The 85073-nt window shown below is 65.7% G+C and carries 74 protein-coding genes, 1 tRNA gene and 2 pseudogenes; 24 read left to right on the forward strand and 53 right to left on the reverse strand.

Features of this window, described 5'->3' with window-relative positions:
- Window positions 1-164: 164 nt before the first annotated feature.
- Complete coding sequence (locus tag FAS41_RS23350) at window positions 165-698, reverse strand: ferritin-like domain-containing protein (RefSeq protein WP_138525777.1); 534 nt, start codon at window positions 696-698, stop codon at window positions 165-167.
- A 296-nt stretch (window positions 699-994) separates the two neighbouring features.
- On the opposite strand from FAS41_RS23350, the gene FAS41_RS23355 reads away from it, so the two are divergent.
- Window positions 995-3085 carry an AsmA family protein gene (locus FAS41_RS23355; protein ID WP_138525778.1) on the forward strand — a complete coding sequence of 697 codons (2091 nt, stop codon included), beginning with the start codon at window positions 995-997 and terminating at the stop codon, window positions 3083-3085.
- 62 nt (window positions 3086-3147) lie between these two features.
- On the opposite strand, the gene FAS41_RS23360 is transcribed toward FAS41_RS23355, so the two are convergent.
- The 4 genes from FAS41_RS23360 to FAS41_RS23375 all read right to left on the reverse strand — a co-directional run bounded on the left by FAS41_RS23360 (window position 3148) and on the right by FAS41_RS23375 (window position 5757).
- Entirely contained in the window at window positions 3148-3603 is a 456-nt protein-coding gene (locus FAS41_RS23360; RefSeq protein ID WP_138525779.1) for a GyrI-like domain-containing protein, read from the reverse strand.
- A 156-nt stretch (window positions 3604-3759) separates the two neighbouring features.
- On the reverse strand, window positions 3760-4104 hold the full coding sequence (osmE, locus tag FAS41_RS23365; RefSeq protein ID WP_138525780.1) for an osmotically-inducible lipoprotein OsmE: 345 nt from the start codon (window positions 4102-4104) through the stop codon (window positions 3760-3762).
- A gap of 96 nt (window positions 4105-4200) precedes the next feature.
- A complete protein-coding gene (locus FAS41_RS23370; RefSeq protein ID WP_138525781.1) occupies window positions 4201-4419 on the reverse strand; it encodes a hypothetical protein in 219 nt (72 codons plus the stop codon).
- A 72-nt stretch (window positions 4420-4491) separates the two neighbouring features.
- Window positions 4492-5757 (reverse strand): Hsp70 family protein, encoded by a 1266-nt coding sequence (locus FAS41_RS23375; RefSeq protein ID WP_138525782.1) that lies wholly within the window; start codon window positions 5755-5757, stop codon window positions 4492-4494.
- A 209-nt stretch (window positions 5758-5966) separates the two neighbouring features.
- Here FAS41_RS23375 and FAS41_RS23380 point away from each other — a divergent pair, with 209 nt between their 5' ends.
- Window positions 5967-6830 (forward strand): isocitrate lyase/PEP mutase family protein, encoded by an 864-nt coding sequence (locus tag FAS41_RS23380; RefSeq protein ID WP_138525783.1) that lies wholly within the window; start codon window positions 5967-5969, stop codon window positions 6828-6830.
- A 40-nt stretch (window positions 6831-6870) separates the two neighbouring features.
- On the opposite strand, the gene FAS41_RS23385 is transcribed toward FAS41_RS23380, so the two are convergent.
- Window positions 6871-7515, reverse strand: coding sequence for a hypothetical protein (locus FAS41_RS23385; protein ID WP_138525784.1), 645 nt, complete (start codon window positions 7513-7515; stop codon window positions 6871-6873).
- A gap of 176 nt (window positions 7516-7691) precedes the next feature.
- Between FAS41_RS23385 and FAS41_RS23390 the strand changes: the two genes are divergently transcribed.
- Complete coding sequence (locus FAS41_RS23390) at window positions 7692-7958, forward strand: DksA/TraR family C4-type zinc finger protein (RefSeq protein WP_138525785.1); 267 nt, start codon at window positions 7692-7694, stop codon at window positions 7956-7958.
- Window positions 7959-8033: 75 nt separating this feature from the next.
- Here FAS41_RS23390 and FAS41_RS23395 read toward each other — a convergent pair whose 3' ends face one another.
- The 29 genes from FAS41_RS23395 to FAS41_RS23535 form a co-directional block, all read right to left on the reverse strand.
- The gene (locus FAS41_RS23395; protein WP_138525786.1) at window positions 8034-10199 is read right to left on the reverse strand and encodes a GAF domain-containing protein; all 2166 of its coding nucleotides are present in this window, start codon (window positions 10197-10199) and stop codon (window positions 8034-8036) included.
- On the reverse strand, window positions 10196-10801 hold the full coding sequence (locus FAS41_RS23400; RefSeq protein ID WP_138525787.1) for a biliverdin-producing heme oxygenase: 606 nt from the start codon (window positions 10799-10801) through the stop codon (window positions 10196-10198). Before FAS41_RS23400 ends, FAS41_RS23395 begins: the two co-directional genes overlap by 4 nt.
- Window positions 10802-10993: 192 nt before the next feature.
- The gene (locus FAS41_RS23405) at window positions 10994-13687 is read right to left on the reverse strand and encodes an autotransporter outer membrane beta-barrel domain-containing protein (RefSeq protein ID WP_138525788.1); all 2694 of its coding nucleotides are present in this window, start codon (window positions 13685-13687) and stop codon (window positions 10994-10996) included.
- A 362-nt stretch (window positions 13688-14049) separates the two neighbouring features.
- On the reverse strand, window positions 14050-14376 hold the full coding sequence (locus tag FAS41_RS23410; RefSeq protein WP_138525789.1) for a hypothetical protein: 327 nt from the start codon (window positions 14374-14376) through the stop codon (window positions 14050-14052).
- Window positions 14377-14504: 128 nt separating this feature from the next.
- On the reverse strand, window positions 14505-14984 hold the full coding sequence (locus FAS41_RS23415) for a DUF2846 domain-containing protein (protein ID WP_138525790.1): 480 nt from the start codon (window positions 14982-14984) through the stop codon (window positions 14505-14507).
- Window positions 14985-15074: 90 nt separating this feature from the next.
- Window positions 15075-16775: an urease subunit alpha gene (gene ureC, locus FAS41_RS23420; protein WP_138525791.1), complete on the reverse strand. Its 1701-nt coding sequence runs from the start codon at window positions 16773-16775 to the stop codon at window positions 15075-15077.
- Window positions 16776-16938: 163 nt separating this feature from the next.
- Window positions 16939-17244, reverse strand: coding sequence for an urease subunit beta (locus FAS41_RS23425; RefSeq protein ID WP_138525792.1), 306 nt, complete (start codon window positions 17242-17244; stop codon window positions 16939-16941).
- On the reverse strand, window positions 17241-17747 hold the full coding sequence (locus tag FAS41_RS23430; protein ID WP_138525793.1) for a GNAT family N-acetyltransferase: 507 nt from the start codon (window positions 17745-17747) through the stop codon (window positions 17241-17243). The genes FAS41_RS23425 and FAS41_RS23430 overlap by 4 nt, the downstream gene beginning before the upstream one ends.
- Before the next feature lie 80 nt (window positions 17748-17827).
- A complete protein-coding gene (ureA, locus tag FAS41_RS23435; RefSeq protein ID WP_138525794.1) occupies window positions 17828-18130 on the reverse strand; it encodes an urease subunit gamma in 303 nt (100 codons plus the stop codon).
- A gap of 1 nt (window position 18131) precedes the next feature.
- A complete protein-coding gene (locus FAS41_RS23440) occupies window positions 18132-18965 on the reverse strand; it encodes an urease accessory protein UreD (protein WP_138525795.1) in 834 nt (277 codons plus the stop codon).
- Between the two features lie 395 nt (window positions 18966-19360).
- Window positions 19361-19813: a GNAT family N-acetyltransferase gene (locus FAS41_RS23445; RefSeq protein WP_138525796.1), complete on the reverse strand. Its 453-nt coding sequence runs from the start codon at window positions 19811-19813 to the stop codon at window positions 19361-19363.
- A gap of 179 nt (window positions 19814-19992) precedes the next feature.
- Window positions 19993-20691: an urea ABC transporter ATP-binding subunit UrtE gene (gene urtE, locus FAS41_RS23450; protein WP_138525797.1), complete on the reverse strand. Its 699-nt coding sequence runs from the start codon at window positions 20689-20691 to the stop codon at window positions 19993-19995.
- A gap of 149 nt (window positions 20692-20840) precedes the next feature.
- Window positions 20841-21686 (reverse strand): urea ABC transporter ATP-binding protein UrtD, encoded by an 846-nt coding sequence (urtD, locus tag FAS41_RS23455; protein WP_138525798.1) that lies wholly within the window; start codon window positions 21684-21686, stop codon window positions 20841-20843.
- Entirely contained in the window at window positions 21683-22762 is a 1080-nt protein-coding gene (gene urtC / locus FAS41_RS23460; protein WP_138525799.1) for an urea ABC transporter permease subunit UrtC, read from the reverse strand. The genes urtD and urtC overlap by 4 nt, the downstream gene beginning before the upstream one ends.
- Window positions 22763-22907: 145 nt before the next feature.
- The gene (urtB, locus tag FAS41_RS23465) at window positions 22908-24497 is read right to left on the reverse strand and encodes an urea ABC transporter permease subunit UrtB (RefSeq protein WP_138525800.1); all 1590 of its coding nucleotides are present in this window, start codon (window positions 24495-24497) and stop codon (window positions 22908-22910) included.
- 185 nt (window positions 24498-24682) lie between these two features.
- The gene (gene urtA, locus FAS41_RS23470) at window positions 24683-25951 is read right to left on the reverse strand and encodes an urea ABC transporter substrate-binding protein (RefSeq protein WP_138525801.1); all 1269 of its coding nucleotides are present in this window, start codon (window positions 25949-25951) and stop codon (window positions 24683-24685) included.
- Window positions 25952-26188: 237 nt separating this feature from the next.
- A complete protein-coding gene (locus FAS41_RS23475) occupies window positions 26189-26782 on the reverse strand; it encodes a MarC family protein (RefSeq protein WP_138525802.1) in 594 nt (197 codons plus the stop codon).
- A gap of 213 nt (window positions 26783-26995) precedes the next feature.
- Entirely contained in the window at window positions 26996-29806 is a 2811-nt protein-coding gene (locus FAS41_RS23480) for a hybrid sensor histidine kinase/response regulator (protein WP_138525803.1), read from the reverse strand.
- A gap of 125 nt (window positions 29807-29931) precedes the next feature.
- Window positions 29932-31221: a phosphoribosylamine--glycine ligase gene (gene purD, locus FAS41_RS23485; protein WP_138525804.1), complete on the reverse strand. Its 1290-nt coding sequence runs from the start codon at window positions 31219-31221 to the stop codon at window positions 29932-29934.
- A gap of 239 nt (window positions 31222-31460) precedes the next feature.
- The gene (gene purH / locus FAS41_RS23490; protein ID WP_138525805.1) at window positions 31461-33068 is read right to left on the reverse strand and encodes a bifunctional phosphoribosylaminoimidazolecarboxamide formyltransferase/IMP cyclohydrolase; all 1608 of its coding nucleotides are present in this window, start codon (window positions 33066-33068) and stop codon (window positions 31461-31463) included.
- Window positions 33069-33155: 87 nt separating this feature from the next.
- Entirely contained in the window at window positions 33156-33476 is a 321-nt protein-coding gene (fis, locus tag FAS41_RS23495; protein ID WP_024766365.1) for a DNA-binding transcriptional regulator Fis, read from the reverse strand.
- Entirely contained in the window at window positions 33473-34480 is a 1008-nt protein-coding gene (dusB, locus tag FAS41_RS23500) for a tRNA dihydrouridine synthase DusB (protein ID WP_081515606.1), read from the reverse strand. Before dusB ends, fis begins: the two co-directional genes overlap by 4 nt.
- Window positions 34481-34702: 222 nt before the next feature.
- Window positions 34703-36322, reverse strand: a complete 1620-nt coding sequence (locus FAS41_RS23505) for a DUF3426 domain-containing protein (RefSeq protein WP_138525806.1) — start codon at window positions 36320-36322, stop codon at window positions 34703-34705.
- A 60-nt stretch (window positions 36323-36382) separates the two neighbouring features.
- Window positions 36383-37261 carry a 50S ribosomal protein L11 methyltransferase gene (gene prmA / locus FAS41_RS23510; RefSeq protein WP_138525807.1) on the reverse strand — a complete coding sequence of 293 codons (879 nt, stop codon included), beginning with the start codon at window positions 37259-37261 and terminating at the stop codon, window positions 36383-36385.
- A 178-nt stretch (window positions 37262-37439) separates the two neighbouring features.
- Window positions 37440-38789, reverse strand: a complete 1350-nt coding sequence (gene accC, locus FAS41_RS23515; protein ID WP_138525808.1) for an acetyl-CoA carboxylase biotin carboxylase subunit — start codon at window positions 38787-38789, stop codon at window positions 37440-37442.
- A gap of 17 nt (window positions 38790-38806) precedes the next feature.
- The gene (gene accB / locus FAS41_RS23520; protein WP_017518189.1) at window positions 38807-39274 is read right to left on the reverse strand and encodes an acetyl-CoA carboxylase biotin carboxyl carrier protein; all 468 of its coding nucleotides are present in this window, start codon (window positions 39272-39274) and stop codon (window positions 38807-38809) included.
- A 24-nt stretch (window positions 39275-39298) separates the two neighbouring features.
- Window positions 39299-39742 (reverse strand): type II 3-dehydroquinate dehydratase, encoded by a 444-nt coding sequence (gene aroQ / locus FAS41_RS23525; protein ID WP_138525809.1) that lies wholly within the window; start codon window positions 39740-39742, stop codon window positions 39299-39301.
- A 149-nt stretch (window positions 39743-39891) separates the two neighbouring features.
- Window positions 39892-41745 carry a protein-disulfide reductase DsbD gene (locus FAS41_RS23530; protein WP_138525810.1) on the reverse strand — a complete coding sequence of 618 codons (1854 nt, stop codon included), beginning with the start codon at window positions 41743-41745 and terminating at the stop codon, window positions 39892-39894.
- 145 nt (window positions 41746-41890) lie between these two features.
- Window positions 41891-42799 (reverse strand): LysR family transcriptional regulator, encoded by a 909-nt coding sequence (locus FAS41_RS23535; RefSeq protein ID WP_138525811.1) that lies wholly within the window; start codon window positions 42797-42799, stop codon window positions 41891-41893.
- Between the two features lie 115 nt (window positions 42800-42914).
- Between FAS41_RS23535 and FAS41_RS23540 the strand changes: the two genes are divergently transcribed.
- Both FAS41_RS23540 and speB read left to right on the forward strand, forming a co-directional pair.
- Window positions 42915-44006 carry a polyamine ABC transporter substrate-binding protein gene (locus tag FAS41_RS23540; protein WP_171049543.1) on the forward strand — a complete coding sequence of 364 codons (1092 nt, stop codon included), beginning with the start codon at window positions 42915-42917 and terminating at the stop codon, window positions 44004-44006.
- Between the two features lie 147 nt (window positions 44007-44153).
- Entirely contained in the window at window positions 44154-45116 is a 963-nt protein-coding gene (gene speB / locus FAS41_RS23545; protein ID WP_138525813.1) for an agmatinase, read from the forward strand.
- 124 nt (window positions 45117-45240) lie between these two features.
- Here speB and FAS41_RS31530 read toward each other — a convergent pair.
- Both FAS41_RS31530 and FAS41_RS23555 read right to left on the reverse strand, forming a co-directional pair.
- Window positions 45241-45756 (reverse strand): annotated as a pseudogene (locus FAS41_RS31530) (methyl-accepting chemotaxis protein); the annotation flags it as partial.
- A gap of 1585 nt (window positions 45757-47341) precedes the next feature.
- Window positions 47342-48952: a GGDEF domain-containing response regulator gene (locus tag FAS41_RS23555; protein ID WP_138525815.1), complete on the reverse strand. Its 1611-nt coding sequence runs from the start codon at window positions 48950-48952 to the stop codon at window positions 47342-47344.
- A gap of 288 nt (window positions 48953-49240) precedes the next feature.
- Between FAS41_RS23555 and FAS41_RS23560 the strand changes: the two genes are divergently transcribed.
- From FAS41_RS23560 to speA, 4 genes are all read left to right on the forward strand, one after another.
- A complete protein-coding gene (locus tag FAS41_RS23560) occupies window positions 49241-50305 on the forward strand; it encodes a DUF2333 family protein (RefSeq protein ID WP_045216423.1) in 1065 nt (354 codons plus the stop codon).
- 3 nt (window positions 50306-50308) lie between these two features.
- The gene (locus tag FAS41_RS23565) at window positions 50309-50848 is read left to right on the forward strand and encodes an NUDIX hydrolase (protein ID WP_138525816.1); all 540 of its coding nucleotides are present in this window, start codon (window positions 50309-50311) and stop codon (window positions 50846-50848) included.
- 309 nt (window positions 50849-51157) lie between these two features.
- On the forward strand, window positions 51158-51529 hold the full coding sequence (locus tag FAS41_RS23570) for a translation initiation factor Sui1 (RefSeq protein ID WP_138525817.1): 372 nt from the start codon (window positions 51158-51160) through the stop codon (window positions 51527-51529).
- Between the two features lie 285 nt (window positions 51530-51814).
- The gene (gene speA / locus FAS41_RS23575) at window positions 51815-53728 is read left to right on the forward strand and encodes an arginine decarboxylase (RefSeq protein ID WP_138525818.1); all 1914 of its coding nucleotides are present in this window, start codon (window positions 51815-51817) and stop codon (window positions 53726-53728) included.
- Between the two features lie 164 nt (window positions 53729-53892).
- On the opposite strand, the gene FAS41_RS23580 is transcribed toward speA, so the two are convergent.
- The 3 genes and pseudogenes from FAS41_RS23580 to pdxR all read right to left on the reverse strand — a co-directional run bounded on the left by FAS41_RS23580 (window position 53893) and on the right by pdxR (window position 58565).
- Window positions 53893-54591: an anaerobic ribonucleoside-triphosphate reductase activating protein gene (locus FAS41_RS23580; RefSeq protein WP_138525819.1), complete on the reverse strand. Its 699-nt coding sequence runs from the start codon at window positions 54589-54591 to the stop codon at window positions 53893-53895.
- Window positions 54588-56795 (reverse strand): annotated as a pseudogene (locus FAS41_RS23590) (ribonucleoside triphosphate reductase). Before FAS41_RS23590 ends, FAS41_RS23580 begins: the two are co-directional and overlap by 4 nt.
- A 339-nt stretch (window positions 56796-57134) precedes the next feature.
- On the reverse strand, window positions 57135-58565 hold the full coding sequence (gene pdxR / locus FAS41_RS23595; RefSeq protein ID WP_138525821.1) for a MocR-like pyridoxine biosynthesis transcription factor PdxR: 1431 nt from the start codon (window positions 58563-58565) through the stop codon (window positions 57135-57137).
- 263 nt (window positions 58566-58828) lie between these two features.
- Between pdxR and cbpA the strand changes: the two genes are divergently transcribed.
- Both cbpA and FAS41_RS23605 read left to right on the forward strand, forming a co-directional pair.
- Window positions 58829-59797, forward strand: coding sequence for a curved DNA-binding protein (gene cbpA, locus FAS41_RS23600; RefSeq protein ID WP_138525822.1), 969 nt, complete (start codon window positions 58829-58831; stop codon window positions 59795-59797).
- Complete coding sequence (locus FAS41_RS23605) at window positions 59794-60096, forward strand: chaperone modulator CbpM (RefSeq protein WP_225594885.1); 303 nt, start codon at window positions 59794-59796, stop codon at window positions 60094-60096. Before cbpA ends, FAS41_RS23605 begins: the two co-directional genes overlap by 4 nt.
- Window positions 60097-60102: 6 nt before the next feature.
- On the opposite strand, the gene FAS41_RS23610 is transcribed toward FAS41_RS23605, so the two are convergent.
- Together FAS41_RS23610 and FAS41_RS23615 are read right to left on the reverse strand one after the other, a co-directional pair.
- Window positions 60103-60852, reverse strand: coding sequence for a hypothetical protein (locus FAS41_RS23610; RefSeq protein ID WP_138525823.1), 750 nt, complete (start codon window positions 60850-60852; stop codon window positions 60103-60105).
- Between the two features lie 159 nt (window positions 60853-61011).
- Entirely contained in the window at window positions 61012-61572 is a 561-nt protein-coding gene (locus FAS41_RS23615; protein WP_138525824.1) for an NADPH-dependent FMN reductase, read from the reverse strand.
- Between the two features lie 183 nt (window positions 61573-61755).
- Between FAS41_RS23615 and FAS41_RS23620 the strand changes: the two genes are divergently transcribed.
- The 3 genes from FAS41_RS23620 to FAS41_RS23630 are packed head-to-tail and all read left to right on the forward strand — an operon-like array spanning window position 61756 to window position 63861.
- Window positions 61756-62496: an NAD-dependent epimerase/dehydratase family protein gene (locus FAS41_RS23620; RefSeq protein WP_138525825.1), complete on the forward strand. Its 741-nt coding sequence runs from the start codon at window positions 61756-61758 to the stop codon at window positions 62494-62496.
- The gene (locus FAS41_RS23625; RefSeq protein ID WP_246084929.1) at window positions 62493-62999 is read left to right on the forward strand and encodes a cupin domain-containing protein; all 507 of its coding nucleotides are present in this window, start codon (window positions 62493-62495) and stop codon (window positions 62997-62999) included. The genes FAS41_RS23620 and FAS41_RS23625 overlap by 4 nt, the downstream gene beginning before the upstream one ends.
- 22 nt (window positions 63000-63021) lie before the next feature.
- Entirely contained in the window at window positions 63022-63861 is an 840-nt protein-coding gene (locus tag FAS41_RS23630) for an arylamine N-acetyltransferase family protein (protein WP_138525826.1), read from the forward strand.
- A 2-nt stretch (window positions 63862-63863) separates the two neighbouring features.
- Here FAS41_RS23630 and FAS41_RS23635 read toward each other — a convergent pair whose 3' ends face one another.
- The 7 genes from FAS41_RS23635 to FAS41_RS23665 all read right to left on the reverse strand — a co-directional run bounded on the left by FAS41_RS23635 (window position 63864) and on the right by FAS41_RS23665 (window position 69201).
- Window positions 63864-64502 (reverse strand): hypothetical protein, encoded by a 639-nt coding sequence (locus FAS41_RS23635; protein WP_138525827.1) that lies wholly within the window; start codon window positions 64500-64502, stop codon window positions 63864-63866.
- A 95-nt stretch (window positions 64503-64597) separates the two neighbouring features.
- Window positions 64598-65053 (reverse strand): DUF2214 family protein, encoded by a 456-nt coding sequence (locus FAS41_RS23640; protein ID WP_138525828.1) that lies wholly within the window; start codon window positions 65051-65053, stop codon window positions 64598-64600.
- Between the two features lie 32 nt (window positions 65054-65085).
- Window positions 65086-66129 (reverse strand): sensor domain-containing diguanylate cyclase, encoded by a 1044-nt coding sequence (locus FAS41_RS23645; RefSeq protein ID WP_138525829.1) that lies wholly within the window; start codon window positions 66127-66129, stop codon window positions 65086-65088.
- Between the two features lie 17 nt (window positions 66130-66146).
- Window positions 66147-67496: an MATE family efflux transporter gene (locus FAS41_RS23650; protein WP_138525830.1), complete on the reverse strand. Its 1350-nt coding sequence runs from the start codon at window positions 67494-67496 to the stop codon at window positions 66147-66149.
- A 159-nt stretch (window positions 67497-67655) separates the two neighbouring features.
- Window positions 67656-68057 carry a YkgJ family cysteine cluster protein gene (locus FAS41_RS23655; RefSeq protein ID WP_138525831.1) on the reverse strand — a complete coding sequence of 134 codons (402 nt, stop codon included), beginning with the start codon at window positions 68055-68057 and terminating at the stop codon, window positions 67656-67658.
- Window positions 68058-68161: 104 nt separating this feature from the next.
- The gene (idi, locus tag FAS41_RS23660) at window positions 68162-68701 is read right to left on the reverse strand and encodes an isopentenyl-diphosphate Delta-isomerase (RefSeq protein ID WP_138525832.1); all 540 of its coding nucleotides are present in this window, start codon (window positions 68699-68701) and stop codon (window positions 68162-68164) included.
- 50 nt (window positions 68702-68751) lie between these two features.
- Window positions 68752-69201, reverse strand: coding sequence for a DMT family transporter (locus FAS41_RS23665; RefSeq protein ID WP_081515646.1), 450 nt, complete (start codon window positions 69199-69201; stop codon window positions 68752-68754).
- Window positions 69202-69327: 126 nt separating this feature from the next.
- Here FAS41_RS23665 and FAS41_RS23670 point away from each other — a divergent pair, with 126 nt between their 5' ends.
- The gene (locus tag FAS41_RS23670; RefSeq protein ID WP_138525833.1) at window positions 69328-69729 is read left to right on the forward strand and encodes an SRPBCC family protein; all 402 of its coding nucleotides are present in this window, start codon (window positions 69328-69330) and stop codon (window positions 69727-69729) included.
- Window positions 69730-69849: 120 nt separating this feature from the next.
- Here FAS41_RS23670 and FAS41_RS23675 read toward each other — a convergent pair whose 3' ends face one another.
- Window positions 69850-71874 (reverse strand): NADPH-dependent 2,4-dienoyl-CoA reductase, encoded by a 2025-nt coding sequence (locus tag FAS41_RS23675; RefSeq protein WP_138525834.1) that lies wholly within the window; start codon window positions 71872-71874, stop codon window positions 69850-69852.
- Between the two features lie 534 nt (window positions 71875-72408).
- Here FAS41_RS23675 and fdnG point away from each other — a divergent pair.
- From fdnG to FAS41_RS23715, 8 genes are all read left to right on the forward strand, one after another.
- On the forward strand, window positions 72409-75489 hold the full coding sequence (gene fdnG / locus FAS41_RS23680) for a formate dehydrogenase-N subunit alpha (RefSeq protein WP_138525835.1): 3081 nt from the start codon (window positions 72409-72411) through the stop codon (window positions 75487-75489).
- 8 nt (window positions 75490-75497) lie between these two features.
- Window positions 75498-76430 carry a formate dehydrogenase subunit beta gene (gene fdxH / locus FAS41_RS23685; protein WP_138525836.1) on the forward strand — a complete coding sequence of 311 codons (933 nt, stop codon included), beginning with the start codon at window positions 75498-75500 and terminating at the stop codon, window positions 76428-76430.
- A gap of 57 nt (window positions 76431-76487) precedes the next feature.
- Window positions 76488-77114, forward strand: a complete 627-nt coding sequence (locus FAS41_RS23690; RefSeq protein ID WP_138525837.1) for a formate dehydrogenase subunit gamma — start codon at window positions 76488-76490, stop codon at window positions 77112-77114.
- 125 nt (window positions 77115-77239) lie between these two features.
- Window positions 77240-78172: a formate dehydrogenase accessory protein FdhE gene (fdhE, locus tag FAS41_RS23695; RefSeq protein WP_138525838.1), complete on the forward strand. Its 933-nt coding sequence runs from the start codon at window positions 77240-77242 to the stop codon at window positions 78170-78172.
- 153 nt (window positions 78173-78325) lie between these two features.
- Entirely contained in the window at window positions 78326-79732 is a 1407-nt protein-coding gene (selA, locus tag FAS41_RS23700; protein ID WP_138525839.1) for an L-seryl-tRNA(Sec) selenium transferase, read from the forward strand.
- On the forward strand, window positions 79729-81651 hold the full coding sequence (selB, locus tag FAS41_RS23705) for a selenocysteine-specific translation elongation factor (RefSeq protein WP_138525840.1): 1923 nt from the start codon (window positions 79729-79731) through the stop codon (window positions 81649-81651). The genes selA and selB overlap by 4 nt, the downstream gene beginning before the upstream one ends.
- A gap of 97 nt (window positions 81652-81748) precedes the next feature.
- Window positions 81749-82027: an antitoxin of toxin-antitoxin stability system gene (locus FAS41_RS23710; protein WP_138525841.1), complete on the forward strand. Its 279-nt coding sequence runs from the start codon at window positions 81749-81751 to the stop codon at window positions 82025-82027.
- Window positions 82024-82311, forward strand: a complete 288-nt coding sequence (locus FAS41_RS23715; protein WP_138525842.1) for a type II toxin-antitoxin system RelE/ParE family toxin — start codon at window positions 82024-82026, stop codon at window positions 82309-82311. The genes FAS41_RS23710 and FAS41_RS23715 overlap by 4 nt, the downstream gene beginning before the upstream one ends.
- Before the next feature lie 50 nt (window positions 82312-82361).
- Here the strand turns inward: FAS41_RS23715 and FAS41_RS23720 are convergent, their stop codons facing one another.
- Together FAS41_RS23720 and FAS41_RS23725 are read right to left on the reverse strand one after the other, a co-directional pair.
- Window positions 82362-83816, reverse strand: a complete 1455-nt coding sequence (locus tag FAS41_RS23720) for an alpha/beta hydrolase (RefSeq protein WP_138525843.1) — start codon at window positions 83814-83816, stop codon at window positions 82362-82364.
- 65 nt (window positions 83817-83881) lie between these two features.
- Window positions 83882-84352 carry a hypothetical protein gene (locus FAS41_RS23725; protein WP_138525844.1) on the reverse strand — a complete coding sequence of 157 codons (471 nt, stop codon included), beginning with the start codon at window positions 84350-84352 and terminating at the stop codon, window positions 83882-83884.
- Window positions 84353-84588: 236 nt separating this feature from the next.
- Here FAS41_RS23725 and FAS41_RS23730 point away from each other — a divergent pair.
- Window positions 84589-84684: transfer RNA gene (locus tag FAS41_RS23730), tRNA-Sec, on the forward strand.
- Window positions 84685-84691: 7 nt separating this feature from the next.
- Here the strand turns inward: FAS41_RS23730 and FAS41_RS23735 are convergent.
- Window positions 84692-85073: hypothetical protein (locus tag FAS41_RS23735; protein WP_218939124.1), on the reverse strand; the 382-nt coding region annotated here is incomplete at its 5' end.

An 85073-nucleotide genomic window follows, 5' to 3' on the forward strand; every position in this document is an offset into this window, starting at 1 on the left:
TTCGATGGGCGATATTGGTGTGATTGGTAGTATCTAAATAATAGATGTAATTATCGAGCAGCTTGAGCTGGAAGGCTCTGGAATGCGGGTTTTCGGCAGGAGGGAGGAAGCGCTGGCATGATGCCCGGCCGAAGCCGGGCATCGATGAGGACGATGCAGAGGGGTTACCTGAGGTCCTGGAGCAGATCTGCCATGTCGTCGGCGTGCTCTTCCTCCTGGGCGAGGATCTCCTCGAACAGGCGGCGCGTGGTCGGGTCGTCGTCGCCCAGGTAGACGACGATCTCGCGGTAGCTGTCGACCGCGATGCGTTCGGCCACCAGGTTCTCGGTGATCATCTCGCGCAGGTTGGTGCCAGCTACGTACTCCGCGTGTGAGCGCTCGGTCAGCCCGTTGGGGTTGAAGTCCGGCTCGCCGCCCAGTTGCATGATGCGCTCGGCCAGCCGGTCGGCATGCTGCAACTCCTGGGTGGCGTGCTCGAGGAACTCGGCGGCGGCCACGCTGGCCTTCAGCCCGGTAGCCATGAAGTAGTGGCGCTTGTAGCGCAGGTAGCAGACCAGTTCGGTCGCCAGCGACTCATTAAGCAGGCGCAGTACAGTCTTGCGGTCGGCATGGTAGCCCTCGGTCACTGCGCCGTCTTCGATGTTCTGGCGCGCCCTCTGGCGCAGGGTCTGGACGTCGGTCAGGTGTGCCTGGTTCATCGGTTGTCTCCTTGACGGTGGGCCTTGTGGCGGGCCGGCGCTGCGGTGGTGCGCGGCACGGTTCGGGTCACAAGGGTGTGAGTCGCGGGCTGCCGGGAAAGTTTGGTTTTTTTGCCCGACAGGGCCGCTGAGCCGAATCGCCGAGCAGATTGTGGGAGCCATTGGCTCGCTATGCTGGTCCAAGACGACAGGCCAAGGGAGAATGCCGGCCCGGCATGCTCAGGCGGCCGATGATGACCGGCAGCGGCGTGGGGACGTCGCTGCTTCCACCGACGCGGCCAGCAGGGAGTTCAGGTATGACGCGCGGGAAACGAATCTGCCTCTGGAGCTTCACGGGGTTCATCGCGGTGATCGCCGCACTGGTGGTGTTCATTGCCACCTTCGACTGGAACCGGGTGAAGCCGACCATCAACGAGAAGGTGTCGGCCGAGCTGGGGCGCCCCTTCGCCATCAATGGCGACCTGCAGGTGTTCTGGCGCACGGAACCGGCCGAGGGCGGCTGGCGCGCCTATGTACCGTGGCCGCACTTCAGCGCCGCCGACATCACCCTGGGCAACCCCGACTGGGCGGCCGGCAAGACGCGCTCGCCCAACTTTGCGAGCCTGGAAAAAGTCGAGTTCCGCCTCGCACCGTTGCCGCTGCTGTGGCAAACCGTGAACATCCCGCAGATCGTCCTCACCCGCCCCAGCGCCGACCTGCTGCGCCTGGCCGATGGTCGTGCGAGCTGGACCTTCGAGCTGCCGAAGCAGGAAGAGGACCCCGGCGCCCCGGCCGAGCCGTCGCCCTGGAAGCTGGATATCGGCGAGATCGGCTTCGACAAGGGCAGCGTCACCCTCGACGACCAGCGCCTGAAGACCCGCCTGGAGCTGCTGGTGGACCCACTCGGCAAACCGGTGCCGTTCGGCGAGCTGGCGGGCAAGGCACTGGCCGGCGGCGACAAGGCCGAGACCCAGGACTACGTGTTCGGCTGGAAGCTCAAGGGCCAGTACAAAGGGCTGCCGCTCAATGGCTCGGGCAAGGTTGGCGGCATGCTCGCCCTGCAGGATGCCGCCAAGCCCTTCCCGGTGCAGGCCGAGGTTTCCGCCGGCAGCACCCGCGCGAACATCGTCGGCACCCTGGTCGACCCGCTGAACCTCGGTGCGCTGGACCTGCGCCTGAAACTGGCCGGCACCAGCATGGCCAACCTGTTTCCGCTGACCGGCGTGACCCTGCCCGATACGCCGGCCTACGAGACCGACGGCCGCCTGAAAGCCGAGTTGCACGATTCCGCCGGCGCGCAATTCCACTACGAGAATTTCAACGGCAAGGTCGGTGACAGCGATCTGCATGGCGACCTGGTGTTCGTCAATCGCCAGCCGCGGCCCAAGCTGTCGGGCAAGCTGCGCTCGGACCAGCTGCGCATGGCCGACCTCGGTCCGCTGATCGGCGCCGACTCCAACAAGGAGAAGCAGGCGCGCGGCCAGAGCACCCGCCAGCCGGCGGACAAGGTGTTGCCGGTGGAGGAGTTCCGCACCGACCGCTGGCGCGCCATGGACGCCGACGTGGAATTCACCGGCAAGCGCATCGTGCACAGCGACAAGCTGCCGATCAGCGACCTCTATACCCACCTGGTGCTCAACGACGGCCTGCTGACCCTGGAGCCGCTGCGCTTCGGCGTGGCCGGCGGCACGCTGGACTCGCACATCCGTCTGGATGGCGGCAAGACGCCGCTGCAGAGCAAGGTCCAGTTGCAGGCGCGCAGCTTCAAGCTCAAGGAACTGTTCCCCAGCTTTGCGCCGATGCAGTCCAGCTTTGGTGAGCTGAATGGCGACGCGGCCATCAGCGGCACCGGCAATTCGGTGGCGGCCATCCTGGCGGGCGCCAACGGCGAGATGAAGCTTCTGATCAACGACGGGCGCATCAGCCGCAGCCTGATGGAAATCGCTGGACTCAACGTGGGCAACTACGTGGTGAATAAACTGTTCGGTGACGACGAGGTGAAGATCAACTGCGCGGCTGCCGACGTGGGCATCACCAACGGTCTGGCCAAGCCAAGGGTGTTCGCCTTCGATACCGAGAACGCGATCATCACGGTGGACGGCACGGCCAACTTCGCCACCGAGCAGCTGGACCTGGACATCACTCCGCAGAGCAAGGGTGTGCGTATCTTCTCCCTGCGCTCGCCGCTCTACGTGCAAGGCACCTTCAAGAACCCGAAGGCGGGTGTGCATGTGCTGCCGCTGGCTGCTCGCGGTGCGGGGATGGTCGCCCTTGGCGTGGCGGTGGCTCCGGCGGCGGCGCTGCTGGCGTTGATCGCGCCGAGCAAGCAGGACGACAACCAGTGTGCTGCGCTGTTGCAGCAGATGAAGCAGCCGTCGAAGGCGCCGGCGCCCGCCAAGCGCAAGTAAAAGGTGGGTGGCCCTGTAGGAGCGAGCAAGCTCGCTCCTACGAAAGGCCGGGTCGGTGTTCGCTAATAGACCGGTACGTAGAGGTCGGTTTCCGAAGCCGGGTCTTCCGGGCCAAGGAAACGCTCGGTGTAACGCTCAAGGTCCACGCCTTTCTTCGGCTCCAGGCCGTGGCGCGACAGCAGGCTGGAATAGATGGCCTGGAAGCTGTCGGCGATGGCGGTGACTGGGCCGATGTGGGTGAACACCGCGTACTTCTGCGCTGGTACCTGGAAGCTCACCATGCCCTCGGGAATGGCGGCGCCGGGCGCCACCGGCAGGCCGGCGATGTAGTGGAACTCGCCGCCCGGCAGTTGAGTGCAGACGCCATAGGCGGTCTTGTCCGTCGCGCTGGCCGCGACTTCCTGCTCGCGTGGCAGGAAGCGTTGCCACAGCTGGCCGATACTGTCGTCCTGCGTGCTGCCACGGTAGTCCATGCCCACCACTTCGAAGGCGGGCAATTCGATGATGCGGTATTTCATGGTCGGCTCCTGAGGTCGCTGCTCGGATGATAGACGGCCACCGAGTGGTGGGAACATCCCCGGCGTCCGTGACCGTGGCGCTCTGCCAGGAAAGGTTGCCGAATGAAAAGGCCCCCGCCGATGGGCGAGGGCCTTGTGGTCACACCGGGAGCACCGTCACGGCTGGGCATCACGCTCGTGGCGGTCGAGTTCGGAACAGGTCATGAAGCCCGACCCATCCACCCGGCCACTGCCGTCGAAACTCACGTAGAAAGGCTGTTGCTGCCCGTCCTTGCTGAGAATGTAGCTGTTGCAGCTGCCCGGCTTCATCAGGCGTTTCTGCGTGGAGGACGGCGTGCCGCCGACCTTCAGGACTTCTTCCTGGCTCATCCCCTTCTCGACGTTGCGCACCAGCGGCTGGTCGCGGAAGGTGATGTAGTTGACCGGGTTCTGCACCTTGGTGGAAGCGCAGCCCGCCACCGAGGCCAGTACGAACAGCGCCAGCAGTGATCGCTTGTACATGGTGTTCTCCTTGGTTGAGCAACTCACTCGCTCAAGTTTGAGCCACCTGAGCGCGCGGACGTTCAAGAAATCTGCGTGCTGTGATCGCTGCCGCTTTTACTCGCTGGCTTTGATTGCGTCGTCCAGCCGCTGCTGGTTCTGCACATTGGCCGCATCGACCTGCTGCTTGAGCTGCTGCATCTGCTGTTGGGCCTGTTGTGCCTGCTGGGCCTGCAGGTTGGCGGTGGTGGCCGCGGTGGCGGCAGTCTCGCCCAGGCCGCAGGCGGAGAGTGCGGCGGACAGGAGCAGCAGGCTGGTCAGTTGGACGGTGCGCATGGCGGACTCCGGACGCGAGGGGTATTACCGCCACACTAGCGCATGGCGGCCGTTGCGTCAGTGAGCGGCTGCTCAGCCGTAGCGCTTCATCGCCTCGATGGCCAGGCCGTTACCGATCCCGCCGAAGCGGTCGCCGTCGATGTGGCGGGCGTTGGGTAGCATCGCCGCCACGCTCTGGCGCAACGCAGGCACGCCGGAGGAACCGCCGGTGAAGAACACCGTGTCGACCCGCGCCGGGTCCACGTCGGCCGAACTCAGCAGCTCGGTGATGCTGCCGCGCACGCGCTCCAGCAGGGGGCCGATGGCGCCTTCGAACAGCTCGCGGCTCAGCTCGGCGAGCAGACCGGCTTCGATGCGCGCCAGGTCGATGTCGCGGCGCTCGGTGTCGGACAGCTCGATCTTGCTGGCTTCCACCTGCATCGCCAGCCAGTGGCCGGCGCGCTGCTCGATGAGCTTGAACAGGCGGTCGATGCCGGTGGCGTCGACGATGTCGTAGCGCATGTTCTGCAGCGCCAGCTGAGACTTCTGCGCGTACACCGCGTTGATGGTGTGCCAGGTGGCGAGGTTGAGGTGGTAGCTGGTCGGCATGAAGGCATCGCTCTTCATCTTGCTGCCGTAGCCGAACAGCGGCATCACGCCCTGGATACTCAGTTGCTTGTCGAAGTCCGTACCGCCGATGTGCACGCCGCCGGTGGCGAGGATGTCGCCTTGGCGGTCGGCCACTTCGCGGCGCTCGGGCGACAGGCGCACGAGCGAGAAGTCCGAGGTACCGCCGCCGATGTCGACGATCAGGACCAGTTCCTCACGCTGGATGCTGCGCTCGTAGTCGAAGGCCGCGGCGAGCGGTTCGTACTGGAAGGAGACGTCCTTGAAGCCGAGCTTCTGCGCCACGGCCACCAGGGTGTCCTGGGCTTCCTGGTCGGCCTTGGGATCGTCGTCGACGAAGAACACCGGGCGACCCAGCACCACGGACTCGAACTCGCGCCCGGCGACCGCTTCGGCGCGCTTCTTCAGTTCGCCGATGAACAGCCCCAGCAGGTCCTTGAACGGCATGGCGCTGCCCAGCACGGTGGTCTCGCTTTTCAACAGCGAGGAGCCCAGCAGGCTTTTCAGCGAACGCATCAGGCGGCCTTCGTAGCCTTCCAGGTATTCGTGCAGGGCCAGGCGGCCGTATACCGGACGGCGTTCCTCGACGTTGAAGAAGATCACCGAGGGCAGGGTGATCTTGTCGTCTTCCAGGGCGATCAGCGGTTCGGTGCCCGGGCGCCACCAGCCGACGGTGGAGTTGGAGGTGCCGAAGTCGATGCCCAGGGCGCGGGCCGCAGTGGTCGGGAACATGATGCGGAGGTGTCCGGAGAAAAAACGGCCGCGCAGTGTACGCGAGTGTTCGCCGAAATTCAGGGTATCCGTCGGAAGACGATGGTGGCAAAGAGGGCTTGGGGAGTAGCTTGTAGTTTTGCTACATTGTGTTCCTGTAGTTTTCCTACAAGAGTTTTCCACTATCTGATTTCCGTTCTCCCACCCCGTATTAGCAGTTGGATCCCACCATGCACAGAGCCTCCTTTCACGAATTGCGCAAGGATTTCCGCGCCTTACTGAATTCATCAGCCTGCTATCACACCGCTTCGGTGTTCGATCCCATGTCGGCGCGCATCGCCGCGGATCTGGGGTTCGAGGTGGGCATCCTGGGCGGTTCTGTAGCTTCACTACAAGTTCTGGCGGCGCCGGACTTCGCGCTGATCACCCTGAGCGAATTCACCGAGCAGGCCACCCGCATCGGTCGCGTTGCCCGTCTGCCGGTGATCGCCGACGCCGACCACGGCTACGGCAACGCGCTGAACACCATGCGCACCATCGTCGAGCTGGAACGCGCCGGCGTCGCTGCGCTGACCATCGAGGACACCCTGCTGCCGGCGCAGTTCGGCCGCAAGTCCACCGACCTGATTCCGGTCGAGGAAGGCGTCGGCAAGATCCGCGCGGCGCTGGAAGCGCGCATCGACTCGGAAATGGCGATCATCGCCCGCACCAACGCCGAAGTGCTGGAAGTGGACGATGTGATCCGCCGCACCCTGGCCTACCAGGCCGCCGGCGCCGACGGCATTTGCATGGTCGGCATCCGCGACTTCGACCACCTGGAGTCCATCTCCCGCCACCTGTCCGTGCCGCTGATGCTGGTGTCCTACGGCAACCCCGAGCTGCGCGACGACGCGCGCCTGGCCGAGCTGGGCGTGCGCATCGTGGTCGACGGTCACGCCGCCTACTTCGCTGCGATCAAGGCCACCTACGACTGCCTGCGTGAGCAGCGCGGCGTGCATGCCTCCGACCTGACCGCTTCGGAGCTGGCGAAGAAGTACACGCTGCCCGAGGAGTACCAGATCTGGGCGCGCGAATACATGGAAGTCAAAGAGTAGGACCGCCTGTTCTGTCCTGTTTTGTTCTTTCCTGCGCCGCTCAGCTGCGCGGCAGATGCGCCAGCAGGTACTCGACCTGGGCGTTGAAGGGATAGAGCAGAGTGCCTTCGGGTTTCTCCGCCTTGCGCAGGTAGCTCCAGCGCGAGAGCAGGGAGTCCCGGCTGGCACCGGCGGGTAGTGCCGCCAGGCGTTCGCCGATCAGTTCCTGCAAGTCCCTGATCCGTGCCGCATCCCCCTCGCTTTCCTTCCCCAGCAAACGACCGTTGGCCCGCCGCGCCTCTAGCAGCGCCAGCTCGCGCAACTCGTCTTCCAGCCCCTGTGGTGCCGGCTCACGTGCCAGGATGAAGGTGTCGAACAGTCCAGCGACTTCCTGCGTCTGCTCCACGGCGTTTTGCAGGTCCACGCCCTTCTGCGAGTAGGCCGCGCGCACCTGCTCCAGCGTCTGCCGATAGAGCTTCCAGAGGTCCTGCAGATTGTTCGCATTCTTCTGCTGCGACAGCTGCTGTTCGAAGCTCGGCCCAAGGCCGTCCAATCGTGCGAGGAAACGTTCGTCACCGGTGGCGCTGTACAGCAGCAGGTAGCGCTCCATGTCGCGCAGGCTGGCATCCACGGTGTCGGCATTGGCAGCGCGCGGCAGGAGGCCTGCGAGCAGGAGGCTGGCGATCAGGGCAGAGGCGTAGCGCATGGCAGGGTTCCGGCTGACAGAGATCTGTCGATTCTCGGCAGCCTTGCCGCTGCGGGACATCAGACGTATCTGGTTTCATCGCGACGCACTCGTCGCCTCCCGCGCCGTCGCCCTTGCATTCATCGCCAGCGCCCTGCATATCTTCAGAACACACGACGATTCCACGGGAGGTCGCCATGGCCAGCGGCTGGGCAAACGACGGAGCGGTTCAGGAACAGATCGACAGCACCATCGAGGACGCCATCGCACGGGCACGCAGCCAGTTGCCCAGAGGCGAGAGCCTGACCCATTGCGAGGAATGCGATGCACCGATCCCCGAGGCACGGCGCAAGGCCATTCCTGGCGTGCACCTGTGTGTGAACTGCCAGGCCGAGCACGACAAGGAGCAGTCCGCCCACAGCGGCTACAACCGCCGCGGCAGCAAGGACAGCCAGTTGCGTTGAGCCTGTTTTGGCAGGCATGGGAACGGCGCCTTCAGGGCGCCGTTTCGGTTTGTGTGGCGTGCCCCGTGGGGGCTGTCAGGGCGAAGTTTTTAGTGGCACCAGCACGCTGAAGGTGATGATGCCGTCGGCCTGCTCGACTTCGATGCGGCCATCGTGGGCGCTGACGATGGCCTGGGAAATGTACAGGCCGATGCCCAGCCCGCTCTTGTTGCGGCCATGGCCACCGGCCTCCTGCTTGAAGGGTTCGAAGAGGTTGGCGAGGCGTGCCTCATCCAGCGCTTCGGCTTCGTTTAGGATGCTCAGTCTCGCCAGCTCGCCCTGGCGGCGCAACTCCACCAGCACAGGGCGGCCGGGGCGGCCATGGTGGCGGGCGTTGCTCAGCAGGTTGGCGATTACCTGCAGGTAGCGGTCCGGGTCGACCTGCGCCTGCACACCTTCCTCGATGGCGGTCTCGATGGACAGGCCCGGATAGGCCACGTCGGTTTCCTGGACGATATCGCGCACCAGACGCGATAGATCGGCGGCCACCGGTTTCACCGTCATGCCCGCGCCGCTCTGCAGGCGGCTCATCTCCAGGATCTGGCTGATCAGCCGCTCCATGCGGCTGCTGGAGTAGGTGATGTGCTGGCGCAGTTCGGCGTTTCGCACATCGCTGGAGGAAAGCATGGCAGCGGCCATGGAGATCGACTGCAGCGGGTTGCGCAGGTCGTGGCCGAGCACGGCGATCAGGCGCTGGCGCATACGATCGATTTCACCCGCGCGGTTCAGGCACAACTCCACCAGTTCGGTGCGCAGCTTCTCGGCGATGCTCAGGTCAATGCCGGTCCAGGGCATGGAGCGTCCGCGTACCACTTCTTCCCAGGCTTCGAACGAACCACGCGGGGTCAGACGCGGGCCGGAGGGGCCGGTGCTGATGATCTTCTCCGGCTTGCCGCCCCAGCGGATACGGTGCACCTGCTCCAGGCGCAACCAGACGATCCAGCCCGACTCCTGGCGATGGAAACGAATCGCCATGACACCGCAGTAGCGCGGATCGTACGCGCCGTCGGGTAGTTCCAGGCGATGGTCGCTGTGGAACAGGTCGAGCTCTTCGTCCTGTTGCAACTGGGCGACCATGGCCACCGCCAGGTCCTCGAAGTCGCCGCCGATACTGCTGGTGCGCCCGCCGAGCATCACCACTGCGCCGTCGCACGGCAGCAGATCGGCGATGCTGGCGCCGGGGCGCGACAGCGCACTGAGCAGGTCGTCGGAGTCGCGGGTGCGGCGCAGCAGCGCCTGCTGGCGTTCGGAGGCCTGGCGCAGCAGCTCGCTGATGCGGCTCTGCTCCAGGCGCTCGACCATGGCGCTGCACACCTGGGAGAACACCTGGAAGGACATGCGGATCGGATAGGGCACCACCTTCGGGCTCATGTGGTGGCAGGAGAACAGTCCCCACAGCCGCCCGCCGACGACGATGGAGATACTCATCGACGCGCGTACGCCCATGTTGGCGAGGTACTCGCAATGGATCGGCGAGACGCTGCGCAAGGTGCTGAAGCTCAGGTCGAAGGGTTTGCGGCTGGTCGGGTTCAGTGTCGGGCGCACGGCCACCGGCTGATAGGCTGCGTCGCCGATCAGCCGCACCGGGTTCTGCAGGTACAGGCGCCGCGCCTGGGCGGGAATGTCCGAGGCCGGGTAGCGCTGGCCGAGATAGCTTTCCAGGTCCTCGCGGCGGGATTCGGCGACCACCTCACCCGAGTCGTCCTCGTTGAAGCGGTAGGCCATGACGCGGTCGTAGCCGGTCATCCGCCGCACCTCCTCGGTGACGCTGACCAACAGGCTCTCCACGTCGTTGCGCAGTTGCAACTGGCTGACCAGGCGTTGGGCGTTGAGGGCGAAGGTGGTGAAGGACGCAGTGCCGGCGGCGCGCCGCTCGAATTCCAGGTAGCGCACGCCGTCATGGCTGTGGCCGATCACGTCGAAGAAGCGCCGGTTGATCCGCGCTTCCACGCTGTTGACCCAGGGCCCTTCCTCGCTCAGCCCCTCTTCGAGCATCGCCAGTACGCCGGGGCCGACGTCGGTTTCCGCCAGCGGCTCGCCCAATACTGGAGCGATGCCCAGCAGGGTGCCAAGGTTGTCGCTGACACCGAGCACGCGGCCCTGGTCGTCGACGGCAATCAGTGCGCCGTGGGGCTGGATCGCACCGGGTACATGGATGGGTTCGTCCTCGCAGTTGGCAAGGGTGACCGTCTGCTCGCTCATGCCGGGACCGCCCGCTGCGGCGCGGCGTCGAGCACCCAGTCGCGGAACGAAGTGAAGGCGCGCACGGCGGCCTTCTGGGCGTGGGCGATGTCTTCGGGGGTGGAAACATGCTCGGCCAGCAGGCGCTGGAAGGCTACCCAGCGCTCGCCGGTGTGTTCGCCGTAGCCTTGCAGCCAGAGCAGTGGCAGTGGCTCGAGAGAGGCCTTGAGTCGCTTGTAGAGCACCCGTCCGCCCAGGGTCGCGCCTTCGGCAACGTAGGCAATACCGAAGGCTTCGGCGAGGCTGTTGGCAACCGGCGCGACGGGGCAGTCCGGCCAATCGGCGGCGGCCTGCGAGCCCGCCTGCAGGTCGGCTTGCAGCCATTGGCTTTTGCCGCGTCGCAGACATGCATCCTCGGCGTCAGGCCAGAGCGGCCAGAGGGCTTGCTCCAGCGGGCGCATCCAGCCCAGTACGCGGGCGGCGTGGTCGAGGTAGTCGGCGTGGGTCAGTGCGGCAGTGAGCGGCGAGCGGCTGTCGAGGTCGGCATGCAGCTCATGGGTGGCGGCACGCAGCGCGGCCAGCGCGGGCGAGATGCCCGGGCGTTCGTTCGGTTGCGAAGTCATCGCCGTCATCGCGGGTCCACCTTTTTCTTCGAGCAGCAGAGCATAGCAGTTCGAGCTGGACGACCGGGCCGACGGCGAGAAAGTTGATCGACCTGTCAGCTTGCGGGGCTTCCAACAGCAGGCGCGAGATGGGAGCGCGGGCGCAAAAAGGCCGCCGCACAAGGTGTGCGGCGGCCCGGTTTCACGGCAGGATCAGAAGTTGACCTTGAAGCCTACGGTCACCGCCTGGTCGCGGTAGCCGTTGTCGCCGAACTGGTGGCCCACTTCACCCCAGACGTTGACCCGGCTGTTTACCTTGCTGGTGGCGCCGAGCTTCACTTCGAAGATGTCGCTGGCTCCGTCCATCTCGAACTTCGTGCTGCCCATCTTCGCGCCGAAGTCCTTGGAGTTGTGGATCCAGTTGGTCTCCACGTAGGGCTCCACGCCGTAGGTGTTGGCGAAACCACCGGCCTCGTTGCTGCGCACGGCGGCGCGGGCACCCAGGCGGGTCATGACGTTGCCGTCACCTTTGCCGGTGACCTGGGTGCCATTGGCTTCGCGGTGGTTGTCGGCCTTCACGCCCATGTAGACGATCTGTGCCTGAGGCTGCACGTAGTAGGTGGCACTTTCGGTCTTGGCGACTTCGAAGGTCTTGCCGGCTTCGACGGAAGCGGTGATGCCCTTGAGGTCGTAGCTCTCCTTGGCCAGTTGGTCACCTTTCACGTCGGCGTCGAATTCGTTGTAGAGAATCCAGCTGTCGACGTATGCGCCGTTCTCGTCTTCCCGGTTCTCATACCAGGTGCCGTAGACGCCCAGGCTGTAGCCATCGATCTCGCCGCGCGAGCGATAGCCGGTGATGCGCGACTTGGTGGTGGAGTTGCCGTTGGCGTAGCCGGCCATCACGCCGAAGACCCAGTCACCGTTATCGGTTTCCTTGCGGTACAGGTCGCTGCCCAGTTGCAGCACGTAGCGGTTGGACTCGGTCTTGAGCTGGCCGGTGCTGTCTTCCCAACGGGTCGACCCATCGACGTTGCGCATCCAGAGCATGGAGGTGACTTCCTTGCCGGTATCCGGGTCGATGTAGGTCAGGTTGCCGGTGCGGTCATGCAGGCGATGCAGGAACATGGTGTTGGCCGCTGCGATGTTGGCGGTGTAGCTGCCACCTTCGGGCTGGCGCACGCGGTCCTTGTCGCTGGGCGTGGGCTTCTCCGGTGCCGGGTCGGTTGGGCCCGGATCGACCGGGCCCGGCTCCTCGGGGCCTGGATCTACCGGACCGGGCTCTTCGGGACCTGGATCGACGGGACCGGGCTCTTCGGGACCTGGATCGACAGGACCGGGATCTTCCGGACCCGGATCGACGGGGCCGGGATCTTCAGGACCTGGGTCCACCGGATCGGGATCTTCCGGCTCCGGTTCGGTCGGCTTGTAGGAGGTCAGGTACCAGTCGCTGTTCGAGCCGGTGGAACCGACGAAGCTGCCGCCGCGGCGCAGCACGTACTCGTAGCCGCCCTCGGTCACCCGGTCGGACTTGAACTCGCCGGCCGAGGTGCCGCCGACGGTGATCATCTGGATGCCTTCCAGGGTTTCGGCGCCTGGGCCGTCGGTATTGTTGACGGTGACGCGGGTGTCGCCCGAGGTACTGCCGGTGATGGCGAGCTTGTCGGTCTCGGAGGTGTCATTGCCCAGGTAGGTGTTCATCACCAGGTGGCCGCCGCCGGTGAAATCGCCATCCACCGTCAGTGTCTTGTAGGTGTAGGCACCGTGCTCGTCATGACGATCGTAGATCAGCTGCGCTCCGTCGGTGAGCGAGAGGTTGGTGAGGTTGGAATTGCCGGTCATGAACCACTGGCTGGCGGCACCGTCCATGGCGAGGTCGATCACGCCGTCGGTGGCGGTACTGGTGGTACCGTTGAAGTAGGATCCGGCGGCCATTTTCAGGTCGAGCTTGCCGAGGTTCTCGGCGTACAGGGCAACCCCTTTTCGGTTGGCAAGGTCGTCCGCTGCGCTGCTGTCGAGTACGTAGATCGCCGCATTCTCCGAGACGATGCTGGAGTCCTCGCCGTTGGCCGCCATGGCGCGGTTGCCGTCGGTGACCGTGACCTGGGTGTCGCCATAAAGATGGACCTTGCCGCCGCGCATGCCGTTGAAGTCTTCCAGCGTCTGCGCGTAGATGCCGTAGGCGTTGTTCTTCTCGGTGCTGATATCGGTGCTGCCGAGCTTGATCACGCCACCGCGATTGGCGAATACGGCGTGGGCGGCTGAACCTTTGGTGGTAATTGTGCTGTCATCGCCGAGTGTGACTTCGGCGTTGCCCTTGAAGGTGGCATAGCCGGTGTCGCGGTTGCCGGCATAGACCGCGTAACCGTTGCCGTCGGAGGTGTTGTTCCCCGCGCCGGATGTGCTGATGGTGGCTCCATCGCCGAGAGTGATTCGGTTGGTACCGCCATTCTTAGAAGTGTTGGCGCGCACGCCCATGCCGGCGGTGGTGATGCTGGCGTTATTGCCAATGGTGACGGTGCTGTCCTTGGCATTCTCGGTCACGTTGATGCCGTCCGCCGAATAGCTCTTGGTCACGATGGTCAGCTTGTCGATCGAGATAGTGCTGCTGCCGGCGTTGGCCTGGATGGCGTCGGCCATCATGCCGCCCGTGGTCAGAGTGGCTTCCGCCAGATTGTACTTGGCGCTGTTGCCATAGATCGCGATGCCGGCCTTGCCGGCGCTGCCCATGGTGGTGCCGGTATTGATCACGAAGGTATCGACGCCCGTCGGTTGGCCATCGTAGAAGATGGTGTCGCAGGTCATGATGTTTCCGGATGTGCTGCAAGCGGCCGATGCGGTCTGGGCCTGCACCGTCAAGCCGAAAGCCAGTGCCACGTGGACCGCCAGCAGAGATTTCTTGAAGCGCATTGCATTCCTCCTTGCGCCCGCTCACTGGGTGAGCGGATGCGTATTCCGGCGCAAGGAGCCGTTCACTGGCTGAAGCGTGGAAGCCTGGCTTCCAAGAGCGGGTCCTTCCTGCACCGGGAGATGGCGCCTGATCGCATCAGGCAAGGGGAGGGCAGAACTCCGGACGGCGGAGCCTCACCCAACCAGCGGCAGAGGGGCGCGCTGGATCAGTGGGCTCATTGTTCAGGCGCGGTTCAGTTGGCCGAATAAGACGAATCTCAATCGGCAGGCAGCAGGGCGGGGGATCGGGAAAAGCTTGATATATGACAAGGGTGGAAGCCGGACCGGGCATTGCACACCGGTCCGGAGCAGCAGGCAGAGCCTTACTTGTTCAGCTTGACCACGTCACCGGAAACGGTGGTGGTGTAGCCGTTCAGGACCCAGGCCCAGAACCACTTTTCCTGCACCTGGGTGTTGATCAGCGCGTCGCCGCCCTTGGATTTCACTGCGGCATTCTGCGCACGGACGAAGCGATCGTTCTGCTGGATCGGGATGAAGCCCAGCAGCATGATCCCGGTGGCCTTGCCTTCGCCATGGCCGATCACGGTGTACTGCTCGGGGCTGTAGGTCTGGGTCTTCATCGGGGTGCCGGTGCAGCCGGCGAGGATTGCGGTGGCCAGCAGGGTGGCGGCGATACGGGAAAACTTCACATGACTCTCCTGAGATGCAACCCCCGGGACTCTTTCCCAGGGGGAGCGCAGGGTAGCCATCATTGCGCCACAACGGAAGCTGCTAAACGCATCGGGTTCAAGAGTCGAAGGGGCGTTGTGTCAAAAGACTAGCGGATGGCAGGCACCTGGTTTTCGATGTACATGCACTCCTTGATTTCGCTCATCCCGGCATCTGCAGATACCTGCGAAAGGTTCGAGCTGACGGAGGTACTGAGCCCGTGAACGCCGGGAAAGAACATCATGCCTCCGCCCAGTCGGAGGTAGTACACCTCGCCGTTTTTGACGTCGAGCGTTCCGTTCATGTTGAGCGGAAACAGGTCGATTGCCCATTTCGTCGCGATCTTGTGAGTGCCTTCGGCGAGATAGAAGTAGGTGAAGCTCTTGTTCTTGATCTCGCTGACCTCCCGATCATCGATAAGGAGCGTCGGGTCGCGCCAGAGGGGAGGAATACCCTTGCGGTAAACGTAAACCAGCGCCGCGTCGCTTCGCGTGGCCGCTGGTTCCTTGAAAGATTCTCCGCTGTGAAGGGTGGTGCAACTCGCCAGCAGCATTGTGCCGATCAGTAGGAGTACTCGATGGAAGTGCATCTGTAGAAGTCCGTTTCTGGGGGATGGAAATCCTAGAGGGTTTCCTCACTCAGTGACATGTGGCGTTGTGCCGTCCAGGCATCAGATGAGTCAGAACAGGAAGTAACGCTGCGCCATCGGCAGCACGTCCGCCGGCTCGCACCACAGCAGTTGCCCGTCTGCGCGCACCTGATAGTTCTGCGCATCGACTTCGATGTGCGGCAGGTACGCGTTGTGGATCAGGTCGGTCTTCTGCACGCTGCGGCAGCCCTTCACCACGCCGATGGCCTTGCGCAGGCCCAGCTCGTGGTGCACGCCGAGGTCGAACGCGGCCTGGCTGATGAAGGTCAGGCAGGTGGCGTGGCGACTGCCGGCGTAGCTGGCGAACATCGGTCGGTAGTGCACCGGCTGCGGCGTCGGGATCGACGCGTTGGCGTCGCCCATCAGGCTCGCGGCGATGGCGCCACCCTTGAGGATCAGGCTCGGCTTCACGCCGAAGAAAGCTGGGCGCCAGAGCACCAGGTCGGCCAGCTTGCCTACTTCGATGCTGCCCACTTCATGGGCTACGCCATGGGTGATCGCCGGGTTGATGGTGTACTTGGCGATGTAGCGCTTGGCGCGGAAGTTGTCGTTGCGTGCGCCGTCGCCGTCCAGTGCACCGCGCTGCTTCTTCATCTTGTCGGCGGTCTGCCAGGTGCGCGTGATCACTTCGCCGACGCGGCCCATGGCCTGGCTGTCGGAGCTGATCATGCTGAAGGCTCCGAGGTCGTGGAGGATATCCTCGGCGGCGATGGTCTCGCGGCGAATGCGCGACTCGGCGAAGGCCACGTCCTCGGCGATGCTCGGGTCCAGGTGGTGGCAGACCATGAGCATGTCCAGGTGCTCGTCGATGGTGTTGCGGGTGAACGGCCGGGTCGGATTGGTCGAGCTGGGCAGCACGTTGGCGAAGCCGCAGGCCTTGATGATGTCCGGCGCGTGGCCGCCTCCGGCGCCCTCGGTATGGTAGGTGTGGATGGTGCGGCCCTTGAACGCGGCCAGGGTGGTTTCGACGAAGCCGGATTCGTTGAGGGTGTCGGTGTGGATCGCCACCTGCACGTCGAGGCGGTCGGCCACGGACAGGCAATTGTCGATCGCCGCCGGGGTGGTGCCCCAGTCCTCGTGCAGCTTCAGACCGATGGCGCCAGCTCGAACCTGCTCCTCCAGCGGTAGCGGCAGGCTGGCGTTACCCTTGCCGGTGAGCCCGATGTTCATCGGGAAGGCGTCGGCGGCCTGGAGCATGCGCGCCATGTGCCACGGGCCGGAAGTGCAGGTGGTGGCATTGGTGCCGGTGGCCGGCCCGGTGCCGCCACCGATCATGGTGGTCACTCCGCTCATCAGCGCCTCTTCGATCTGCTGCGGGCAGATGAAGTGGATGTGCGTGTCGATGCCGCCGGCGGTGAGGATCATGCCTTCGCCAGCGATCACTTCGGTGCTGGCGCCCAGGGCGATGGTGACGCCGGGCTGGATGTCCGGGTTGCCGGCCTTGCCGATGGCGGAGATGCGGCCGTGCTTGAGGCCCACGTCGGCTTTCACGATGCCCCAGTGGTCGAGGATCAGCGCGTTGGTGATCACCGTGTCGACCACCTGCGCGGCGCACAGCTGGCCCTGGCCCATGCCGTCGCGGATAACCTTGCCGCCGCCGAACTTCACTTCCTCGCCGTAGACGGTGAAGTCCTGCTCCACCTCGATCCACAGGTCGGTGTCGGCCAGACGCACGCGGTCGCCGACGGTGGGGCCGAACATGTCGGCGTAGGCTTGTCTGCTGATTTTCATCGGGGCTCCTTGGTCATTCCCTGCGCTGGTTTGCCCTCTCCCCAACCCTCTCCCTGAAGTGAGAGGGGGCTGATCGGAGCACAGTGTGGTCCCGCCGTGGCGGCCTGCTTTCTCCCTCTCCCTTCGGAGCGGGGCGCGTAGCTAGGGCGGGGGAGAGGGGCTCTCAGAGCGCACCCATCACCCGTCCCGCAAATCCATAAACCTTCCTGTCACCCGCCAGCTCCACCAGCTCCACCTCGCGGCTCTGCCCCGGCTCGAAGCGCACCGCGGTACCGGCGGGAATGTTCAGGCGCATGCCGCGTGCCGCGTCGCGGTCGAACAGCAGCGCGTCGTTGGTCTCGAAGAAGTGGTAGTGCGAGCCGACCTGGATCGGCCGGTCGCCGCTGTTGGCCACGGTCAGGCCGAGCGTGCGGCGGCCGGCGTTGAGTTCGATCTCGCCGGGCTGGATGTCGTATTCGCCTGGGATCATGGGGCGCTCCGTGAGTCGAGGTTGAGTTGCATGAAGGTCAGGTCCAGCCAGCGGCCAAATTTCTGGCCGACCTGCGGCATCTGCCCGCTGGTGATGAAGCCCAGGCGTTCGTGCAGGCGGATCGACGCGGCGTTGCCGCTCTCGATGGCCGCGACCATCACGTGCAAACCCTGGGCGCGGGCGCGCTCGATCAGTGCCTGCATCAGGATCGGGCCAAGGCCTTTGCCGCGCTGGTCGGCGCGCACGTAGACCGAGTGCTCCACGGTTTCGCGGAAGCCATCGAAGGCCCGCCACGGGCCGTAGCTGGCGTAGCCCACCACCTCGCCGCCGTCCTCGGCCACCAGCACCGGGAACCCCTGCTGTGCGCGCAGTTCCAGCCAGGCGCGGCGGTTCTCCAGGTCGATGGCGACCTCGTTCCAGATGGCGGTGGTGTTGAGCACGGCGTCGTTGTAGATGTCGCGCAGACTGCCGAGGTCGGCTTGGCTGGCATCGCGGATGAGCATGTTGGTTCCTCTGTACGTAGGGCGAATGAAGCGGAACGCTTCATTCGCCATTGTCGCCGCACCTTGGTTCGGGGGCGCGATCAGGCGATGGGCTGGTGCACGGTGACCAGCTTGGTGCCGTCCGGGAAGGTGGCTTCCACCTGGATCTCCGGGATCATTTCCGGTACGCCTTCCATCACCTGGTCACGGGTCAGCAGCGTGGTGCCGTAGTGCATCAGGTCGGCGACCGTCTGGCCATCCCGGGCACCTTCGAGCAGCGCGGCGGAAATCAGCGCCACGGCCTCCGGGTAGTTGAGCTTCACCCCCCGGGCGAGGCGACGCTCGGCGACCAGGCCGGCGGTGAAGATCAGCAGCTTGTCTTTTTCGCGGGGCGTCAGGTCCATCTCAGGTGCTCCAGATTCGCGGAGGAACGGCCTCACGGCCGAGCAGCGCGGGCCGCAGCCGGCGCCAGAGTTCGATGAGCCAGGCACGGGCATGCAGCGCCTCGTGGGCGAGGCAGCGGGCGACCACCAGGCCGGGCAGTTGGGTGAGGTTGCCACGCCCCTGGCAGGGGATGGCGCGGCAGGCTTCGATCAGCTCCGCGTCGATCTGTCCGCTGGCGATCAGCGTGGCCATTACCGGATGGCCAGCGAGACCGATGGGCGAGTCGAGCAGGCGATCGCTCCCCGTTACGCGCTGACGTTCATGCCACAGGCGCTGGCCGTCGCGGCGGATGTCCAGGGCGGCGGCAAAGTGGCCTTCGCCGAAGCGCTCGCTGCTGGCCGGGCGGCCGAGGGCGACCACATCCCAGTAGAACAGCCGGGAGTCGGCTTCGAGATCGATACGGGTCGTCAGTTCGGCCTGCGCGCCGGAGTAGACGATGGTTTCCTGCGGCAGCCATTCCAGCGTGGCGCCGGGGCCGATGCGGATGTCCAGCTGCTGCTTCGCCGGGCAACCGGCGCGGTACCACTTGGCCGCGCCGGGGCTGGTGAGTTGCGCCCAACTGTCGTTGCCGGCGCGGATGTCGAGGTTCAGGGTGTCGCCACCGGCGATGCCGCCGGGCGGGTGCACGATGATGTGCTGGCAGACCTGCGGCCCCTCCGCGTACAGGTGCTTCTGCACCCGTAGCGGGCCAAGGTGCCTGCGCGTGACCGGGCGTGTGCACTCGTCGACGCTGGCATAAGCCAACTCGAGCTCGGCATGCCAGGCAGGGTGGAAAAGGGTGGCCGGTGCGTTCATGGGCAGCTTCGAAACGAAGAATGCACACGACAGAGCAATTGCCGTGCCGGCTGCGCCAGGATAGTGCGTGGTGACTGTCCCACGTCGCCGAGGACAGGTTTGGCGCGGGCTGGGCGGCCGGCTGAGGAATTGTCCGATCGGTCAGGTATGAGCGCGCTTGCGGTGCGTTGGTCGCACCAATGCACTTGAATGGTGCGTTGGCGGTGAGGGAGTTCCTGGAGCATGGTGCCGGTGCAGCCCTCACCCCAGCCCTGGCTGCGCGCCCCGCTCCTGAGGGGAGAGGGGGTAGATCGTGCCGGCTAACGCTGTGGCTTGCTCCTGCTCCGAACGGTCCCCTCTCCCGCGTGCGGGAGAGGGTCAGGGTGAGGGGCTCCTGATTTCGTAAGAGCGGGCGCTCAGCCCAGCTGCTTGCGCATGTACACCCGGCGGAAGCCGTTCTCGAGCTTGCGCGCGTATTCCTGGTAGCCGTTCTTCGCGTACAGCTCGATGTTCTCGGTCATGCGCTCGTTGGTGTAGAGGTACAGCGACGAGTAGCCTTGCTGCGTGGCCGTTGCCTCGGCGTGGATCAGCAGCTCGCGGCCGATGCCTTGCCCGGCGCACTCGGGCAGCACGGCGATGTTGTCGAGCAGGAAGCCCTCGTCGGTCTCGCGCATCACCAGCAGGCCGACCGGCGCGCCGTCCTGCTCGGCGATCAGCACGCGGTCCTCGGCGATCACGGCGTGGTAGTCGTCGAGCATCGGCCCCGGCTTGCGGCCCAGCTTGGGAATCCACTGGGCGTAGGCCGCCGCCACGCAGACCGCGGCGAATCCGGCGTCGTCGTTGACGGCGGGGCGCAGGGTGATCGGCATGGCAGGCTCCAGAAAAAACGAATACGGGGCCTGGCAGCTTGCCACCCGATACCGTCATGCGCCAGTGACAGGTCGTCTCACGATGAGGCCATGGTTCGCGAACAAGCTCGCTCCTGCAAGAAGCGTACGGGCCCGAACTGTAGGAGCGAGCTTGCTCGCGAACCCGCCGACAGGTGGGCCTAGATGGCTACCAGCCCGCGCACACCGTCGCTTTCCATGTCCGCGCCACGGCCCTGCTGGACGATCTCGCCGCGGGACATCACCAGGTACTGGTCGGCCAGTTCGGCGGCGAAATCGTAGAACTGCTCCACCAGCAAGATGGCCATGTCGCCGCGCTCGGCGAGCTTGCGGATCACCGCGCCGATCTCCTTGATCACCGAGGGCTGGATGCCTTCGGTGGGCTCGTCGAGGATCAGCAGGCGCGGCTTGCTGGCCAGCGCGCGGCCGATGGCGAGTTGTTGCTGCTGGCCGCCGGAGAGGTCGCCGCCGCGGCGCTGCTTCATCTCCCTGAGCACCGGGAACAGCTCGTAGATGAACTCGGGCACTGCCTTGGCTTCGCCAGCGCTGAACCGCGACAGCCCCATCAGCAGGTTTTCCTCCACCGTCAGGCGGGTGAAGATTTCCCGCCCCTGGGGTACGTAGGCGATGCCGGCGTGCACGCGCTGATGCGGCTTGAAACCGGTAATCGGTTTGCCCTCCCAGCTGACCATGCCTTCCTTGGCCGGCACCAGGCCCATCAGGCAGCGTAGCAGGGTGGTCTTGCCCACGCCGTTGCGTCCGAGCAGGCAGGTGACCTCGCCGATCTTCGCGTCGAACGACAGGCCACGCAGGATGTGGCTGCCGCCGTAGTACTGGTGCAGTTTGTCGACTTGCAGCATGTCTTTTGTCCTTGATGATTCCCGAACATCTGGTGTGCATCGAGAGCTGTTGGGTATCGCTGCGCTCCACGCCAACCTCCGACGTGCCTCCCGGCGGACTGCGTTCGTAGGATGGGTGGAGCGCAGCGATACCCATGCTGTGGTGAGAGTCAGCGCCCCAGGTAAACTTCGATCACCTGCTCGTTCGCCTGCACTTCCTCCAGTGAGCCCTCGGCCAGTACATGCCCCTGGTGCAACACGCTGACGTGGTCGGCGATGCTGCCGACAAAGCCCATGTCGTGCTCCACCACCATCAGCGAATGCTGGCCGGCGAGGGACTTGAACAGCTCGGCGGTGAACTCGGTCTCGGCGTCGGTCATGCCCGCCACCGGCTCGTCCAGCAGCAGGAGTTGCGGCTCCTGTACCAGCAGCATGCCGATCTCCAGGAACTGCTTCTGCCCGTGGGACAGCAATCCGGCGGGGCGATGGCGCGACTCGCGCAGGCGAATGGTGGTGAGCACGTCCTCGATGCGGTCCTTCTGCTCGCCGGAGAGCCTGGCCTTGAGGCTTGCCCACACCGACTTGTCGGTCCTCTGTGCCAGCTCCAGGTTCTCGAACACCGAGAGCGCCTCGAACACCGTGGGCTTCTGGAACTTGCGGCCGATGCCGGCCTGGGCGATCTCCACCTCGCTCATGCGGGTGAGGTCGAGGGTTTCGCCGAAGAAGGCCTTGCCGTTGTCCGGACGGGTCTTGCCGGTGATCACGTCCATCAGCGTGGTCTTGCCCGCGCCGTTGGGGCCGATGATGCAACGCAGCTCGCCCACGCCTATGTAGAGCGTAAGGTTACGCAGCGCTTTGAAGCCATCGAAGCTAACGTTGATGTCTTCCAGGGTGAGGATGGTGCCGTGGCGCAGGTCCAGCTGGCCGCTGGCGCTGGAACCGATGCCGATGGCGTCACGACTGGCGCCCGACGGGTCATAGGCCGGTTCCAGCATCAGGTGGGGGACCGCTCTCATTGCTCTTTCTCCCGCTTGATCAGGCCGAGGATGCCGCGCGGCAGGTACAGGGTGACGACGATGAACAGCGCGCCGAGGAAGAACAGCCAGTACTCGGGGAAGGCCACGGTGAACCAGCTCTTCGCACCATTCACCACGCCTGCGCCCAGCAGCGGACCGATCAGCGTGCCGCGCCCGCCGAGGGCGACCCAGACGGCGGCCTCGATGGAGTTGGTCGGCGACATCTCGCTGGGGTTGATGATCCCCACCAGCGGCACGAACAGCGCGCCGGCAAGACCGCAGAGCACTGCGCTCAGGGTCCAGACGAAGAGCTTGTAGCCGCGCGGGTCATAGCCGCAGAACATCAGGCGGTTCTCGGCGTCGCGCAGGGCAGTGAGTACCCGGCCGAACTTGCTGCGCGCCAGGGCGAAGCCGATGGCCAGGCTCGCCGCCAGCAGCACGACGATGGCGAGGAACAGCGCCACCCGTGTGCCCGGTGCGGTGATCGAGAATCCGAGGATGCTGCGGAAGTTGGTGAAGCCGTTGTTGCCGCCAAAGCCGGTCTCGTTGCGGAAGAACAGCAGCATGCCGGCGAAGGTCAGCGCCTGGGTCATGATCGAGAAGTACACGCCCTTGATCCGCGAGCGGAAGGCGAAGAAACCGAACACCAGGGCCAGCAGGCCGGGCGCCAGCACGACGAGGCACAGCGCCCAGAGGAAGTGCTGGGTTCCGGCCCAATACCACGGCAGCTCGGTCCAGGAGAGGAACGTCATGAACGCTGGCAACTGGTCGCCCGCCGCTTCGCGCATCAGGTACATGCCCATGGCGTAGCCGCCCAGGGCGAAGAACAGCCCGTGGCCCAGCGACAGCAGGCCGGCATAGCCCCAGACGAGGTCCAGCGCCAGCGCGACGATGGCGTAGCAGAGGATCTTGCCGGTCAGCGTCAGCCCGTAGGCGGACAGGTACAGTGCGCTGCTCTCGGGCAACAGGTGCAGCAGCGGCAGGACCAGCAGCGCGACGAGTGTGACCCCAACCAGGCCGGCGGTGAGTTTCGGGCCGGCCTTCTGCGCGGCCGTCACGGTGAGTGGCTGGTTCATGGGGAAACCTTCCTTTGCGGCGCGGGCGAACCCTGTAGGAGCGAGCTTGCTCGCGAATCCGCCCAGCACCTGAGCTGCCGGGGAATCCGTTCGCGAGCAAGCTCGCTCCTACGAAGAGCAATCAGTTCGGGCATTGGTGTGTTCATCAGTCGATGACCCTCCCTTTCAGAGCGAAGAGCCCCTGCGGACGTTTCTGGATGAACAGGATGATCAGCGCGAGGATCAGGATCTTGCCCAGCACCGCGCCGATCTGCGGTTCGAGGATCTTGTTCGCCACGCCCAGGCCGAAGGCGGCGAACACGCTGCCGGCGAGCTGGCCGACACCGCCGAGCACCACCACCAGGAACGAGTCGATGATGTAGCTCTGGCCCAGGTCGGGGCCGACGTTGCCGACCTGCGACAGCGCCACGCCGCCCAGGCCGGCAATGCCCGAGCCCAGGCCGAAGGCGAGCATGTCCACGCGGCCGGTGGGCACCCCGCAGCAGGCGGCCATGTTGCGGTTCTGTGTGACGGCGCGGACGTTCAGGCCCAGCCGCGTGCGGTTGAGCAACAGCCAGGTGAGCGCCAGCACGAACAGCGCAAAGCCGATGATGATGATGCGGTTCCACGGCAGTACGAGGTTGGGCAGCACCTGGATGCCGCCGGACAGCCAGGCCGGGTTGGCGACCTCGACGTTCTGCGCGCCGAACAGTACGCGCACCAGCTGGATCAGCACCAGGCTGATACCCCAGGTGGCGAGCAGGGTTTCCAGCGGGCGGCCATAGAGGTGGCGGATCACCGTGCGCTCCAGCGCCATGCCGATGCACGCGGTGACCAGGAAGGCCACTGGCAGGGCCAGCAGCGGATACAGCTCCAGCACGCCCGGCGCATAGCGCTGGCAGAGCAACTGCACCACGTAGGTGGAGTAGGCGCCGAGCATCAGCATCTCGCCGTGGGCCATGTTGATCACCCCGAGCAGGCCGTAAGTGATCGCCAGGCCCAGGGCGGCGAGCAGCAGGATTGAGCCCAGCGACAGGCCGCTGAAGGCCTGGCCGAACAGGTCCCCCATCAGCAGCCGGCGCTTCACCTGGCCGAGGCTGGTGGCGGCAGCGGTACGCACCGAATCATCGGGTTCGGCAGCGGGGTCGAGGAGATTTTCCAGGCGGGTGCGTGCCTGCGGGTCACCGGATTCGCCCAGCAGGCGCACGGCGGAGAGGCGCACCGCCGGAGCCGGGTCGGCCAACTGCAGGTTGGCCAGGGCCAGTTGCAGGGCGGCTTTGACGCCGTCGTCGGATTCTTCGTTGAGACGGTATTCGAGCAACGTGCGCTGCGCAGGACGGGCACTCTTCTGCAACTGGCGCGCGGCTTCCAGGCGTACTTCGGCGCTGTCGGCGACTAGCTGGTGACTGGCCATCGCGGTGTTCACCAGGCCGCGCAGGCGATTGTTCAGGCGTAGCTTGTCGGGCTCGCCGACCGGTGCGGCGCCTCCGTCGGCGGGGTGGTACTGGCCAGCGTCACCGAGGAGGAAGGCGCGGCCCTGCGCATCGATGGCGAGGCGGCCGGACTGGATGGCTTCCAGGAGAGGAAGGCGGTCGGCGTCGGGCGCGGCGGCCCATTGTTCGAGCAGTTTGGCGCGGGCGTCGTTGTCGGCGCTGGCGAAGTCCTGCGCGGGGCCGGCGAAGGCGGGCAGCGCATAGAGTGCGGCCAGCATGAGCGCGCAGACGTGGAGCAGGCGGTGGAGAAAGGCAGTGGGCATGCGTGTGTTCCCTGAGAGGCGGGTGTGGGCTGCTGCACCCTCTTCCTAACCCTGGCTGCGCGCCCCACTCCGAAGGGAAAGGGGACCGTACGGTGCAGGGTGAAACCGAGGTCTCAGCCGGCAGGGACAGCTCCCTCTCCCTTCAGGGAGAGGGCGGGGGAGAGGGACTCTAGGCCCGCTCCGGATCAGTTGCTACGCACCGCATAATCCGGCTTCTTGTCGTTGCCCGGAATGAACGGGCTCCACGGCTGGGCGCGGATCGGTTCGGGGGTCTTCCAGACCACGTTGAACTGACCGTTGTCCTCGATCTCGCCGATCATCACCGGCTTGTGCAGGTGGTGGTTGGTCTTGTCCATGGTCAGGGTGAAGCCCGACGGCGCCTTGAAGGTCTGGCCGCCCATGGCCTCGCGAACCTTGTCGACGTCGGTGCTGCCGGCCTTCTGCGCGGCCTGTGCCCACATGTGGATGCCGACGTACGTGGCTTCCATCGGGTCGTTGGTCACCGCGGTGCTGTAGTTGGGCAGGTTCTTGGCTTTGGCGTAGGCCTTCCAGTCGGCGACGAACTGGGTGTTTTCAGGGTTCTTTACCGACTCGAAGTAGTTCCATGCGGCGAGGTTGCCCACCAGCGGCTTGGTGTCGATACCGCGCAGCTCTTCCTCGCCCACAGAGAAGGCCACCACTGGCACGTCGGTGGCTTCCAGGCCCTGGTTGGCCAGTTCCTTGTAGAAGGGCACGTTGGAGTCGCCGTTGACGGTGGAGATCACCGCGGTCTTGCCGCCAGCGGAGAACTTCTTGATGTCGGCGACGATGGTTTGATAGTCGCTGTGGCCGAACGGCGTGTAGACCTCCTGGATATCCTTGTCGGCCACGCCCTTGCTGTGCAGGAAGGCGCGCAGGATCTTGTTCGTGGTGCGCGGGTAGACGTAGTCGGTGCCCAGCAGGAAGAAGCGCTTGGCGGCGCCACCGTCCTCGCTCATCAGGTACTCCACCGCCGGGATTGCCTGCTGGTTTGGTGCGGCGCCGGTGTAGAAGACGTTGGGCGACATTTCCTCACCCTCGTACTGCACCGGGTAGAACAGCAGGCCGTTGAGTTCCTCGAACACCGGCAGCACGGACTTGCGCGACACGCTGGTCCAGCAGCCGAAGACCACTGCCACCTTGTCCTGGGTCAGCAGCTGGCGCGCCTTCTCGGCAAACAGCGGCCAGTTGGAGGCCGGATCGACCACCACCGCCTCGAGCTTCTTGCCGTTCACGCCGCCCTTGGCGTTGATCTCGTCGATGGTCATCAGCGCCATGTCCTTGAGCGAGGTCTCGGAGATCGCCATGGTGCCGGACAGCGAATGCAGGATGCCGACCTTGATGGTCTCGGCAGCCTGGGTGCTGAACGGGAACAGGCCGGTGAGCAGCAGGGCACTCACGGCCAGCGTACTTTTCAACAGCGGACGACGTTTCATCGCGGCAGCCTCCTTGGCTATCCAGGGGCGGGGAGCTGCCGGCGCGGCAGCTTCCCCGGAAATGGGGCGATCCTTGAGCGGGATCGAGGCTGCCATCGCAGCATCCGTGCCAAACAGGCAAAAGCCTCGGCGCAGATGGGTCGGACGAGATTTTCTGTCGAAATGGTGAGGTTTTTCAGTGCGCAGCTTTGGTGCGCCGAGCACCCCTTGGTGCGTGGTGCTCCCCAAAGGGGAGCGTCACTGCGGGAGGAAGTAGCCGCGCACGCCGGTCATGATGATCTGCGCAGCAAGGGCGCACACGAACAGGCCCATCAGGCGGCTGACGATCATCAGGCCCTGTTCGCCGAGAATCTTCTCGATCTTGTCGGAGAGGTAAAGCGTGATGCCCACCGTCAGGCACGCGAGGAAGATCGCGGCCAGCGCGAGGAGCTTGTGTTCCCAGTCCTGGTTCACGCCCATCACCAGCAGCGCACCGATGGTGCCGGGGCCAACGGTGATGGGGATGGTCAGCGGGACGATGGTGACGTCCTGTTGCACGTTGTCCGCCTGCACCGCCGAGCGGCCCTGGGCCATGCCCAGCGCGGAGATGAACAGTACGCTGCCCGCGCCGATACGGAAGGCGTCAGCGGTGATGCCGAACAGGGTGAAGATGTAGCGCCCGAACAGGTACAGCAGCACGCTGGCGATCAGCGCCGCCAGGGCCACGCGCCAGGCCATGTGCTTGCGGTCGCGGGGAGCGAAGCCGCGGTTGAGGCTGATGAAGCAGGACAGCACGAAGAACGGGCTGTAGAGCACCAGCATCTTCAGGTACACGCTGAACATCACTTGCATGGGAACGACTCGTCCGGATTGAGTGGGCGCGGCTGGGCAAAGCATAGCGGGTGGGACGAGGAGCGGCATTGCGGCGGGGCAACTCAAGCACGCGGCGCTTGATTCGTGGGTAGGAGCGGACCTTGTCCGCGATCGATTTCGCATCGCGTCGGAGGCCAGTCGCGGACAAAGTCCGCTCCTGCGCCGAGGGATATGACGTGCGGAAGGGCGGTATCAGGAAGGCAGTGCGTCGCTCTGCTGCTGGCGCAGGCGGCGATCACGCTCGCCTACCCAGTACGCCACCAGCTCGCGCAGTTGCGACAACTCCACCGGCTTGGCCATGTGGCCGTCCATGCCGACCAGCCGTGCGCGCTCCTTGTGCTCGCTGAGGATGTGCGCGGTGAGCGCCACCACCGGGGTGTGCGGGCGGTGTTCGCTGGCTTCCCAGGCGCGCAGGCGTTCGGTGGCGGAGAAGCCGTCGAGCACCGGCATCTCGCAGTCCATCAGTACCAGGTCGTACTGGGTAGCCTTCATCGCGGCCAGGGCTTCCTCGCCGTTGCTGGCGGTATCGGGCTGCAGGTTGAGCTTGCTCAGCATGCCGCGGATGACCTTGGTGGAGATGCTGTTGTCCTCGGCGACCAGGATGCGGAAGTCGCTGGGCGGTACGTTCGACGCCGGCTCGCTCGCCGGTGCGAGGTAGTTGCTCACTCCGCTCGGTCCGCGCTGCGACAACTCTTCGGCCAGGGTCGCCTTGAGCGTATAGCCCGCCACCGGCTTGGCGAGGATGCGCTTGATGCCAGCGTTGCGCGCAATGATCTTGCTTGGCGCATTGCTGATGCCGGTGAGCATGATCAGCAGGATGTCGTGGTTGAGGTTCGGGTCTTCCTGGATCTTGGTTGCCAGCTGCATGCCGGTCATGCCGGGCATATCCTGATCCAGCAGGACCACATCGAAGTACTCGCGCAGATGCGCCTTGGTGCGCAGCTGGGCCAGTGCTTCCTTGCCCGAAGACACCGCGCTGACGTTCATGCCCCAGGCGCTGCACTGTTGCACCACTACCTTGCGGCAGGTCTGGTTGTCGTCCACCACCAGCAGGCGTGCGCCCTGCAACGGGCCGTCGAGGTCGGCGCCGGCCTGGTCGATCTGCTGCGGGTCGAGCGGCAGGCTGAGCCACAGCAGGTTGCCGGCACCTTCGGCGCCGTGGCCGCTCTCATTGCCGCCCTCTATTCCAAAATCGCCGTTCATCAGGCGGATCAGCTGGCGCGCGATGATCAGGCCCAGGCGACTGCTCATGCGGGTGGCGGAGAGGAAGTCGCGGCTGTGCACTTCGGCGGTGAGCAGGGCCTGGCGGTCAGCGCTATCCAGCGGTCGGCCGCTGTCCTGCACGGCGATGCGCAAGCGCGGACGTTCGGCCGGGCCGTCGAGGGCGACGACGAGGAGGATCTCGCCTTCGTCGGTCTGCTTGAAAGCGTTGTCCAGCAGGCTCAACACGGCCTGGCGCAGGCGCGTCGGGTCGCCGCTGACGATGCGCGGCACCTGTGGTTGGGTGAAGCTGATCAGCTCGACCTTCTGCTGCTCGGCCTTGGCGCGGAAGATCGCCAGGCAGTCCTCGATCAGCGCGCCGAGGTCGAACTGCACCTCGTCCAACTCGATCTGCCCGGACTCCAGCTTGGAGATGTCGAGAATCTCGTTGATCAGCGACAGCAGCTCATTGCCTGCGCTATGAATGGTCTGCACGTAGTCGCGCTGCTTGGCCGATAGCGGGGTGCCGAGCAGCAGCTCGGTCATGCCCAGCACACCGTTCATGGGGGTGCGGATCTCGTGGCTGATCTTGGCCAGGAAGTCACCCTTGGCCTTCAGCTCGGCGACATTGGCCGCGCGTTGGCGGCTGGCGGCGAAGTGGTCGTTCTGGATCTTCCGCTGGCGTTCGGCGAGCGCCAGGCTGAGCAGGAAGCCGACCACCGCCGAGAGACCGAGCAGGCCGCTGCCCAGCCATTCCGTGCGAGTCGCCACATAGCCCAGCAGCGATGGCAGGCACAGGCACCAGACCACCGCGAAGAGGCCCATGCCGATGGCGAACAGGCGGGCCGGTCGGTAGGCGTGTATCCAGTAGTAGACCGCCACGCCCAGCATGCCCAGGGTCACCAGGGTAATCAGCCCGTAGACCAGGCTGCTGATGGACAGGCCGAGCATCAGGTTGAGCGCGACGCCCAGCACGACCAGCGCGGCAGTACCGCCCAGCAGCAGGCGCTTGAGGGGCAGGCGCGGGTTGAGGTCACGAAAGAAGCTGGCGGTGTAGCCCAGTGCGCAGAACAGCGTCACCACCAGGCAGGCCAGGGCGGCCATCGGTTGCAGCGACTGGCTGTTGCCATACCAGGGGCTGAGCAGGCCGAACAGGTTGAGGCAGGCCAGCAGCAGGCTGGCGTGTACGCCGGCCAGCCACAGGCCACTGGCGACGCGGGTGTAGGCGAAGCGCACGAGGTTGTAGATCAGCAGCATGGCCAGGCAGCCGATCAGCACGCCGAAATGCAGCGGGCGCTGGTCGTTGCTCGGCTGGCCGGCGGCCTCGATGCTGATGTTCGGCCGCAGCGGCATCGTCGAGGCGAGGCGCAGGTAGAGGTCCAGCGGCTCGGCTGCAGTGCGCAGGGGAATCACCAGGTCGCTGTTGAGCAGCGGGCGCTGCACCGGGGAGAGGTTGCCGGCGCTCTTCTGCTCGAGGACTTTCTGCCCGTCGAGGATGAACATCTCGAAGCTGTCCAGGCTCGGCGCGAACAGGCGCAGTTGCTGGGGCTCGTCGTTGGCGGGAAGGCGGAAGTGCAGCCAGGTCGCGCCGGGGCCGGCGGGGGCGTGCAGATCGTTGATGTCGAGGGGGCTGAAGAGGGTGCGGTAGCGCGGGGAGATCACGTCCTGCAGTTGCAGGCGGGCGTCACTGTCGTGGAGCTGGGACCAGCCGGGATCCTGGCTTGCCGCGTAGGTCGGAAGACAGACCAGAGCGGCCAGCAGCAAGCTGACGAGGAGTCCTGTGGCAGTCCAGAGCCGACGCACGGCGAAGTCCCTTCGGTAGTGAGTGGGCGGATTATAGCCAAGTGTGCTGAAGGCCGTAATCCACCCGTGCACGCCGGGACCGCCGGGAGGAAGGCGTCCGACGAGGAACGCCTCCGCCCGTCGGATCAGCCCTCGCCGCGCTCGCGGGCGATGGCGCGATAGCCGATGTCCTTGCGGTAGAAGCTGCCGTTCCAGCGGACCTTCTCGGCCAGCCGGTAAGCCTGTTCCTGGGCCGAGGAGACGGTCGGGCCGATGGCGGTGGCGCACAGTACGCGGCCGCCGGCGGTGACGATCTGGCCGTCCTTGAGCGCGGTGCCGGCGTGGAAGACCTTGCCGTCGAGTTGAGCGGCATCGTCCAGGCCTTCGATGACGTCACCCTTGGCGTAGTTGCCCGGGTAGCCGCCTGCGGCGATCACCACGCCCACGGTGGGACGCGGGTCCCAGGTGGCTTCGACCTTGTCCAGCGCCTTGGCCAGGGCGGCCTCGACCAGCAGGACCAGCGACGATTCCAGGCGGACCATGATCGGCTGGGTTTCCGGATCGCCGAAGCGGCAGTTGAACTCGATGACCTTGGGCTTGCCGCTCTTGTCGATCATCAGGCCGGCGTAGAGGAAACCGGTATAGACGTTGCCTTCCTCGGCCATGCCGCGCACGGTCGGGTAGATCACCTCGTCCATCACGCGCTGGTGCACGTCCGGGGTGACGACCGGAGCGGGGGAGTACGCGCCCATGCCGCCGGTGTTCGGGCCGCTGTCGCCGTCGCCGACGCGCTTGTGGTCCTGGCTGGTGGCCATGGGCAGCACGTTCTGGCCGTCGACCATGACGATGAAGCTGGCTTCCTCGCCGTCGAGGAATTCTTCGATCACCACGCGCGAACCCGCGTCACCGAAGGCGTTGCCGGCGAGCATGTCGCGCACGGCTTCCTCGGCTTCGGCCAGGGTCATGGCGACGATCACACCCTTGCCTGCGGCCAGACCGTCGGCCTTGATCACGATGGGCGCGCCTTTCTCCTTCAGGTAGGCCAGCGCCGGCTCGACTTCGGTGAAGTTCTGGTAGTCGGCGGTGGGGATCTGGTGGCGCGCGAGGAAGTCCTTGGTGAAGGCCTTGGAGCCTTCCAGCTGGGCTGCGCCGGCGGTGGGGCCGAAGATGTCCAGGCCACGGCTGCGGAACAGGTCGACCACGCCTTTGACCAGCGGAGCCTCGGGGCCGACGATGGTCAGCTGCACGTTCTTCGCGGCGAAATCGGCCAGCTCTTCCAGGGCCAGTACGTCGATGGCGACGTTCTCGCACTTGGCTTCGGTGGCGGTACCGGCGTTGCCCGGCGCGACGAAGACCTTCTGTACGCGCGAATCCTGCGCGACCTTCCAGGCCAGCGCGTGCTCGCGACCGCCGCTGCCGATGATGAGTACGTTCATTGGAGTTCTCCTGAACAGTTCCGGCAGTGCCGGATCGTTGGGTATCGCTTCGCTCCACCCAACCTACGAAAGCTTCACGACCGAATCGCGCTTTTAATCAATCGATCTCAAGGGGCGCGATGAAGCGGGTAGATGCAAGGCGCCCGAGCGTTCACCAAGCGGAGTTGCCTTCTGGCAATGAGCATTGGGGAACGTTCGGGCAACGCAGCAGGTGCCTGCTTCAGCGCGTCCGATCCACCTTAGTGGCGGAAGTGGCGCATACCGGTGAACACCATGGCAATGCCGGCTTCGTCGGCAGCGGCGATCACTTCGTTATCGCGCATCGATCCACCCGGCTGGATCACGGCGGTGATACCGGCCTTGGCCGCATTGTCGATGCCATCGCGGAACGGGAAGAAGGCGTCGGAAGCCATGACCGCACCCTTCACTTCCAGACCAGCATGCTCGGCCTTGATGGCGGCGATGCGGGCGGAGTTCACGCGGCTCATCTGGCCGGCGCCGACGCCGACGGTCTGGCGCGCCTTGGCGTAGACGATGGCGTTGGACTTGACGAACTTGGCGACTTTCCAGGCGAAGATCAGGTCGTGGATTTCCTGCTCGCTCGGGGCGCGCTGGGTGACGATCTTCAGGTCATCGGCGGTGATCATGCCGATGTCGCGGCTCTGTACCAGCAGGCCGCCGTTGACGCGCTTGAAGTCCCAGCCCGGCGCACGCTCGGCCGGCCACTCGCCGCACTCCAGCAGGCGCACGTTGGCCTTGGCAGCGACCACGGCACGGGCGGCTTCGGAGATTTTCGGCGCGATGATGACTTCGACGAACTGGCGCTCGACGATGGCCTGGGCGGTGTCGCCATCCAGCTCGCGGTTGAAGGCGATGATGCCGCCGAAGGCTGACTCGGTGTCGGTGGCGTAGGCCAGGTCGTAGGCCTTGCGGATGCCGCCTTCATTTTCCGGAACCACGGCCACGCCGCACGGGTTGGCGTGCTTGACGATGACGCAGGCCGGCTTGACGAAGCTCTTCACGCACTCCAGCGCAGCGTCGGTGTCGGCCACGTTGTTGAACGACAGTTCCTTGCCCTGCAGCTGGATGGCGGTGGAGACGCTGGCTTCGCCCTTCTTCGCCTCGACGTAGAAGGCCGCGCTCTGGTGCGGGTTCTCGCCGTAGCGCATTTCCTGCGCCTTGATGAACTGGCTGTTGAAGGTGCGCGGGAAGGCGCCGCGATCTTCGGTGGACAGGGTGTCGCGCGCCTGGTCGATGGTGCCCAGGTAGTTGGCGATCATGCCGTCGTAGGCCGAGGTGTGCTCGAAGGCCTTCAGGGCCAGGTCGAAGCGCTGGGCGTAGGTCAGGCCGCCGGCTTTCAGGCCAGCCACGATACCGGCGTAGTCAGCGGCGTTGACCACGATGGCGACGTCCTTGTGGTTCTTCGCGGCGGAACGAACCATGGTCGGGCCGCCGATGTCGATGTTCTCGATGGCGGTCGGCAGGTCGCAGTCGGCCTTGGCCACGGTCGCTTCGAACGGGTACAGGTTGACCGCCACCAGGTCGATCGGCTTGATGCCGTGCTGCTCCATCACCGCGCCGTCGAGGTCGCGACGGCCGAGGATGCCACCGTGGATCTTCGGGTGCAGGGTCTTCACGCGGCCGTCCATCATTTCCGGGAAGCCGGTGTAGTCGGCCACTTCCACGGCGGCGATGGCGTTGTCCTTGAGCAGCTTGTAGGTGCCGCCGGTGGAGAGGATCTCCACGCCGAGGGCAGCCAGCTCACGGGCGAAATCGACGACGCCGGTCTTGTCGGAAACGCTGATCAGCGCACGGCGGACGGGCAGGCGGGTGGTTTGGTCGGTCATAACGGCTTCCACAAAGGCTTCGGGCTTTTCGCGTGTCAGGCGTGGGCCCGGCTGACCTTGTGGTCGCGGGCCCGCGCCTGCCACCTGTCAGAGAAGATCGTACTGCTTGAGTTTCTTGCGCAGGGTCCCGCGGTTCAGCCCCAGCAGTTCGGAGGCTTTGGTCTGGTTACCCTTCACGTGGTTCATGACGGTTTCCAGCAGCGGCGCTTCGACTTCGCAAAGCACCATGTTGTACACGTCCGTGACCGGCTGCCCTTCGAGATGGGCGAAATAGTTGTGCAGCGCCTTTTCCACGCTGTCGCGGAGGGTCTGGCCCTCCTGCGTCGGAGTGGTCAGGTGCTGTTTAAGGTTGGCGTTGTCGCTCACGGGTGTCATTCCACTCACTAATGTCTCGGTCATCGTTGTCATGCGGCCACCCCTTCTCCGTTATTGTGGCGCTCGGCGAAGAACTGCCTGACGCTGGCGCTCTGTGCATCCGTGTCCTGCAAACGATTGAACTGGGAACGGAACTCCGCCGCTCCCGGTAGGGTTGCGAGGTACCAGCCCACATGCTTGCGGGCAATTCGCACACCCATTTCCTCCCCATAAAACGCATGCAATGCAGCGAGGTGCTCGAGCAGGATGCTCTGTACCTCGTGCAGACTCGGCGCCGGCAACAGCTCGCCGGTGCTCAGGTAATGATCGATCTCGCGGAAGATCCAGGGGTTCCCCTGTGCGGCGCGGCCGATCAGCAGGGCATCCACGCCCGTCTGCTCGAACACCTGCCGTGCCTTGCGCGGTGAATCGATATCACCATTGGCGAAGACCGGAATCGAAACCGCCTGCTTGATCGCCGCGATGGTTTCGTACTCCGCTTCGCCGGTGTAGAGGTCGGCACGGGTCCTGCCGTGTACCGCCAGCGCCTGGATGCCCGACTGCTCGGCGATCCGCGCCACCGTCACACCGTTCTTGTTCGACCGGTCCCAACCGGTACGAATCTTCAGGGTGACGGGAACCTCTACAGCCGCGACCACCGCCTCGAGGATGTCGGCCACCAGCCGTTCATCCTTCATCAGCGCGGAACCCGCGGCCTTGTTGCAAACCTTCTTCGCCGGACAGCCCATGTTGATGTCGATGATCTGGGCGCCGAGCTCCACGTTGCACCGTGCGGCTTCCGCGAGCATCTGCGGGTCGCCGCCGGCGATCTGCACCGAGCGCGGTTGATCCTCATGGTCGTGCTGCAGACGCAGGCGCGACTTGCGGCTGTTCCACAGGCGGACATCACTGGTGACCATCTCGGAGACCACCATGCCGGCGCCGAGACGGCGGCACAGCTGGCGGAACGGACGATCGGTGACGCCGGCCATCGGGGCCAGGATCAGTCTGTTGGGCAGTGTGTAGGAGCCGATGCGTACCACCGACTGGTTTTCCATGGTCAATGGGGCGGGAACACCGAGGCGCCGCGCGCTGTACAACTCGCGGATGCGTTTCGGGGCCTGCCACCGGTGCTAGCAAAAAAGGGAGGGCATGATACCCGCTCTCGATGACCGGATAAAGGCGATTTTGGATAAATTCTGAACAGCTTCGGGCTTAGCACCCAAGGTAGGAAGACGAGCGGAACTGGCGCGCTCAGGCGCTTTGAGCTACCCGCCGGCTCATTCCGGCGAGTGGAAGCTCAGGCTGTAGTTCACCGCTTTCGGGCCCGGATCAAGGATGTCCAGGGAGATATGGATCGGCGTCTGCGGCGGCATCTCGCTTTGTCCGGCCAGCTCGCCCGAGAGGTATTCGCTGGGTTTGAAGCGGCGGCTGGCGATCAGCTGGCCGTTCAGGTCGGCGAAGCGCATTTCCAGCAGCGGGAAGGGCTGGGAGAAGTTGGCGCGGTTGTAGATGATCGCGTCCACCACCAGCGCACCGCTGAAGTCCGGGTGGCTGCGCACCACCAGGTTGCTGCTGCGGATCTGCTCCACGTCGACCTTGGAGGGCAGGATGCAGCCCAGCTCCGGGCAGGCCTGGGCGAACCAGGGGCGATACTGGTCCTGGCGGGCCAGTTCGTCGAAGTGATAGGCGATGTACTGCCCGGCGAGACCGGCCAGGGCCAGCAGCACCAGCAGCAGCCAGAACAGGCGACGGCCCCAGCGGCTCTTGGGCTTCTGCCAGTCGAGTTGCAGGGGTTCGTCGCTCAGGTCATGCAGGCCAGCATCGTGCAGGCCGGGTTCGGCACGGCGGTTGTCGCCGCGCTGGTCGGCCAGCGGCGGCTCTTCGTCCTCATCGTCCTCGGCGTCAGGCTCGTCGTCATCGCGGCGAGCGCTGAAGGCGGGAAGTCTCTCGTCGTCGCTCTCTGCCCGAAGGGGGGGCGGATCGATGCGGGGCTCGTGCTCCGGCTCTTCCTCGGGTTGCTCCGGCTCGGATTCCTTGTCGGCCACCAGACGTGCGCTGGCGGGCGGCTCTTCCGGCTCGTCGGCGGGCAACTGGCCGAGGCTGGGTTCCTGGCGGGATACGCGGCTGGTGCCTTTCTGTTCCTCTTCGATCAAGGCTTCGGCCCAGCGCTCGTCGTGCGGGTCGCGCTTCTCTTCCTGGCGGGTCTGCAGGGCTTCGCTGGGGCGCGGCGCGCGTTCGATGCTGAGGAATTCCTGGGACAGTTCGAACTCGTCGAGCTTGGCCAGCTCCTCGTCGAGGTTGAGGCTGTCCAGGTCGAGATCGTCGTGGATCCACAGCGTCTCGTCTTTTTTCCCGTTTGCCGGGGCAGGCGCGGGCCTGGCCGGCTCGCTGGTCACGGTTGCCGCCGGGGCGATCACCGTGGCCGCGGCGATCGCAGGAGTGGTTTCGACCACCGGTGCCGGTTTCGCTTCCGCCTTCGGCTCGGCGCCGTCGGGCTTTTCCGCTACATCGCTGGAATGCCGCGCGGCATGGGGAGCCAGCGGCCAGCCGAGGGTGGCGGTGCCGGGGGCGCTGGGTGCGGCGGGCTTCTCAGGAGCGAAGGAGCTGAAGGCCGGCGCGGGAGCCGGCGCTGCCGCGATGGGCTCCGGGGCTTTCGGCGGCACCGATGGTGCGGCCGGCTTCGGAGCAGGGATCGATTCAAGGGTGTCGACGGACGGTGTTGCCGTAACAGTCTGCGCCGGAACCTGTGTCGGCTCGCCGACCATGTTCTGTGGCGCGCTGAAGACTTTCAGGCAGGTTCCGCAGCGCACAGCACCGCTGGCCGCGCCCAGTTGCGCCGAGTTGACGCGGAAACGGGTCTGGCAATGGGGGCACTGTGTGATGAAGCTGTCGCTCATGCGGCGGTCCGGCGGAAAAATCTGGCGGTTAGTCTAACTCAAGCCCCGTACGGCGGGCACTCAGCGGCGGCGGCCGCTGATGCGGATCCAGCCATCGCGCTCGGCGGTCGGGTCGAGGTCGAAGGCGTCTGCATAGGCGGCGCGCACTTCCTCGGCCTGCTCGGCGAGGATGCCCGAGAGGGCCAGCAGGCCACCGGATTTCACCAGTCCGGTGAGCTGTTCTGCCAATGTGACCAGCGGGCCGGCCAGAATGTTCGCCACCAGGACGTCCGCGGGTTGCTTCGGCAGATCAGCGGGCAGGTAGACGGGGAATTTCGCCGGGTCGATGCCGTTGCGCGAGGCGTTGTCGCGGGAGGCTTCCAGCGCCTGCGGGTCGATGTCGGTACCGACCGCCTGTTCGGCGCCCAGCAGCAGCGCGGCGATGGCAAGGATGCCCGAGCCGCAGCCGAAATCCAGTACCTGCTGGCCGGCCAGCTCCTGGCCGTCGAGCCATTCCAGGCACAGCGCGGTGGTCGGGTGGGTGCCGGTGCCGAAGGCCAGGCCCGGGTCGAGCAGCAGGTTCACCGCGTCCGGCTCCGGGGCGTCGTGCCAGCTGGGGACGATCCACAGGCGGCGGCCGAAGCGCATCGGCTTGAAGTTGTCCATCCAGCTGCGTTCCCAGTCCTGGTCCTCGATGCGCTCGATCTGGTGCTCCGGCAGTGCGCCGCCGGTGAGCAGGGACAGGTGGGCGATGAGCGCCGTCTCGTCGGTGTCGGCCTCGAACAGCGCGAGCAGGTGGGTGTGGCTCCACAGCGGGGTGGTGCCCAGGTCCGGCTCGAAGATCGGCTGGTCTTCGGCGTCCATGAAGGTCACGGAGACAGCGCCGACTTCCAGCAATGCATCTTCATAGGTTTCCGCCTGATCCGGGGTGATGGCGAGTCGGACTTGAAGCCAGGGCATGGGCGGTACCTCGATCGTGCTGGGATGGCACTGGAAAAGACAACGGACCGCCTGGGCGGCCCGCAGATAAAGGCGGCAAGCTTACTGCACGGCACCCTGCCATGCCAGCGTGCGGGCTTCGCAAAGCACAAGGGCCGCCCGGAGGCAGCCCTTGTGATGGAGCGAAGTGGCGTCGGACTCAGTGCTTGTCCATGCCCAGCTTCTTCTCCAGGTAGTGGATGTTCACGCCACCCTTGCAGAACTCCTTGTCGCGGACCAGCTCCTTGTGCAGCTCGGTGTTGGTCTTGATGCCATCGACGATCAGTTCGTCCAGCGCGTTACGCATGCGCGCCATGGCTTCATCGCGGTCCTTGCCGTAGGTGATGATCTTGCCCACCAGCGAGTCGTAGTTCGGCGGTACGGCGTAGCCGCTGTACAGGTGCGAGTCCACGCGCACGCCGTTGCCGCCCGGTGCGTGGAAGTGCTTCACCTTGCCGGGGCTGGGCATGAAGGTCTTCGGGTCTTCGGCGTTGATCCGGCATTCCAGCGCATGGCCACGGATGACCACGTCCTCCTGCTTGAACGACAGCTTGTTGCCCGAGGCGATGCTGAGCATCTCCTTGACGATGTCGATACCGGTGACCATCTCCGACACCGGATGCTCCACCTGGACGCGGGTGTTCATCTCGATGAAGTAGAAGCGGCCGTTCTCGTAGAGGAACTCGAAAGTGCCGGCGCCACGGTAGCCGATTTCCACGCAGGCCTGGACGCAGCGGGCCAGCACTTCGGCGCGGGCCTTCTCGTCGATGCCCGGGGCTGGGGCTTCTTCCAGTACCTTCTGGTGACGACGCTGCAGGGAGCAGTCGCGGTCGCCCAGGTGGATGGCGTTGCCCTGTCCGTCGGAGAGCACCTGGACTTCCACGTGACGCGGGTTGGTCAGGAACTTCTCCAGGTAGACCATCGAGTTGCCGAAGGCCGCGCCCGCTTCGGTGCGGGTCAGCTTGGCGGACTTGATCAGGTCTTCCTCGCGGTGCACCACGCGCATGCCGCGACCACCACCGCCACCGGCGGCCTTGATGATCACCGGGTAGCCTACCTCGCGGGCGATGGCCAGCGCGGTTTCTTCGTCCTCGGGCAACGGGCCGTCGGAGCCCGGTACGGTCGGTACGCCGGCTTTCTTCATGGCGTCCTTGGCGGACACCTTGTCACCCATCAGGCGGATGACGTCGGCGCTGGGGCCGATGAAGGTGAAGCCCGAGCGCTCGACCTGCTCGGCGAAGTCGGCGTTCTCGGCGAGGAAGCCGTAGCCGGGGTGGATGCCCACGGCGCCGGTGACCTCGGCCGCAGCGATGATTGCCGGGATGTGCAGGTAGGACTGCGCAGCCGGGGCCGGACCGATGCAGACCGCTTCGTCGGCCAGCGACAGGTGCATCAGCTCGCGGTCGGCGGTCGAGTGCACGGCCACCGTCTTGATGCCCAGCTCCTTGCACGCGCGCAGGATGCGCAGCGCGATTTCGCCGCGGTTGGCGATCAGTACTTTTTCCAACATCGCAGGTTCCCCGCGGTTTAAACGATGGTGAACAGGGGCTGGTCGAACTCGACCGGCTGGCCGTTCTCCACGAGGATCTGACCGATCACGCCGCTGGTCTCGGCCTCGATGTGGTTCATCATCTTCATGGCTTCGACGATGCAGAGGATGTCGCCTTTCTTCACGCTCTGGCCGACTTCGACGAAGTTGGCGGAGGTCGGCGAGGCCGCGCGGTAGAAGGTGCCGACCATCGGCGAGCGCACGGCGCCAGCGAGGTTCTGGGCAGCCGGGGCTGCTTCGGCTGCCGGGGCAGCAGCGGCAGCGGCAGCGACCGGAGCGGCGGCCGGGGCCGGGGCGTAGGCCGGGGCGGCAGCGTAGATCGGCTGGGCGGCGGTCTTGCTGTGACGGCTGATGCGTACGGACTCTTCGCCCTCTTTGATCTCCAGTTCGTCGATACCGGATTCTTCGAGCAGTTCGATCAGTTTCTTGACTTTACGGATGTCCATCAGTGTTCGCTCTCCCAGGTGAGGTCACGGGCGTTCAAGTTGTTCGAGGGCGGATTCCAGGGCCAGGCGGTAGCCTGTGGCTCCCAGACCGCAGATCACCCCTACCGCCACGTCGGAAAAGTAGGAGTGATGCCGGAAAGGTTCACGTTTGTGCACGTTGGAGAGGTGCACTTCGATGAATGGGATGCTCACTGCGAGCAATGCGTCACGTAGAGCGACACTTGTATGCGTGAAAGCGGCCGGATTGATGACGATGTAGTCCACGCCTTCGTTGCGCGCGGCGTGGATCCGGTCGATCAGTTCGTACTCGGCGTTGCTCTGCAGGTGCATCAGGTGGTGGCCGGCCTCACGGGCGCGGCGCTCCAGGTCCTGGTTGATCTGCTCGAGGGTGACGGAGCCGTACTTGTCGGGCTCGCGGGTACCCAGCAGGTTGAGGTTGGGCCCGTGCAGTACCAGTAAGGTCGCCATCTGGATGCTGTAGTCCTTGTTATTGGCGGGAAAAGAGTGGGCGGGACTATGCCGGAAAGCTGGCGTGACTGTCCAGTCATGCGGGTTTTGCCGTAGATGTCAGCATGTTGCCAGCCGATTACGGCAAAACCATTGCAATCAAACGGTGATCAGGAGCGCGTTCCAGCCTGTTTCAGGCGGTCAGCGAGGGTGGCGGCATCGGTCTCGCCGATGATGCGCAGGTCCGACCATTCGTCGCCTTTGGGCGAGAAGAACAGCAGCGCCGGCGGGCCGAACAGGTTGTAGCGGTCGAGCAGGGCGCGCTGTTCCTCGGTGCTGGCGGTCATGTCGAAGCGCAGCAGGACGAAGCCGGGCAGTTGCGACTGGACTTCCGGCGCCGGCAACACCTGGCGCTCGATGATCTTGCAGCTGATACACCAGTCGGCGTACCAGTCCAGCAGCACCGGGCGACCGGCGGCCTGGGCGCTGGCCAGCGCGGCGTTGAGCTGCGCCGGGGTGGTGATGTTCTGCCAGTCGCCAGGCGTGGAGCTGGGCGGGCCGGCATGGATGCGTTGACCGCTGCGGCCCAGCGGGTGCAGCGGGTCGGATTCGCCTTGCAGGGCGCCGGTCCAGGCGGCCACGGCGTAGACCAGCAGCATCAGGCCGATCAGTTGGCCGCCGCGTTGCAGCGGTTTCTTCGGCCCCAGCTCGAGGGTGCCGATGGCCAGGGCGATGCCGCCGGCCAGGGTGCCCCAGAGGGTCAGCGCCACCGGACCGGAGACCAGCCGCTCAAGCATCCAGATCGCTACCGCCAGCAGCATCACGCCGAAGACGTTGCGCACGCCGTTCATCCAGGCGCCGCTCTTGGGCAACAGCGCTCCGCCGCCGACGGCGAAGATCACCAGCGGCGTGCCCATGCCCAGGCCCAGGGAGAACAGCAGCAGGCCGCCGCCCACTGCGTCGCCGGTGCTGCTGATATACAGCAGCAGGCCGGCCAGCGGGGCGGTGACGCAGGGCGATACCAGCAGGCTGGAGAGCACGCCCAGGGTCGCCGCGCCGGCGATGGAGCCGCCACGGGTGTTGTTCGCCATGTTGTCCAGGCGCTCGCGCAGGAAGCCCGGCAAGCGCATCTCGAACACGCCGAACATGGCGATGGCGAAGACCACGAAGAAGGCCGCGAAGGGGATCAGCACCCAGGGCGACTGCAGCATCGCCTGAAGGTTGAGCTTGGCACCGAACAGGCCCATCAGCGTGCCGAGCACCGCGTAGCAGGCGGCCATCGGCAGTACGTAGGCCAACGACAGTGCCAGGCCGCGCATGCCGCCCGGACGGCCGCGCAGGACCACGCCGGAGAGGATCGGCAGCATCGGCAGCACACAGGGGGTGAAGGTCAGCGCCAGACCCAGCAGGAAGAAGATCACCAGGGCGCGGCCGAGCTTCTTGATCTTGCCCGGCTCGTGGTCGCCCAGCAGGCTGGCCAGCGGGTTGCTCGAAGCAGCGGCGGAGTTGGCGGCAGAGGAGGGGGCGGGGCCTGTCACCACACTGGCAGCCTGGCCGTCGGCGATCTGCAGGCGGGTGGTTTCCGGTGCATAGCACAGTCCCTTGTCGGCGCAGCCCTGGTAGCTGACGACAAGGGTGAAGGGCTTGTGCTGCGGATTGATCAGCGGCACGTCGATGTCGGTGATGGCGTAGTAGACCACCGTGTCGCCGAAGTAGTCGTCGTGGTGCTGTTTGCCTGGCGGCAGCTTCACTTCGCCGACGCTCACGCCGCTGTCGGCGGGCTCGACCTTGAAGCTGAAGCGATGCTGGTAGAGGTAGTAGCCGTCGGCGTTGATGAAACGCAGCTTCACCTGCTGGCTGTCACTGTCCTCGACGCTGACGCGGAAGGCTTCGGCCACGGGCAGGAAGTCGCCCTTGGCCGGTTGCCCGACGGCGAAGCTGCCCTTGTCGGCGGGTTTGTCGAACAGGCCGGCGGACACAGGCAGGGCGACCAGGAGCAGGAGCAGGGTGAGCAGGCGGCGCATGGACATCTCGCGGACTACAGGGTGGCGGGCATGATAGCGGAAAGCTTCCGGCGCGGCCCGAGGCGTTGCCGGATCAGCTGTCACAAGAAGTGATAGAGGCTGTGGGACTGCGCCTACGAGTCTCGGTTCCCATGGCGCCGCTGCGTCAATCGGCCGCGTGCTGGCCGAAGGCTGCCAGCAGGTCGCCGACGAAGGCCTGTTCGGCGTCGCCGGGGTGGCGGCCGCGGTGGCGGGTCAGGCTGAAGGCGACGTCGAAGCCCAACTCGCCCGCCAGCAATTCGCGTAGCTGGCCACGTTCGATCCAGGGCTGGGCGACATGTCGGGGCAAGTAGCCGATGTGCGCGCCGGAGAGGATGAACGCCAGGCTACCGTCCACCTGTTCGCAGCGTGCGCTGCTACGGCTGGTCTGCAACGGCTCGTCGGCGGCGATGAAGCGGTAGGGATGCAACACCTGGTCGGCGTCGGCCAGGGAATCGCGGGTTGGTTTCTTTTCCTTGAATGCCGGATGGCCAGCCCCGCAGTACAGCCCCTGCGGCTCGATGAAGAGGGTGGTGTGCTGCAGCGCCGCCTGGGTGCCGGCGAAATAACCCACCGCCAGGTGCAGGCGATCCTGCAACAGCAGGCGCTCCAGTTCGGCGGGTGTGGCGGTGAGCAGGTCCAGGGTGACTGCCTCGTTGCGCTGGCGAAAGCGCCGGATGGCATCGGACAGCTGCTCCAGAACACTCTCTTCCAGGCTTTCCGAAAGGCCGATTCGTACTTCGCCGAGCAGCTTGTCGGCTACGCCACGGGCCTCATCGCGGAAGTCCTCGATGGAGAGGAACAGTCGCCGCGTTGCCTGCAGCAGGTGCTCGCCCTTGGGCGTCAGGCGGAAGCCGCCCTTGCCGCGCTCGCACAGGCGGTAGCCCAGGCGCGTCTCCAGCTTGGCCATCTGGATGCTGATGCTTGGCTGGCTCAAGCCCAGCTCGCCCTGTGCCGCGCTGAAGCCTCCGCACTCCACCACCGTGACGAAGAGGCGCAGCAACTGCAGGTCGAGGTCGCGCAACTGGCTGAGCATGGTGGGCTCCAAACATTGTCAGGGTGAAATGCCAAAGTAATTAACTTTGTATTTTTACAAAGTAAAGCCCGCCCCATGCTCGTCGCATAACCACAACAACCCTGAGGCGATGATCATGCGTGTGTTCTTCCGGGCGACCCTCGCGGCACTGGCCGTGTCGCTGGCCGTGCCCCTGCAGGCGCAGGAGCGGGTGCTCAACCTCTACAACTGGGCGGACTACGTCGGCGCGGACGCGCTGCAGCGGTTCCAGAAGGAAACCGGCATCCGGGTCAAGTACGACACCTTCGACAGTGCCGAGGTGCTCGACAGCAAGCTGATGACCGGCCGCAGCGGCTATGACGTCGTCTTCCCCGCCAGTAGCGGGCTGGCCCGCGCGATTCAGGCCAAGGCCGTGCAGCCGGTGGACGATGCGCAACTGAAGAACTTCCCCAACCTCGATCCGGAACTGCTGGCCAAACTCGCCGCCATCGATCCGGGCAATCGCTTCGGTGTGCCTTATACGTGGGGCACCGTGGGCCTGGCGATCAACAAGGACGAAGTGCTCAAGCGCATCCCCGATGCGCCGCTGGACAGCCTCGACCTGCTGTTCAAACCCGAATACGCCAGTCGCCTGGCCGACTGTGGCATCTCGCTGATCGACTCGCCCCAGGAGGTCATCAGCGTCGCGCTCAACTACCTCGGCAAGTCGCCCTACAGCACCGAGCCGTCCGACCTCGCCCAGGTCCGTGAACTGCTGGGCAAGCTGCAACCCAACGTGCGCTACATCGCCAGCGGCAAGCACATCAATGACCTGGCCAATGGTTCGCTGTGCGTCGCCCTGACCTACACCGGCGACGCGCTGATGGGCGCAGCGCAGGCCAAGCAGGCGAACAAGCCGTTCGAGGTGATCTACCGGATTCCCAGAGAAGGCACGCTGATCTGGTTCGACACCATGGCCATCCCGGTGGACGCTCCGCACCCGCAGGAAGCTCGTGCTTTCATCGACTTCATGCTGCGTCCGGACTCCATCGCCGAGCTGACCAACACCCTGTACTTCGCCAACGCCAACCTGAGGGCGACGCCGCTGCTCAACGCTGACGTGGCCAGCGACCCGGACATCTACCCGCCGGCGGCCATGCGCCAGAAGCTGTTCGGCGAGCAGCTGCTGACCCTCAAGCAACAGCGCGACCGTACCCGGCTCTGGTCGGCGTTCCGTACCCGTAGCTGACCTGGAACCTCTCGTAGGGCGCATAACGCGCCAGCGTTATCCGCCGAGCTGAAACGGGGCTGGCGGATAACCTGTTCCAGGTTATGCGCCCTACGTTGTAGAGCGCTCCGAACACCGTGATCACCTGATAACTAAAAAGAGGACGCCATGGATCTCGCAAACGACAACGACCAGGCCATAACCCGCGACAGCCTTTACGGCACCGCTGCCGAATCCACCTACGCCGGCGTCACCAGCTTCATGCGTCGCCGCTACAGCCGCGACCTGCGCGGCGTCGACCTGGTGGTCAGCGGCGTGCCCTTCGACACGGCCACCACCAATCGCCCCGGCAGCCGCTTCGGACCGCGTGCGATCCGCGCCGCCTCGGTGCAGATGGCCTGGGCCCGGCACTTCCCCTGGGAGTTCGATCCCTTCGACCACCTGGCCGTGATCGACTACGGCGACTGCTCCTTCGACCACGGCGTACCGCAGGAAACCCCGGAGGTCATCGAGGCCCACGCCGCGCGCATCCTCGATGCCGGCTGCGCGCTGCTGACCCTGGGCGGTGATCACTTCATCAGCTACCCGCTGCTCAAGGCCCACGCGAAGCAACACGGGCCGCTGTCGCTGATCCACTTCGACGCCCACAGCGATACGTGGCCGGACGAGGACTGCCAGCGCATCGACCATGGCACCATGTTCTACCACGCCGCCCGCGAGGGGCTGGTCGACCCGGCGCGCTCGGTGCAGGTCGGACTGCGCACCACCAACGACGACGTCATGGGTTTCCAGGTACTCGATGCCCGCGAGGTGCACCGCAACACACCGCAGGCCATCGCCGAACGCATCCGCGCGCGGGTCGGCGACAACCCGGTGTACCTGACCTTCGACATCGACTGCCTCGACCCGGCCTTCGCACCGGGTACCGGCACACCGGTCTGCGGCGGGCTGAGTTCGCACCAGGCGCTGGAAATCCTCCGCGCGCTGCGCGGTATCAACCTGGTGGGGATGGACGTGGTGGAAGTCGCGCCGCCCTACGACAGCGCCGAGATCACCGCCCTGGCCGGCGCGACCCTGGCGATGGAGATGGTTTGCCTGTACGCGGCGCGGCACAAGCTCGGCGAGCGTTAACAGCCCGCGTCCGCAATCACGGGGAAACCCGGATGTAGGATGGTGTGGAGCGCAGCGATACCCATCGATCCTGCGACACAGCATGGGTATCGCTGCGCTCCACCCATCCTGCGAGTGCCTTGTTTCAGACCCGGAACGCTCTAACGGCGGTGTGCAATGCCCCGCCCAACTCCTGCAACTGCTCGCCCTGGCTACGCCCCTGGCCGATCAGGCGCAGGTTCTGGCTGCCCAGTTCGTGGATGCGTTCGCTGTGGGAGCGGATTTCGCTGACCGCGCCGCTCTGCTGCGCGGAGCTCTCGGCAATGCGCTCGGCCATGCTGGCGATGGTGCGGATGGCGCCGACCACCTCGTCCAATGCGCCCTCGGCGGCGCCAGCCTGGTTGGCGGTGACTTCCGCGTGCTCGACCTGACTGCGCATCGCCTCCACCGACTGCCGCGCGGCCTGCTGCAGGCGCGCGGTGAGTTGCTGAATTTCCTCGGTGGCGCCGGCCGTGCGCAGGGCCAGTGAACGGACCTCTTCGGCGACCACGGCAAAGCCACGGCCTTGCTCACCGGCTCGTGCGGCCTCGATGGCGGCGTTCAGCGCCAGCAGGTTGGTCTGGTCGGCGATGGAGCGGATCACTCCCAGCACATTGCCGATGGTGGCCGACTCTTCCGCCAGGTTCTCGATGGCCTGGGCATTGCTCTGCACTTCGTCCACCAGCGCGCGCATGCCGCTCAAGCTGTTGCCAATCACCTGCTGGCCCTGCTCGACGGCCGTGCCGGCGGCGTGGCTGGCCGAAGCGGCCTGGCTGGCATCGCCGGCCACCTGCTGGATCGCCGCTTCCATATTGCCCAGCGCGTCGCGGATTTCCCCGGTGTCGCTGGCCTGGCGTTCTGCACCGGCGTGCAGGCCGCCGCTCAGTTCGGCCAGGGCGCGGCTGCTGCCGGCCACTTCCTCGGCGCGCTGGTGAATGGTGCCGACCAGGGTGCCGAGAAAGTCGCGCAGGCGATTCAGGGATTCCTGCAGCTCCACCAGGTCCCGGGTACGGGTATTCAGCGCAATGGGGTTGGCGAAGTCGCCGCGCGCCCAGGTCGAGAGCGCCGGAACCAGTAGGCCGAGCACGCGCGCCAGGCGACGCTGCAGGGTGTCGATGAGTAGCGCGGTGGCGAGGATCAGGGCGATCAGCGCACCCTGGATGATGCGCACCTGCGCCTGGATCTTCGAGCGTTCCTCGCGCACCTGCGGCTCCAGGGTCGCCAGTGCCTGCTGCACGGCGCCCACGCGCTGGGCAGTGGCGTTGGCCAGCTGCTGGCGCTGGGCGATCAGCTGGCGGGTGCGATCGAGTTCGTCCGGATAGCGGCGCAACACGCTGGCGAGGTCGCGCTTGAGGGTGACGCCACGGTCCTCGCTCTGTGCCTCGGCGGCCGGCTGGGATTCCAGGCCCATCATCGAAGCGAAGTCGTCGGAGGCGGAGGCCTGTTGTTCCAGTACGCCGAGCAGCGGCAGGGCATCGATGCGTTCGGCCAGTTGGCGCAGGGATTCCAGCTCGCGCTGGATATCCTCGGCCAGCGCCGGGTTGCCGCTTTCCACCAGCTTGGCGCGGGCGTGGGCCAGACGCGTCAGGTGCAGGCCGGCCTGCAGCAGCGGGGTGCGGTATTCGGCGGCGGCGGGGTTCTGGCTGGCATCGGTATAGGCGCCGAGCTGGTCCAGCGCGGCCAGCAGGTCGCGTTCGGCCTGCAGCAGCAGGCCCTGCGGATCACCGGCCAGCTTGCCGGCGGCGAGTAGCTGGTTGCCGCTGAACTGGTGCAGTTCCTCGAGGCTCTGGCCAAGCAGCTGGCTGAGGCTGTCCGGCAGTCGTGGCAGCTCCTGGGCCAGTTCGTCCAGCCCTTGCTGGGCAGCTTTCTGCTTGAGCGCGTCGCCGCTGGCGAGGTACGCCTGGATGTTCTGCGCGACCTTGCGCTCGAAGCCCTGGGAGAGTTCCAGGTAGCGGTCCATCAACGTGAAGGGGCGCTCCAGCGCGCGTTGCGACCACCACAGGGTGGCGCCCAGCGCGAGACAGACGAGCAGGAGCAGGAAGGTGTTGAGGTTGGTGAGCAGCTTGAGGCGCATGGCAGGTCTCGACCGACAGCGAAAAAACGGCGAGCCCTGAACCTATTGCAGTTTCGTTACTGGCTGATGACACGGTGCCATCATTCGGTCGGAAAATGGCGCGGCAGAGCGCCGCGCCAGACCGGGACGGGGGTTACCTGTAGACCTCGACGCGGTTGCGGCCGCCGTGCTTGGCGGTGTACAGCGCCTCGTCGGCCTGCTTGGCGAGGGTCTTGATGTCCATCTCCGGCCCCAGCTCGGCGATCCCGCAGCTGAAGGTGCAGGAGAGGTCGTGGGGCTGCGCGGGGTAGTGGATCTCGGCGAAACGCTGGCGGATTTCCTCCAGCACCTTGCGCGCGGAGTCGGCGTCGGTGTCCGGCAGCACCACGGCGAACTCTTCGCCGCCGTAACGGCCGATGTGATCGGTCTTGCGCAGGCGCTGCTTGAGGAACAGTGCCAGACTCTTGATCACCCGGTCGCCCATAGGGTGACCGTAGGTGTCGTTGACCCGCTTGAAGTGGTCGATGTCGAGCATCGCGAAGGTCAGCGGGCGCTCTTCGCGGCGGGCGCGGAAGCGGGCGTCGTCGAGCAGTTGCAGGGTATGGGTGTGGTTGTACAGGCCGGTGAGGCTGTCGCGCACCATACGCGCCTTCAGGCTTCGCGCGCGGGCAGCGCGGTTGCGCACGGTGGCGATCAGGTGGCGCGGCTTGATCGGCTTGGTGAGGAAGTCATCGCCGCCTTCGCTCATGGCGTCGAGCTGCTTGTCCAGGTCGTCCTCGGCGGACAGGTAGATGATCGGCACACTGACATAGCGCTCGTGCTGGCGGATCACCTTGGCCAGCTCGGTGCCCAGGCATTCGGGCATGTACATGTCGAGGATGATCAGGTCCGGCTGGAACTCGGCCAGCTCGGCCATCACCGACAGCGGCGCGGTGAGCGCGCGGGTGACGATGCCGGCGCTGTTGAGGACCATCTCGGTGTGCGCGGCCTGGGCGCGGGAATCGTCGACGATCAGCACGCGGAACGGCTCGTAATGGGCCACACGGGTGAGCGTCTCGATCTTCTCCAGCAGGCCGGAGGCGTCCAGTGCACCGCTGAAGAAATCCTGGCCACCGGCGCGGGCAGCGGCCAGGCGGGTCGGGGTGTCGGTTTCCTCGTGGCTGAAGAACAGTACCGGCAGCTTCTGCTTGAGGCCGGCCTGGGCCTCGTCGGCCAGCGCGAGGCCCTGGCCACCGGCGAAGTCGATTTCCATCACGATGGCCGCCGGATGGCGGTCAGCCATGGCGGCGCGGAAGGCGTTGGCATGCTCGCAGGGCTGCGCGGCCATGCCGAAGAATTCCAGCTGCTGGGCCAGGCGTTCGGCGCGCTCGAGGTCTTGCAGGGCGAGGTAGACGGGCTTGCGCAGCGGCGGCAGGTGGGTCTGCTCAAACTGGTCACCATGACGCAGGCCCGTACGCGACAGGCGCTGCATCAGGCGATTGAGTTCGGTGATCAGTTCGCTGGAGAGGCGCCCGCGGTTGTCCTGAACGGCGCGCAGACACTGGTCGATGGCCTTGGCCAGGTCCGCATGCTCGGCCTGCTCGAAGCGTTCGGCGTAGCGCTGCAGGCGCAGGCAGGCCTCGGCCAGCTCGGCCGTGCCGGTACTGTTCCACTCCGAGCGCGACAAACGCTGCCAGACTTCCAGCAGGTGACGGGCCTGGTGGATCACCCGCTGGGCGAAGTGATGCTTGAGGCGGTCGAGGGATGGATCGTCGAGCTCGGTCATCGCGCGCTTCTTTATAGGGCCGTACCGGCGGCCTGCGGGGCGAACATGTTTCCGCCGTGATACACACTGATGGCCCTATGCTACCAATCCTTGATGGCAATAACAGTGCCTTCGGTCAAACATCTCAAGCTTTGTAATTCGCACCATTACCTAGCACCATGCGCAGGGTAGGCTGCGCTGACGTGCCTGCGTGCGGCATGCTTGCGCAGCGAGGCCTAAAATCGCGGCACCCTGGGGCCGGTTGCGGGTCCAAGCTATCTTCGAATTCGGGACATCAAGGAACTTGCCATGTGGAACTGGAAGAAACGCGGCTCCGTACGTGATCGCGTGAACGACTCGGTGGACGACGCGCGCGCCTACTTCGGCGGCCCCTGGCTGGGCCGTGTGCTCGGTGGTCTGCTGGGCGTCTACCTGGTGATCTGCGGCGCGATCGGCTGGTACTGGAGCCAGGAGCCGGACCTCTTCCCCGTGCAGCAGAACGCCCAGGCCGCCGCCGAGCGTGCCGGCCGACAGATGGTGGTGGGCTACACCACGGTGGAAACCCTCAAGGAAGTGGTCGCCACGCTGCTCAACAAGCCAGGCGGTTACCTGTCCAACGACATCTTCCCGCCGGGTGTCTGGCTGGACAACATGCCCAGCTGGGAATACGGCGCCCTGGTCCAGGTGCGCGACCTGTCCCGCGCGCTGCGCAAGGACTTCGCCCGTTCCCAGTCGCAGTCCACCGAGGACGCCGACCTGGCGCGCGCCGAGCCGCGCTTCAACTTCGACAACAAGAGCTGGGCGCTGCCGTCCTCCGAGTCGGAGTACGCCGAGGGCATCAAGTCCCTGGACCGCTACCTCGGCCGTCTTTCCGCCGATCCGGCCGGCGCGCAGTTCTATGCCCGCGCCGACAGCCTGAACAACTGGCTGGGTGACGTCTCCACCCGTCTGGGCTCGCTGTCCCAGCGCCTCTCGGCCAGTGTCGGCCGGGTCAAGCTGAACACCAACATCACGCCGATGCAGCCGGTCACCCCGGGCCAGGCGCCGGAAGTCGAGGAAGTGATCCAGGAAACCCCCTGGATGCAGATCGACAACGTGTTCTACGAAGCCCGCGGCCAGGCCTGGGCGCTGTCGCACATCCTGCGCGCCATCGAGGTGGACTTCGCCGACGTGCTGGCGAAGAAGAACGCCACCGTCAGCGTGCGCCAGATCATCCGCGAGCTGGAGGCCGCCGAGGCGCCGCTGTGGAGCCCGATGGTCCTCAACGGCAGCGGTTTCGGCGTGCTGGCCAACCACTCGCTGGTGATGGCCAACTACATCTCCCGCGCCAACGCCGCGATCATCGACCTGCGCCAGCTGCTGGCCCAGGGCTGATCGATGGAAGGCATCAGCCAGAAGGAAGCCGCCCATCGGGCGGCTTCGGACGCCGAGAAGATCGCCTGGGTCGACGACGACGATCAGTTGCTGGGCAGCCTGCCACGCGCTGAGCTGCGCGCGCGTGGGTTGATCGGGCGGGGCACCTTTATCCTGCTGTTCAATTCCGCCGGTGAGCTGTGCGTGCATCGGCGTACCCTGAGCAAGGCGGTCTACCCCGGCTACTGGGACCCGGCCGCCGGCGGCATGGTGCAAGCGGACGAGAGCTACGCCGAGTCCGCCGCCCGCGAGCTGGAAGAAGAGCTGGGCATCGCGGGCGTCGAACTGCGCGCCCATGGCACCTTCTTCTTCGACCAGCCGGACAATCGATTGTGGTGCGCGGTGTTCTCCGCGGTTTCCGATGCACCGCTGAGGTTGCAGCCGGAGGAAGTGCTGGAAGCGAAATTCATCGACCCGCACCAGGCGCTGGCCGAGGCCAAGGCAGGCACGCCTTACTGCCCGGATTCACTGGCGGCGTTGCGCAAGTACCTGGTCAGCTTCTGACCCCGGCCTCGGGCTGGGCAGCTCTTCTGTAGGAGCGAGCTTGCTCGCGAACCGACTCCGCAGCGGGCCCGTTCGCGAGCAAGCTCGCTCCTACAACCGCCCTGCCGCGCAGGCATGTCGCCAATGTGCCGATCAATGACGCATTTTCGCTCTTAGCATTTGCCTTCAATGCTGCTAAATTGCGCGACCTTTCCGGCAGGGTCCTCCGCCGGGAATTGCGCAGCCCCTGCCTGAGTGGGGCGTCGCGGTCGGCACCCGCCGGCCATTCGTTGACCTGGCCCGAAGAGGCCAATCCTGGGGAAACGCCCGGTGGTCAAGAAAGCATCCTCCCTGTCCGCCCTCGGCGGGCTCGTCTACTCCACTGATACCGGCCGGCACTGCCCGGACTGCAATCAGCCCATTGGCGCGTGCATCTGCAAGCAGGCCGAGATTCCGGCCGGCGATGGCATCGCTCGTGTGCGTCGTGAAACCAAGGGCCGCGGTGGCAAGACCGTGACCACGGTGACTGGCGTGCCGCTGGCGGCCGATGCGCTGAAGGACCTGGCTACCGCGCTGAAGAAGCGCTGCGGCACGGGTGGCGCGTTGAAGGACGGCATCATCGAAATCCAGGGCGACCACGTCGACCTGCTGCTCGAAGAGCTGACCAAGCGCGGCCTCAAGGCGAAGAAATCCGGCGGCTGAGCCGCCCTGCTGCTTGTCTGAAGGGGCAAGCGACTCTCCCCTGTCGAGAACGGGTTCCAGGCGATGTGCCCCGCACATGGCCGGCAAGCCCTTTCCCTAGATGGGAGATTTATCGGTGCGTCCTGGGCGCGTCGTCGGATTTTCCTAAACTTACCGCCAACCACGGCGGTCAACACGGCAACGTCATCAGGCCCGGCTAGGTTTACACCACCAGGCCTTGACGACTCACCCGCACGCCGGGCGGGCGCCTGCATACATTCGCGCAATTTGAGGAGACCACCACGCATGGCCGCTAGACGGACCCGCAAAGACGACGGCAGCAACTGGACCGTGGCAGACAGCCGCAGCATCTACGGAATTCGCCACTGGGGCGCGGGCTATTACGCCATCAACGACGCCGGTAACGTGGAAGTTCGCCCGCAGGGCGCCGATGCCCAGCCGATCGATCTGCACGGGCTGGTCGAGCAGCTGCGTGAAGCGGGCCTGTCGATGCCGCTGCTGGTGCGCTTCCCGGACATCCTTCAGGACCGCGTGCGTAAGCTCACCGGCGCCTTCGATGCCAACATCGCGCGCCTGGAATACGGCAGCCGCTACACCGCGCTGTACCCGATCAAGGTGAACCAGCAGGAAGCGGTGGTGGAAAGCATCATCGCCACCCAGAACGTCTCCATCGGCCTGGAAGCCGGTTCCAAGCCCGAGCTGATGGCCGTGCTGGCCCTGGCGCCCAAGGGCGGCACCATCGTTTGCAACGGTTACAAGGACCGCGAGTTCATCAAGCTGGCGCTGATGGGGCAGAAGCTCGGCCACAACGTGTTCATCGTGATCGAGAAGGAATCCGAGGTGCAGCTGGTGATCGAGGAAGCCGCCGTGATCGGCGTGCTGCCCCAGGTCGGTTTGCGCGTGCGCCTGTCCTCGCTGGCGTCCTCCAAGTGGGCCGATACCGGTGGCGAGAAGGCCAAGTTCGGCCTGTCCGCCGCGCAACTGCTGTCGGTGGTCGAGCGCTTCCGCGCTGCCGGCCTGGACCAGGGCGTGCGCCTGCTGCACTTCCACATGGGCTCGCAGATCGCCAACCTGGCCGACTACCAGCACGGCTTCAAGGAAGCCATCCGCTACTACGGCGAACTGCGCGCCCTCGGCCTGCCGGTGGACCACGTGGACGTCGGTGGCGGCCTGGGCGTGGACTACGACGGCACCCACTCGCGCAACGCCAGCTCGATCAACTACGACATCGACGACTACGCCGGTGTCGTGGTCGGCATGCTCAAGGAATTCTGCGACGCGCAGGGCCTGCCGCATCCGCATATCTTCTCCGAGAGTGGCCGCGCGCTGACCGCGCACCACGCGGTGCTGATCACCCAGGTCACCGACGTCGAGCGCCACAACGACGAAGTACCGAAGATCACCGACCTCGCCGAACAGCCGGAGATCGTCCAGTGGCTGGCCGACCTGCTCGGCCCGACCGACGCCGAGATGGTCACCGAGACCTACTGGCGCGCGACCCACTACATGAGCGACGCCGCCGCGCAGTACGCCGAGGGCAAGATCAGCCTCGCGCAGAAGGCCCTGGCCGAGCAGTGCTACTTCGCCATCTGCCGTCGCCTGCACAACCAGCTCAAGGCGCATCAGCGTTCGCACCGCCAGGTGCTCGACGAGCTGAACGACAAACTGGCCGACAAGTACATCTGCAACTTCTCGGTGTTCCAGAGCCTGCCCGACACCTGGGCCATCGGCCAGGTGCTGCCGATCCTGCCGATCCACCGCCTGGGCGAGGAACCGACCCGCCGCGCGGTACTGCAGGACCTGACCTGCGACTCCGACGGCAAGATCACCCAGTACGTCGACGAGCAGAGCATCGAGACCAGCATGCCGGTGCACGACGTGAAGGAAGGCGAGGACTACCTGATCGGCACCTTCCTGGTCGGCGCTTACCAGGAGATCCTCGGCGACATGCACAACCTGTTCGGCGACACCGACTCGGTGAACGTCTACCAGAACGCTGACGGCAGCTACTACCACGCCGGCATCGAGACCCACGACACCATCGAGGACATGCTGCGCTACGTGCACCTGTCGCCCGAGGAGCTGATGACCCACTACCGCGACAAGGTGGCCGGGGCCAAGCTCACCGTGCGCGAGCGTACCCAGTACCTCGATGCGCTGCGCCTGGGGCTGACGCGTTCGGCTTACCTGTCGTCCTGATGGGCTGGCGGTTCGGGTAAGTGAAAAGCCCCGCTTCGGCGGGGCTTTTCTTTGCCTGCAAATCACCAATGCCGTAGGCCCGTTGTAGAAGCGAGCTTGCTCGCGAACCGACGCCTGCAGCGGGGCCCTTTCGCGAGCAAGCTCGCTCCTACAGTCGAATCCTGTCAGGTGTCGCGTAATTCGAAGGTCGGGAACAGTGCATGCAGCTCCCGCCAGAGATCAGATGCGCCATGAGGAGACGGCGTGGCGATCAGCTCAGGATCGAGCTGCCGCTCGCTGCGGGCCAGTTGCACCACGAAGTTATCCACACCGGTCTCGCGCAGGCGCAAAGCCAGCCGTCGCAATCGCTGCAGATCGAACAACTGCCAATGCACTGTCGTCCTGCACTCGTGCTCCACACCGCTCGCCAGCAACAGTTCCAGGCTGCGCCAGTTGGCCAGCCCACTGCGTTTCACGCCGGTCGTGGCGTCCACGTCCTCGGCCAATCCCTTCACGTCGAAGCCGACCCAGTCGGCATGGGGCAGCGCGCGGGCGAAAGCCTCCGGGCGGATGCCGGCGCTGTGCAGCCCGGCGCGAAAACCCATCGCGCGTACGCTGGCCATGGCTTGCGGCAAAGCGCCCTGCAGCGTTGCCTCGCCGCCGCTGAATACCACCGCCTGCAGCAGGCCCTGGCGTCGCCGGAGGAACGCGAGGATGTCGTCCCAGTGGATTTCGTGCTCGCCCCTCGGCGCAATCAGCTCCGGGTTGTGGCAGTAGCGGCAGCGCCACGCGCAGCCCTGGCAGAACAACACGCAGGCGAGCAATCCGGGATAGTCCAAGGTGGTCAGGGGCACCAGGCCCCCGACCCTGAGCGTACTGTTCATCGCGTCTCGCGGAAGTGACGGCGCTCGCGGTGCTCGGATTGCTTGCCGGCGTTGAATGCCGTCACCGGGCGGTGATAGCCCATTACGCGGGTCCACACCTCGCAGCGCTGGCGCTGGCTTTCGGGTAATTGGTTGGCGGTCATCGGTGGTGCTCCTTTTTGCGTGGATGAAAGTTGAAGTGGAAATCAGCGGGCACAACAGCTCCTGGTGTCGGCTTTTTGCAGTGCGGCTTCGTCGCACCGCGGGCAGAACTCGTGTTCGCCGGCGAGGTAGCCGTGGACCGGGCAGATGGAGAAAGTCGGAGTCACTGTCAGGTAGGGCAGGCGGAAGCGCCCGAGAGCGGTGCGCACCAGGGTCTTGCAGGCCTCGGCGCTGGAGATGCGTTCGGCCATGTACAGGTGCAGCACCGTGCCGCCGGTGTATTTGCACTGCAGGGCGTCCTGCAGTTCCAGGGCCTCGAACGGATCGTCGGTGAGACCCACCGGCAACTGCGAAGAGTTGGTGTAGTAGGGCGCATCCGGCGTGCCGGCCTGGAGGATGTCCGGGTGGCGCTTCTGGTCCTCACGGGCGAAGCGGTAGGTGGTGCCTTCGGCTGGCGTGGCTTCCAGGTTGTAGAGGTGCCCGCTGTCTTCCTGGAAGCGCACCAGCCGCGCCCGTACATGGTCCAGCAGCTCCAGCGCCATCTGCCGGCCGACCTCGGTGTGCAGGCCTTCGCGGTCATCGGTGAAGTTGCGCAGCATCTCGTGCAGGCCGTTCACGCCGATGGTGGAGAAGTGGTTGCGCAGGGTGCCCAGGTAGCGCTGGGTGTAGGGGTACAGCCCGGCGTCCATGTGCTGCTGGATGACCTTGCGCTTGACCTCCAGACTGTCGAAGGCCAGCTCCAGCAGATAGTCGAGTTGCGCGTAGAGGGCGGCAGCGTCGCCGCGATGACGGTAGCCCAGGCGTGCGCAGTTGAGGGTCACCACGCCCAGCGAGCCGGTCTGCTCCGCCGAGCCGAACAGCCCGTTGCCGCGCTTGAGCAGTTCGCGCACATCCAACTGCAGGCGGCAGCACATGGAGCGCACCTGGTTGGGCTGCATGTCCGAGTTGAGGAAGTTCTGGAAGTACGGCAGGCCGTAGCGCGCGGTCATCTCGAAGAGGCGCGTGGCGTTGTCGCTGTCCCAGGGGAAGTCGTGGGTGATGTTGTACGTCGGGATCGGGAAGGTGAACACCCGGCCGTGAGCGTCGCCGGCCTGCATCACCTCGATGTAGGCGCGGTTGATCAGGTCCATCTCGCTTTGCAGATCGCCATAGGCGAAGGGCATTTCCACGCCGCCGATATAGGGAATCTGTTCGCGCAGGTCCTCCGGGCAGACCCAGTCGAAGGTCAGGTTGGTGAAGGGCGTCTGGGTGCCCCAGCGCGACGGCACGTTGAGGTTGTAGATGAACTCCTGCAGCGCCTGGCGCACCTGTTGATAACTCAGGTTGTCCTGGCGCACGTAAGGCGCGAGGTAGGTGTCGAACGAGCTGAAGGCCTGGGCGCCGGCCCACTCGTTCTGCAGGGTGCCGAGGAAATTGACCATCTGCCCCAGGGCGCTGGAGAGGTGCTTCGGCGGCCCGGCCTCGACCCGTCCCGGCACGCCGTTCAGGCCTTCGCTGAGCAAGGTGCGCAACGACCAGCCGGCGCAGTAGCCGGCGAGCATGTCCAGATCGTGGATGTGCAGGTCGGCCTCGCGGTGGGCGATGGCGATGCCCTCGCTGTACACCTCGTCCAGCCAGTAGTTGGCGGTGACCTTGCCGGACACGTTGAGAATCAGCCCGCCCAGGGAATAGCCCTGGTTGGCGTTGGCGCGCACCCGCCAGTCTTCCCGCGAGAGGTATTCGTTCATTGACGCGGCGACGTCCACCAGCGTCTTGCGCTCGCGGCGCAGGCGGCCGTGGCGTTCGCGGTAGACAATGTAGGCGCGCGCGGTGGGGTAGTGGCCGGCTTCCATCAGAGCGCGCTCGACCACGTCCTGCACCTGCTCCACGTCCAGGTCGTTTTGTGCCGGCAGGCGGGCCACTACGCGACGGGTCAGCTCCTGCGCATGGGGCGCGGTGAATTCGCCGCTGGCCTCGCCGGCGGCGGCAATGGCTCGTTCGATCTTGCTCGAGTCGAAGGCGGCGGAGCTGCCGTTACGCTTGCGCAGGCTGGTGGGAAGAGGGGCGGTCCGTGTCGGAGGCATTGGCTTGATTCCACAACATGCTGTGTCTCGATGTATTCGAGACAACAAGATGTTGTGGGAATCTAACGGCTTCGTCCGTAGGAAAATTGACCTCGGTCAACGTCACCTGTCAGTCAATTTTTGCCATCGGAGGTATTGACCGCCCCGCACTCCAGAATCAGCCGAGCAAGAGCGCCAGTCGCTCTGCCTGGGGCCCGGCAAGACCTCACGGTGACGCTGGCTGTGGTCGTCATCGGTCGGGTCGCGAGCAAGCTCGCTCCTACGCAGGGCGCGCCGGCGCCGGCCTTGTAGGAGCGAGCTTGCTCGCGAACGGGAAGGCGCGCTGAGCGCGGGGAAACTTCAGGTCAGCAACGGCGCCAGCCGCTCTGCCAGGCGCCCGGAGAACTGCTCGTCGGTGACATTGGTGAAGCTCATGATCAGTGCCGGCTCGCGCCTGGCCTCCACGCACCAGGCGTTCAGCGCTTGCAGACCGAGGCCCTCGGCGTGGGCGCGGCGGGCGACGGCGAGGTCGTCCTGGTCCAGCGCACCGATCAAGTGCAGCCCGCCGGGCGTGTCGGCGAAGCGCAGGCGTTCGCCCAGGCGCTCTTCCAGCGCCTTGCGCAGCCACTGGCGGCGCTGGGCATAGAGCGCGCGGGTGCGCTTGAGGTGACGGGCGAAATGGCCCTCCTGCATGAAATCGCAGAGGGTCGCCTGCAGCAGTTCCGCGCAGCCGGAGGAGAACACCTGCTGCGCACGTACGAAGTCTTCCACCAACCCCGCCGGTACGACGAGGTAGCCCAGGCGCAGGGCAGGATAGAGCACCTTGCTGAAGGTGCCGGTGTAGAGCACGCGGCCGGCGCGGTCTAGGCTTTTCAGCGCTGGCAGCGGGAAGCCGGCGTAGCGGTACTCGCTGTCGTAGTCGTCCTCGACTATCCACGCGCCGCTGCTGGCGGCCCAGTCCAGCAGGGCCAGACGGCGCGGCAGGCTGAGGGCGACGCCGGTGGGACTCTGCTGCGACGGGGTGACCAGCGCGAAGCGAGCATCCGGCGCACGGGCGATACCGTCCTCCACGCGCAGGCCATCGGCGTCCACCGCGACCGGCACTGGCACGCCGCCGGCCCGGCGCAGCAGTTCACGGCCGCGCGGGTAGCCGGGGTCTTCGTGCCAGTAGCGTTGGCCGGGTTCGAGCAGGGTGCGGCTGATCAGGTCCAGTGCACCCTGGTAACCCGCGCAGATGAATACCTGTGCAGGGTCGCAGGCGATGCCACGGGAGATTCCCAGGTAGCCGGCGACCGCCTCGCGCAGCGGCCCGTAACCGCAAGGCTCCGGGTAAGCCAGCATGGACGCGCTCTGCTGTCGCAGACGCCGCGCGCACAGCCGCGACCAGAGCGCGCGGGGGAAGGCGTCCAGCGCCGGCACGCCGAGCTGGAACGGCCGCAGGGTCGGACCGTGGGCGATCAGGCCGGGCAGGGCGCGTTCGACGGTATCCGGCGCAACGAGCACGGGCGGTGCAGCGGCGGTGCGCCCCGCCAGTTGCGGCGATACCACGGTGCCCGCCGGTCCGCGTGCCAGCAGGTAGCCCTCGCTGGTCAGCAACTGATAGGCCAGCTCCACCGTGCCGCGCGCCACGCCCAGCTCTCCGGCGAGCCCACGCACCGGTGGCACGCGCTCGCCGGGGCGCAGCGCGCCACGGGTAATGGCATCGCGGATGCGCTCGTAAAGCTGGCGATAGATCGGCAGCTCGTGGCTCGGGTCCAGCGGCTGGCGGAAGGAATCGAGGGGCGAGGTCATGGCCTATCCAGGGTGGGGATGATTCCGGAAGACGACTATGCCATGACCGATATCAAGTCGTCCTGGCGGCCGCGATGCAGGATCAGCGTCTAGGCTTGCAGGCAGTGTTGAAAAGCGGGCGCCGCGACTCCATCTGTTAGGACAGAACCCGCTTTTTCCACCTGTTCGCCTCGCAGTGCGCGCAGCGGCTCCGACTGCCCGCGCGAATCCCCCGTGTCCCAGGCGCCGACAGGTCCAACGCATGTGAGGAGTGACCGTTACCGATGGAATTCAAGGACTATTACGCGGCGCTCGGGGTCGAACCCGATGCCGACGACAAGGCGATCAAGACCGCCTACCGCAAGCTGGCGCGCAAGTACCATCCGGACGTCAGCAAGGAGCCGGACGCCGAGGCGAAGTTCAAGGACGTCTCCGAGGCCTACGAGGTGCTGAAAAGCCCGGAGAAGCGTGCCGAGTACGACGAACTGCGCAAGTACGGCTCGCAAGGACCGCAGTTCGAGGCGCCGCCCGGCTGGCAGCCACGCGGTGGTTTCGACGGCCCGTCGCCGGGGCACGAACAGGACTTCAGCGACTTCTTCGAGCAGATATTCGGTGGCCGTGCCGGTGGCGCTCACGCTGGCTTCGGCGGTGCGCGCCAGCCGCAGGCCCATCGTGGCCGGGACGTGGAGATGGAAGTCCCGCTGTTCCTCGAGGAAACCCTCTCAGGCGACAGCCGGCCGATCAGCTTCAGCCTGCCCAGCTACGACGAGTACGGCCGCAAGCTGCCTCCGCAGAGCAAGACGCTGAACGTGAAGATTCCCGTGGGCACCGCCGACGGCGAACGCATCCGCCTCAAGGGGCAGGGTGCGCCGGGTATCAACGGCGGGCCGGCGGGTGATCTGTACCTGGCGATTCGCCTGGTTCCGCACCCGGTCTTCGATGTCGATGGCCGCGACCTGGTCGTTACCGTGCCGGTGGCGCCCTGGGAAGCTGCGCTCGGCGCCAAGGTGGAAGTACCCACGCTGAGCGGGCGGATCAACCTCGGCATCCCGGCCAACAGCCAGGCCGGCCAGCGCCTGCGCATCAAGGGTAAGGGCCTGCCGAACAAGGGCGAGGCCTTCGCCGGCGATCTGTATGCCGTGCTCAAGGTGGTAATGCCGAAGACGGCGGACGAGGCGACCCGCAAACTCTGGGAAGAACTGGCTGCCAAGGCGGCCTTCGACCCCCGTGCCGATTGGGGTAAACGCGCATGACGACGACAGTGATGGTGGTGGACCTCGACGAGCTCTGCCAGTCGGTGAACCTCCCCCGCGACGTGCTCGTCGAGATCGTCGAGGTGGGTATCGTGGAGCCCCGCGAACAACGCGCAGGGCATTGGGTCTTCGATTACCAGGCGGTCAGCGTGGTGCGTCGCGCGGTGCGCTTGCGCCGAGAGTTCGAGCTCGACTGGCCGGGCATCGCCCTGGCGCTGCGCCTGCTGGACGAAGTGGACGAGTTGCGTGCGGAGAACCGCTACCTGCGCCAGCGCCTGGCACGGTTGCTGGAGGATTAGCCGCCGCTACTGCACTGCCGCCGCAGCCTGGTCCAGTGGGATGAACTGCACCAGGCCGAGGATCGGCGCGGCCAGGATGCCCTGCACGTAGTTGATACCGCTGCGGCGCAGGCTTTCATGGGTCATCTGCGCCAGCAACTCCAGGCGGCCGATCATGCGGCCGAACTCCCGCTCGAAGGACAGGTTGCGCCCGCTGCTGCTGATCTCGTTGGAGAGCAGCAACGGTTGGCCATTGCTGTCGGTTCGACTGGCCAGCAGCCAGGCAGCCACCTCGATGTTCCAGGCCGCATTGGCGGTCATCTGCGCGTTCAGTCCACTGAGCAGGTGCTGCGTGTCGGTTCCGCCGTAAAGCTCGAAGAGCATGCTGCCTATCCCGTAGATCAACGTGCCGGCCCGGTCGCCCTGGAATTCGGGGGCGAAGGCCAGGGGGAGCACGTCCACCGACTTCCTGCCGTCCAGCCCGGGCAGCGGTTGTTGGTTGCGGATGGCGTCCATGACTCGCTGGTGAGCCTGTTCCCGTGAAGTCGCGCCTGTTTTCTTCCATTGGCCAGGATTGCGCTTGTAGAGCTTGTCGAGCAGCAGCGACAGGCTGCCGAGGTTGTCGCGCATCGCCAGGTTGGCGGCGCGGTTGGCGTCGTTCTGCAGCATCTGCCCGGAGCTGAATCCCTCGCCGTCGACCTTCTTTTTCACCGGCGGTGAAGTGCAGCCGGTGAGCAGGGCGGTGGCTAGGATGCAAAACAGAAGGTGGCGCAGCATTGACGGTCCGGGCGCAGGTAGCGGGCCTGAACCTTGGCGTGTGAGGAGTCGTGGGGCCAGCCGGAACGATCGCGAATGCCGGGTGCCGCAGCGGCCTGCGACCGGCTACTCAGAATGGCGGGGAGGGAAAGCGCCGGCGGGTGCCGGCGCTCGCGGCGATCAGCGCGGCTGGTTCTGCACGATCCAGGCGGAGAAGGCATCGATGATGCTCTTCAGGAAGGGCTCGGTCTTCTCCGACAGCTTGCCGGCTTCGTCGAAGAAGCCGCCCGCACCGCCCAGGTAGGCTTCAGGCTGCTGCAGCACCGGCATGTTGAGGAACACCAGCGACTGGCGCAGATGGTGGTTGGCGCCAAAGCCGCCGATGGCCCCCGGAGAGGCACTCACCACGGCGCAGGGCTTGGCGTTCCAGGCGCTCTTGCCGTATGGGCGCGAGCCGACGTCGATGGCGTTCTTCAGCACGCCGGGCACCGAGCGGTTGTATTCGGGAGTGACGAAGAGCACCGCGTCAGCGCGGGCGATGCGCTCGCGGAAGGCGCTGTAGGTGGCGGGCGGAGTGCCCACATCGAGCTCTTCGTTGTACAGCGGCAGGTCGCCGATCTCCACGATCTCCAGCTTCAGGTTGGCCGGCGCCAATGCGGCGAACGCCTTGGCTATCTTGCGGTTCAGGGATTCCTTGCGCAGGCTGCCGACGACAACGGCAACATCGAAGACTTGGCTCATGGCGACTCCTCAGGATCGGGGTATTGAGCCGTTTGTTATAGACGATGAGCGTGACATTGCGTGGACATGGATCAAGGTTCGGCAATCATGTCCTGGTTGTTCTGCATGATCTTGGCTCTGTGGGGTGGGGCATGGCGTCACTAGAGTGGTGCCATGTCCCGCCCGTCCGATTCGAGGTCTCCCATGTGCATGAAAGTCTTCTTCGCCGGCGCCAGCGGTGCCATCGGCCAGCGACTGTTGCCGATGCTGCTGGAGCGCGGCTATCAGGTATTGGCGATCAGCCGCTCCGCACAACGCGCCGCAACGCTGGAAAGCGCCGGCGCGCGGGCGATGCTGCTGGACGTTTATGACGCGCCAGCCCTGCATGCCGCGCTGCTGGAGTTCCAGCCGCGCTGGGTGATCCATCAGCTCACGGACCTGCCAGCCGGTCTGGAGCCAGCCCTGATGCCTGCCGCCCAGTCGTGCAACGCGCGCGTTCGCCGAGAAGGTACCGCCAATCTGGTGGCCGCGGCCCGTGCCGCCGGCGTCGAGCGCATGGTCGCGCAGAGCATCGCCTGGGCTTACGCGCCGGGCGAGCTGCCGCTGCACGAGGAACAACCGTTGGACCTGGGGGCTGAAGGCCCACGCGCCGTCAGTGTCGGCGGCGTCGCCGCGCTTGAGGAGGCGGTGCTCGGTGCCCGTCCGATGGAGGGCATCGTATTGCGCTATGGCCGGCTTTATGGGCCTGGAACCGGTACCGACATGGCTGATCCGAGGCTGGCCGTGCATGTCGACGATGCCGCCCGCGCCGCGCTGCTGGCGCTGGAGTGGGGGGCGCACGGCGTCTACAACGTCGCCGAGCAGGACATCGACGTCAGTTCGGCCAAGGCGCGCCATCGCCTGGGCTGGCAGCCGGGCTTTCGCCTGGCGGGACTGTCAGCGTGAACCTCGCCGTGATTCTCGTATCGCGACGTGAGGTACGCACCGGGCTGGCGCTGGTCGTGACCGTCGCCGCAGGCGCTTTGCTCTGGCAGCCCGGATCGCGGCCAGTGGCGAGCCTTGCGCAAAGCCATGCCGGACCTTTGGCCAGTGCACGGCCCGGCACACAGGTGAAGCGCCTGTCCTGCGAGCCGCTGGCCGACATGCCCGGCAAGGTCGTCACCACGTTGCAGGTGGACTTCCCGCCCAACGGCTACACCCCGGCGCACCGCCATCCCGGCGCGGTAACCGCCATCGTGCTCAGTGGTCAGGTGCGCTCGCAGATGCAGGGCCTGCCGGCGCAGACTTACGCCGCGGGCCAGACCTGGTTCGAGCCCAGCCGCGAACTGCACCTGTTCGCCGAGAACCCCAGCGCCAGCGAGCCTGCGCGCCTGCTGGCAGTGATTGTCAGTGAAGAGAATTGCGGCCCGTTGGTGATCCCCGAACCGACCGTCGACCACCGCCATTGATGCTTTGCGAAAGGAGACTCGCATGACCCCGCTCACCCCCTTTGGCGCCGCCCAGCTCGATGCGGCCCTGGCACGCCTCGGTCTGCCGCCGCGGCGCCCCGCGCCGACGCTGGAGAACCTCGACCGGCTGATCGTCGCAGCACTGCATCACCTGCCTTTCGAGAACCTCGACGTGCTGCTGGAAAAGCCCATCCTGATCGAGCCGGATGCCGTGTTCGCCAAAGTCGTCGAACATCGACGCGGCGGTTACTGCTTCGAGCTGAACAGTCTGTTCGCCCGCCTGCTGTCCAGCCTCGACTACCGGGTGACGCTGCTGGTGGCGCGGGTGCGCTGGGGCCTTCCTGCGGATGCGCCGCTGACCCCGCAGACGCACCTGCTGCTGCGTGTCGACCTGCCCGAGGGGCCACACTTGGTGGATATCGGTTTCGGCGGCCCTGCCTCGCCGAAAGCCCTGCCACTGCGGGTGAACGACGAGTTGCCCGGTGGCTGGCGCATCGCCGGTTCTCTCGAGGAGGAGCTGGAAATCGCCACGCGTTCATCCTCCGGCTGGCAGACGCTGTACCGCTTCACCCTCGCCCCTCAGCACTGGGCGGACTACGGCATGCGCAACTGGTACACCTCGACCTACCCGCAGAGCGTGTTTCGCAACTCCCTGCGGGTGGCACTCAGCGAGGAGGGCGCGCGGTTGTCGTTGCTCAATGGACAGTTCACCCGGCGTTGCGCGGACGGCGAAGTCGAGCAGCACAGCATCGAGAGTGCCGATGAACTGCTTGGCCTGCTGCGTGAGCGTTTCCATCTGCAGCCGGAGGTGGTGGATAGCGATGCGCTACATCGCCGGCTTGGGCAACTGCTGCTGGCGTAAGGTCATTCGCCAGCGGCGGTGGCCGGCACGTCCGGCGCCATGCCGATGGCCAGCCGCACGATGCGCCCCGGCAACTCGTCGCGTTGCAGCGAGCCACCGGGTGAGCCCTCCAGCCAGCTTCCCGCGAGGTCGGAGGCTTGGCATTGCAGGGTGCGCTCCTTCATCAGCAGTTCGCCGGGCGCGGGCTGCAACCAACGGCAGCGACCGTCGAAAATGCGCGCGCCCCTGTCCGGCATGCGTTGGGCTGCGTCGGGCAGGCGATTGCGGAAGTCGAGCGTGGCGAAGGCCTGGTCCGGCGCTCTGGGACTGCCGGCGAGATCGGCGGAGTCGCCGTCGAGCCGGATCTGAATTCGGCTGAGGTCCCGCCTGCAGCCACCCTCGTGTGTGCTCAGTGGTACCTGGAAACTGACCCGGTGCGGCCGCTCGCTGTGGCCCGGCGTCTCGAAGAGGTGATGGGTGACCGTCTGACTGGCGGAATCTCCGCAGTTGGCGCCGCTGTACTGCGCATCGCCAGTGAGCTGGAAGTCACCGGGCAGGTCGGCTTCGAAAGTGAAGTCGTCGCTCGCGCAGCCAGTCAGTGCGAGAGCCGCCATAACGGAGAGCAACGGCCACAGGTGGCACTGGAAGGGGCGGGGAGGCATGACGAAGTCCTGCGGCAGTCGAAACTGCGCAGGAGCATCCACTGATCATCGCGGCGCCAGAATCGGATAGGTCCGGTCTGCGTGTAGGAATGCGCTCAGCCGATCATCCCGAAACCGCGCGCCATCAAGGTTGCCAGCAGCGGCAGGATCACCAGAGCCAGCAGCTCGATGCGGATCGTCATGATCACCAGCTTGGCCTGGCGTTCGCTGGGCACTGGGACGCGCCCGGCCTTGAGCTCATTGCGCCAGTTGAGGAAGGTCATGGTCGGCAGGATCGAGAGGATAGCCACGAGGACGAAAAGACCGATCTTGGCGTGGAACAGGCTGTTGTGCAGGTAGTAGTCCGTCCCTTTGGCGAACCAGACGACGCGCGCGGCGCCGGTCAGCAGCACCAGGCCGGCGCAGGCGCCGTACGCCAGGTCGACTATCACCAGGCTGCGCGCCCGCGACAGGTCCAGCGGCAGGCGGAACAACTGGTGCTCCAGCACCAGCAGGGCGAACAGGAGGAAGATCGACAGGTAGTGCAGGTACGCGGCAATGGCTTGGGCCATGAGAGGGTCCTCTGCTGGGGCCTTTCTTCTGATCAGGCTGAAGCCGGTGGTGCGCTGAAACTCACCCGGTCGCGTCCGGCCTGCTTGGCACTGTAGAGCGCGGCGTCGGCACGTTCCAGTGCCTGGTCGATCTGTTCTTCCGCTGCCAGCAGGGTGCAGCCGATGCTCAGGCTGACTGGCAGCGGGCCGCAGGCCAACGGCACCGGCTCGTGTCCGATCAGTTGGCGCACGCGTTCGGCAACGCGCTGCAGTTCCTCACCATCCTTTACCTTCAGCAGGGCAACGAATTCCTCGCCACCCTGGCGCACCAGCAGGTCGTCCGGCCTCAGGGCAGCACGCAGGCGCCGCGCGCATTCGCAGAGCACCTGGTCTCCGGCGGCGTGGCCGTACTTGTCGTTGATCGCCTTGAAGTGGTCGAGGTCGGCGTAGATCACGCCCAGCTGTACGTGGCTTTCCCGTGCCAGGCGGCACTCGCGGTCCTGGAAGGTGAGCAGACCGCCGCGGTTCCACAGCTGGGTCAGGGGGTCGAGCAGGGCCTTGCGCTGTTCGCGGTCCATCTCCACGCGCAGGTCGCGGTTGCTCTGGATCAGGCTGCGCAGTTGCAGATAGCCCTCGGCAAGGGTGGCGAGGTCGCGGAAGTTGGCCTGCTGCGCCTCGGTCATGCTGCGTGGCCGCGGATCGACCATGCACAGGGTGCCGATGGCCTGGCCGTTGCCGGCGCGAAGCGGGCGACCAGCGTAGAAGCGGATATAGGGCGGGCCGAGTACCAGCGGGTTGTCGGCGAAGCGTTCGTCGAGGGTGGCATCGGGCACCAGCAGGGTGTCGTCGCCGAGGATCGCGTAGCCACAGAAGGACACGTCGCGCTGGGTCTCGCTGGCATCCAGGCCGACGCGGGCCTTGAACCACTGGCGCTCCTGGTCGATCAGGCTGATCAGCACGGTATCGACTTTCACCAGGTCCTGGGTCAGCTGAACGAGGGTATCCAGGTAGTGCTCGGCCGGGGTGTCGAGCAGGTTCATCTCATCCAGGGTCTGTTGGCGCAGGGATTCGTCAACGGGAATGGGACAAGCCGGCATGGCGTCTCCTCAACAGGTCAGGGGCTGGCAGGTACCTGCCAGGCATCTTGGCGTGTCAGCTTCCACGCGTAGCCGGCGAGGACCAGCGCGCGCAGCAACATGAAGCATAGGAAGGTTAGCCATAAACCGTGATTTCCCCAGCCCTGCAGCGCGAACCCGAGCGGCAGGCTGGCGGCGCAGGCCAGCAGCATGGCGTTGCGCATCTCGCGGGCGCGGGTGGCGCCGATGAACAGACCGTCGAGCAGGTAGCTCCACATGCCGATGAGCGGCAGGCAGGCGAGGTAGGGCAGGTACTGGTCGGCGGTGGCACGTACTTCCGGAATGTCGCTCTGCAGGGCGATGAACAGATGCCCGAAGACGGAGAAGAAGGCGACGAACAGCAGGCTGGCGATCAGCGACCAGCCGCACGCGACCACCAGTGACCGGCGCAGGGCGGTGCGGTCGCGGCCGCCGATGGCGTGGCCGCACAGCGCCTCGACGGCATGGGCGAGGCCGTCGAGGGCATAGGCGGTGACCATCAGGCCATTGAGCAGCAGGGCGTTGGCCGCCACCGTGGCGTCGCCCAGGCGCGTGCCCTGCACTGTGAGCAGGAAGAACACGCCCTGCAGCGCCAGGCTGCGGATGAAAATGTCGCGGTTGACCATCAGCAGCGGCCGCCAGCTGGCCCAGGCGCGCAGGCGTGACCAGTCCGGCAGGCCGGGGAAGCGCCTGAGCGCGCCACGGGTCAGCGCCAGGCCTAGCAGCGCACCGCCCCATTCGGCGGTCACCGCCGCCTTTGCCGCGCCGGCCACGCCCCAGCCCAGGCCCAGCACGAACCACAGGCTGAGCACGATATTGATGAGGTTGGTGGTCAGCAGGATCGCCAGCGGCGCACGGGCGTTCTGCGTGCCGAGGAACCAGCCGACCAGTGTGTAGGTGGCCAAAGCTGCTGGCAGGCCGAACAGGCGGATGTGGAAGAACTCACGGGCCAGCACATCCAGCTCGGGGGACGGGCGCATCAGCTCGAGCGCGGGGCCGGTCAGCGGCACGGCCAGCAGACTGAGCAGCAGGGCGAGGCCGAGAGCCAGCAGCAGGCCCTGGCCGAGAATCCTCCGCAGTGCTCCGCCCTCTTCACGGCCGGCTGCCTGGGCGGCGAAGCCGGTGGTCCCCATGCGCAGGAATCCCAGCACGCCGACCAGCAGGGTATAGAGCCCGCCGCCGACCGCCACGGCGCCCAACTGGTGTGCGTGCGGCAGGTGGCCGATCACCGCGCTGTCCACCAGGGTGACCAGCGGCACAGAGACGTTGGAGAGGATCATCGGCGCGGCGAGCGCCCAGACACGACGGTGGGTTGGCGTGTGCCGCCAGGCTTCGAGCAGGGAATTCATGAGGGGCTCCTGAGCTGGCGCGCAGTATAGCGAGCCACCTCAGACGCGGGCGTTCCCCGTAGGAGCGAGCTTGCTAAGGCACGGTGCTATTCGGTTCGCGAGCAAGCTCGCTCCTACGAAAAGCACAAAAGACGCCGTTTCTCCCTGACGGATTGTTATTCAGGCAGTCTTCTTGCGGTAGGCGCAGTAGCCGGGGCGCGGGCCGACCTGCGGGTGGTTGCGGCAGGTGTCCGGGCGCTTGGCGTAGACGCTGCAGAGACGGGTCTTGCGGTCGAGGAAGTAGCAGTCGCCGTTGCTGGTGCGGGTCAGGGTGAAGATGCCGCTCTTCTGGTTGAAGCGCTCGACGACGCCTTCCTTCAGCAGGCGCTTGGCGATGTGCTTCGCCGGCTCGTCGCGCTCGAACTCGTCGACCACGCCGATACGAATGAGGTCGTTGACGTTCACCTCCGCCGGCATGGTGCAGCAGGTGGCGTTGCAGTCCTTGCACAGGCCCGAGGTGTACTTCGCCCAGGTTTCCAGGCGGTCCAGTTCGGCGTTGGCGATCAGCGGTGGTTTTCTCATGGCGGCAAGTCGGTGCGGTGGCGCGAAGGCGCGCATCATAGTGGTCGGCGCGCCGATTTGCTCGGGCTTTCGACGAACAGAGTGGCGATGAACAGCAGGGTGATCTACAGAGCGGCGATTCCGCCGTTATTGCGCAGATAGTCCTTGAAGGTCGGGTAGCAGATGAGGAACCAGGGTGTGAAACGCTCCGGGTGCGCAGCCATCTCGGCTTCCAGCTCGGGCAGGGCGACGTAGCGGAAGTCGTCGGCCTCTTCCGGATCGGGGTGCGGCGATTGCTCGTCGACGGCGCCGAACAGGTGGCCGTACTCGTGTTCGGTCATGCCGTTGGCCAACTCCAGGCGATAGCTGAACTCGAACAGCTTGTGCAACTCGACCTGTACGCCCATCTCCTCGCGCAGCCGGCGTTCGGCGGCGTGCTTCGCGGATTCGTTCGGGTAAGGGTGGCCACAGCAGGTGTTACTCCACAGCCCGCCACAGTGGTACTTGCCCGCCGCGCGGCGTTGCAGCAGCAGTTCGCCGGCGCGGTTGAAGACATAGACCGAGATGGCGCGGTGGCGCAGCCCCAGATGATGGGCCTGGTGTTTTTCCATCGTGCCGGTCGGGTTGTCGTGTTCGTCGACCAGGATCACCTGGATATCGGTCATGGAAATCTCCTGCGGGCGAGCCATCCGAGCTCAGAGTAGACGGATGGTGTTCAGCCCTTGCGGATCATCCAGATACCAACGGCGATGGCGGCCATGCCGGCGATCTTCAGGGTGCTCACCGGCGCTTCCTTGAAACCGGCCCAGCCGAAGTGGTCCAGCGCCAGTGCCATGCCCAGCTGGCCAGCGAGCACCAGCACCATGAACATCAGCGCGCCGACGCGCGGTGCGGCGAAGGCGGCGATGAAGATGAAGAACATCCCCAGGAAGCCGCCGCACCACTGCCACCAGGGCATCCCGCGCATCGCCGCGAGGCTGGGGAATTCGCGGTTGGCCAGGGTCAGCGCAAGCAGACCCAGCATGCCGACGAAGAAGGAAATCAGTGCGGCGGCCAGCACGCTGGACACCTGTTTGGCCAGTTGGCCGTTGATGCCGGCCTGAAGTGGCAGACAGGCGCCGGCGATCAGTGGCAGGACGAACAACCACCAGGGTGGCGTAGGCATGGGAAACTCCGGAAATGCTCAGTGAGCAGGGCAGCGAAGGGCTGGCCTGCGGTCGATCGAGAATAGTTAGCCGCGTAGTATGCACCAGACGGGAGCATCGCTCCCGCCCCGATGGAGGTCCCAACCATGGCCACCCGCGCCTCCCGCGTGCTGAGCGTCCGCATCGAGCGTCCGCGCGACGCTGCCTACGCGTTCCTCGCCGATCCGAAGAACTTCCCCTATTGGGCCTCGGGCCTGTGCAGCGCCATCGAGCCGCTGGAAGGCGAACTCTGGCTGGCTCAGACGCCCCAGGGCCCCCTGCGCGTGCGTTTCTCGCCACGCAATGCGTTCGGTGTGCTCGACCACGACGTGCTGCCCGAGCAGGCCCCGGCCGTCCACATCCCGCTACGGCTGATCGCCAACGGCGATGGCTGCGAGCTGCAACTCACTCTGCTGCGCCAGCCGCAGATGGACGACGCTACCTTCGAGCGCGACGCGCAGTGGGTGGAGAAGGACTTGCGAGCGATCAAGGTGTTGCTGGAGTCCTGAGCCCAGGCGAGTGCATGGTTGTAGGAGCGAGCTTGCTCGCGAACCGTCCGGCGCTGGAGTAGCCGGAAAATTCGTTCGCGAGCAAGGACTGGGCGTCCCCCTCGGTCCTACGAAAAGCGGTTACAACCGCGCGGCGAGTTCGGCACCTTCGCGAATGGCCCGCTTGGCATCCAGCTCCCGCGCCACGCTGGCGCCGCCGATGACGTGGTAGCGCAGGTTTTCTGCCGCCAGCGTCGGTTGCAACTCCAGCAGCGGCTCCTGGCCGGCGCAGATCACCACGTTGTCCACCGCCAGGCATTGCTCCTGGCCGTCGATGCGCAGGTGCAGGCCGTCATCGTCGATGCGCAAATACTCCACTGCGCCCAGCATTCGCACGCCGTGATGCTTGAGGTGCGCGCGGTGCACCCAGCCGCTGGTCTTGCCCAGTCCGGCGCCGGGCTGGCCGGCCTTGCGTTGCAGTAGCCAGAGCTGCCGGTGTGTGGATGCGGCGACCGGCGGGATTAGCCCGCCTCCCGTGGCGTTGTCGAGGTCGATGCCCCATTGGCCGAGCCATTCGCCCAGAGGTTGCGGGCTGTCACGCTCGCTCAGCAGGAAGCTGGCGACGTCGAAGCCGATGCCGCCTGCGCCGATCAGCGCAACCTTCTGGCCCACCGCTGCACCCCGCAGCACATCGAGGTAACTGAGCACCTTGGCGTGGCTGATCCCCGGAATCGACGGCGTGCGCGGCTGGATGCCCGTGGCGACTATCACTTCGTCATACTCGCCGCTGAGTTCACCGCGCTGGATGCGCCGGCCGAGTTGCACTTCCACGCTCAGTTCGCCCAGGCGCACGGAGAAGTAGCGCAACGTCTCGTGGAATTCCTCCTTGCCCGGCACGCGCTTGGCCAGGTTGAACTGCCCGCCGATCTCCACAGCGGCCTCGAACAGCGTCACCCGGTGGCCGCGCTCGGCAGCGACGCAGGCGGCGGACAACCCGGCCGGCCCCGCGCCGATCACCGCGATGCGTTTGTGGACGCGTGCCTTTCGGTAGCGCAGTTCGGTCTCGAAGGCTGCGCGTGGATTGACCAGGCAACTGGCGCGGCGGTTGGCGAAGGCGTGGTCCAGGCAGGCCTGGTTGCAGGCGATGCAGGTGTTGATCGAAGCGGCGCGGCCAGCGGCGGCCTTGGCCACGAACTGTGGATCGGCCAGCAGCGGTCGGGCCATGGAGACAAGGTCTGCGTGGCCTTCGGCGAGCAACTGCTCGGCGACTTCCGGTGTGTTGATGCGGTTGCTGGCGATCACTGGCACGCGCAGTTCGCGGCGCAGGCGTGCGGTCACTTTGGCGAAGGCCGCGCGCGGCACCGAGGTGACGATGGTCGGCACCCGCGATTCGTGCCAGCCGACGCCGGTGTTGAGCAGGTCGATGCCGGCACCTTCGAGGGCGCGCGCCACGGTGCGTACCTCGTCCCAGCTGTTGCCCCCATCCACCAGATCGAGCAGCGACAGGCGGTAGCTGATGACGAAGCGCTCGCCCAACGCGCGGCGGGTACGACGGACGATCTCCAGCGGCAGGCGCATGCGGTTGCCCAGGTCGCCGCCCCAGCGGTCTTCGCGCTGGTTGGTTCGCGGGCAGAGGAACTGGTTCAGCAGGTAGCCTTCGCTGCCCATGATCTCCACGCCGTCGTAGCCGGCGGCGTGGGCGAGTTTCGCGCAGCGCACGAAGGCGGCGATGGTGCGCAGGATGCCGCGCTCGGACAGCTCGCGCGGGGCGAACCAGCTGATCGGCGACTTCACCGGTGAGGCCGAGACCACCAGCGGGTGATAGCCGTAGCGCCCGGCGTGGAGAATCTGCAGCAGGATGCGCCCGCCCTCGCGGTGCACCGCCTGGGTTAGGCGACGGTGCGCCGGCACCTGAAGGCCGCTGGTGAGACTGCTGCCCAGCGGCAGCAACCAGCCTTCGCGGTTGGGTGCAAAGCCGCCAGTGATGATCAGCCCGACGCCGCCGCGCGCACGCTCGCGGTAGTAGGCAGCGAGCTTGCCGAAGTCCCACAGACGGTCTTCCAGCCCGGTGTGCATCGAGCCCATCACCACGCGGTTGCGCAGTTGGAGGGGGCCCAGGTCCAGCGGGGCGAGCAGGTGAGGGTAGGGCGAGGCGGCGGACGACATGGAAGCGCTCTTGGGCAATCAGGTCCTGCCACCCTAACGGGACGGTGGTGGGGCGGTTAACGGCCCGGCTGCCGTGCCGTTCGGGCATTTCGGTCAAGCGCTTCGGTTGACAGGAGCGCCACAGCTTCCAGACTGAAACCATGGCAGGGCTGCAAGGCCCCGATCGCAGGCTGAAGTGACGGAGGTCGTCATGAAAGCGATAAGAACAAGACACGCGCGCCATTACCTGCTCGCTGCCCTCATCGGCGTGGCGCTGCTCGGGCTGCACGAGTCCCTGCAGCCGGATCGGGCACAATCCGCTTGTCGCCCCGATGGCGAGAGTATCTCCTGCGCCTACCCGCCCGTTGCCCATTTGGGGGTACTTGGCAGTGCGTTCTAAGTGACGCACTGACGCGCGTCAATGCGCCGCAAAGTCTCCGCGTGCATGGTCAGCGCCCGGCTGAAGACTGGCTTATTGCCTCAGCTTGGCTATCTTTTAAGCAGCAAGGGTCCGGCCATGCACCGGACGTACGCTGCCTGATCAGGAGACGCACGATGGATATGAACCGTCGGCAATTTTTCAAGGTCTGCGCCGTGGGCCTTGGAGGATCGAGCCTGGCGGCACTCGGGATGGCACCCCCGGATGCATTCGCCGACCAGATCCGCCATTTCAAGCTTGCGCGCACCGTCGAGACCCGCAACACCTGTCCGTACTGCTCGGTCGGCTGCGGCATCCTCATGTACAGCCAGGGTGATGCGGCGAAGAACGTTGCGCAGAACATCATCCACATCGAGGGTGATTCCGATCACCCGGTCAACCGCGGCACGCTTTGCCCCAAAGGCGCCGGCCTGCTCGACTTCGTCCACAGCCCCAACCGCCTGAAGTACCCGCAGATTCGCGAAGCGGGTTCGTCGGAGTGGAAGCGCATCGGCTGGGACGAGGCGCTGGATCGCATCGCCAAGCTGGTGAAGGAAGACCGCGACGCCAACTTCATCGAGAAGAACGCCCAGGGCCAGACGGTGAACCGCTGGCTGACCACCGGCTTCCTGGCCGCGTCGGCGTCTTCCAACGAGGCCGGCTACATCACCCACAAGGTGGTTCGTTCTCTCGGCGTACTGGCGTTCGACAACCAAGCGCGTGTCTGACACGGCCCGACGGTGGCAAGTCTTGCCCCGACGTTTGGCCGTGGAGCCATGACCAACCATTGGACCGACATCAAGAATGCCGATCTGATTCTGATCATGGGCGGAAACGCCGCTGAAGCGCACCCGTGCGGCTTCAAGTGGGTGACCGAAGCCAAGGCGCACAACAAGGCGCGCCTGCTGGTGGTCGACCCCAGGTTCACCCGTTCCGCTTCGGTGGCCGACTACTACGCGCCCATCCGTACCGGCACGGACATCGCCTTCCTCGGCGGCCTGATCAACTACCTGCTGGAAAACGACAAGTACCAGAAGGAATACGTGCACAACTACACCGACGTCTCCTTCATCGTGAAGGAAGGCTTCGGCTTCGAGGACGGCCTGTTCAACGGCTACGACGCGGAGAAGCGCACCTATCCGGACAAGTCGTCCTGGCAGTACGAGATGGGCGAGGACGGTTTCGCCAAGGTCGACCCGACCCTGACGCATCCGCGCTGCGTGTTCAACCTGATGAAGCAGCACTACAGCCGCTATACGCCGGACGTGGTGAGCAACATCTGTGGCACGCCCAAGGACATGATGCTCAAGGTGTGGGAAGAGATTTCCACCACCGCGGCACCGACCAAAGTGATGACCATCATGTACGCCCTGGGCTGGACCCAGCACTCGGTGGGCGCGCAGATGATCCGCACCGGTGCGATGGTCCAGCTGTTGCTGGGCAACATCGGTATGCCCGGCGGCGGCATGAACGCCCTGCGCGGCCACTCCAACATCCAGGGTCTGACCGACCTGGGGTTGCTGTCCAACTCGCTTCCCGGCTACATGACCCTGGCCGGCGATGCCGAGCAGGACTTCACCGCCTACCTGGCCAAGCGCACCGCCAAGCCGCTGCGTCCGGGGCAACTGTCGTACTGGCAGAACTATCCCAAGTTCCACGTCAGCCTGATGAAGTCCTGGTTCGGCAAGTCCGCGACCAAGGAAAACAACTGGTGCTACGACTGGCTGCCCAAACTGGACGTGCCAGGCGCCGGCTATGACGTGCTGCGTTACTTCGACATGATGTACCAGGGCAAGGTCAACGGTTACTTCTGCCAGGGCTTCAACCCCATCGCATCCTTCCCCAACAAGGCCAAGGTCAGCGCCGCGCTGGCCAAGCTGAAGTGGATGGTGGTGATGGACCCGCTGGCGACCGAAACCTCCGAGTTCTGGCGCAATGCCGGCGAGCACAACGACGTCGACACCAAAGCCATCCAGACCACGGTGTTCCGCCTGCCCACCAGCTGCTTCGCCGAGGAAGACGGCTCCATCGTCAACTCCGGCCGCTGGCTGCAGTGGCACTGGAAAGGCGCCGAGCCGCCGGGTGAGGCACGTACCGACATCGCCATCATGAGCGGCCTGCTGCATCGCCTGCAGGCAGCCTATCGCAAGGATGGCGGGGCCTTCCCCGACCCGATCCTGGGTCTGGACTGGCCGTACCTGACGCCGGACGAACCGACCCCGGAGGAGATCGCCAAGGAATACAACGGCAAGGCGCTGGCCGACCTGATCGACCCGAACAACGGCATGGTCCTGGCGAAAGCCGGCGAGCAGCTTCCGGCCTTCGCGCTGCTGCGCGACGACGGCAGCACCGCCAGCGGCTGCTGGATCTTCGCCGGCTCCTGGACACAGCAGGGCAACCAGATGGGCCGCCGTGACAACAGCGACCCGTACGCCATGGGCCAGACCCTGGGCTGGGCCTGGGCGTGGCCGGCCAACCGGCGGATCCTCTACAACCGCGCTTCGGCTGATGTCAGCGGCAAGCCGTGGGACCCGGTGAAGAAGCGCCTGGTGTGGTGGAACGGCAAGGCCTGGGGCGGCACCGATATCCCGGACTTCAAGGCCGACTCGGCACCGGAAGCGGGGATGAACCCGTTCATCATGAACCCCGAAGGCGTGGCGCGTTTCTTCGCCGTCGACAAGATGGCCGAGGGCCCGTTCCCCGAGCACTACGAGCCGTTCGAGACGCCCATCGGGATCAACCCGCTGCACAAGGACAACCCCAAGGCCACCAGCAACCCGGCCGCGCGGGTGTTCAAGAACGACATGGAACTGTTCGGCAAGGCCGACGAGTTCCCCTACGCCGCGACCACCTACCGGCTCACCGAGCACTTCCACTTCTGGACCAAGCATTGCCGTCTGAATGCCATCGTCCAGCCGGAACAGTTCGTCGAGATCGGCGAGGCGCTGGCCAAGGAACTCGGTATCAAGGCCGGCGACCGCGTGAAGGTCTCCTCCAACCGCGGCTACATCAAGGCGGTGGCGGTGGTGACCAAGCGCATCCGTCCGCTGCAGGTCAACGGCCAGACCGTGCACCACGTGGGCATCCCCCTGCACTGGGGCTTCTCCGGGGTCGCGCGCAACGGCTACCTGACCAACACCTTGACGCCGTTCGTGGGCGACGGGAACACGCAGACGCCAGAGTTCAAGTCCTTCCTCGTCAACGTGGAGAAGGCGTGAGGTGAAGCATGAGTAGTCAAGACATCTACGCCCGCTCCGCCACGACCTTGCCGTCACCCTCGGTGCGGCACGAACAGGAAGTGGCCAAGCTGATCGACGTGTCCAAATGCATCGGCTGCAAGGCCTGCCAGGTCGCCTGCTCGGAATGGAACGAGCTGCGCGACGAGGTGGGCCACAACCACGGCACCTACGACAATCCGATCGACCTCACGGACCAGTCCTGGACGGTCATGCGCTTCACCGAGCATGAGAACCCCAACGGCAACCTCGAGTGGCTGATCCGCAAGGACGGCTGCATGCACTGCGAGGAACCTGGCTGCCTCAAGGCCTGCCCGAGCCCCGGGGCGATCGTGAAGTACGCCAATGGCATCGTCGACTTCAACCAGGACCACTGTATCGGCTGCGGCTACTGCATCACCGGCTGTCCGTTCAACATCCCGCGCATCTCGCAGAAGGACCACAAGGCGTACAAGTGCACCCTGTGTTCCGACCGCGTGGCGGTGGGCATGGAGCCGGCCTGCGTGAAGACCTGCCCGACCGGCGCCATCGTCTTCGGCACCAAGGAAGACATGAAGGAGCATGCCGCCGAGCGTATCGAGGACCTGAAGTCCCGTGGCTTCGAGAATGCCGGTCTGTATGACCCCCAAGGCGTGGGCGGCACGCACGTCATGTACGTGCTGCACCACAACGACCAGCCTTCGCTGTACGCCGGCCTGCCCGACAAGCCGGCCATCAGCCCGATGGTCAGCCTGTGGAAAGGCCTCACCAAGCCGCTGGGCCTGCTGGCCATGGCGGGCGTGGTGCTGGCCGGGTTCTTCCACTACACCCGCATCGGCCCCAACCGGGTCGAGGAGGACGAGGAAGACGGACCCGACCCCCAGGCGCCGGTGCACAAGGTCGACCCTTCGGTGCATGACTACGATCCGCGTGATCCCCGCTGACTGACTTCCGCCCTCCTCGCGGGGAGGGCGGATAAGGGCAGCAAGGAGCCCGACGACATGAAAAAAGATATCCAGCGTTACAACGCCAACGAACGGAGCAACCACTGGATGGTGGCCATTCTGTTCTTCCTCGCCGGCCTCTCGGGGCTGGCGCTGTTCCACCCGGCCATGTTCTGGCTGACCAACCTGTTCGGCGGCGGCCCGTGGACACGCATCCTCCACCCCTTCCTCGGGGTGGCGATGTTCCTGTTCTTCCTTGGCCTGGTGATCCGCTTCGCCCACCACAACCTGGTGGAGAAGCGCGACGTGCAGTGGCTCAAGCAATGGCGTGACGTGGTGACCAACCGCGAGGAGAACCTCCCGGAAGTCGGCCGCTACAACGCCGGGCAGAAGCTGCTGTTCTGGACCCTGCTGCTGTGCATGCTGGTGCTTCTGGTGACGGGCATCGTGATGTGGCGGGCCTACTTCAGCCACTGGTTCGGCATCGACATCATCCGCATCGCCTCGCTGCTGCATGCCTTCGCCGCCTTCGTGCTCATCTGCAGCATCCTGGTGCACATCTATGCCGGCATCTGGGTGAAGGGCTCGATGGGCGCCATGCTCTACGGCTGGGTCAGCCGAGGCTGGGCGCGCAAGCACCATGCGGCGTGGCTCAAGGATGTGGACAAGGGCAAGGGCCACTGAGCTTTGATCTAATCGCCGGCTGGCATTGACCTGCCAGCCGGCACGGACAGTCCCCTCTCCCACCGGGAGAGGGCTAGGGTGAGGGGCTCTTCCGGCCCCAATCCCCCATCAACAAGGAGTCCTGCGTGTCAGGCCGAATTCTCGAACCCGGGCAGATCGAAGCTGCCGCGAACATCCCGCCGCTGTTCAACCTGCCGCCCCATGACCTGTTCTCACACCGCTCCGCGCGCCTGCGCGAACTGGCGCCGGGCAATCCCCTGCAGGGCTACCTCGAACTGATTGCCGGCGTTTGCGATACCCAGCAGGCGCTGCTCGACCGCAGGCTGTTCCTGTCCTCGCCGGACGCGGCTGCCCTGGCGCGCAGTCGCGAACACCGCATGCCGCCGCTGGCCTATGAAGTGCTGGTGCGCGAAGGTGCGTGGTTGCCTCTGCTGGATGCCTTCCTCGACGCTTATGAGCAGACCGCCAACCCAGCCATAGTCGAAGCGCTGAAGACCCTGCGCAACGCTGACTCCGGCCAGCGCAAGGCCTGGGCGCTGGGGTTGCTCAACGGCCAGTTCGACCTGCTGCCGCCAGCGCTGGTGCCCTTCCTCGGCGCCGTGCTGCAGGTCGCCTTCAGCCAGTGGCTGCTGCAACTGCCCGACGACACCCTGGTGGAGACCGACAGCCAGACCCTCTGCCCGGCCTGCGGTGCTCCCCCGGTGGCCGGGATGATTCGCCACCAGGGCAAACACGCCGGCCTGCGCTACCTGGCCTGCTCGCTGTGTTCCTGCGAATGGCACTACGTGCGCGTCAAATGCAGCCACTGTGCCGAGAGCAAGGGCCTGGCCTACTACTCGCTGCAGCGCGAAGGCGTCGCCAGCGACCAGGCACCGCTCAAGGCCGAGACCTGCCCCGGCTGCCAGTCCTACCTCAAGCAGTTCTACCTGCAACACCACAAGCACGCGGAACCCCAGGCGGACGACCTGGCCAGCCTCGCGCTGGACATCCGCCTGGCCGAGGACGGCTACCTGCGCACCGCGCCAAACCTCCTGCTGGCGCCGGGCGGCTCCTCGTAGGACGGGTGGAGCGAAGCGATACCCATCGAGCACAGCATGGGTATCGCAGGCTCCACCCATCCTACGAAAGCCGAGCGACAACGGCGGATAACGCGTTTCGCGTTATGCGCCCTACACTGACTCCAGCCATCGTCCCCCGCACAAGGTTCGTCCATGACCTCGGTACGTTTGCCCTCCATCGACCGCCTGCTGCGTAGCCCGGCCTGCCAGCCGCTGCAGCAACGCTATGGCCGCGAGGCCCTGCTCAAGACCCTGCGCGATCTGCTCGACGAGCTGCGCGAACCCGCACGCCACGGCCACTTGGCTGCCGTCGAGCTGGAAGAGTCAGTGCTCGCTGGCCGTGCTGGCGAGCGCCTCGCGGCACACCACGCCAGCCGCGTGCGGCGCGTGTTCAACCTCACCGGCACCGTGCTGCACACCAACCTCGGCCGCGCCTTGCTCCCCGAGGAAGCCATCGAAGCGATCACGATGGCCGCGCGCTACCCGCTCAACCTCGAATTCGACCTGGCCACCGGCAAGCGTGGTGACCGCGACGACCTCATCACCGGGCTGATCCGTGAGCTAACCGGCGCCGAAGCCGTCACCGTGGTCAACAACAATGCTGCCGCCGTGCTGCTGGCGCTCAACAGCCTGGGTGCGCGCAAGGAAGGCATCATCTCCCGTGGCGAGCTGATCGAGATTGGCGGTGCCTTCCGCATCCCCGACATCATGTCCCGCGCCGGCGTGAAGCTGGTCGAGGTCGGCACCACCAACCGCACCCATGCCAAGGACTACGAGGCCGTGATCGGCCCGCGTTCCGGCCTGCTGATGCGCGTGCACACCAGCAACTACAGCGTGCAGGGCTTCACTGCCAGTGTGCCGACGCCGCAACTGGCGCAGATCGCCCACGCCCATAACCTGCCGCTGCTGGAGGACCTGGGCAGCGGCACGCTGGTCGATCTCACCCGCTGGGGCTTGCCCAAGGAACCGACGGTGCAGGAAGCCCTGTCTGACGGCGCCGACATCGTCACCTTCAGCGGCGACAAGCTGCTCGGTGGCCCCCAGGCCGGCCTGATCCTCGGCAGCAAGGAGCTGATCGGACGGATCAAGAAGAACCCGCTCAAGCGCGCCCTGCGGGTGGACAAGCTGACCCTCGCCGCGCTGGAGGCCGTCCTCAACCTCTACCGTGATCCGGACCGCCTGGCCGAGCGCCTGACCAGCCTGCGCCTGCTCAGCCGCCCGCAGGCCGATATCTGCACCCAGGCCCAGCGCCTTGCGCCGGCGTTTGCCACGCTGCTCGGCGAAGGCTGGAGCGTCAGCGCCGAAGATGCCCTGGGTATGATCGGTAGCGGCGCCCAGCCGGTCGCGCGGCTGCCCAGTGCCGCGTTGTGCCTGCGGCCAAACCAGCCCAAGCGCCAACGCGGCCGCGCCCTGCTGGACCTGGAAGAACGCCTGCGCTGCCTGCCAATCCCGGTGCTTGGCCGCATCGACGACGATGCGCTCTGGCTCGACCTGCGCCAGCTCGACGACGAGCCCGGCTTCGTCGCCCAACTGCCGCTGCTGGCCGAGGGCGACGCGTGATAGTCGGCACTGCCGGGCACATCGACCACGGCAAGACCTCGCTGCTGCGCGCCCTGACTGGCGTGGAAGGCGACCGCCGCCCCGCCGAACGGGAGCGCGGTATCACTATCGATCTCGGTTACGTGTATGCCGACCTGGGAGACGGCGCGCTCACTGGCTTCATCGACGTGCCGGGCCACGAGCGTTTCGTCCACAACATGCTCGCCGGCGCCAGCGGCATCGACCTGGTGCTGCTGGTGGTGGCCGCCGACGACGGCGTGATGCCGCAGACCCGCGAGCACCTCGCTATCGTCGAGTTGCTGGGTATTCGCCGCGCCATCGTCGCCCTGACCAAAGTCGACCGGGTGCTGTCCGAACGGGTGGAGCAGGCCACGGGTGAAGTGCAGGCATTGCTGGCCGAAGGGCCACTGGCCGGGGCGCCGATCATTCCTGTATCCAGCAGCAATGGCGAAGGCATCGACCGGCTTCGCGAGGCCCTTTGCGATGCTGCCCGAGAGACGCGTGAAGGCACAGCCGAGGGTGGATTCCGCCTGGCCGTCGACCGAACTTTCAGTGTCAGTGGCGCGGGCGTGGTTGTCACCGGCACGGCCTTCGCCGGCAACGTTCAAGTCGGTGACGAGCTGTTGCTGGGAAGTGCTGGGCGTCGTGTGCGCGTGCGCGGTCTGCACGCGCAGAACCGCGAAGCGCAGCAGGCCCACGCGGGCCAGCGTGTAGCGGTGAACATTGCTGGCGAACGCCTGAGCCTCGAGCAGATTCACCGGGGCGACTGGCTGATCGCTGGCGAACTGCATGCGCCCACCACGCGCATCGATATCGACCTGAATCTGCTGTCCAGCGAAACCCGCGCCTTCGCCCACTGGACGCCAGTGCATGTGCACCTCGGTGCGCAGGACGTCACCGGCCGCGTCGCACTGCTCGAAGGTGAGCGCCTGCAGCCCGGCGAGCACTGCTTTGCGCAGCTCGTGCTGAACGCCCCCAGCCACGCCGTGCATGGCGATCACCTGGTACTGCGTGACCAGTCCGCGCAACGCACGCTGGGCGGCGGTCGCGTGCTCGACCCTTTTGCCCCCGCGCGCAACCGGCGCAGCCCGGAGCGTCTGGAACAGCTCCGTGCCCTGCAGGGCGACAGCCTTGAAAGCGCTTTGCCGACGCTGCTGGCGCACGCCAGCAACGGCCTTGATCCCGCTCTGCTGGCGCGCCAGTTCAACCGCCCGCGTCAGGGCTGGCAGCTACCCGGCGAACTCGTCGAAATCCACACCCGGCTCGGCGCCCGGCTGTTCGCCGCCGAGCGCTGGTCCGCGCTGCAACAGCAACTACTCGATGCCCTGCAGCGCTTCCACGCCGAAGCCCCCGACGAACTCGGCCCCGACCGTGATCGCCTGCGCCGCTATGCCTTCTCGGCGCTTGAACGTCCGGTCTTCATCGCCCTGCTGGAAAGCCTGCTGGCGGTGGGGAGTGTCGACAGTAGCGGCCCCTGGCTGCATCTGCCGGATCACCGCGTCCAGCTGGGCGAAGCGGACGAAAAATTGCGCGAACGCCTCTGGCCGCTGTTGCTGGCCGGCGCCTTCGACCCGCCTTGGGTACGTGACCTCGCCCGCGAGCTGGGTGCGGACGAGGGCGATGTGCGCCTGCTGTTACGCAAGCTCGCCCGTCTGGGCCAGCTGCACCAGGTGGTGAAAGACCTGTTCTACCCCGAAGAGTCCCTGCGTCAACTCGCCGGCCATGCCCTGCACCTGCGCGACGAAGCCGGCATCATCCGCGCCGCCGCCTTCCGTGACCGCATCGGCATAGGCCGCAAGCGCTGTATTCAGCTGCTGGAATACTTCGACCGCATCGGCTTCACCCGCCGCTTTGGCAATGAGCGGCGGATCAGGGAGGATTCGGCGCTGGCGCAGGGCCCGTCGGAGGACGCTGCCTGACTATTGGTCGGAAGCGGATTTCGTGGGGACGGGTAAATCACCTACAGTAGATTAGATATATACAAGGTATATACCTATTCATTACCAGGTGAGCCCCATGAGCAAAGAAGCCGTATTCACCATGAAGCTCGAACCCGAATTGCGCGCCGAATTCATGGCTGCTGCCGAGGCTGCTCATCGTCCTGCTTCCCAGGTCATGCGCGAGCTGATGCGCGACTTCATTCGTCAGCAACATCAGGCCAGGCATTACGACGAGTACCTGCAGGCGAAGGTCGAGGCAGGACGAGCCTCGATAGTGGCCGGCGATGGACACTCCGACGAAGAAGTTGAAGCGGCCTTCGCGGCGCTCCGATCAAGGGCGTCCCCGAGTAAATGAAGGTCATCTGGACGAGAGACGCCCGGCAGGATCGTTTGGATATCTGGGAATACCTCGTCTGCGAAAACCCCGACGCTGCCGTACGGGTGGATTTGCTGTTCAGCGCCTCTGTCACCAAGCTCAGAAGTTTCCCGCAGATGGGCAAACCAGGTCGGATTCCCGGCACGCGCGAAATGATTCCCCATGAGAGCTATCGCATCGTCTATCAAGTCGAGGCGGACACTCTGTGGGTTCTTGCGCTGGTGCACACCGCCCGGATGTGGCCGGCATTGAGGGAGGACTGACAATTCTTCTCTGCCACTCTGAGCGCTGTCTTGCTGAAATCGAACAAGTATTAGCGCCCCGGCAGCACCTGATCCACCCGCTGCACGAGGTAGTCGTAGAACGGATTGGACGTCACCCGCTGGAACAGGTCCAGCCCGACGATCAGCACACCGCGTTCACCGCGGGGCGTGAGGGTGCCCAGGTGAATACCAAAGTCTTCGCCGGCCTGCGGGTGCTGGCCGTAGAGCGCATCGTCGGGCGGAAAGGGCAGCGCAACATGGGACAGCGAGAACAGGTCCGGCGGGTAGCTGGTCGCCAGTGGCAGGTTTTCCTGCTGCTGGCTGTGGGCTGGCGTGTGCAGGGCGCTGGCCTGGCTGGTTTGCGGGCTGTTGGAGATCACGGTCAGGTCGTAGTTGCGCTCGCGCTCCGGTAGCAGGCGATCACCGAGCGTGGCCATTTCCGGGCGCAGCAGCGGGCCATAGTTCAACGAGCGGTTGAGGTCGAACAGCACCAGTTCGCTGCCGTTAGCCGGTAGTCGGTCGTAGAGGTTGCTGATTACCGCCGGGGTGCTGACGGTGCTGTCGGCAAGGGACTGGAAGGTGAGGATAGGCGGCAGGCGGGCGAGGCTGCCGCTGCGGCCGGCGCTCTCCAGGCTGGCCTGCACGGCGTCAGTCAGCTCCACGGTCTGGCGTGCCGCGGCGATGGGGAAGGAGTTGTACTTGAACGGGTTGAACTCCGGCAGCACGTTCAGCCAGGCTGCCTTGGCGAAGGCCGGCAGCAGGGCGGGCAACCCGGCCAGTCCGGCGAACTGTGCGTAACGGGTGACGCCGATCATGGGCGAAATCAGGACCACCTGTTTCGGCATCGTGAGGCCCGGGTCGTCCAGCGCATCCAGGCTGTACTTCATTGCCAGTGCACCACCGTTGGAGAAGCCCACCATCAGCAGTGGTGCGCCTTTGGGCAGTTGTGTAGCGGCCTCGCGCACGGCCAGCCGGGTGGCGGCCATCCAGTCTTCCCAGTCCGCGTCGGTGAGCCCGGCCGGCACAGTGCCGTGGCCCGGCATGCGGATCGCGATTACCACGAAGCCCTGCTGCCGCAGATGCTCGCCCAGGTGGCGCAGGCTGTAGGGCGAGTCGGTCAGCCCGTGCAGCAGTACCGCTGCGCCGCGCACGTCACTGGCGGGGCGCATCTCGTAGGAGCGATTCCAGTCTGTGGAGAAGTGGCCGGGGTAGACCTGGCTCTGGTCGAAGTAGCGGTTGTAGGCGACGCGCTCGAAGGGTTGAAGGCTGGCCGCCATCTCCTTGCGCATGGCCTGCATCAACTTGTCCTCGGCGGCCAGGTAGCCGGCCCAGTCGATGCGATCGATCTGATCACTGTGCAGATCGCTCGGCACCCAGGTGTGCCAGGGCTCCAGCGGCGGGATGTTGCGCAGCGCAGCGACCCGTAGCCCCAGCGCCAGCACGGCGATGGCGAGTATGACGATGACCAGCCAGAGCAGCGCCCTGGTGAGTTTTGCGTTCAGCATGGAATTCCCTTGTCAGCGTGCGGGACAAGCATAGAGCCCCCGGCGCCACAAAGTTCGCCTGTGGATCAAAGGGTCGAGACCGCCTCGACGTAATCGGCGTTGCCGATGCCCACTTGAGCCCACACCGGGCGCGTCTCGTTGCCTTGTCGGTCGTACTGCTCGTCCGCGTCCCACAGCGTGACGATCTGCCCCGGAAACAGGTACTCGCTGTCAGTGAATTCGTGCGCGCCGGAACCGTCCGCCGAGGCGATCAGCGAGAACAGCTCGCCGGCCGCCAGTGAGAAAACATCCACCCCCCGGTAGCGGGCGAGGTAACGCTCACTCTGGGACAGGCCGATGAACCAGACGAACCCGTGCTCGTCGCACTCGGTCTGGATCGCGGCCTGACAGAAGTAATCCGTCGGCCCGTTGTACGACTCCAGCGGGAAACCCACGGCGGCCAGCGCATCCCGCGCCATGGCTCGTGTGTCGCCGAGACAGATGGGACCAATACCCTGATGAGGAGAAATGTCGAGGATGGGTAGAGTGGGCTTCATGCCGTGGGGCTCTTTGGGACACTGCTAGCGAGGTTAGAGCACGGACCAGCAATTCGTCGCCTTTTTCTGGCCAATAAATAGCAAATTGATTACAGATGGCCATGATTCAGGTGAGCAGCCCGGAAAGTTCCTTGGGACCTCTGCGGCATCACCGCGCTGGCATCCTTCATGGCAACAGTGGCAACATCCGGGCTCCCGCTTTCGCCGCTGCACTCGCGCAGCCGGCTTCTGTCCAGGGAAGGCAATCACGCCCGGTGGCGTGGCCGGGCTTCAAACCCGGTGGGGGACGGCAGCCGTTCCTGGGTGAGTTCGACTCTCACTGCCTTCCGCCACTTTCTTTCAGCAGATCATGATCCCCTCTTCGGGCATCAATTCTTTGCGAGCGCTTGCCACCTCGGAACCGAGCACAATCAATGACTGGATGTTGTGCCAGAACAGTTCCTCGGGAAATTTCGACGGGGCGAGCAGGTCCATGACGAGAAAATAGGGATGCTCGATCACTCCGGCCAAAGGTGGCACTACCCCGACGAGTTGCATGCAGTACTGCTCGGGGATTGGTTCGGAGTCGCAGACGGTTTCGACGAGGACGTAGCTACCAATGAGATCGGCGGCTTGGGTTAGGTCGAGCTTAGCCATGTCTTTCTCCTGGGCATCGAGGATTCCAACCTGGCGGCTCCATGACGAATTCACGTCCTTTGTCCCCGATGAGCAAACCGGGCTG

This window comes from Pseudomonas nicosulfuronedens (assembly GCF_005877905.1).
GTDB lineage: Bacteria > Pseudomonadota > Gammaproteobacteria > Pseudomonadales > Pseudomonadaceae > Pseudomonas > Pseudomonas nicosulfuronedens.

Excerpts from the sequence above, each read along its gene's own strand:
- FAS41_RS23350 (WP_138525777.1), bottom strand. The coding sequence starts at position 698 with ATGAACCAGGCACACCTGACCGACGTCCAGACCCTGCGCCAGAGGGCG.
- FAS41_RS23355 (WP_138525778.1), top strand. The coding sequence starts at position 995 with ATGACGCGCGGGAAACGAATCTGCCTCTGGAGCTTCACGGGGTTCATC.
- FAS41_RS23360 (WP_138525779.1), bottom strand. The coding sequence starts at position 3,603 with ATGAAATACCGCATCATCGAATTGCCCGCCTTCGAAGTGGTGGGCATG.
- osmE (WP_138525780.1), bottom strand. The coding sequence starts at position 4,104 with ATGTACAAGCGATCACTGCTGGCGCTGTTCGTACTGGCCTCGGTGGCG.
- FAS41_RS23370 (WP_138525781.1), bottom strand. The coding sequence starts at position 4,419 with ATGCGCACCGTCCAACTGACCAGCCTGCTGCTCCTGTCCGCCGCACTC.
- FAS41_RS23375 (WP_138525782.1), bottom strand. The coding sequence starts at position 5,757 with ATGTTCCCGACCACTGCGGCCCGCGCCCTGGGCATCGACTTCGGCACC.
- FAS41_RS23380 (WP_138525783.1), top strand. The coding sequence starts at position 5,967 with ATGCACAGAGCCTCCTTTCACGAATTGCGCAAGGATTTCCGCGCCTTA.
- FAS41_RS23385 (WP_138525784.1), bottom strand. The coding sequence starts at position 7,515 with ATGCGCTACGCCTCTGCCCTGATCGCCAGCCTCCTGCTCGCAGGCCTC.
- FAS41_RS23390 (WP_138525785.1), top strand. The coding sequence starts at position 7,692 with ATGGCCAGCGGCTGGGCAAACGACGGAGCGGTTCAGGAACAGATCGAC.
- FAS41_RS23395 (WP_138525786.1), bottom strand. The coding sequence starts at position 10,199 with ATGAGCGAGCAGACGGTCACCCTTGCCAACTGCGAGGACGAACCCATC.
- FAS41_RS23400 (WP_138525787.1), bottom strand. The coding sequence starts at position 10,801 with ATGACTTCGCAACCGAACGAACGCCCGGGCATCTCGCCCGCGCTGGCC.
- FAS41_RS23405 (WP_138525788.1), bottom strand. The coding sequence starts at position 13,687 with ATGCGCTTCAAGAAATCTCTGCTGGCGGTCCACGTGGCACTGGCTTTC.
- FAS41_RS23415 (WP_138525790.1), bottom strand. The coding sequence starts at position 14,984 with ATGCACTTCCATCGAGTACTCCTACTGATCGGCACAATGCTGCTGGCG.
- ureC (WP_138525791.1), bottom strand. The coding sequence starts at position 16,775 with ATGAAAATCAGCAGACAAGCCTACGCCGACATGTTCGGCCCCACCGTC.
- FAS41_RS23425 (WP_138525792.1), bottom strand. The coding sequence starts at position 17,244 with ATGATCCCAGGCGAATACGACATCCAGCCCGGCGAGATCGAACTCAAC.
- FAS41_RS23430 (WP_138525793.1), bottom strand. The coding sequence starts at position 17,747 with ATGCTCATCCGCGATGCCAGCCAAGCCGACCTCGGCAGTCTGCGCGAC.
- ureA (WP_138525794.1), bottom strand. The coding sequence starts at position 18,130 with ATGGACCTGACGCCCCGCGAAAAAGACAAGCTGCTGATCTTCACCGCC.
- FAS41_RS23440 (WP_138525795.1), bottom strand. The coding sequence starts at position 18,965 with ATGAACGCACCGGCCACCCTTTTCCACCCTGCCTGGCATGCCGAGCTC.
- FAS41_RS23445 (WP_138525796.1), bottom strand. The coding sequence starts at position 19,813 with ATGCCGATCACCCTGCGCCCCGCCGTCAACGACGACGCCGGATTCGCC.
- urtE (WP_138525797.1), bottom strand. The coding sequence starts at position 20,691 with ATGCTGCAAGTCGACAAACTGCACCAGTACTACGGCGGCAGCCACATC.
- urtD (WP_138525798.1), bottom strand. The coding sequence starts at position 21,686 with ATGAGAGCGGTCCCCCACCTGATGCTGGAACCGGCCTATGACCCGTCG.
- urtC (WP_138525799.1), bottom strand. The coding sequence starts at position 22,762 with ATGAACCAGCCACTCACCGTGACGGCCGCGCAGAAGGCCGGCCCGAAA.
- urtB (WP_138525800.1), bottom strand. The coding sequence starts at position 24,497 with ATGCCCACTGCCTTTCTCCACCGCCTGCTCCACGTCTGCGCGCTCATG.
- urtA (WP_138525801.1), bottom strand. The coding sequence starts at position 25,951 with ATGAAACGTCGTCCGCTGTTGAAAAGTACGCTGGCCGTGAGTGCCCTG.
- FAS41_RS23475 (WP_138525802.1), bottom strand. The coding sequence starts at position 26,782 with ATGCAAGTGATGTTCAGCGTGTACCTGAAGATGCTGGTGCTCTACAGC.
- purD (WP_138525804.1), bottom strand. The coding sequence starts at position 31,221 with ATGAACGTACTCATCATCGGCAGCGGCGGTCGCGAGCACGCGCTGGCC.
- purH (WP_138525805.1), bottom strand. The coding sequence starts at position 33,068 with ATGACCGACCAAACCACCCGCCTGCCCGTCCGCCGTGCGCTGATCAGC.
- fis (WP_024766365.1), bottom strand. The coding sequence starts at position 33,476 with ATGACAACGATGACCGAGACATTAGTGAGTGGAATGACACCCGTGAGC.
- dusB (WP_081515606.1), bottom strand. The coding sequence starts at position 34,480 with ATGGAAAACCAGTCGGTGGTACGCATCGGCTCCTACACACTGCCCAAC.
- FAS41_RS23505 (WP_138525806.1), bottom strand. The coding sequence starts at position 36,322 with ATGAGCGACAGCTTCATCACACAGTGCCCCCATTGCCAGACCCGTTTC.
- prmA (WP_138525807.1), bottom strand. The coding sequence starts at position 37,261 with ATGCCCTGGCTTCAAGTCCGACTCGCCATCACCCCGGATCAGGCGGAA.
- accC (WP_138525808.1), bottom strand. The coding sequence starts at position 38,789 with ATGTTGGAAAAAGTACTGATCGCCAACCGCGGCGAAATCGCGCTGCGC.
- accB (WP_017518189.1), bottom strand. The coding sequence starts at position 39,274 with ATGGACATCCGTAAAGTCAAGAAACTGATCGAACTGCTCGAAGAATCC.
- aroQ (WP_138525809.1), bottom strand. The coding sequence starts at position 39,742 with ATGGCGACCTTACTGGTACTGCACGGGCCCAACCTCAACCTGCTGGGT.
- FAS41_RS23530 (WP_138525810.1), bottom strand. The coding sequence starts at position 41,745 with ATGCGCCGCCTGCTCACCCTGCTCCTGCTCCTGGTCGCCCTGCCTGTG.
- FAS41_RS23535 (WP_138525811.1), bottom strand. The coding sequence starts at position 42,799 with ATGCTCAGCCAGTTGCGCGACCTCGACCTGCAGTTGCTGCGCCTCTTC.
- FAS41_RS23540 (WP_171049543.1), top strand. The coding sequence starts at position 42,915 with ATGCGTGTGTTCTTCCGGGCGACCCTCGCGGCACTGGCCGTGTCGCTG.
- speB (WP_138525813.1), top strand. The coding sequence starts at position 44,154 with ATGGATCTCGCAAACGACAACGACCAGGCCATAACCCGCGACAGCCTT.
- FAS41_RS23555 (WP_138525815.1), bottom strand. The coding sequence starts at position 48,952 with ATGACCGAGCTCGACGATCCATCCCTCGACCGCCTCAAGCATCACTTC.
- FAS41_RS23560 (WP_045216423.1), top strand. The coding sequence starts at position 49,241 with ATGTGGAACTGGAAGAAACGCGGCTCCGTACGTGATCGCGTGAACGAC.
- FAS41_RS23565 (WP_138525816.1), top strand. The coding sequence starts at position 50,309 with ATGGAAGGCATCAGCCAGAAGGAAGCCGCCCATCGGGCGGCTTCGGAC.
- speA (WP_138525818.1), top strand. The coding sequence starts at position 51,815 with ATGGCCGCTAGACGGACCCGCAAAGACGACGGCAGCAACTGGACCGTG.
- FAS41_RS23580 (WP_138525819.1), bottom strand. The coding sequence starts at position 54,591 with ATGAACAGTACGCTCAGGGTCGGGGGCCTGGTGCCCCTGACCACCTTG.
- pdxR (WP_138525821.1), bottom strand. The coding sequence starts at position 58,565 with ATGACCTCGCCCCTCGATTCCTTCCGCCAGCCGCTGGACCCGAGCCAC.
- cbpA (WP_138525822.1), top strand. The coding sequence starts at position 58,829 with ATGGAATTCAAGGACTATTACGCGGCGCTCGGGGTCGAACCCGATGCC.
- FAS41_RS23605 (WP_225594885.1), top strand. The coding sequence starts at position 59,794 with ATGACGACGACAGTGATGGTGGTGGACCTCGACGAGCTCTGCCAGTCG.
- FAS41_RS23610 (WP_138525823.1), bottom strand. The coding sequence starts at position 60,852 with ATGCTGCGCCACCTTCTGTTTTGCATCCTAGCCACCGCCCTGCTCACC.
- FAS41_RS23615 (WP_138525824.1), bottom strand. The coding sequence starts at position 61,572 with ATGAGCCAAGTCTTCGATGTTGCCGTTGTCGTCGGCAGCCTGCGCAAG.
- FAS41_RS23620 (WP_138525825.1), top strand. The coding sequence starts at position 61,756 with ATGTGCATGAAAGTCTTCTTCGCCGGCGCCAGCGGTGCCATCGGCCAG.
- FAS41_RS23630 (WP_138525826.1), top strand. The coding sequence starts at position 63,022 with ATGACCCCGCTCACCCCCTTTGGCGCCGCCCAGCTCGATGCGGCCCTG.
- FAS41_RS23635 (WP_138525827.1), bottom strand. The coding sequence starts at position 64,502 with ATGCCTCCCCGCCCCTTCCAGTGCCACCTGTGGCCGTTGCTCTCCGTT.
- FAS41_RS23640 (WP_138525828.1), bottom strand. The coding sequence starts at position 65,053 with ATGGCCCAAGCCATTGCCGCGTACCTGCACTACCTGTCGATCTTCCTC.
- FAS41_RS23645 (WP_138525829.1), bottom strand. The coding sequence starts at position 66,129 with ATGCCGGCTTGTCCCATTCCCGTTGACGAATCCCTGCGCCAACAGACC.
- FAS41_RS23650 (WP_138525830.1), bottom strand. The coding sequence starts at position 67,496 with ATGAATTCCCTGCTCGAAGCCTGGCGGCACACGCCAACCCACCGTCGT.
- FAS41_RS23655 (WP_138525831.1), bottom strand. The coding sequence starts at position 68,057 with ATGAGAAAACCACCGCTGATCGCCAACGCCGAACTGGACCGCCTGGAA.
- idi (WP_138525832.1), bottom strand. The coding sequence starts at position 68,701 with ATGACCGATATCCAGGTGATCCTGGTCGACGAACACGACAACCCGACC.
- FAS41_RS23665 (WP_081515646.1), bottom strand. The coding sequence starts at position 69,201 with ATGCCTACGCCACCCTGGTGGTTGTTCGTCCTGCCACTGATCGCCGGC.
- FAS41_RS23670 (WP_138525833.1), top strand. The coding sequence starts at position 69,328 with ATGGCCACCCGCGCCTCCCGCGTGCTGAGCGTCCGCATCGAGCGTCCG.
- FAS41_RS23675 (WP_138525834.1), bottom strand. The coding sequence starts at position 71,874 with ATGTCGTCCGCCGCCTCGCCCTACCCTCACCTGCTCGCCCCGCTGGAC.
- fdxH (WP_138525836.1), top strand. The coding sequence starts at position 75,498 with ATGAGTAGTCAAGACATCTACGCCCGCTCCGCCACGACCTTGCCGTCA.
- FAS41_RS23690 (WP_138525837.1), top strand. The coding sequence starts at position 76,488 with ATGAAAAAAGATATCCAGCGTTACAACGCCAACGAACGGAGCAACCAC.
- selA (WP_138525839.1), top strand. The coding sequence starts at position 78,326 with ATGACCTCGGTACGTTTGCCCTCCATCGACCGCCTGCTGCGTAGCCCG.
- FAS41_RS23710 (WP_138525841.1), top strand. The coding sequence starts at position 81,749 with ATGAGCAAAGAAGCCGTATTCACCATGAAGCTCGAACCCGAATTGCGC.
- FAS41_RS23715 (WP_138525842.1), top strand. The coding sequence starts at position 82,024 with ATGAAGGTCATCTGGACGAGAGACGCCCGGCAGGATCGTTTGGATATC.
- FAS41_RS23720 (WP_138525843.1), bottom strand. The coding sequence starts at position 83,816 with ATGCTGAACGCAAAACTCACCAGGGCGCTGCTCTGGCTGGTCATCGTC.
- FAS41_RS23725 (WP_138525844.1), bottom strand. The coding sequence starts at position 84,352 with ATGAAGCCCACTCTACCCATCCTCGACATTTCTCCTCATCAGGGTATT.